Raw genomic sequence first — 94,038 nt, forward strand, 5'->3', positions numbered from 1 at the left:
AGGATGGAGCGCAGCTCTTCAAAGATGTAGATCAGCCCGAAGGTCAGCAGCACCTGGTCGAGGTGGTCGCGCTTGTAGAAATGGCGAAACAGCAGCCATTCGAGCGCCAGGCCGAAAATGACCGCGAGCACGGCGCCCAAGAGGATGGCCAGGCTCAGGCTGCCGAGCTGGGCGCTGAGCGACCAGGCCAGGTAGGCGCCCAGCATGTAGAAGCTGCCGTGCGCCAGGTTGACCACGCCCATGATGCCGAAGATCAGGGTCAGGCCGGCTGCCAGCATGAACAGCAGCAGCCCGTACTGCACGCTGTTGAGCAGTTGGATGAGGAAGTTGGCTAAATCCATAAATTGGTTTCAGGTATGCCGGCGCGTCAGCAATAACAGACTGCCCATGAGCGTGAAAAGACTGCCCGAACCGCGGTTGAACCACCGCACGGCGCGGCTGGAGCGCAGCAAAGGCGCGATGCGTGAAACGCCCAGCGCGCAGCAGGTGAGCACCGTGAATTCAAAGGCCATGAAGGTGRGGGCGAGGATGGCGAATTGCGGCACAAAGGGTGCAGCGGGGTTCAGGAATTGCGGGAAAAAGGCCGCAAAAAACAGCACGGCCTTGGGGTTGCTGGCGCCGACCAGAAAACCACGCAGGAAAAACGAGCGGCGTTGCTGTGGCGAATGCTCTGCGCTGGCGTCCAGCACGGCGGCTTCGCTGCGAAAGGTCTTGATGCCCAGCCAGATCAGGTAGGCCGCCCCGATGACTTTGGCCACGGTGAAGGCCGTCTCGGATGTCGCCAGCAGCGCGCCCAGGCCCATGGCCGACAGCAGCATGACACACAGCACAGCGCTGACGCTTCCGGCCACCGAGGTCATGGCCTTGCGTGGCCCGTGGTTCAGGGCATTCGTCATGCACATCAGCATGGTCGGGCCCGGTGTCAGGATGAGCAGCGCGACGGCCGCTATGTAGAGGAGGTAGGTGGTGAGCGTCATGGTGGTGAAGATAGCATCGCGACAAGACGGCAAACACGCGCCGTACCAGTTTGTTCAAAAAATGGGGCGGAGCGGGTACGCAGTAAGCGACCGTGGCGGCTCTCCAACCCAGCAGGGGCCGCGGGACTGGCTTTGCCAGACCGCAGGCGCAGCGGCCCCCCCGGGGGGCAGGGAGCTACACGCAGTGAGCGACCGTGGGGGCCATGCCTAGCCCATCTTGCAGCCAGCGCCGGAGTCGGCCAGTGCCTTGGCCGCAACGCCGAGCACCTTGTTTTCCTTGTTTTCCACCACACGCAGGTACATGTCCTGCACCGGGTTGTGTGCCTTGCTCATGGTCCACTTGCCGCGCGGGCTGTCGATGGTGGCGCCTTCCATGGCCTTGTAGAGCGCGGGCTTGTTGGCCAGGTCGCCCTTGACGGCGTTGGCACCCTGGATCAGCAGCAAACCGGTGTCATAGCCCTGCACGGCGTACACGTCCGGTTGCGACTTGAAAGCCTTGGCGTAGTCGAGGCGGAATTTCTTGTTGCGCGGTGTGTCCAGCGAGTCGCTGTAGTGCATGGTGGTGATGATGCCGTCCGCGGCAGGACCGGCCGCGTCCAGCACGCCTTCGGTCAGGAAGCCGGAGCCGTAAAGCGGGATCTTGCCTTTGAGGCCTGCCGCTGCGTAGTCGCGGATAAACTTCGCAGCGCCGCCGCCGGCGAAGAAGCAGGCCACGGCATCGGGCTTGAGTGCGGCGATTTCGGTCAGCAGCGCCTGGAATTCAACGTTGGGGAAAGGCAGGCCCAGCTCCTTGATGATGGTGCCGCCGGCCGCGGTGTAGCTTTCCTTGAAGCCTTCAAAGGCCTCGTCGCCGGCTGCATATTTCCAGGTGATCCACACGGCCTTTTTATGGCCCTTTGCGATCATGGCCTGGCCCAGGGCGCGGGTGGGTTGGGAGTTGCTGAAGGAGGTGCGGAACACATTGGGTGCGCACAGGCTGCGGGTGGCGGCATGCACACCCGCGTTGGGAATCAGGCTCAGTACGCCGCTGTCACGCGCGACCTTCTGGATGCCCATCTGCACACCGGAGTGCACCGTGCCGACCAGTACGTCGACCTTGTCGCGTTGCACCAGTTTGCTGGCGTTTTCAATGCCTTTGGAGGGTTCGGACTCGTCGTCGACCTTGAAGTATTCGATCTCGCGGCCGCCCAGCTTGCCGCCTTGCTCATTGATCGCCAGGCGAAAGCCGTTTTCAATGGCCACCCCGAGCTGGGCAAAGGTGCCGGTGTAGGGCAGCATGAAGCCCACACGCACCTTGCCGGACTGTGCGCGCACGATTTCGGGCAGCAGCAGGCCAGTGGATGCGGCGCCGATAACGGCAGCACTGCGGGTCAAAACGAGTCGGCGTGAGGTCATGGAAAAACTCCTGGTTGAGACGGAAACGTACCAGACGGATATTAAGGGTGCGGTGCGCCGGCAGCCCTAGTGTAAAACCCGAGATTGAAGATTAAATTGTTTATATCTAAAGCAATTGCCGTGCCCGTTTGAAGCTGCTTGAAGCAGTTTGAACAATCTTCCGCAGCCTTTATCTGGCTTGCTGGGTCTGGCGCAGCTTGAAGCGTTGTATCTTGCCGGTCGCAGTTTTGGGCAACTCGCTCACAAACTCTATCCAGCGCGGGTACTTGTAGGGCGCCAGCAGCTGCTTGACGTGGGCCTGCAGCTCCTCAACGGTCGCGCTCTGGCCGGACTTCATCACCACATAAGCCTTGGGTTTGACCAGCTGGTCGGCGTCCATCACCCCGATCACCGCGACCTCGAGCACGGACGCGTGGCTCATGAGGCAGGCTTCCACCTCGAACGGCGAGACATAAATGCCACCCACCTTGAGCATGTCGTCGCTGCGTCCGCCGTAGGTGTAGAAGCCATCGGCGTCGCGCGTGTACTTGTCGCCGCTCCTGGTCCATTCGCCGGCAAAGGTGGCCTTGGTTTTGGCGCGGTTGTTCCAGTACATCAGGGCAGCGCTCGGGCCGCTGATCTGAAGCTCGCCGATCTCGCCGACGCCACATTCGTGGCCATCGTCGGCGACGATGCGCAGCGAGTAGCCCGGCACGGCCTGGCCGGTGGTGCCGTAACGCACTTCGCCGGGCCGGTTGCTCAGGAAAATATGCAGCATTTCCGTCGAGCCAATCCCGTCCAGGATGTCACAGCCATACTGCGCCGTCCATTTCTTGCCAATCTCGGCCGGCAGGGCTTCACCGGCGCTGGTGCAAATGCGCAAGCGGAGTTCGGATTTCGCCGGCCGGGCCGGGTCTGCCAGCAGGGCGGCATAGAGGGTGGGTACGCCGTAGAAGATGGTGGGCTGGTATTTCCTGAGCACCCCAAACACCTCGGCCGGCGTGGGGCGTGCGGGCAGCAGCACCGTGGTGGCGCCCACGCTCATCGGGAAGGTCAGTGCATTGCCCAGGCCGTAGGCGAAGAACAGTTTGGCAGCGGAATACACGACATCCGATTCCTGGATGCCCAGTACCGCCCGGCCATAGAGTTCGGCTGTCTGGATCAGGTGACTGTGCAGGTGGACCGTACCTTTGGGCGTGCCCGTGGAGCCACTGGAATACAGCCAGAAGCAGGCGTCGTCGGAGCAGGTGTCCGCGACGGTTTTTGCGGCTGAAGCGGTACGCACCAGTTGGCTTACCGTGGGGTGAGTTGTGGAATTTTCAGTGTCCGCGACGATGACGGTCTTGAGTGTTTCCACCTTGCCCAGCAGCGGCTCAAAGGCCGGCAGCAGGGCCTGCGAGACGATGAGCCCCCGGGCGCGCGAGTCACGCAGCATGAATTCAAAATCCTGGCTGGTGAGCAAGGTGTTGGCAGCCACCGGCACCACACCAGCCAGGATGCAGCCCAGAAACGCGACAGGCCACTGGGGCGTGTCCAGCATCGCCAGCATGACGCGGCTTTCGGGCTCGAAGCCCTGGTCCCGCAAGGCATTGGCAAAGCGCCGGGCTTGCGCGGCAAGCTCGCCGTAGGTGAGTTGCTCTCCGCTCAGGCCGTTGATGAAGGCAACCTTGTCGGGGCGCTGCGCATTGCGCTCGAGCAGGTCGTGCGCGGCGTTGTAGTCGCGGGGAATGTCTACCAGGGGTGGGCTTGTGGAATGGTCGACGCGACTCAGTTGCATGCGTGTCTCCGGTTACTTGTAGTTGTATCGCTTATTTCACCTGTTAATCAAGAGCAGGAGGCAATAAAAACAGAGAGAACGGCGAAGAGCGGGAGGCAACAACGAGGCGAGCCACGGTTTTCCTGTTCTTAGGCGGTGGCCGGGCTGCTCCCCACGGCTTGCAACGCTTCGGCGAGCCACTGGCGGCACCATTCGGTGCCCTCCTTTTCGGGCATGGTGCCGCTGCTGGCGTCGTGACACCAGACCTCGCCGATGCGCTGCGCGCCAAGATCCTGCAGGCGCTCGTCAAATTGCTTGCCGCCAAAGCAGAATGTCTGCGCGTGGGCGCTGTCACCAAGCGCGATCACGCCGTAGCGCACGTGGCCCAGGAACCGCGGTTGGGAGCCCAGTGAGTCATACAGGGCGCGGGCATTGTCCGGGACATCGCCCGCACCATACGTGGAGGTGCAGATGAGATAAAGCGCATCTTCTGCCTGGGCGGCATCAAAGGTCGTGATGTCCAGTGCGTCCATCAACTGGATGTCGATGCCGCTCACCAGGTCTGCGCAATCCATCTGAATTGCCTGTGCCACATGGTCGGCGGTGCTGGTCATGGTGCCCACCAGGATTTTGAGCTTCATCGAATAATCTCCGGAAAAAGTATGTGGCAAGTTGTCAAAAACAGCCGCACTGCGGCATTCGCGCCAGTCGGCTCGAGCATCAAGGTTAAGCGATATTTGCGCCGCGTTCGCTGAGCAGTTCGCGCAGCAGCGAGCGGTGGCAGCGCGCTTCGTTGTCGCAGTAACAGCCCACGGAAAAATTGGTGCGCTGCGACAGCGCGGCCAGCAGGTCCAGGCTGCGGCTGGCATCCGGCTCGGCCATCTCGGCGCGGTATTTTTTTCTGAAGGCGATCCAGTCCCGGTCACCCTCCGGGCCGGACTGGGCAGACTGGCCCAGTTTCATGGTTTCCATGCTCGGCGCGAGGTTGGGGTACCAGACGTCGTACCAATTTTGTGACGAGAACTGGCTTTTGGGAACGCCGCGGGGAGGTCTGCGGACCGTGCCTATGCGCAGGCCTTCATCGGCGCTGCGGGCTGTACCCAATTTGACGATTCTCACAGTCATGCCAGTCTCCTCGTTTTGCGGTCTGGCCTCCTGTCGGGCCAAGCGTTGCGGACAGCGGTTTTTTGTGGAGCAACACTATTTGAAGCTGAAATCGGTTCGAAGCCCTGTCGGGTCCAAGGCCTTCAAGGCGTTTCGAATCCACGGTTCGATTATTCCGGTGTGAGAGCCCATCTTGTGGCGGTGCGGGCGCTGTCCGGCATCTTTCCGACATGAGAGATTGCAAAAAAATACGCGGTGCCTGCAGAATCGCCTCTGTCCGCGCTACAATAGCAGACTAGTCGGAGTGTGGCGCAGTCTGGTAGCGCACCTGGTTTGGGACCAGGGGGTCCAAGGTTCGAATCCTTGTACTCCGACCAACGAATTCATCAAAAAAGCTCACCTGTGTGGGCTTTTTTTGTATCTGCGTTTCATACCTGCCCGTAGCTCAGTTGGATAGAGCATCAGCCTTCTAAGCTGAGGGTCGGGGGTTCGATCCCCTCCGGGCAGGCCACGGCACCAGGCCAGCGTGCCGTGGCATTCGCTGCGCTTCATCCTCCTCCCGCCTGACCTCTTTCCTGGTCCCTTAAATCTCACGGATCATCCGCCTTACAGCGCTTCCTGGCTGGTTTTGGCCTGCTTGTTGGTGCACTTTTGCAGCAAACAGTTTTAACTTTTGCGTACATTGTTGTCGACATAATTGTTTACTTTAATGTTGATGGTGTTCAATCAAGGAAAAATACCCTCATGAGAAGTTCAATATCCCGGCCTGGCGGCTGGAAGGTCATCAGGCTTGTGCCGGCGTGGGCCGCCCTGGCTTTGCTGGCTTTGGGTTCGGCCTTCGCGGAGCCGCTGCGCGTTGCGGGAAACTTCGCAGCGAATCACTCCAGCAGCCTGGCAATGGCCCAGTTCAAGCTGGACGTCGAAAAGGTTTCCATCGGGCAGATCCAGGTCGAGGTCTTCCCGGCGATGCAGTTGGGCAGTGCCCAGGACAATGTGGACCAGGTTCGCAGCGGGAAGCTGTTCATGACCTGGATCTCGACGGCCTACCTTTCGCGCACGGTCCCGGAGCTGTCGGTACTCAGCATTCCATTTCTGTTTACCGACCGTCAGATCGCCTTCAAGGTCGTCGACGGCAAGGTTGGCGCCATGCTGGGAGGCAAGTTCGCCGCCAAAGGTTTTTTACCCCTGGGTTTCATGGAGTTGGGGCCACGTCAGCTGACCAACAGCCAGCGGCCAGTCCGCTCGATCACTGATCTGAAAGGGCTGAAGCTGCGTCTGCAGCCGGATGAAATCCATATCGCGACGTTTCAGGCGTTGGGCGCGAACCCGGTGAAGATGGACATCAAGGAGGTTTATGGCGCGCTGCAGTCCGGTGCGCTGGATGCCCAGGAGAACCCCTTTGCCGTGATCCGGGACCGGAACTTCCATGAGGTGCAGAAGTACCTGACCAACACCTCGCATTTTTTCGATTTCATCGTGCTGGTCGCCAACAAGCAAAGGTTCGAAGCGCTCAAGCCGGAGCACCAGAAAATCATTCAGGACGCGGCCACCAAGGCGGCCATCGCGCAGCGGACCTCTGCCGCCGCGGAAGATATCGGCGCGATTGTCGATCTGGCAAACAGGGGCATGAAGTTTGAACCCGTGCGCCCTTCGTTCCGGGCTGACATGCGCAAGGCGACAGAAGGTATCGTCGACAGCGTGCGCCAGAAAGCCGGCGCGGACCTCGTTCAGGCTACCCTGGACGCCGCCGTGCGATAAGGACGGCGCCCTCAACGGCCCCGCAGTTACCGTTTTGCGTACTGTGTCTTGCCAAACAGGATGTCGCGTTCCTTGTCGCCCGTGAGCGGGCGGCGCAGGTCCGCCAACACCTGCACGCCGCGCTGTACGGCCGGGCGGGCGCTGACGAGGTCGAACCATTTTTTCAGGTGGGGGTAGTCGGCCCAGTCGATGCCATGGTTGGCCCAGTTGCGCAGCCAGGGGAAGATGGCCACATCGGCAATGGTGTACTGGTTGCAGGCGATGAATTTGCTGGTGGCCAGCTGCCTGTCCATCACGCCGTAGAGCCGCCTGGTTTCATTGGTGTAGCGGTTGACGGCGTAGTCGATTTTTTCAGGTGCGTACTGGCGAAAGTGGTGGGTCTGGCCGATCATGGGACCCACGCTGCCCATCTGGAACATCAGCCATTGCAAAACCTGGAATTTGAGCCGGTCGCTTTTCGGCAGCAGCTTGCCGGTTTTGGCGGCCAGGTAAAGCAAAATGGCGCCGGATTCAAACAGCGAGATGGGCTTGCCGTCCGGGCCATGAGGGTCGACCAGTGCGGGAATCTTGTTGTTGGGACTGATGGCGAGAAAGTCCGGCTTGAACTGGTCGCCTTTGCCGATGTTGACCGGAAAGGCCTGCCAGTCGCGGCCGAGGCGAAAGCCGCACTCCTCGAGCATGATGTGGACCTTGTGGCCATTGGGAGTGGGCCATGAGTAAACGTTGATCATTGGTGTTTCCGTGTTTCCGTGTTTTCTTTGGTACCAGGGTGCCTGCTGCACTGTAAAAGAAAAGCAGAAACCCTGTTTGAGCGGCTCTGAAACGCGCGGATGTCCTGCGGCGTGGATATTCGCTGCGTGGCCTGGAGGGGCGCTGTTTCTCAAATGGCCCTGAAACGGCCCTGAAACGCGAGCCGACATTTGGCGACATTTGCGCTCTGGACTGACATGGGCGCGCCCGCGCAACGCACAAGTAAGCCGCCGGCAGCCATGGGCTGTATGGCGCCGGGCCCGTCAAAAACCCGAAGCGGCTCAGGCGCCGCGCGTCACCGGCATGTCGATGTCACCGGGCATCGCCAGATGCTTGGCCAGTTCCAGCTTGGCCAGGGAAGCACGGTGCACTTCGTCCGGCCCGTCGGCCAGGCGCAGCGTCCGCTGGTGCGCATAGGCGTAAGCCAGCGGGAAATCGTCCGACACGCCGCCGCCGCCATGCGCCTGGATGGCCCAGTCGATGATCTGGCAGGCCATGTTGGGCGCTACCACCTTGATCATGGCAATCTCGGCCTTGGCGACCTTGTTGCCCGCGGTGTCCATCATGAAGGCGGCCTTGAGCGTCAGCAGGCGGGCCTGCTCGATCATGCAGCGGGCTTCGGCAATGCGCTCTTCCCACACCGACTGGCGGGCGATCGGTTTGCCGAAGGCGGTGCGGGTGTTCAGGCGCTTGCACATCAACTCGAGCGCGCGCTCGGCAATCCCGATGCTGCGCATGCAGTGGTGAATGCGTCCGGGGCCAAGCCGGCCCTGGGCGATTTCAAAGCCGCGGCCCTCGCCCAGCAGCAGATTGGCGGCGGGCACGCGCACATTGGTCAATCGCACTTCCATATGCCCGTGCGGTGCGTCGTCGTAGCCAAAGACAGAGAGCGGGCGAATCACGGTGATGCCTGGTGTGCTGGCGGGCACCAGGATCATCGATTGCTGCTCATGACGGCCGGCATCGGGGTTGGTCTTGCCCATGACGATGTAGATGGCGCAGCGCGGGTCGCCCGCGCCGGACGACCACCACTTGAGGCCGTTGAGCACATAGTCGTCGCCGTCGCGTTCAATGCGGCACTGGATGTTGGTGGCGTCGGACGAGGCGACCTCGGGTTCGGTCATCAGGAAGGCCGAGCGGATCTCGCCCTTGAGCAGCGGGTCCAGCCACTGGTCCTTGTTGGCTTCGGAGCCATAGCGTGCAATGGTCTCCATGTTGCCGGTGTCGGGTGCCGAGCAGTTGAACACCTCGGCCGCAAACGGCACGCGGCCCATGATTTCGCACAGGGGCGCGTATTCGAGGTTGGACAGGCCTTCAGGCGCGCGCGGGGAGTGCGGCAAAAACAGGTTCCAGAGGCCGGCGGCGCGTGCCTTGGGTTTGAGCTCTTCAATGATGGCCGTGGGAATCCAGGCGTTTCCCTTGGCCCGGTTTTCGGCGATTTCCCGAAAGAAGCGGGCTTCGTTCGGGTAGACATGCGCCTCCATGAACTTCAACAGGCGCGCCTGCAGTTCCTTGACCTTGGGGGTGTAGCTGAAATCCATGATGTCTCCTGCAGGGGTGTTGGTGATGGGGTAAAAAGTTGCCGCGTCAGCGCTGGCTTTCAAGCGCAAAGCCCCAGGCCATCCTGGCCAGCAGCGGTGCGCCCGCTGCCGAACTAACCGCCTGCGCGCTGGAGGCGGTACCGGCTTCCACCCGTTTGGCAATGCCCTGCAAAATGGCGGCGAGGCGAAACAGGTTGTAGGCCAGGTAAAAGTTCCAGTCGGCCTTGAGGGCTTCGGGTGTGGCCAGGCCGGTGCGCTCGCAATAACGGCGAATGTATTCGGCTTCCGAAGGAATGCCCAAGCTTGCGATGTCCAGGCCGCCAATGCCGCGAAACGCGCCCGGTGGTATGTGCCAGGCCATGCAGTGGTAGCTGAAGTCTGCCAAGGGATGGCCCAGGGTGGACAGCTCCCAGTCGAGCACCGCCAGTACGCGCGGCTCGGTGGGATGAAACATCAGGTTGTCGAGCCGGAAGTCGCCGTGCACGATGGAGACCATGCTGTCATCGCGCGCGCCGGCAGGGATATTGGCCGGCAGCCACTGGATCAGCGAATCCATCTCGGGAATCGGTTGGGTAATGGATGCCGCGTACTGCTTGCTCCAGCGGCCAACCTGGCGCTCAAAGTAGTTGCCGGGCTTGCCGTAATCGGCCAGGCCCCGTTCTGCAAACTTCACGGTGTGCAGGGCGGCGATCACGCGGTTCATCTCGTCATAGATCTCGCCGCGCTGGGCGTTGGTCATGCCGGGCAGGGACTGGTCCCAGAGGACCCGGCCCTCGACGAACTCCATCACATAAAAAGCCCGCCCGATCACGGACTCGTCTTCGCACAGGCAGTGCATCCTGGCGACGGGCACGTCGGTGCCCTGCAGGCCCTGCATGACCTTGAATTCGCGCTCCACCGCGTGGGCCGACGGCAGCAGCCTGGCCACAGGGCCCGGTTTGGCCCGCATGACGTAAGACCGCCCCGGTGTGATCAGCTTGTAGGTCGGGTTGGACTGGCCACCCTTGAATATCTCGACGGTCAACGGTCCTTCGAAACCCTCGAGGTGCTGTTTCAGATAGGTGCTGAGGACGTCGATGTCAAAGGCCTGCTGCCCGGAAACGGCCCGGGTGCCTACAAAATGGTCGAAATTGCTCATGTGCTTATTTGTCCATATCGGCTTCGGAGATGCGCATCAGGGCTTCGCGGTTGCGCACCACCAGGCCCCCTGGCTCGATGCGGATGGCCTCCTCGCGCTCCATGGATTTGAGCTCCTGGTTGACGCGCTGGCGGGAGGCTCCCAGCAACTGGGCCAACTCCTCCTGGGCCAGCTGCAGGCCGATGCGTATCTCCTGGCCGTCGGCCAGGCTGGGCACGCCGTAGCAGCGCACGAGGTGCAACAGCTGCTTGGCCAGGCGCGCGCGCAGGGGCAGGGTATTGAGGTCTTCCACCAGGCCGAAGAGCTGACGCAGGCGCCGTGCATGGAGCCGCAGCATGGCCTCGTAGAGCTCCACATGGGCTGCCAGAATTTTTCTGAAATCGGCCTTGGCCACGCACAGGATCGTGGTGTCGCCGTGCGCATACGCGTCGTGCGTGCGGCGGTCGCCGTCGAAAATCGCCACGTCGCCAAACCAGATGCCTGGCTCGACATAGGTCAGGGTGATCTGCTTGCCCGAGAGGGAGGTGGAGCTTACGCGCACGGCTCCCTTCGCGCAGGCAATCCATTCTTCCGGCGGATCGCCGCGGGCGGCAATCAATTCGCCGTCTTTGTAGCGTTTGACGTAAGCGCATCGCAGGATGTCGTGCCTCAGGGACGGGGACAGTGATGAAAACCAGCGACCACTGTTGATGGCCGCTCTTTCATCTATCGTAAGAATAGGATCGTCCATGGCCTGTCTTTTAAGTGACTAACAAGACCACCATTGTCACCCCAGGCACGCCCCTTGCGCCACCCCGCTGTCACCTCGGCGTCGCCGGAGGAACTCGCTGTTCAAACCTGTCACCCAGGCACGCCCGATGCGGCCGAGACTCCCGTGATCCCGGTGTGGTGGGGCGAGCGCGCTGCAGATGAGCCTCATCTTTTGGGCTATCGCTTCCCATGCAAAGCAAGTTCTGCCACTGCGCTTTGCCATCCGTCTGGTCATGCATTGCCGCCACCGGTTGGCGGAGCAAAACCGGCGGCTCCTCAGCGGTACTGCGGTGTGCGCTTTTCCAGGAATGCGGCGATGCCCTCGCCGCCATTGCTGTGGTGCAGGTTGCGCACGAAATGGTCGCGCTCGCAGGCCAGTTGCTGGCTCAGGGTGTTTGAGGACGCCTCATTGATGAGCTCCTTGATGCTGGCCAGCGCATTGGGCGCCCGCGCATTGAGTTGCCCGGCCATCCTGAGCGCTTCATTCAGGGCGTCGCCCGCGGATGCGACCTTGTTCACCAGGCCAAAGTCATGCAGGCGCTGGGCGCTGATGCGTTCGCCGCCCATGAGCAGCTCGCTGGCAAGGGCGCGCGGCAGAGAGCGCGCCAGGCTCCAGCTGCCGCCACCGTCGGGGGACAGCCCGACCGTGCTGTAGGACATCACAAAGACAGCGTTGTTTGCGGCGACGACAAAGTCGCAGGCCAGTGCCAGCGAAAAGCCGGCCCCGGCCGCCGCACCTTCGACTGCGGCGATCACGGGCTTGGGATAGGTGCGGATCGAGTCGATCCAGTTGTGCAGCCCTTCGATGCTTTGGGCCTGAACCTCGGGTGCCTCGCGCCGGTTGGCCTGCAGGCGCTGCAGGTTGCCGCCCGCGCAAAACACCGCGCCCTCGCCGGTGATCACCACACTGCGGATTTCGGGGTTGTTCTCGGCGGCGTTGAGGGCCTCAATGCCTGCGGCATAAATCTCCGGCCCCAGCGCATTGCGGAACTCGGGGTTGCTCAGCGTCAGGATAAGGGTCTGGCCCTCACTGGTACCTTTGATTGCGCCTGCCATGTCAGTTTTTCCAATGCATCGAAATGAGAAATAGGCAGGGACCGAGTCCCCGTACAAGTCCACTTACCAGTGGGGGCCGCGGAACTGGCTTCGCCAGGCCGCAGGCGCCGCCCCCTGGAGGGGGGAAGGTGCTACACGAAGTGAGCATTCGAAGGGGGTGTCTCACTCTTCATGCATCAGGCTCAGGCCAATGGCGCCGCGGCGGCGCAGCCACGGGGAAGGGCGGTAGCGCTGGTCGCCATAGACGGTTTGCATGTTGAACAGCACCTCCAGCACGTTGGTGGGCCCGTAGCGGTCGCCCATGGCGAGCGGCCCGAGTGGGTAGCCCAGCCCCAGCGTCACGGCGGTTTCAAGATCTTTCGGGCTGCAGATGCCTTGCTGGCAGATGTCGCTGGCAATGTTGACGATGGTGGCCACGACGCGCTGCGTGACAAATCCGCCGCTGTCCCGTATCACGCTCACCGCCTTGCCGTCCCGGGCGAACAGGGCATGGGCGGCGTCGCGCATGTCGGTGCGGGTGGCCGGGTTGGTAGCCAGGACCCGCCGCCGGGTCGCCGCATCGTCAATCAGCATGTCTATACCCACGGTACGCGCCGGGTCCAGCCGCTCCACCACGGCCACCGTGGTGATGTCAAACCCCAGGGGCGCCACCACCACCAGGGCCTGGGGCGACGCGGACTGGCCCGTTTCGATTTTGGCTCCGAGATTTTTCAGCAATTGCAGCAATTCCGAGCGTCGGGATGCTCTGGGCGAAACCCAGACCGGCGGCATTTCGGCGACCTGGGGCACAGGTGCTTCGGCCGGAAGCTGCATGACACCGTCGGCATAACGGTAAAAACCTTCGCCGGTCTTGCGGCCGAGCATGCCGCCCGCCAGCCGTTGCGCCGTGATGACGCTGGGGCGGTAGCGCGCTTCTTCGTAATACTGGTGGTAAATGGACTCCATCACGGGATGCGACACATCCAGCGCGGTCAGGTCCATCAACTCGAAGGGGCCCAGCTTGAAGCCGGCCTGGTCCCGCAGGATGCGGTCTATGGTGGCGAAATCAGCCACGCCCTCGCTGACGATGCGCAGCGCTTCGGTGCCATAGCCCCGCCCCGCATGGTTGACGATGAAGCCGGGAGTGTCCTGGGCCTGTACCGGCGTGTGCCCCATCTGGCGGGCATGGCTGGCCAGCGCGCCGCACACGGCTGCATCAGTTTTCAGGCCGGCGATGACCTCCACCACCTTCATCAGCGGAACGGGATTGAAAAAGTGGTAGCCGGCAAAGCGTTCCGGGTGTTTGAGCGCGGCCGCAATGGCGGTCACGGATAGCGACGAGGTGTTGGTCGCAAGAACGGTTTGCGCCGACACGATGGTCTCGAGTTCGGCGAACAGGGCTTTCTTGACGTCCAGCCGCTCCACAATGGCTTCCACAATCAGATCGCAGTCCGCCAGATCGGCCAGCGTGCCGGCCGTCAGAAGGCTGGCCTTGTGGCTGGTCGCAGCGGTGGTTTCCATCCGGCCTTTTTCCACCAGCTTGTCCCACTGCGCGCAGATGGCCTCCCGCGCCTTTTCTGCCGCACCCGCCTGGTTGTCCATCAACTTGACGACGCTCCCGGCTTGCGTGGCAATCTGGGCAATGCCACGGCCCATGGCGCCTGTGCCAACAATGCCAACGGTTTTGTAAATTGGTTTCATGGAAAAGGATTATTACGCAGGGCGCAAAGAACAGAACTGTGCCGCAATCCTGTTCGCGAGAATTTGGAGTGCCCGGCTGCGACTGCCTCTGGCATGCGCCGGTTGCGCAACCGCAGGATATCTTGAGGGAGAAACCCGGGCAACAGAAAAAAGCGGATTCCGGCTGAGGCTGGTGGCCATTGGCTCCGGCCTCCGGTGCCGGCCCAGTGCTGGCAGTACCCGGCATCAGGGCAAATTAGCGGCGCACTTGCAGGGCACCGGGGTTGACGATGTTCGTCGGTGTTCCCTTGATGAAGTTCACAACATTGTCAAAGGCCGCCCCGAAATACATTTCATAACTGTCCTGCTCCACATAGCCGATGTGCGGTGTGCAAATGCAGTTTTCCAGGCGCAGCAGTGCGTGGCCTTGCAAAATCGGTTCGGACTCAAAGACATCAACAGCCGCCAGTCCGGGGCGTCCGCGGTTGAGCGCGGCAATCAGGGCCTCAGGCTCGATCAACTCGGCCCGCGAGGTATTGACCAGCAAGGCAGTTGGTTTCATGCGCGACAAATCTTCGAGGGTCACGATGCCGCGTGTTTCATCATGCAGACGCAGATGCAAACTGAGCACGTCGCTTTGCTCAAAAAATTCGGCTTTGCTGTCGGCAATTTCAAAGCCGTCAGCCTGCGCCCGCTCGCGTGATGCTTCCCGACCCCAGACGATCACGCGCATGCCAAACGCCCGGCCATAGCCGGCGATGATTTGTCCGATCTTGCCGTAGCTCCACACCCCCAGTGTCTTGCCCTTGAGAACTGAGCCAAGGCCAAAATTGGGCGGCATGGAGGCGGCCTTGAGGCCGGCTTGCTGCCAGGCGCCGTGTTTCAGGTGTGATACGTAGTGGGGAATGCGGCGCATCGCAGCCATCACCAGTGCCCAAGTCAACTCGGCAGGCGCGGTCGGTGACCCAATGCCTTCCGCCACCGCAATGCCGCGCTCGGTGCAGGCTGCAATATCAATATGGCTGCCAACGCGGCCGGTCTGGGCAATCAGCTTGAGTTTGGGCAGCTTTTCAATTACCTGCCTGTTCAGCTGGGTCCTTTCGCGAATCAGCACGATTACATCGGCATCCTTGAGTCGGACGGACAGCTGGCCTATGCCTTTGACCGTGTTGGTGTAGACCTTGGCAGGGTATGCATCCAGTTTGGCCGCGCAGTTCAGTTTTCGCACGGCATCCTGATAGTCATCGAGGATCACAATATTCATGCCGATATTGTGCCTGCAAGATTTTTCTTCCCTCCGAACCGTGGCGCCTGAAAGCCGTCAACTTGTATCGGAAGGAAACCTGTCCCCCATGCCCCTGCAGTTCAGGGGCCGGTGAGTGCGCGGCGCCACGGTGCCACGGAGCCGTGGGCTAACGCCGTGGCAGGCTCAAAGTGTCATAGGTGCACCGGCTTCACTGGACTGCGGTCTCACGTTGAGCCATGCGCTCGAGTTCTGCACAGACGTCAGACATGCGACCGGATATGACCATGCGGCCAGCGCAAGCGGGGCCGACGGCCGCGTCAAACTCGCGCACCACCTTCAAGCGGCTGGTGGCGGAGGTTTTTGCTGCCGCGGCATGTGCGGCGGCAACGCGCCGCCGGGAGGGAATGCAGCCGGGCTTGAAGGGCACGGCCAACTGGTGAGGTGCGCACCGGGTGCGGGCCGGGGCGGAAAACGGCTCTGAAGTGGACTTCGCAGGCACAAACCACGCCGCCAAGGCCTGCATGGGGGCAAGCAAAACCGAGAATACGGGTGAATTTGAAAAACTGACGATTCCCATGATGAACTCCTGAATTAGAGAGGCTTGCGCCCCAATGTTTACAGGCAGGATTTCGGGCTGGCTAAATCGCCAGTGGGGCCGCAACGCCAGGGTGTTGGCCAATCAATGACCAAACGCCCGCCACCTGTCGCGCGACCAGAAAGGGGTTGGCTAGATGAGCATGGTGTTGCGGATCAAACCAACTGCGAGGCCTTCGAGTTCGAAGGGTTCGCCGGGCTCGACCACAATGGTTTTGAAATCCGGGTTCTCAGGCAACAATTCAATCAGATGCTTGGTGCGCCGAAAACGCTTGACCGTCACTTCATCGCCGATACGGGCCACGACAATTTGGCCGTTCCTGGCTTCCTTGGCCTGTTTGACGGCCAGCAGATCGCCGTCCATGATGCCGGCATCCCGCATGCTCATGCCGCGCACCTTGAGCAGGTAATCAGGTTGCCGCTGAAACAGGCTGCTTTCAAAATAATAGGTCTGCTCGATGTGTTCCTGCGCGAGAATCGGGCTGCCAGCAGCAACCCGCCCCACCAGAGGCAGGGCGAGTTGGGCCAGGCTTTGCAACGGCAGGGAAAACTGTTTGATTCTGGATTCGTGGATGGAGCGCAAGGTGTCGCTGCGCAGGCGTATGCCGCGCGAGGTGCCGCTGACCAGTTCAATCACGCCTTTGCGGGCCAGGGCTTGCAGGTGCTCTTCAGCGGCGTTGGCGGATTTGAAGCCCAATTCGTTGGCGATTTCGGCGCGGGTTGGCGGAGCGCCGGTGCGGGCGATGGCACTCTGGATCAATTCCAGGATTTGCTGCTGCCGAGCTGTGAGCTTGGGACCTTCGGAGGATAAATGCGGAAATTCGTTCAGGATGCTCATGACCGGGACTCCTTGATTCGTCAGCCTGGATTGGGTTGGATGCACCGGCCCGCTGGGGATGACCGCGTACCTTGCCTGCTGCATTCACCTTGTCGTATTAATTGTCGTATTTACCTGTTTTAATATCCAGTACCTGTATTTTCATCCAGTTTTTCAAAGAGCGCAAGTCCCTTCTCATCCTTCTTATGAATCGTCAAACCATTGTGATTTTGGGTACCGGCGGCACGATTGCCGGCCGGGCCGCGACCGCCTCGGACAACATCGGCTACACCGCCGCAGAGGTTGGTATTGATCAGCTGGTGGCGGCGATTCCCGGGCTGGCCGAAGCCGGCCCTGTGGTCACCGAGCAGGTTGCGCAGCTCGATAGCAAGGACATGAGCTTTGCGGTGTGGGCGACGCTGGCCGGGCGCGTCAACCACTTTCTGGCGCAGCCCGATGTCGAGGGGATCGTCATTGTCCACGGCACCGACACGCTGGAAGAAACCGCGTATTTTTTACAGGCGGTGTGCAGCCCCGCCAAGCCGGTGGTGCTGACCTGTGCCATGCGTCCGGCAACGGCCCTGGTACCGGACGGCCCGCAGAACATGCTGGATGCCGTGGCCGTGGCCCGCCACACCGGGGCCAGGGGCGTGGTGGCCGTATGCGCCGGCACCATCCATACTGCGCGGGACGTGCAGAAGGTACATCCCTACCGGCTGGACGCCTTCAGTTCGGGTGATGCGGGCCCGCTGGGCTATGTCGAAGAGGGGCGCCTGAGGTTATTGAGGAGTTGGCCTGAAGCAGACGAAAACCGGGCACCGGACACCCTGAAAACAATAACGGCCTTGGGCAGCGAGGCTGACTGGCCGCATGTTGAGATCGTCATGAGCCATGCCGGTGCCAGTGGCGCAGTGGTGGAAGCCCTGATGTCGCGGGGCGTGCAGGGCCTGGTCGTCGCCACAACGGGCAACGGCACCATCCATCATGCGCTGGAGGCTGCTTTGCTCAAGGCACAGGCCAGTGGCGTCACAGTGGTTCGCGCCACGCGCTGCCCCAACGGCCAGGTGCTGCCCAAACCGGGGGATCTCATTCCCGATTCAAAGGGGCTCAGCCCGGTGAAGGCGCGGGTAGACCTGATGCTCCGACTGCTGAGCTGAGGCCCGGTTGCATGCCGTTCAGAAGAACGCAGGAGAACGGCCCGATGAGGCTTGGGCCGGCCGTCTCAGCTCGACAGGGCCTTGAAGGCTCTTTCCGTGATTTCATCGACACCGCCCATGCCGCTGATCGCGCGGTATTTGGGGGCGGCGTGGGGCGAAGTTTTCGCCCAGCTTGAGTAGTACTCCACCAGTGGGCGGGTTTGCGCGCTGTAAACCTCCAGCCGCTTGCGCACGGTCTCTTCCTTGTCGTCTTCGCGCTGGATCAGCGGCTCACCGGTGACATCATCCTTGCCTTCGACTTTGGGCGGGTTGTATTTCACGTGGTAGGTGCGGCCCGAGGCCGTGTGCGAGCGGCGCCCGCTCATGCGCTCGATGATGGCTTCAAAAGGCACATCGATTTCAAGCACATAGTCAATCTTCACGCCGGCAGCTTTCATGGCGTCGGCTTGTGGAATAGTGCGGGGAAAACCGTCAAACAGGAAGCCATTGGCGCAGTCGGGCTGGGCGATGCGTTCCTTCACCAGGTTGATGATCAGGTCATCGCTCACGAGCGCGCCAGCGTCCATGACTTTTTTGGCTTCAATGCCTAGCGGGGTTCCTGCCTTGACGGCTGCACGCAGCATGTCACCGGTGGAAATCTGGGGGATGCCGTATTTTTGGCAGATGAAGGTCGCTTGCGTCCCCTTGCCCGCGCCAGGCGCGCCTAACAAAATCAGTCTCATGGATGTCCTCGGATTTTTATGAATTCAGGAAGTCAACCCGGGAGTTCGGCGCGCCGGTATCTCCATGGGCTGCTTGACAGGTGTTGAGGGCTGCCAGCACGTCATGCAAACCTCACCCCTGCTTTTTGTACAAGGATAGCATGTACACCCCTGACGGCAGCTTACACAGACGCCGGGGTGAGCTGGCTGGCCGCTATGAAAAGAGCTCGCGTGCCCTGGCCAGATCTTCCGGCGTATCCACACCCAGGCCCGGTGCCTTATCGGTAATGTGCACGGCAATCCGGTACCCATGCCAGAGGGCGCGCAATTGTTCCAGTGACTCCAGTTGCTCTAGCGGAGCCTGGGGCAGGGTGGGAAACTGCCGCAGAAAGCCGACGCGGTAGCCATAAATGCCGACGTGGCGCAGCGGTTTGGGCAGTTTGCTGCCCTTTTCGCCATCTTCCCACCAAGGTTTGCCGGCGAAGTCGCGTGCCGCGGGAATCGGCGAGCGGCTGAAGTACAGCGCAGTCTGCCGCGCATCCAGCACCACCTTGACGATATTGGGATTGAGCAGGTCAGCCATCTGGTCAATCGAATGCGCTGCCGTGCTCATGGCGCAGTCAGGTCGTTCATTGAGCAGGTGCGCCACGGCGTCGATGAGGGCCGGGTCGATCAGGGGCTCATCACCCTGCACGTTCACGACGATGTCATCGTCAGCCAGGCCGAGCGCGGTGCAGGCTTCCGCCAGCCGGTCGCTGCCGCTGGGGTGGTCGGCACGCGTCAGGACCGCGGCAATGCCGAACGCTTTGCATTTTTCGATGATGTCGGCGCTGTCGGTGGCGACCACCGTGCTGGCGGCGGTACTTTGCATGGCACGCTGCGCCACCCGCACCACCATGGGTGTGCCACCGATGTCGGCCAGGGGTTTGTTGGGCAGGCGCGTAGAGGCCAGGCGGGCCGGGATGAGGACGGTGAAACTCATGCTCATGCGGGCAGGAAATTGGCAACCGTCACAGTCCCAGCTCCTCGTCGGTCAGGGTTCGGGCTTCATTTTCCAGCAGCACGGGCAGTCCGTCACGCACCGGGTAGGCCAGCCGTGCGCTGCGGGAGATGAGTTCCTGTTTTTCCCGGTCGTAGACCAGGGGGCCCTTCGTCACGGGGCAGACCAGCAGTTCAAGCAGTTTGGTATCCATGGCTTGATGGTAATTGAGAAAGCAGGGGCGCCAACAGTGCATCAAGCGCCCCAAAAAAGGCCGGTTCGGGCGAAAACACCAGCGGAATGGCCAAAAGGTGTAATGGCGCCAGGCCCGGCTTGCCAAACAGTTTGACCGCATCCTTCTCGGTGCACAGGACTGTCTTGCCTGCGCAAGCCGCGAGATCATCGGCGCCAAAGTCGTGATGGTCGGGCAATGACAGGGTCTGCTCCAGTACCAGGCCGCGCGCCCTGAGCATGGCAAAAAAGGCTTCGGGATTGGCAATACCGGCCAGTGCCACAAGGGGCCTGCCCTGCAGCGCGGCCAAGGCGATCTGGCTGCCGTCGGCCGCAATGGCATGGTCGGCCAGTTGCCGGCTGGAGGTGAATCCTTCAAAGGCTGGCTTCAGGCCGGTGTGCAGCACCAGGTTCAGGCCTTGTTGCCGGCGCTCTGGCCACGGTTCGCGCAGCGGGCCGGCCGGCAGCAACCAGCCGTTGCCGACCCCCCGGTCATCAAACACGGCAATTTCAATATCCCGCTGAAGGGCGTAGTGCTGCAAGCCGTCGTCGCACACCACGACGGCCGTGGAGGGGTATGCCGCCAGCAGCAGGCGCACGGCATCCGTCCTTTTTTTTGCCACAAAAACAGGAGCGCTTGTCACCCGTTTTATAAGGGCCGGTTCATCACCCGACTGGGCCGCAGGTGTCCCGGCACCAACTTCCAGACTTTCATGTCCGGACCGTCCATAGCCGCGTGACACCACGCCCACGTGCAGGCCCTGCGCCTGCAAATGCCGCACCAGGGCCAACACCAGCGGTGTTTTGCCCGCGCCACCGGCCACGACATTGCCGACCACGATCACCGGAACCGCAAAACGACAGGATTCGAGCATGCCGCTGCGGTACAAGGTCCGGCGCAGGCGCACGGCCAAGCCGTGGAGCTGCGCGAGCGGCCAGAGCAGGCAGGCCAGCCAGCCTCGTGTGAGCCAGGCCCTCACCAACAGGTTTCTCACGCGTTTCTCGCCATTTTGTGAAGGCAGAGCCGGCCGCAGGCCCCGAAAGCTATTTCGCGCCGGCCATGGCGCTGCTTTGGGTGGCGAAGGTGATCTGCGTCAATCCCTGGCGGCGGGCCGCTTCCATGACCGTGATCACCGCCTGGTGCGTGGCGCTGGCATCGGCGCTGATGATGATGACGCTCTCTTTGCCGGCTTTGGCCGCTTCGAGCAGTGCCGCACCGAGCACCCCGATCCCGCGGCCTTCCACCAAAGTCTTGTTGACCATGTAGCGGCCATCGCTGCTTACCGCGACGATGACTTCTTTGGGGTAGTCACGCTGCTGCTCGGCGTCGGCCACTGGCAGTTTTACCTGCAGCTCGGTGAACTTGCTGTAGGTTGTGGACAACATCAGGAAGATGAGTACAACAAGCAACACATCGATAAAGGGGATCAGGTTGATCTCCGGTTCATCATGCGGATGGGGTCGGAAGTTCATGAGGAGCCGCCGCCCGCGAGGCTCCGCGCCTTGCCCGAAGTGAAAAGCAGGGTGGTCATGGCTATTTTCGCAGCGTATTGAGGTGGCGTACGAAGCGCTCTGCAGCCAGTTCCATGGTGAGCAGGTAGCCGTCAACCTGGGCCCGGAAATAGCGCCAGAAAATCAGGGACGGTATGGCCACCATCAACCCAAATGCGGTGTTGTAAAGGGCGATGGAGATGCCTTGCGCCATCTGCACCGGGTTGGCCCCGCCGGAACTGCTGACGCTGCCGGCGCTGGCCTGGGCGCCGAAAATCTCGATCATGCCGATGACGGTGCCCAGCAGCCCCAGCAAGGGCGCCGCAGAGGCAATGGTGGCCAGGGCGGCCAGGTACCGCTCCAGCTTGTGGGCTGCCTGGCGACCGGCGCCCTCCAGGATGGAGCGCAAATCGTCCTCGCTGATCCGTGGATTGGCGTTCAAGGCACGAAACCCGCTGGCCAACACCTCGCCAAGAACCGAGTTCTGTTCCAGCTGCGATACCACATCGGGTGCGGGAACGGCGGAACGGGAGACTGTGATGGCTTCGTCAAGAAGTCTTGGCGGTGCTACTTTCGGGGTTTTAAGGCTGGTAAAACGCTCAATGACCAGCGCAAGCGCCAAGACGGAGCAGGCAACCAAGGGCCAGATCGGCCAGCCTGCGGCTTGTATGATCGAAAACAATGCACATCTCCAAGCAAGTAATTTGTCTGGATTATGGCCTACCAAAATCAGGCCGCAGGTTTTACGTGCGGTCTGCGGGCCCTGTTTCAAAAATGGTGTTCCTGTAAGACTTAACTCACAGAACATGTGGATAACTTTGTGAGCAAGTGGGCGCCATGGGGTTCGCGAGCCGCGCCAAATCGTGCTTGTGACAAAACGATGAAAATTTGAGCAGAATTAAGTTATTCAAAATCAATGAGTTACACGAATTCATCGCGGTGTCCGAGTGCAGTTGCCGCTTTTCTCCGCGCCAGGCCGTGCGCTGTGGAGTATTGCCCCCGCATTTTCAAGGGGTTTGGCCATGTTTGAGGCGTCGCCCCGTCCTGAAAAACCGTCCGTCACGGGGCGCGAGCCCGGCATGCGGGTGTGGCCGGTGGGCTCGTTGTTGCGGGCCATTGCGGACAGTCTGGAGGCCCGTTTCAATCCGGTGGCGGTGCAAGGCGAAATCAGCGGCTTTTCGCGCGCGGCCAGCGGGCACTGCTATTTTTCCCTGAAGGACGAGCAGGGACAGGTTCGCTGCGCCATGTTTCGCCGCGCCGCCAGCCTGCTGGACTTTTCGCCGAGCGACGGCCAACTGGTCGAGCTAAGGGGCCGACTCGGTGTGTATGAGCCGCGGGGCGAGTTGCAACTGGTCGTCGAATCCATGCGGCAGGCGGGGCAGGGCAACCTGTTTGAGCAGTTCCTGGCGCTCAAGGCAAAACTCGAAGCGGAGGGCCTTTTTGACGTGGGCCGCAAGCGGGCGTTGCCGCTGCTGCCGCGCGCCATCGGGGTCGTCACCTCTCTGGGCGCCGCGGCCCTGCATGATGTGGTGAGCGCTTTGCAGCGCCGCGCCCCCCACATACCGGTGGTGATCTATCCGGCCAGTGTGCAGGGCGGGCAGGCCGCAGGGGAGTTGCGCGAAGCGCTGCTCAAGGCCTACCGGCGTGACGAGGTGGATGTGCTGCTGCTGGTTCGCGGAGGCGGGGCCATGGAAGATTTGTGGGCCTTTAACGACGAACAACTCGCACGCACGATAGTGAGCTCGCCGGTGCCGGTGATCAGCGGTGTGGGGCACGAGACGGACTTCACCATCGCCGATTTTTGTGCCGATGTCAGGGCCCCCACCCCGACTGCGGCTGCGGAGTTGTGCGCGCAGCCGCAAACGGTCTGGCTCGACACCCTGGGCCTTGTACTGAAGCGGTTGCAACGCGGGGTGGATCGGCACATGCAGTCGCATGCCCAGCGTCTGGACTGGGCTGCGGCCCGTGTCAGCCGGCCCTCTCATCTGGTGACCCGCCAGCAGGCTCTTCTGGCCGGGCTCGCGCAAAACCTGCGGCACGCCATGCGGTCCGCCCTGATGCGCGAAACGCTACAGGTCCAGGCGTTGGACACGGAGCTACCCAGGGAAATCGGGGCAAGTTTGCAACGCAGCCGGGAACGGATTGAGCGTGCACAATTGCGACTCGAATTGCTGGATCCGAAACTGGTGCTGCAGCGCGGCTATGCCTGGCTGGCAGACATGCAGGGTCACCCCGTCACCCGCGCAAAGGCAACGTATGCGGGGCAGCCTCTTCGCGCTACCCTTGCGGATGGCGAGGTCGATTTGACCGTATCTGCACCTCGACTTATTTAGTTTTTACAATGACCCGGACAAGTTTTTAACCACCACGAGGAAAATCATGGAACATAAGCTCCCCCCGCTCCCCTACGCGCTTGACGCACTTGCCCCGTATTACAGCCAGGAGGCTTTTGAGTATCACCACGGCAAGCACCACAACGCTTATGTGGTGAACCTCAACAACCTGCAAAAAGGCACTGAGTTTGAATCGATGACGCTGGAAGAGATCATCAAAAAATCCAGCGGCGGCGTGTACAACAACGCGGCTCAAATCTGGAACCACACCTTTTTCTGGAACTGCATGAAGCCCGCGGGCGGCGGCGAGCCCAGTGGCGCATTGGCTGCAGCCATCAATGCCAAGTTCGGCTCTTATGCTGCGTTCAAGGAAGCATTCGTCAAATCGGCCGTTGGCAATTTTGGTTCCGGCTGGACCTGGCTGGTGAAGAAAGCCGATGGCTCGGTAGACATCGTCAATACCGGCCCGGCAGGCACGCCGCTGACAACCGCTGACAAGGCGCTGCTGACGGTGGACGTCTGGGAGCATGCCTATTACATCGACTACCGTAACCTGCGTCCCAAGTTCGTGGAAACCTTCCTGTCCAACATGGTGAACTGGGGCTTTGCTGAAGCCAACTTCGCCTGACGCGGAGAAGGAGGAAAAGGACTTCGGTCCTTGCATGAAAAAAGCCGACCTCGCGTCGGCTTTTTTGTTTTTTTAAATGGGGCGGCCTCAGCCTGCTGTTCTCAGCCTGCGGTTGTTCAGCGCCTGGCCTCAAAAAGTGTGCCATTCAGGCGGGCGCCGGCCTTGATGCCCTTTTTGGCGAACCAACCCTTGTTCATCTCAAGCACATAGCGCACCGGCTGTACCGAGCAATGCGATTCAGTCGTCTGGGGCTTCATGTCTGCAAGGTTCACGATGGTGCCATCGTCGGCCACAAACGCGGCGGTCAGTGGCAGCAGTGTGTTTTTCATCCAGAAACACTGCTGGGAGGGCTGCTCAAAGACAAAGAGCATGCCTTCGTGCTGGGGCATCGCCGTACGGAACATGAGTCCGATCTGTCGTTGTTGGGGAGTCGACGCAACCTGGGCGTCTATCTGGTGCATGCCGGCCCCCAGCGTTACCCGCGGAAGATCGGTTTGGGGGGCGTCCTGGGCGAACACGCCGCCTGAGGTCACGAGGGCACAGCTTATCAGTGCCTGGGTCACGCTTTGGGCGACCCTGCGCGCGGCAAGTTTTATAAACATGGGTTCATGATAGATTGAGTTGGCTGGCAGCATAAACGACGCCCATGAAAAATGCCCGCACAGGGCGGGCATTTTGACCGAAGTTCCAGGAATTACTTCTTGGCTTCAGAAGCTTTGGCAGCAGGCTTTTCTGCTTTCTTGGYGGCAGCGGCTGCAGCTTTTTCTTCTTTAGCTTTCTTGGCAGCAGCAGCTTTTTCGGCTTTGGCAGCTTTAGCGGCAGCGGCTTTTTCGGCTTTTGCGGCTTTAGCGGCAGCGGCTTTGTCTTCCTTGGCAGCTGGGGTTGCTGGGGTGGCTGCAGTTGCAGGCGTAGCTGGCGATGCGGCGGTAGCTGGCTTGGAAGCGGCAGCCATAGGAGCGCCGGCGTGGCTGGCGGCGAAAGCGCCAGTTGCGAACAGGGCGGAAATCAGTACAGCGAGGAGTTTGTTCATTTGGAGTTTCCTGAAATAACGTTATTGGAAGAATGCCCCCGAAAAAACTCGTGGACTGTACCGTAACGAAAACGCTTTCCCGCCGGTTGACACGCAGCCCGCATAAATTTCGGAATATTGTTTTGCGGCTAGAATTTAGGGGTTTTTACCTAACTGCTGAAAGCGGCGTTTCTTGTTGACGCCATCAGCGCTCACCGGAGACTTCTTAAACATGTACCAGCACATCAAGGTGCCCGCCCAAGGCCAGAAAATCACCGTCAATGCCGACAATTCACTGAATGTGCCTGACGAACCGGTCATTCCGTTCATCGAGGGCGACGGCACCGGCGCAGACATTACGCCGGTCATGCTGAAAGTGGTCGACGCAGCCGTGGCCAAAGCCTACGGCGGCAAGAAGAAGATCCACTGGATGGAAGTGTTTGCGGGTGAAAAATCCACCAAGGTGTATGGCCCCGACGTCTGGCTGCCCGAAGAAACGCTGCACGCCGTGCGCGACTATGTGGTGTCCATCAAGGGCCCGCTGACGACCCCCGTGGGTGGCGGTATCCGCAGCCTGAACGTGGCGTTGCGCCAGGAACTGGATCTGTACGTCTGCCTGCGCCCCATCCAGTATTTTGCCGGTGTGCCTTCCCCCGTGAAAGAGCCGCAAAAGACCAACATGGTCATCTTCCGTGAAAACTCGGAAGACATCTACGCCGGTATCGAATTCGAATCGGGCAGCGACAAGGCCAAAAAACTCATCAAATTCCTGCAGGATGAACTGGGCGTCAAGAAGATCCGCTTCCCCAATACGTCCGGCATCGGCATCAAGCCGGTCTCCAGCGAAGGTACCGAGCGCCTGGTGCGCAAGGCCATTCAGTACGCGATTGACAATGACAAACCCAGCGTGACCATCGTTCACAAGGGCAACATCATGAAATTCACCGAAGGCGGTTTCCGCGACTGGGCTTACGCCCTGGCGCAAAAGGAATTCGGTGCCGAACTGATCGACGGCGGCCCATGGTGCAAGTTCAAGAACCCGAAAACGGGCAAGGACATCGTCGTCAAGGACAGCATTGCCGACGCCTTCCTGCAGCAGATCCTGTTGCGTCCGGCCGAGTACAGCGTGATTGCCACGCTGAACCTGAACGGCGACTATGTGTCCGACGCACTGGCCGCCCAGGTCGGCGGCATCGGCATTGCCCCGGGCGCCAACCTGAGCGACACCGTCGCCATGTTCGAAGCCACCCACGGTACCGCGCCGAAATATGCCGGCAAGGACTATGTGAACCCCGGCTCCGAGATCCTGTCCGCAGAAATGATGCTGCGCCACATGGGTTGGACCGAGGCCGCTGACCTGATCATCAGCTCGATGGAAAAGTCGATTGAATCCAAGAAAGTCACCTACGACTTTGCCCGTCTGATGGAGGGCGCGACCCAGGTCAGTTGCTCCGGTTTCGGCCAGGTGATGATCGACCACATGTAAAGCCAGCCAGGCTTGTCCCTGCAAACCGCCCGGGAGCGATTCCGAGGCGGTTTTTTCATGGGCGCAGAATAGTCAATATGTCACGCTTGAATGTCGCGTTCCCGCCACCAATTTCCCCATTGGGCGCACTGGACTATATCGGTCGCTAGAATGAATTCCATGGCCAGCAAATCTCCCAAATCCCCGGCGCAGCCGCCGGCACCTGTCGTCAGACCCGATGATGTCAATGGCGGGGATTCGGTCGTTCTGGAGCGCCGTCCCCAAAAGACCAAACCGCCCCAGATGTACCAGGTGGTTCTTCTCAATGACGATTACACCCCGATGGAGTTTGTCGTGGTGATCATCCAGGAGTTTTTCAACAAGGACCGTGAAACTGCCACGCAGATCATGTTGAAGATCCATCTGGACGGCAAAGGCGTGTGCGGCGTGTTTTCCAAAGACGTGGCCGCCACCAAAGTCGACCAGGTGACCGAAGCAGCCCGAAAAAACGGGCACCCGCTGCAATGTATTAGCGAGCCCATTGAATAATGACAAATCCGGCCAATATTCCATTCAGAAGTCAGTGAAGTAAAACGTCAGCAAGCCGAAAGGAAAATCAATGATTGCCCAGGAACTAGAAGTCAGCTTGCACATGGCCTTTGTCGAAGCGCGGCAGCAACGTCACGAGTTCATCACGGTTGAACACCTGCTGCTTGCCTTGCTGGACAACCCCAGTGCCGCTGAAGTGCTGCGCGCCTGTTCAGCCAATGTGGATGATCTGCGCAAGTCTCTTGCCAATTTCATCAAGGACAACACGCCGCAGGTGGCAGGCACCGACGACGTGGACACGCAACCCACGCTGGGTTTCCAGCGTGTGATCCAGCGCGCCATCATGCATGTGCAGTCCACCGGCAACGGTAAAAAGGAAGTCACCGGTGCCAATGTGCTGGTCGCCATTTTTGGCGAGAAGGATTCCCACGCGGTGTACTACCTGCACCAGCAGGGCGTGACGCGCCTGGACGTGGTGAATTTCATCGCCCATGGCATCAAGAAGAGCGATCCGCCCGAACCCGCCAAGAGCGGCGAAAGCGCTGCCGAGAATGAGGAAGGCAGCGAAAAGAACGAGAAGGCTTCTCCGCTGGAGCAGTTCACGCAGAACCTGAACCAGCTCGCCAAGGATGGCAAGATCGATCCCCTGATCGGTCGCCAGTACGAGGTCGAGCGGGTGATCCAGATTCTCTGCCGCCGCCGCAAAAACAACCCGCTGCTGGTCGGTGAGGCCGGCGTCGGCAAGACTGCCATTGCCGAGGGTCTCGCCTGGCGCATCACGCAAAAAGACGTGCCGGAAATCCTGGCCGAGGCGAACGTGTACTCGCTCGATATGGGGGCCTTGCTGGCCGGCACCAAATACCGCGGTGACTTTGAACAGCGCCTCAAAGGCGTGCTGAAAGCGCTGAAGGACAAGCCCAACGGCATCTTGTTCATTGACGAAATCCACACCCTGATCGGTGCCGGTGCGGCTTCGGGCGGTACGCTGGACGCGTCCAACCTGCTCAAGCCTGCGCTGAGTTCCGGCCAGCTCAAGTGCATTGGCGCGACCACCTTCACGGAATACCGCGGTATTTTCGAGAAGGATGCGGCCCTGTCACGGCGCTTCCAGAAGGTGGATATCGTCGAGCCCACGGTGCAGGAAACGGTCGAGATTCTCAAGGGTCTCAAATCGCGCTTTGAAGAGCACCACAGCGTCAAATACGCCGTGGCCGCACTGCAGGCCGCGGCCGAGCTGAGCGCCAAGTACATCAATGACCGCCATCTGCCCGACAAGGCGATCGACGTCATTGACGAGGCGGGCGCCGCCCAGCGCATCCTGCCGGCCAACAAGCGCAAGAAAACCATCACCAAGACCGAGGTCGAGGAAATCGTGGCGAAGATTGCCCGCATTCCGCCCGCCAACGTCTCCAATGATGACCGCGGCAAGCTCAAGACCCTGGAACGCGACCTCAAAAGCGTGGTGTTCGGCCAGGACAAGGCGCTGGACGTGCTCGCGTCGTCTGTCAAGATGGCGCGTTCCGGCCTGGGCAAGGACGACAAGCCGATTGGCTGCTTCCTGTTCTCCGGCCCCACGGGTGTCGGCAAGACGGAGGCCGCCAAGCAGCTGGCCTACATCATGGGCATCGAGCTGATCCGCTTCGACATGTCGGAGTACATGGAGCGCCATGCCGTGAGCCGCCTGATCGGCGCGCCTCCGGGCTATGTCGGTTTTGACCAGGGTGGTTTGCTGACCGAGGCCATTACCAAGAAGCCGCATGCTGTGCTGCTGCTCGACGAAATCGAGAAGGCGCACCCCGACATCTTCAATGTGCTGTTGCAGGTGATGGACCACGGCACGCTGACGGACAACAACGGACGCAAGGCCGATTTCCGTAACGTGATCATTGTCATGACCACCAACGCCGGTGCCGAGACGATGAACAAGGCGACCATCGGCTTCACCAACCCGCGTGAGGCGGGTGACGAGATGGCGGACATCAAACGTCTGTTCACGCCCGAGTTCCGCAACCGCCTCGATGCGGTGGTGAGCTTCAAGGCGCTGGACGAAGTCGTCATTCTGCGCGTGGTCGACAAGTTCCTGCTGCAGCTGGAGACGCAGCTGGCCGAGAAGAAAGTCGAAGTCACCTTCACCGACGGGCTGCGCAAGTACCTGGCCAAGAAGGGCTTTGATCCGCTCATGGGCGCTCGCCCGATGCAGCGCCTGATTCAGGACACGATTCGTCGTGCGCTGGCCGACGAGCTGCTGTTCGGGCGCCTGATTGACGGCGGCCGCCTCACGGTCGACATGAAGGTCACCACGGACGAGAAGGGCGTCGAGACCGGCGAGGTCCAGCTCGACATCCAGCCGCTGCCGAAGAAAGAGGGCAAAGCCAGGCCCGAGGCGGAGGCCGCAGAGACCAACTGACGACGCGGATTTTCAGCGTACCCCCAAAAGGCCGGTAGCATCACGCTATCGGCCTTTTTCATGGGCCTTTTCATGGCGCTATCAAAATAATAGCATCCTGCGGCCGGACTACCTGGGGCAGGGCTCAATTTCTCCTATAAATATTCCAACCATCAATCCATGGCGCCGCACACCTTCCTCTGGCACGACTACGAAACCTTTGGCCTCAATACCCGGCGCGACCGGCCTTCGCAATTTGCCGGCATCCGGACGGACGCCGAACTGAACGAGGTGGGCGAGCCGCTCATGCTCTATTGCCAGCCCGCCAACGACTACCTGCCCGACCCGGCCTCCTGCCTGATCACCGGGATCACGCCTCAGCTGTGCCTGGAGCGCGGGATCCCCGAGCACGCGTTTGCCGCGCAGATCGAACAGATGCTGGCCGAGCCTGGCACCATCGGCGTCGGTTACAACACCATCCGCTTTGACGACGAGGTGACGCGCTACCTGTTCTGGCGCAATCTGATCGACCCCTACGCGCGCGAGTGGCAAAACGACTGCGGCCGCTGGGATTTGCTGGACGTGGTGCGCATGGCCTATGCGCTTCGCCCCGAGGGCATTGTCTGGCCGACCAAGGAAGACGGCAAACCCAGCTTCAAGCTGGAAGACCTGGCGCGCGCCAACGGCCTGCTGCACGAAGCAGCGCACGACGCGCTGTCGGACGTGCGCGCCACCATTGCCCTGGCCCGGCTGATTCGCACAGCTCAGCCCAAGCTGTTTGATTTTTGCCTGGGTCTGCACAAAAAGGACCGGGTGGCCGCTGAACTGGGCCTGCCCGTCAGCCGGCAAAGCGCCATGCCGTTTCTGCATGTGTCGGGCATGTTCCCCCCGGAGCGCGGCTGCCTGGCCGTGATGTGGCCGCTGGCGACGCACCCAACCAATAAAAACGAGTTGCTCGCCTGGGACCTCGCGCATGACCCGAGCGAGCTGCCGATGCTCGACGTGGCCACGCTGCGCCAGCGCCTGTTTACCCGGGCCGCTGACTTGCCAGAAGGTGTGCTGCGCCTGCCGCTGAAGTCGGTGCACCTCAACAAGTCACCCATGGTGGTGCGCAAGCTGCAAACCCTGACACCCGAGATGGCGGTGAAGTGGGGTGTGGACATGGACGCGGCACTGCGCAATGCCGAAAAAGCGGCCGGCCTGCCCGACATGAGCGCCATCTGGCCCGAGGTGTTTCAGCGCCCGAAAGAGGCCGCACCTGACGTGGACGAAGACCTCTATGGCGGTTTTGTCGGCAATGCCGACCGGCGGCGGCTGAACCAGCTGCGCGCGCTGTCTCCCGCCGAGCTCGCCCACAGCCGCACCGGCTTTGACGACGATCGCCTGCAAGAGCTGCTGTTTCGCTACCGGGCCCGCAATTTTGCTGAAACCCTGACGCCGGAAGAAGCCGAACGCTGGGAAGCGCACCGGGCGGCGCGCCTGCTGGAAGGCGAGGGGAGCGCCCGCAACGTCGATGCGCTGTTTGCCGAGATCGATACGCTATCAGAAACGGCCGACGAGCGCGGCCAGGCGATTCTGGGTGCGCTGTATGACTACGCCGAGGCTATTGCGCCGGAGTTGTAGCCCAGGTTCGTTTGTCGCAATCGATGGCTGGATTCGGGTTCAGCCCTCACCCCAGCCCTCTCCCAAGGGGAGAGGGAGTAATTCGCACAACACCATACAACCAAGCCCTATAACCAACTTTTTGCAAGAGCTGCAAGGCTGCAAGAGTGGCAAGAGTGACCCTTCTTGCTCCTTCTCCCTCTGGGAGAAGGTTGGGATGAGGGCCGTTCCCGCTTCGGTATTTGGTATTTGTCTTTTTCCCCAACCGGTGCCTTGTTTCTCTGGAGTCAAATAGACATATAGCAATGAATACCAGGGAATGAGGCTATTAAATTAATAGCATCACTCGGTCGCAGCCCGCCAGGGCGCATGCTTCTCCATCACGCTTTGATAAAGCGCACTCGCCTCAAACCCCGCCAGCCAGACCTGCAACCGCGGCCAGGGTTGCGCTGCAAACCACGCCGCATCAGTGTGGGCAAACTGCCGTACAAAGGGCAGCAGGGCCATGTCCGCCAGGCTGGCGGTGGGGCCAAACAACCAGCCTTTGCCGGGCACTCCGGGTAATCCGGGCACATCGTTCAGCATTGTTTCCAGCTCACCCAGCCAGCGCCCAGCTTCGGCACGGTGAGCCTGTGCAAACCCTTGGGCGTCACTGGCTGACTCCTGCGGGTACCGGTTGGGGTATTTGTAGCGGTCCAGGTGCTGCTTGAATTCATCATCGTTCTGGCTGATCAGCGCCTGCATGTCCGCCATCGAACCGCGTTGCGGTGCGAGCCAACCCTCCGGGTCGTTTTGCCCCAGCGCCCACAGCATGATGTCCAGGCTTTGCTCAACCACCTTGCCATCCGGCAGAACCAGCACCGGCACGGTGCCTTTGGGCGATGCGGCCAGCATTTCGGGCGGCTTGCTGCGCAGTACCACTTCGCGCAACTCGCAGCGCTGGCCACTTACGGCCAGCGCCAGCCGTGCGCGCATGGCGTAGGGGCAGCGGCGAAAGGAATACAAAACCGGCAGGGGACGGTCTGCCGGGGCGGTTGAGGCGGGCGTCACGACCAGGTTCAGGACTTGTCTTGCTGCCGCACGCCAATATGCGGCTGCTGGCGCGCCTCGGCCAGCTCGACCTGGCGCTGGCGCTCGCGGTAGCCGGCTTTCTGCTCTTCGGTCGTTGTGGCATGGCAGTGCGCGCAGCTCACACCCAGTTCATAGAGCGGCGATTTTCGGTCTTCCTCGCTCAGCGGATCGCGGCAGGAGCGGCACAGCGTGTAGTGGCCCGCGCGCAGGCCGTGGCCTACCGAGACGCGTTCATCGAATACAAAACACTCGCCCTGCCAGTAGCTTTTGGCTTCAGGCACGGTTTCCAGGTATTTGAGGATGCCGCCTTCCAGGTGGTAGACCTCGTCAAATCCCCTGGAGCGCAGGAAGGCCGTGGATTTCTCGCAGCGGATGCCGCCCGTGCAGAACATGGCCACCTTGGGCTTTTTGCCATCCACCGGGGCCAGGCGGCCGCCTTCGGCCATCTCCCGCTCCACCCAGCCCGGCAGTTCCGAAAAGCTGCGGGTGGCCGGGTTGATGGCGCCCTGGAAGGTGCCAATGGACACCTCGTAGTCGTTGCGCGTGTCAACCAGCACCACCTCGGGGTCGTCGAGCAGGTGGTTCCAGTCCTCGGGCTTGACATACTGGCCGGCCATCAGGGCGGGGTGCACCTCCGGCACGCCCAGTGTGACGATCTCCCGCTTGAGCCGCACCTTCATCCGGTAAAACGGCATGTGGGCTGCCCAGGCTTCCTTGTGCTCCAGCGTGGCCAGGCGCGCATCCTGCCGCAAAAAAGCCAGCACGGCATGTACCCCCTTGGCCGGGCCGGCAATCGTGCCGTTGATGCCTTCTGCGGCCAGCAGCAGAGTGCCTTTGACACCATGGGACTCGCAGCAGGCGAGCAGGGGCGCCTGGAGCTCGGCAAAGTCGGGGAGCTCGACGAATTTGTAGAGGGCGGCAGTCAGGAATTCAGGCATGGGAAATGAAATAAAGCTGCGCCTCACAGCGCTGCAGCTTCAATCGTAACGGGTTCGTGCCCTCCATTGGGGCGGTGGTGTTGTTGGCGAAGTGACTGCGAGAGCTTGACCGGTCAGCTCACCCCAAGTTCACCCAAAATCTGCTCTTTCATCTGCTGCATTGCCGGACTGGACAGTTTGCGCGGGTGCGCAAACGGCACCTCGAAAGTCGCCTGGATGGTCGCCGGGCGCGGCGACAGCACCAGGATGCGGTCGGCCATGAACAAGGCCTCTTCCACGTCGTGCGTGATGAGCAGCACGGTATGGCGCTCTTCCGACAGGATTCGCATCAGCTCGGTGCGCATGCGCAGGTTCATCAGCGCATCCAGCGCAGAGAAAGGCTCGTCCATGTACAAAATCTCGGGCTTGACCACCAGCGCACGCGCCAGCTCCACCCGCTTGAGCATGCCGCCCGAAAGTTCGTGCGGGTAGCTCTTTTCAAAGCCCTTGAGGCCCACCATGTCGGTGTAGTGGTCGGCCAGCGCGGCCTTGTCGCCATGGCCGTTGCCGTTGAGCCCGAACATCAGGTTTTGCTGCACCGTCAGCCACGGAAACACCGAGCCGTGCTGCGAGATCACGATGCCCTTGGGGCTGGGCCCGTTGCGCTGCGCGCCGTCGATGCTGATGCTGCCCGAATCCGCGTGCTCAAAGCCCGCGATGATTTTTATCAGGGTTGATTTGCCGCAGCCCGACGGCCCGACGATGGCCACAAACTCACCGTCGGCAACCGACAGGCTGACGCCATCGACGACCGGCAGCGACGCCTTGCCCGGGGCAAAGCTCTTGCGGATGTCCCTGACTGAAATCTTGGCGTCTTTAACGTCCATAGCGCCACCTGATCGATTTGAGGCCTTCCAGGCGGCGCATCGTGCCGTCCAGCAAAAGTCCGATGACGCCAATGATGACCATGCTGGCGATCACCAGGTCGTAGCGGTTGCCCGCGTTGCGTGAGTCCATGATGAGGTAGCCCAGGCCGGAGCGCAGGGCGATCATTTCTGCCGCCACCACGACCAGCCACGCCACGCCCAGGCCAATGCGCATGCCAACGATGATTTCGGGCAGCACGGCGGGAATGATGACCTGGCGGAACAGGGTGTAACGCGACACGCCAAAATTGTCGGCCGCCCGGAGATAGCGCTTTTCGATGGTGTGCACGCCGGCAGCGGTTTGCACGATCATCGGGAAGACCGACGCGATAAAAATCAGGAAAATCGGCGAGACATTACCCACGCCAAACCACAGGATGGCCAGCGGAATCCAGGCGATGGGTGATATGGGCCGCAGGATCTGGAAGATCGGGTTGAGCGTACGGTAGGCGCCCTCTACACGGCCCATCCACAGCCCCATGGGCAAGGCGACCAGGGTGGCGCTCAAAAAGCCGGTGCCCACCCGAAACAGCGACGCGCTTATGTGCTCCCATAGCGTGCCGTCTGCGACCAGCTCCATGGTGCCGGTCACCACCTGTAGCGGCGTGGGGAAAATCACGCTCTCGGTCTGCAGCACGATCACCCACCAGCAGGCGATCAACGCCACCAGCACGGCCAGCGGCGCGAGGATATTTTTTAGTTTTTCCACCCAAACCCTTCGCTTACAACAATTGGTTTCTTAACGCCGCATACGCTGCAGCCGCGCGCCACTGCAGGCGCTCCCAGGCGGTTTCCGGCTTGGGCACAACCACCACGCTCATCTGCCCGCTGGCATGCGCGGTGCAGGCAAACTGATAGTCTGACGCCACCTCAAACGGCAGGCGAAAACTCTGGCCGGGCATGATCAGCACCGGCCCGAATACCTGCGGTACATCGTCCAGGTTTTTCAAGAGCAGCACGTCGTTCAGGCCCAGCGTGAGGCGGACTTCCGAAGGAAGAATCTGGAGCTTGTCGCCGGCTATCCGGCGCGCCCAGGTGCCTTTGGGGATTTCGAACAGTTCGTCCCTGGACAGGGCAGAGACGGGGGCGAGCGCGGCCCATCCGAATGCGCCCAGCGTGCAGGCAGCAAACATCAACAGCAGCAGGAGCCAGACGTGGCGCAAGGACTTCACCTGTCTCGGCCCGCTTATTTCTTGAGCAAAATTCTGGCGTCATGCACGATGTCGTCGGCACTGCGCCCGAAAGGCATCAACCCGCGCAGGCTGCCCTGGCGGTCCACAAAATAGAGGTAAGACGAGTGGTGCACCGCGTAGTTGGTCTTGCTGCCCCCGATCATTTCTTTTTTGGCGGTGATGCCGTAGTCCTGGCGCACCTTCTCCATCTGGGCCGGCGTGCCGGTGACGCCGACAAAACTGGGGTCAAAAGCCGCCAGGTACTTGCGCAGGAGGTCCGCCGTGTCCCGCTCGGGATCGACGGTGACAAAAACCACCTGCACTTGATCGGCAAGCGCGCCCAGTTTCTGGCGTGCCTGCGCCAGCATCGCCAGCGACTCCGGGCAAACGTTGGGGCAGGAGGTGTAGCCGAATTCAAGAATGACCAGCTTGCCGCGGTAGCGGCTCAGTTGCAGGTCGGTGCCGGCTGTGCTGCGCAAGCTGAAGTCCGGCGCCATGCGCGGCGGCTCGAACACGCCGGACTTCAGGCCCGAACTGGCAGCCGCGCCAGCTGTGGCGGCGAAAAGAAGCAACGAAAAAAAGACGGGTAGTGCGCGATTCAAGGGGGTGTCCTGAAGTCAGAGTGTGATGGTGACGGGCTTGATGTTTTTGACAAAACTCTCGTCCACATAGGATTCGTAAGCGACCGGGCGCTTGATGGTGCCGGCTTCGAGCGACAGCTTCATCAAATCGTCAAACTCCGCCTTGATCATGCGCAGGTCGCCATAGGTCACCCGGTCCGCCGGGTTTTCCATGACAAAGCGGATGATGTTCGGGTCCTGGTTGAAAAATTTTCGGCCCGCAGCAATATCCACGGCCTTGTTGCGGCTGGCCGGCCCCAGGTCAAGCCAGGTGCCGGCCGCCTGCACGTAGTTCACCAGCTCCTGGACCAGCGGGCGGTTGTCCTTGATCAGTTCTTCGCGCACCGTGAGCACGCAGCAGATGTAGTTGCGCCATTCGTCGCGTGTCATGGACAGCGGGCGGGCGTAGCCCGCGCGCTGCGCCGCCGCCCCGAAGGGCTCGCCGGTGCAATAGGCATCCACCGCTTTGGCGTACAGGGCGGCAGGCATGTCGGGCGGGGCCATCTCGATGATCTCGATGTCCTTGGGCGTCATGCCCTCTTTGGCCAGCATCTTGCGCAGGAACAAAAAATCGACGGCAAAACGGCTCGGGATGGCAATTCTTTTGCCTTTCAGGTCGGTAAATCGCTTGTGCGCGGAATCGGTGCGCACCATGATGACCGCGCCCGAGCGGTGCCCCAGCGAGACGATCTTGAGGGGAATTTTCTTGTCGGTCAGGTCCATCACCAGCGGCGCCAGCATGTAGGCCGCCTGGATGCGGCCCGTCATCAAGGACTCCTTGATCTCCGGCCAGCCGCTGTACTTGCTGTATTCAAACTCAAACGCCGGGCCGCCGCCCTTGGCATTGCTGGCGGCCTTGGCCACGCAGGCGACGGGCAGGGTGAGGTTGCAGGTAACAGGCAGGCCGCCGACCAGAATCGACTTTGCCGCTGCAGCCGAGGAAACGGCAGGCAGGCAGGGGAGCGCTGCCGCCATGGCCCCGGCCAGCACTTGTCTGCGTTGCATGCCCTGTGGGCTTGCCTTGTGGATTGGGTTCATCGCCGGTACCTTGCTGTCATTGAATGGTCAGTCCGCAAGGGATGGAAGGCCAGTGGCCGATGCGCACATTCATTCATTCATTGTAGGTTGGCAGCCCTTGATGCGGTCCACAGCAAGCCCCTGGCAAGTTTGTTCAGTATTTCTTCATGGTAAACGAGGCACGGCCTCCAGTCAGCCGCCGGCCGGCCGGGATTGTGAGCAAAAGAAGCTGCGGGCCCGGCCGTGTATCTTGTGCCGGGCGCCAGCGCATTGACTTCAGATGAAATGCACAAGGTTGAGAATTGGCAGCGGGCCGCCGGGAAACTGCGCCAGGCGCCCACCCACAGCCAAAGAGCCGAGGTCGATTCCCGAGAATCCGAGCTGGCTGATCAGTGCAGCCACGGTCGCCTTTGCCTTGGCGTCGTCGCCCGAGAAAAACAGCACGCGTTTACCGCCCTGGTCGGCGGGGTCTGTGGCCAGCAGTTGCGCGACAAGGTGGTTAAAGGCCTTCACCACGCGCGCGCCGGGCACCAGCTCGGCAAACACTTCGCTGGAAACGCGGCCGTTCAGGTCTACGGGCGTGAGCGAAGGTATTTCGACCGCGTTGTTGGCATCAATGACGACACGGCCGCCAAAGTTGGGCAAACCGGCCAGCGCGGCAGGCAGGCGGCCCCAGTTGACGGCTACCAGCACGATGTCTTTTGAGGCAGCCTCCTTGACGGTGCCGGCGTGGATGGTGGAGCCAAGTTCGCGCACGATGTCCTTGAGCGAGTCCGGGCCGCGGCTGTTGGACAGCGTGGCATGGATGCCCTGGCGGGCCAGGGCTTTGGCAAATGCCGAGCCGATGGCTCCGGCGCCGATGATCCCGATGGTGGGGGTGTTGCTTGTGGTTGAGGGGGTAGACATAAATTCACTCCTTGGTTGTTGATGGGTGAATGATGGGTTTTTGATTGCCTTTTGATAAGCCAGTAATTGATTGAATTATTTTCAAGCATTGCTTTAAGATGGTGAAATGGAAACCTTGGCCAACCTCGAATCGTTTGTTCGCAGCGCCGAAGGCCGCAGCTTTTCCGTGGCGGCGCGGCGCCTGGAGCTGACGCCTGCCGCCGTGAGCCGCAATGTGGCCATGCTGGAGCGAAACCTGGGCGTGCGGCTGTTTCAGCGCTCAACCCGCAAACTCACGCTGACCGAAGCCGGTGAACGCTTCCTGGCTTCGATTGGCGGCAACCTCATCGCACTGCAGTCCGCCATCGCGGCCGTCTCCAGCGACAGCGGCGACCCCGTCGGCTCGCTCAAGGTCAGCATGTCGCCTACCTTTGGCATCGACTACATCGTGCCCTTGCTGCCGGCTTTTCTGGACCGTTATCCGCTGATTCGCCCTGACTGGTACTTTGAAAATCGCCCGGTCGACCTGATCGCCGAGGGGTATGACGCAGCTATTGGCGGCGGCTTCGAGCTGTCGCCAGGCGTGGTGTCGCGCGCCCTGGCCCCGATCCACCTGGTCGCCGTGGCGTCGCCCGCCTATATGGCAGGCCAGCAGGCCCCAGCCGACCCTGCGGGCCTGGCCGGGTTCAAAGGTATCGCTCTGCGTTCCAGCGGAACGAGCCGGGTTCGCCAGTGGGTCATGCGCGATGCGGCCGGTGCTGAGGTTCCAGCAATTTTTATGGAGTCAATGGTCATGAACGACCCGACCGCCATGCGCGCCGCAGCGCTGCTGGGCCTGGGCGTGACGCTGCTTGCCGTGCCTGACGTGCTGCCGTGGCTTGAACGCGGCGAACTCGTCAGGCTGCTGCCGCGCTGGTATGTGGATGCCGGCGCGATCTCGATCTATTACGCCACGCGCAGCCTGATGCCTGCCAAAACCCGCGTGTTCATCGATTTTGTGGTCGCGGCTTTCGAGCGCGATCACCTGGGCCGGCGTTTTGCCGGAAGCCTCGGCTAAGCGGCCTGACGGCCTGCAAACACGGCGGACTTGACCCACAATCCTTGTCTTCGCATCTCTCTGAAAGCCATCTCATGACCCAATCCCTCAAAGTCGCCGTGATGGGCGCCGGCGCCGTCGGTTGCTACTTCGGCGGCATGCTCGCTCGCGCCGGGCACGAGGTGGTGCTGATCGCCCGGCCCCAGCATGTCGAAGCCATCGCCCGCGACGGCCTGCGCATGGAAACCAAAACCTTCGACGAGCATGTGCGCCTGGCCGCCAGCGCAGACCCGGGCGCGGTGCAGGGCGCCAACCTGGTGCTGTTCAGCGTCAAGTCCACCGACACCGAATCGGCCGGCGCGCTGATTCGGCCGCACCTGCCGGCCGATGCCCTGGTGCTGTGCCTGCAAAACGGTGTGGACAACGCCGACCGCCTGCGTACCGTGCTGCCGCAGCACGCCGTGGCCGCCGCGGTGGTGTACGTCGCCACCGAAATGGCCGGCCCCGGCCACGTCAAGCACCACGGCCGCGGCGAGCTGGTGATCGAGCCGGCTGTTTCCAGGTCCTTTTCCAGCGAAGGTGTGGCCCAGGCCCTCATTGCCGCCGGTGTGCCGACCGAGATTTCTGACAACGTGCGCGGCGCGCTGTGGGCCAAGCTGATCCTCAACTGCGCCTACAACGCCGTCTCGGCCATCGCCCAGCTGCCGTATGGCAAAACGGTGCAGGGCGAGGGCGTGAAAGACGTGATGAGCGACGTAGTGGCCGAATGCCTGGCCGTGGCCAAGGCCGAGGGCGTGCAGGTGCCCGGCGACGTAGACGCCGCCATCCGCAAGATCGCCGAAACCATGCCCAGCCAATTTTCATCGACCGCGCAAGACCTGGCGCGCGGCAAGCGCAGCGAGATCGACTACCTCAATGGCCTGATCGTGAAGCGCGGCGAGGCGCTGGGGATCAACACGCCGGCGAATCGGGTGTTGTGGGCGTTGGTGAAGTTGATGGAGTCGAAGAGACCTTAGGACCCTTAGGGCCCGCGTTCTCGCGCGCCTTCGAAGGGAGGGGGCAATCTCTTCGCTTCAGCGCTCCGGGTTGCCGAGCAGTGTGGAGATCACCCGCCAGTGCCGCGCTTCCCGGCTGCCAATTCAGACCTGCTCTGCCGCCGCCTGCGCAAGCAGCCAGGTGCGAAATACCTTGAGCGCTTCGAGCCCGGACGATTCTTCCGGATAGACCAGGTAGTAACCGCGTGTAGACACCCATTGCTTCCTTGAAAGCCGGCGCAACCGGCCGGTCGCTACCGCATCGTTGGCCATGAAGTCAGGCAGCAGCACTGCGCCCAAACCTACCACCGCAGCATTCAGGGCCATCGACATCAACTCGTAGCGTGGCCCCTCTTGCCCGGTACCGATTTCGATGCCGGAGTGGTCGAACCATTTTTGCCACGCGTCCAATACCGTCGTGTGGTGCACCAATGCGGACAACGGTGTCCGGGACGTTAGCGATTTTCCGTTTTTGGCGATCCATGCCGGTGAGGCATACGGTGACATCGCCAGCGGCAAAACAAAATCGTTGTGCAGCCCGGCACGCTTCCCGTCGCCAAATTCGAGTGAAGCGTCCACCGGCGTGCTCTTGAAATCAACCGACCCTACTCGGGTGGCGAAATTCAGGGTGATCTCGCTGTACGCGCGCGTGAAGTCTGGCAGGCGCGGAATTAACCAATAGCTGCCCAGCGACGCGCCGACCGACAGCGTGAGCGAACCCCCGCGTCCCTTAAGGGCCATAACATTGGCCGTCGCGCGTTCGAGGCGCTGGAGAATGGTGCTCACTTCGTCCAGGTAATAACGGCCGGCTTCGGTGAGGATGACCGCATCCCGGCGCCGCACAAACAGCTTTACGTCAAGGCGGCTTTCAAGCGCCATGATCTGACGGCTGACTGCGCCCTGCGTCAAGTGCAGCTCTTGCGCGGCTGCAGTGAAGGACCGCAACCGTGCGCTAGCCTCAAGGCATACCAGGGACATAGTGGAAGGTGCGCGCAACATCATGGTGCATGAGAAAAAAACATGGAAGACGCACAAATTGTCGTTTGTAGCTAAAGATTTGTCCAAGCATCATTCAGTTTTCTCATTGCCCAACCTTAAAGGCAGCCCCCATGACCGAATTAAAAGCGAACCGGCGAACGCTCCTCAAACTAGGTGCCATCGCGATGGCCTCATCGCCCCTGCTGGCACGCGCTGCCTGGCCAGACCGGCCCATCCGGCTAATCGTGCCGTCTGCTGCAGGCGGCTCGCCCGACAACATTTGTCGCATCCTGACTAGCGAGTTGATGAAGACGCTGGGGCAGCCTTTTGTGATCGACAACAAGCCTGGCGCAAGCGGCAACATTGGCATGCAGGAGATTGCACGCGCCGCGCCGGATGGCTACACCCTGGGCTACGGCAATGTGGGCACGCTGGCGATCAACAGATCCCTTTTTGCGAAGCTGCCTTACGACCCCGACAAGCAACTGGTCCCGGTAGCGCTTATCGGCTATGTGCAAAACGCGCTCGTCGTCAGGAACGACCTTGGCGTGAAGAACGTGACCGAGTTGATCGCACTGGCCAAATCCAGGCCCGGCAAACTCAGCATGGCTTCTCCAGGCAACGGCACCACGGGCCATCTGGGTGGTGAGTTATTCAAGAGCATGACGGGCACCTTTATGACCCACGTGCCCTATCGTGGCAGTCCGCAGGCCATTCAGGACCTGATGGGCGGTCAGGTCGACCTGATGTTCGATAACCTGTCGTCCATCGCACCGCACATCAAGAACGGCCGTATCAAGGCACTCGGCGTTTCAGGCCGGGCGCGCAGCCCGCTGTTTCCCGACGTGCCGACCATTGGCGAGTTCATCAAGGGCTATGAAACTACTGCTTGGGGCGGTATCGTGGCGCCCGCCGGCACACCGCGCGACATCGTGATGCGGCTCAACGGCGAAATCAACAAGGTACTGGGTAACGCCGCGATCAATGAGCGCTATGCTGCCATTTCCTTCGAGACAACCATCGGGCCGCCCGACCGCCTGTTTGATCGCGCCCTGCGGGAGACACGGATGTGGGCGGAGGTCGTCAAGCGCGCCGGCGTTCAGGTGGATTGAAAGCGTATGTTCGATTTCATCATTGAAGGCGGCGAGGTCATTGACGGGACTGGGGCGGCCCGGGTGCGTGCCGACCTGGGTGTGTCCCAGGGAAAAATCGTCTCCATCGGCGACCTGTCGTCTGTGCCGGCGAGCGAACGGGTAAGCGCACACGGGCGGATTGTCGCGCCGGGCTTTATCGATGCGCATACCCATGATGACCGCTTGCTGCTCATGCCCACGGTGGGCCCCCACCCCAAGCTGTCACAGGGCGTGACGACGGTTGTGTCCGGTAATTGTGGGGTCAGCCTTGCCCCGCTGGAGACTGAAAATCCGCCACCGCCGCTGGACATCCTGGGAACGGACGGCTGGGTATACCGGAGTTTTTCGGCATATCTGGATGCGCTGGCCCAGTCCAGTCTGGCCGTCAACGTCGCCTGCCTCGTCGGCCATTCCACGCTACGGGTCAAGTATGTGGCGGACCTTGAAAGGGCAGCGACGCCTGCGGAATCGGCGGGCATGGCGGCCGAGCTCACTGCCGCACTGGCTGCAGGGGCTATCGGGCTGTCGACGGGTTTGTACTACCCACCGGCAAAAGCCGCGACGGCCGAAGAAGTGATGGCCGTAGGCGCGCAGCTCAAGGCAGCCGGGGGCATCGTGACCATGCACATCCGCGACGAAGGCGATGCCATCGACGAGGCGCTGCGCGAGGCACTGCACATAGGCCGGGAACTGGGTGTGGGCACCGTGATTTCCCATCACAAACTGGTCGGCACAGCCAACCACGGCCGGTCCGTGCAGACATTGGCCATGCTGGAGCAAGCGGCGCAAGGGCAGTCGGTGTGCTTTGACTGCTACCCCTACAACGCTTCGTCCACCATGCTGCTGTCGTCCCGTGTGAAACAGTCGAGCGATGTGCTTGTGACGTGGTCCCAGCCTGAGCCTGGCGTTGCAGGACGCTCCCTGAAAGATCTTGCGCGCGAGAGAAATCAATCCGCAGAAGAGGTGGCGCAAGCATTGCAGCCGGCCGGAGCCATCTACTTCGCAATGAGTGAGGAAGACGTCAGCCGTATCCTGAGCCACCCGATGGCGATGATCGGCTCGGACGGCCTGGCACATGACGTGCGGCCGCATCCGCGCTTGTGGGGGACCTTTCCCCGGGTGCTGGGACACTACGTGCGCGAGAGAAAGCTGTTCCCGCTTGAGGCCGCCATCTACAAAATGACGGGACTCACCGCACGGCGTTTCGGCCTCGCCGGCCGGGGAACCCTGGCAGTGGGAAATCACGCGGACATCGTTATCTTCGATGAGCACCGTGTGAGCGCCAACGCCAGTTACGAGCATCCCACCGAAGTAAGTTCGGGGATCGATGCAGTTTTTGTCAATGGCCGCCTCGCCTGTCGCGATGGCCTCACCGTCTGCGTGGATGCAGGCACGGTGCTCCGCAAGCAGGGTGCTTTGCCATGACCGCGCCGCATGTTGTTGGCATTCTGGGGGGCATGGGTCCGGCGGCCGGCAGTGACTTTTCAAGACTCTTCGTCAATGCCTGTGAAGTTGTTCTGGTCGCGCGGGGCGAGCCCGTCACCGACCAGGCGTTCCCCGAACACTGGCTGGCCCAAGTCCCCCTGCCAGACCGCACTGAAGCCCTCTTGGGAGAAAAAGAAACGCCGCTGCCAGGAATGCTCAAGGCCCTGCGGCAACTATCGGCGTTAGGGGCCAGGTCCGTCGCGGTGGCCTGCAACACCGCACATGCCTGGCATGAGGAACTGCAGGCTCGCTGTCCCGACATTGAACTGTTGCACATCGTCAGGGAAACGACCCGGCAACTGGCTATCGAGGGGGTAACCGCTGTCGGGCTGATGGCCACGGTGGGAACGCACCGCCTCGGCTTGTACGAGGCCTCTCTTGGTCGCGCGGGAATTCGCCATTACGTACCGACCGCTGAAGAGCAGGCGCTGGTCATGCGAGGAATCGTTCAAGGCGTCAAGGGAGGTGACCTTCCCTTGGCGCGGGCCTGTTTCGAAGAGGTCGCCGGGCACCTGGCGCTTCGGCATGGTGTCAAGACCCTTGTCCTCGCCTGCACGGAAATCCCCCTGGCGTTGCAATCCGTCCCAGGCTACCCGGAGGTGCGCCTGGTGAATCCGGCTGATATGCTGGCGAAGGCGTTGGCAGAACGTGCGTATTCGCAAGCAGGCTTCTTTGGCTGACCAAGCAGGCTGATTGGAGAAGTCTCCGTTAGTCGCTTCAACGTGCTGAGCCGTCCAACAGTTCTGAAATAACCCGCCAGTGCTGCGGCTCGACTGGCGTGATCGACAAGCGGTTGCCCTTGCGCAGCACCACCAGATCCTCAAGGGCGTCATTCGCGCGCAGCTCGGGCAGGGTGAGTTTGCGGGTCTTGTGCAGCATCTGCACATCCACCAACAGCCAGCGTGGTTCGTCTGGCTTTGATTTAGCGTCGTAATAAGGCGACTTCGGGTCGAACTGGGTCGGGTCAGGGTAGGGCGTGGACGCTACCTGTGCAATGCCGACGATGCCGGGCTCGGCACAACTGGAGTGGTAGAACAGCACGCCATCGCCCACGCGCATCCCGTCACGCATGAAGTTGCGCGCCTGGTAGTTGCGTACGCCGACCCAGGGCACTGTGGCCTTGGGGGCAGCCAGCGCATCGTCCACCGAGCATTCCTCGGGTTCGGATTTCATGAGCCAATAGCTTGTCATGGGGTTTGCCTTGGTGGGTCATTTTGGGAAGGAGTTGAGCTTAGCGGACGAACGAGGCAAAGAAAAGCTACCTTCCGGACGGTGACCGGGGGGGCGTGGCGAGATCGACTACCTCAATGGCCTGATCGTGCAGCGCGGCGAGGCGCTGGGCGTTGCCACGCCGGCGAACCGGGTGTTGTGGGCCTTGGTGAAGCTGCTGGAAGGCAAGCAATCCGCCGCGGGGTCACCCGCTCGTTAGTGCAGTGCCGATCATCTCCTTCCCCCGCTGGGAGAAGGCCGGGATGGGGGCTCGCGGCGTGGGCGTCGGGCCGCCGTGCTTGCCTGGTCGTCGCTGGCCCCCACCCCAACCCTCCCCCAGCGGGGGAGGGAGCTTCACGGGTCCTTGACTGGTTCAGTGAGCACAGCGCGTGCAGTGCCGATCATCTCCTTCCCCCGCTGGGGGAAGGCCGGGATGGGGGCTCACGGCGTAGGCGTCGGGCAACCATGCTGACTCGGTCGCCGCTGGCCCCCACCCCAACCCTCCCCCGGAAGGGGAGCGAGCTTCAGAGCTTAGCCCGCCAGGCCCACAAACACGTTCTGCACATCGTCGTTCGCGTCGATGGCGGCCAGGAAGGCTTCGACTTCTTCCAGGTGTGCGGGGTCAAGGCTCGCGGGGTCAATCGGGTTCTTGGGTTTGTAGCCCAGCTTGGCGGAAATGACCGTGAAGCCCTGGGCGGGCAGGGCGCGGCTCACCAGATCGAGATCGGTGGGGGCGGTCAGGAACAGCGTGGTGCCCTCCTCGTGGCCCGGCTCAAAGTCCTCGGCGCCCGCTTCAATGGCCGCCACTTCGGGGTCGCTGCCCGCAACCACGGGCTCGGCCTCGATCATGCCCACATGGTCAAAATCCCAGGCCACCGAGCCGGAAGCGCCCAGGTGACCCTTGCGAAACAGTACACGCATTTCAGGCGCGGTGCGCTTGACGTTGTCGGTCAGGCATTCCACCATCACCGGCACCTGATGCGGCGCAAAGCCTTCGTACATCACGTGCTCGAAATGCACCGCCTCGCCCGTGAGCCCCGCGCCTTTCTTGATGGCCCGCTCCAGCGTGTCCTTGGGCATGGACACCTTGCGTGCCTGCTCCACGACCAGGCGCAGACGCGAATTGGAGGCCGGGTCGGCCCCGCCGCGCGCGGCGACCATGATGTCCTTGGCCAATCGTCCGAACAGCTTGCCCCGGGCATCGGCGGCCTGCGCCTTGCCTTTTGCTTTCCACTGTGCACCCATGATTCATGTTCCTTAAAGTTGTAGCGTCTTCGACGTGTATTTAGTATTTATATAGATATAGGGGCTGGCCAGGAATGCATCATTCATCTGCGTCTTCGCGTCCCCGCACCCACCGAAGCAAAGGTCATCCGCAGCTTGCTTTTAGCGCTACGGGATGCCCAGCAGTTTACAGATGACCCGCCAGTGCTTCGGCTCAACCGGCGTGATCGACAGGCGGTTCCCCCTGCGCAGCACCACCAGGTCTGCAAGGGCGTCATTGGCGCGCAGCTCGGGCAGGGTGAGGTTGCGCGTCTTGTGCAGCACCTGCACATCCACCAGCAGCCAGCGCGGCTCCTCGGGCTTTGACTTGGCGTCGTAGTAAGGCGACTTCGGGTCAAACTGCGTCGGGTCAGGGTAGGGCGTGGACGCCACCTGCGCAATGCCGACGATGCCGGGTTCGGCACAACTCGAGTGGTAGAACAGCACGCCGTCGCCGACGCGCATCCCGTCGCGCATGAAGTTGCGCGCCTGGTAGTTGCGCACGCCGACCCAGGGGATCGTGGCCTTGGGGGCCACCAGCGCATCGTCCACCGAGCATTCCTCGGGTTCGGATTTCATTAGCCAGTAGTTCATGGTTTGATGAGGTGTCAAGGCTTCACGATCTGCACGGATAAGGGCGCCACCCCTACGCATCAGTGGCGCGGCGGGGGCGTTTCAGCCCCCAGCTTAGCCGAACACCGGCCCGGTGTCAGCCGGTGCGGCGCCTTGCCGCTGCCTGGGCAATATCCGGCGGCAGGCGCCTGAGCATCCAGCGGATCGCCAGCGGCACCAGCACCAGGTCATCAACCGCGCCAATCACGGGCAGCACATCCGGGATGAGATCAATGGGCGAGAAGAGGTACAGCACTATCAGCGCGGTGCCCAGCTTCAGCCAGCCCGGTGCGTCGGGGTGGCGCAGCGCAAACCACAGCTGCCGCGCGTCGCCGCGCAGCACGGCCCACAGCAGGGTCAGGCGTTTCAACATGACAACTCCTCGATGACCGGCCCCGGCGGGCCGTGTTCAGCCTGGTTGGTGTTGCATGCTTGACGGATAGCGTGCAACACCACACTAGATGGCGCCGGCCGTGCCCGCTGCAAGGGCTTGTTCACCGGGCGTTACATTCCGCTCATCGAGCCGTGTGCGGAGCTCAAGCGTGTTCGAAATCGATATAGCTTTTTTCTGCATCCACCGCCACCAGCCTGACGCGCACCGTGTCGCCCACGTCCAGCCCTTCAAAACCGCGCACCACCCGGCCTTCCAGCATGGGGCTGCTAATGCGCACGTAGGTACCTTTGGCCGCGGCGCCGGTGACGATGGCGTCGAAGACCTCGCCAATGCGCCGCTGCAGCAGCCAGGCCCCTGCGGCCTTCAGCACCTGGCGCTCGACCTTGCTGGCGTTGTCTTCCTGCAGCGTGCAATGCCGGGCGATCCCGGTGAGCTGTTCGGCCGAATAGGGCGGCGCCTCGCCCGCGAGGGAGGCCTTCAACAGGCGCTGCGTCACCAGGTCGGGAAAGCGCCGGTTGGGCGCGGTGGAATGTGCGTAGTCGTTCACCGCGAGCCCGAAGTGCCCCAATCCGTTGGCCTCCGCTGTACCGGTGGTAGCGGGTGCGGCCGCGTACTCGCCCGAGCCCAGCATCTTCACCACCGCCAGCGACAGATCGGCGAAACCGGCTGGGTCGGCCAGGCGTCGCGTGCACAGGAAGCGGTCGAGCGCCAGAGCATCGGGCGCCGCGGGCAGCTGCACCCCATGGCTAGAGGCCAGCGCGACGATGCGGTCCCAACGGCGCGGCGCCTGCAGCAAGCGGCGCAGCGAGGGGAAGCCCTTGTCGACCAGAAAGCGGGCCGTCGCGCCGTTGGCCGCAATCATGAGGTCGGCGATCAGGTCCTTGGCGCGGTTTTTCTCGTCGGGGCGCAGGTCCGTCAGTTGCCCGTTCTTGAACACCGGGCGGGCGGACACCGTGTTGACATTCAGCGCGCCGCGCGTCTGGCGCCATTGCCGCAGCTGGCCGGCCAGTGCGTCGTGCAAACGCACCTGGTCCTCCAGTCCCGGGACGCTGGCGATCTGCGGCGGTGGCGGCCCCACATCGTCGAGCCACGCCGAGACGGCGTCGTAGGTGAGCTTGGCGCGATTGAGCACCGCCGCCCGGTAGATGTTTGATTCGGACACCGTGCCGTCTGCCGCTACCTGCATGTCGACCACCACCGCCAGGCGCTCCTGGCCTTCGTGCAGCGAGGTGAGGTCGGTAGACAGGACCTCCGGCAGCATCGGGAACACGCCCGCCGCCGTGTACACCGAGGTGGTGTTGACGGCCGCATGGCCATCCACCGCGCCGCCGGGCCGCACCATGGCATCGACATCGGCCACGGCCACCCGCAGGCGCGTGCTGCCAGCGGCCAGCGGCTCGGCCACGCTCAGCTGGTCGAGGTCGCGCGTGTCGTCGTTGTCAATCGAGAACCAGGTCAGATGGCGCAGGTCGTGGATGGTGCCATTGCGTTCAGGGCCCGTCCGGCGCGCGGCTTCGGCCTCTTGCAAGGCCTGCGGCGCAAAGGCGGGCAGCAAACCTCGGGAGCGCATCGCCTCGACGGCGATTCGGTGCAGATTGATGGTGTCCATAAGGTGCCAGTGGGTGATTTGTAGCAATGTACCCGCTGGTGATGACCGGGACGGCGTTGTCGGGGCCAGCGCACCTCGACAAGCTCGCGCAATCAGTTGCCACCCCTGAACTCACCCCTGAACCGCTGAAAAAGTTTTAAAAAAGCTGCTGAAATTGCAATAAGCAGGGCAGCTTGTGTCACAAAACGGCACCGCCAGCCGTCTTGTAGGTATGTGCATCTCAATTCCGAGTCACTTAAACCCGAAGGAAACACATGACCGAAGCTCGACTCCCCTGGACCCAACTCGCACCCAAGGCCTACCAGGCCATGGCCAGCGTGGGAGCCGCAACCGCCACCTCAACCATGGGCATGCCCCTCATCGAACTGGTGAAGACCCGTGTGTCGCAAATCAACGGCTGCGCCTTTTGCGTCGATATGCATGTGCGCGATCTGCGCAAGCACGGGGAAACCTGGCTACGCATCAACAGCCTCTCGACCTGGCGCGAAGTCGGCTTTTACAGCGAGCGCGAGCGCGCTGCATTGGCCTGGGCCGAAACCATGACCCGGCTCGCCGACGAGCATGGCGACCACGACACCGCCTTCGCGGCGCTGCAGGGCCAGTTCAGTGAACAGGAAATTGTCGATCTCACCTGGGTTGTCGCGCAGATCAACGCCTGGAACCGCATGGCGGTGGGCATGCGGCAACCGCCGTCCGGCAAGCCGCTGGAGTGACCGGAATCCCTTGAGCCGCAACCGGCATCTGCAATTCACCCCCGTCGGGAGCGGGCTCGCGTGCATGCGCGTGGGCCCGGTCTCGCCAACAAACTTGAAGAGTCATCCATGAAAAAAATCTGCATCCCCCTGTTTCTGGCAACAAGCGCGCTGTTCGCCCAGCCAGCCTTGGCCAGCGGCATCGAGGGCGTCAGCGTCACGCCGCTCATGTCCAAAGACCTTTCCGACCTGCCCGGCAAGGAAGGCCTGGTCATCACCGTGGACTACGCACCCGGCGCTGCCGACCCTGTGCACCGCCACCGCGCACACGGTTTTATCTACGTGCTCGAAGGCTCCATCGTGATGCAGGTCAAGGGCGGGAAAGAAGTCACGTTGACACCTGGGCAGACTTTTTATGAAGGCCCCAACGACATTCACACCGTTGGCCGCAACGCCAGCACCACCCAGCCCGCAAAGTTCCTGGTGATGCTGATCAAAAAGAAGAAGGCCGAGGTCCTGGAACTCGTGAAGTGAAGTGACGTGAAGTGAGTTGAGCAGGGCCGGAAAATCGGGCTCAAAAAAGCGGTACGGGGTCCGGATTTTTGGTCACCAAACCTGAACCGCCTGGCGGTCAAGGCAAGTCCAGGACAACGTTGCCCACCACCTTCCCGCCTTCAACGGCCTCGTGCGCGCCAGCAATATCGTCCAATGCAAAGCGGGCGCCTACCGTGTGCAATAGCCGCCCCTTGGCCAGCAAGTCGGTCAGGTTTTTGATCGCCATCTGCCGGTCGACCGGGGTGAGGTCATAGACCAGAAAGAATCGCAAGCTGATCGAGCTGAACAGCAAAGTGCGAAACGGAACCGGCGCGTCGCCATACGCATTCGAGCCATAGCAAACGAGCGTGCCATGAGGCGCGAGCGCGCCGTCGGGCAGTAACTGTAGGGTGGACGAGAAATCCATGTCGACGATGGCGTCCACGCCGCGGCCGGCAGTGAGCTCCTTCACCCGCTGCGCGACAGGCTCGGTCTTGTAGTTGATCGTCGCTTTGACGCCGGCATCCAGCGCGTGCTTTGCTTTCTCTACCGACCCGACGGTGCCTATCACCTCCGCACCGCCAATGACTGCCAGCTGCGCAGCATAGTGACCAACCGCAGACGACGCGCCGATCACCAATACGGTTTTTCCGGAGATGTCGCCCAGCAGGTGGATCGCCTGACAGGCGGTCATCGCCGGGATGCCGAGGCAGGCGGCAGCCGCAAAATCCGTCGTGACCGGCAGCCTCACGGCCTGCGCCTCGGGCAGCGCAATGTATTCAGCGGCGGTGCCCATCGGTCGCTGCCATTGCCCATTCCAGATCCAGACGCGTTCGCCAACTCGGCTGGACGACACACCGTCGCCCACCATGTCAATCACGCCGGCGCCGTCGCTGTGCGGCACGATGCGCTCGGTGCCCAGCGGCCGGCCAAGCCTTGACTTGACATCCGAGGGGTTGACGCCCGACGTCGCAAGTTTGACGCGAACTTCTCCCGGTGCGGGCATCGGCGTTGGCAGTTCGCCAACCACCAGGACCTCACGGGCCACACCGTTTTTTGAATACCAGGCAGAACGCATGATGACTTTGTCCTAATTTGTTGTCTTCATAAGCACAGATTGATTGAAGAGAAAGCCGCTAAAAGCCAAATTGAGGATACAAGAAAATATGGGAACTGGGTATCGCCTCATTGGGGGTTGGTTGCGACTGTCAGGGTAGGGCGTGGACGCCACCTGCGCAATGCCACCATCGCCAGGCGTTCCTGCCCTTCGTGCAGCGAGGTGAGGTCGGTGGACAGGACCTCCGGCAGCATCGGGAACACGCCGGCCACCGTGTACACCGACGTGGTGTTGACGGCCGCATGGCCATCCACCGCGCCGCCGGGCCTCACCATGGCATCGACATCGGCCACGGCCACCCGCAGGCGCGTGCAGCCAGCAGCCAGCGGCTCGGCCACGCTTAGCTGGTCGAGGTCGCGCATGTCGTCGTTGTCAATCGAGAACCAGGTCAGATGGCGCAGGTCGTGGATGGTGCCATTGCGTTCAGGGCCCGTTCGGCGCGATTTGTTTCTTGCCCAGTGCGACACCGAAAGTCCCAACGTATCATCTCCGGCACCCAGAACCTGAACGATGCCGCAATCCGACTGATCGCCATGATCGCCATGATCGCGAAGGTGCTGACCGTGGGTTCTCGCTTTTTGGTCGTAACCATCCGCCAGAAGCTCGAACCACGCAGAACCCCTAGTTGCGGGCGCTCTGCGCCATGTCAGGCATCTGGCCCACATAGCGGCCCCGTGGGCGGATCACTTGCGCCACGCCCAATTGTTCCAGGCTGTGCGCCAACAGTCCCACGCTACGCGCCGTTGCGAACAGGCCAAAGGCCGCATCGGCGGGCAGTCGATGATGCGCAACCAGGGCCGCCAAGGCTACGTCTATGTTGGGCTGCAAACCGGTCAGCATGGTCACCTTTTCTATGAAGCGCGCGATCACGTCCGGGGGCTCGAACAACGCCAGCAAGGTGGCTGCGCGCGGATCACCGTCGGGATAGAGGTGGTGGCCAAAACCTGCCAGAGGCAGGCCGGTCGACAGGTAGTGGGCGAGCACCTGGTCCTCCCCTAGCCGTTCCACTTCGCTGAACAGCGCCTGAACTCGGCCTGAGGCATCGCCATGCAAGGGCCCCGAGAGGGTGGTCAATCCAGCCAGGAGGCAAGCCGGCAACGAGGCACCTGTCGAGGCCGCAATGCGTGCGACAAACGCTGAACTTGTCAACTCGTGGTCGACCAGCAAGACCATGGCCGTTCGCAACAAATCGGCCACCTGCGTCGATTGCTTCCACGCTTGCGCAAAGCGCAGATGCAGCGGTTGGCTCCCGTGCCGGGCACCGAACGCATTGGCCAGCTGACCCACCAGACTCTGGCCCTCGCTGTGCAGCACCCGGGTCAAACGTCCACGGGTCGAATGCCCGGTGGCGGCCAAACTGGCCAAGGCCGTGAAAGCAGCGACTCGCCCAGGCGAGCCCGAGTGCATCTGCGCAGATGCCGCAGAGGACGAAAAGTCGAGGGGTAGCTCGGCGGCCCACAACAGTTGAGCCACGTCTTCCAGGTTGGCCGACCGGGCCAGGTTCACCGCATCCTGGCCCCGGTAATACGGGCGCCCGCGAAAGAACGCGCACAGGGCCGTAGGGATGCTGGGCTCCGAGCCGAAGAGCGTGTTGGCGGCCAGGGTTTCATGTTTGCGGCCGGCCTGTTTGCGTTTGGCCAGGCCGGCAACATCCTCGGCGCGGTAAAGGCTACGGCGCGTATCGGCCGGATCGGGCATGACCTCCAGCTTGCCGCGGCTCACGTAGGCGTAAACCGTTTGAGGTCGCACACCAAGTAGGTGGCACGCCTCATTCATCGAAATCCAGGAAGCCATGGTCGAGCTTAAGAAATTTATATATATTGATTTTATACATCAATATTGACCAATTTATCAATCATTTACTAACATGCCCACATCTTTGAAAAAGCACCTTGAACACATTGGCCTCGTCTGCCCCCACTTGAATGAATTGACATGAAACCTCAGCTCCTCCAGCTCAATCCCATCCTGATCCCTGCGATCAACGACAAGCTCGCATCGCTCTACACCGTCCACAAATTCTTCGAGGTGACGGACCAGCAGGCCTGGCTGCGTGAACATGGCGCATCCATCGCCGCCGTGATCACCGGCGGGCACACCGGCATTTCGCAAGCGATGCTGGAGCAGTTGCCTGGCCTCAAGGTGGTGGCCGTCAATGGCGTCGGCACCGATGCGGTGGATCTGGCCTACTGCCGAGGCCGTGGCCTGCCCGTCACCGCAACCCTGGGTGCGCTGACCGAAGACGTCGCCGATCTGGCCATTGGCTTGCTGATCGCTGCCTGCCGAAACCTGTGTGCCGGCGACCGCTTCGTGCGCGACGGCCAGTGGGAACTTCGCCCCCAGCCCAGCGCCATCCCTCTTGCTCGCCGGTTCAGCGGTATGCGCGTTGGTATCGTCGGTATGGGTCGGGTTGGCCGCGCCGTCGCGGTTCGGGCGGCGGCCTTTGGCTGCCCGATCAGCTATACCGACCTGCGCCCCATGGACGACATAGCGCACCGGTTTGTGACTAACCTGGTGGACCTCGCGTATGACTCCGACGCGTTGGTGCTGTGCGCGGCGGCAGACACCGCCGAAGGCATCGTCGACGCGGCCGTGCTCGAAGCGCTCGGCCCACGCGGCTTCCTGGTCAACGTCGCCCGCGGCCGCCTGGTCAATGAGGCCGACCTGACAGAGGCGCTGGCGGCCGGCCGCATCGCCGGTGCGGGCCTGGACGTGTTCGTTGACGAACCCCGCGTTCCCCTGGCGCTGCGCCAGTCCGACAGCGTGACCCTGCAGGCGCACCGCGCCAGTGCCACCTGGGAGACCCGGACCGCCATGGGCGAGATGGTGCTGGCCAGCATCGCGCAGGCCCTGGCCGGCGAGCGCCCGGCGATGAGCCTGACCACCTGAGCTGGCAAAAAAAAAGAACACCACAGAACACCCAGGAGACAAATCCATGCATTTCCCCCGGTTCAGCCGATACTTCCCGCTCAGCCTGGCCATCGCCCTCGGCCTGATGGTGGCCGCGCCCGCCTTCGCGCAGGCCTACCCTTCCCGGCTGGTGACGCTGGTGGTGCCTTTCCCGCCCGGCGGCGGCACCGACACGGGCGCGCGCATCATCGCCGAGCAACTGGGCAGGCGCTGGGGGCAAACCGTCGTCATCGAGAACAAGGGCGGCGCAGCGGGGCAGATCGGCGCAGACCTGGTCGCCAAGGCCAAGCCGGACGGCTACACCCTGCTGCTGGGCAACATTGGCACGCAGGCGATCAATCCATCGCTGTATCCCAAGATGCCCTACAACCCGGACACGGCGTTTGCGCCCATCTCGCTGCTGGCCGAGCTGCCGCTGGCCATGATGGTCAACCCGGCCGTCCCGGCGAACACGGCCGCCGAATTCATCACCCTGGCCAAGTCCCGGCCGGGGCAGCTCAGCTACAGCAGCGCGGGGGCCGGCGGGGCACCGCACCTGGTGGCCGAGATGTTCAAGGAGCAGACCGGCTGCTTCATCCTGCATGTGCCTTACCGGGGCGGCGGTCCGGCCATCGCCGATCTGCTCGCCGGCCATGTGCAGTTGTCCTTCATGACGGTGCTGGAAGCGTCCGCGCATATCAAGGCCGGCAAGCTGCGCGCCCTGGCCGTGACCGCTGACAAGCGCGTGTCGGCGCTGTCCGACGTGCCCACGCTGTCGGAAACCGTGCTCCCCGGCTTCAATGCCATCTCGTGGCTGGGCTTGCTGGCCCCCGCCGGCACGCCACCGGCCATCGTGGACAAGATCGCGGCCGACGTTCGCAGCATCCTGGCGGACGAAGCGGTCAAGGCGCGCTTCGTGTCGCTGGGCGGCGTGCCGCGCGCGACCACCCCGCAGGAATTCACCCAGCTGATCGCAGAAGACAGGCGGCGCTACGCCCAGATCATTCGCAGCCGAAAAATCTCCACGGAATGAGCGCCATGACGGAGCTTGTTTTCCCCGCGCCTGCGCCGACGACCCTGGCCGTGACTGGCAGCACGGCGGTTTTTCCGGTGGGCCGCGTGTTTTGCATCGGCCGCAACTACCGCTGGCGTCAGGACGAGGCCACGCCCCTGGAGATGCCCGCCTGGTTCATGAAGCCCGCCAACGCGGTGGTGCCTGCGCACGGCGTCCTGCCTTACCCACCGGAGACAGACGACTTTTGCCATGAGATCGAGCTGGTCGTGGCCATCGGCCGTGGCGGCCGGAACATCGCCCCGGCCGATGTGGAGCCGCATCACATCTGGGGCTATGCCGCCGGGCTCGATCTCACGCGGCGCGACCTGCAGCAGCAAGCCAAGCGTGCCGGTGGCCCTTGGGAGGCCGCCAAAGCCTTCGACCACTCGGCCCCCTGCACACCCCTGGTACCGGCTGCGGCTTGCGGCCATCCGAGGCAGGGGAGCGTGTGGCTAACGGTCAACGGCATCGAACGGCAGCGCGCCGACCTGTCCGGCCTCTTGTGGCCGGTGCCCGAACTGGTGGCGATGCTGTCGCGGTCGGTGACGCTCGCGCCCGGCGACCTGATCTACACCGGCACACCCGCGGGCGTGGGCCCACTGCAACCTGGCGATGTTGTCCAGGGCGACGTGGCGGGCATCGGCCAGTTTTCCATGACCGTGGGCAGCACCAGCCCCGGAGATTCAACACCCATGACAGGAGACTCCCTTTGAACACCACCACCCCCAAGAAGATCGCGCTGGTCACAGGTGCAGGCAGCGGTATCGGCCGCGCCGCGGCCCTTGGCCTGCTTAACGACGGCTGGAGCGTCGTCCTGGCCGGCCGCCGTGCCGAGCCCTTGCAGGCGTTGGTGGCCGAGGCCCAAACGCGTGGCCAGACGGCGATGGCCGTGCCCACTGATGTGAGCGACCCGGTCAGCGTGGAGGCGCTGTTCGCCGCCATCGAGCACCGCTTCGGCCGACTCGATCTGCTGTTCAACAATGCCGGCGTGAACGCCCCGGCGGTGCCGATGGACGAGTTGCCGCTGGACAAATGGTTCAGCGTGATCAACACCAACGTGACCGGCGTGTTCCTGTGCGCGCGCGCCGCTTTCGGGCTGATGCGCCGCCAGTCGCCGCAGGGCGGACGAATCATCAACAATGGCTCGATCTCGGCGCACACGCCGCGCCCCTTCACCGCGCCCTACACCGTCAGCAAGCACGCGGTGACGGGCCTGACCAAGGCCGTGGCACTGGACGGGCGAGCCTTCAACATCGTGGCCAGCCAGATCGACATCGGCAATGCGCTGACCGAACTGTCCGAGCGCATGACCCGCGGCGTTTTGCAGGCCAACGGCACGGTCGCGCCTGAACCCATGATGGACGCCAACCACGTGGCCAACGCAGTGCGTCACATCGCCGCGCTGCCGCTGGACGCCAACGTGTTGAACATGACCATCATGGCCAGCGCCATGCCCTACGTCGGGCGCGGCTGAGAGCCAGGTGCAGAGCGTGTAGCGCGAAGGTATTTCATTGATTCCGCCGGCGCTTGATGACGATTGACCCAACCACAAAAGGAGACTTTCATGCAACTCACATCCCTGTTAAAAATCCTTGCCGTCTCGGCATCCCTGACCGTGGTTCCGACCCTGGCATCGGCCCAGGCCTATCCGACCCGCACCATCAAGATCATCGTGCCCGCCCCGCCGGGCGGCGCGATCGACACCATTGCCCGCGTCGTTGGAGACAAGATCGGGGCGGCTATGGGTCAGCCGGTGATCATCGAAAACAAGCCTGGCGCATCCAACAACCTCGGCACGGATGTCCTGGCCAAATCAGCACCCGATGGCTACACGATCGGCATCGTGGGCGGCAGCCACAACACCAACAAGTTCCTGTTCAAAAACCTGGGCTGGGACCCGGAAAAAAGCTTCGAGCCCATCATCTACACCCACGAGGTCCCTCTGGTGTTCGCCATCTACCCGCAGATTCCCGCCAAGACACTGCCCGAGTTCGTGGCCTGGATGAAAGCCAATCCAGACCAGGCTAAGGTAGCCACCTCTGGCCGCGGCAGTGCACAGGAAATGGCGGCCGAGATGTTTCGCATGGCGAGCGGTGCGCCCATGCTGCTGGTCCCCTACAAGGGCTCTTCCGCCGCCCACCCGGATCTGCTGGCCGGGCGCACCGCGCTCTACATCGACACGATCAGCGCCATCCAGTCGCAGGTAAAAGCCGGCAACGTACGAGCCGTTGCGGTGTCAACCCAGAAGCGAAGCATGTCTCTGCCGGACGTGCCGACCGCGAACGAACAGGGGCTCAAAGGCTATGATGCCAACACGAATGGAGGGTTCCTGGCGCCGGCCGGAACACCCAAGGCGATTGTCGCCAAGCTCAATGCCGAGATCAACGCAGCGCTGAAGCTGCCTGACGTGCGAGCCAAGCTGGAGGCTGCGGGTATCGAGATCCAGGGCGGAACGCCGCAGGAGTACGCCGCGGTGATCAAGTCCGACCTCGCCAAGTGGGGCAAGGTCGTCAAGGAGGCGGGCATCCAGCCGGAGTGAGTCAGGGGCTATGGCCGGATTCTGTCCAAGGCGACTCGACGCACCATGTGTTGGCGATGACCGTTTGGACGAGACGGCGCCATCGCAGATTGGCCAGGCTGGTCACCTCAAAGGAGTGAGCGTGTAACCGTCAGCTCAAAGACGCTCAACAGTGCCATGGCATGTATAGGCAAAATCGCGGAACAGAAGACGCCGTTCATGCCCGCCATTGTTGGTGCACCGGCCCGGACTTTTCGCGGGCTACGCAGAGCTGGTTAGAACTGGTGTTAGCGCTGAGTATCGGCTTTGGCCAACTCCCGGCTGCTTTCGTCGACGCAATCATCGCCACATTGCTGGCGGCCAGCCTGTAAATGCGACCGTCCAGCTTGGAGCGAGCAGTTCCGACAGGCAAAAGTCAGCAGTCAGTCCTGACCTTCCCCCTGGTGCAAACGCGCAAATGACTGGAGCCGCCCAAAGCAGCCGTTACGACTCATCCTGTTAGGCATTCTCATTGATGTGAGAAACCAACCTCGTTCGGACGTCCTGCCAACTGCAACCTAGCCACCACCTCCGCCGTCTCCGCCACCAGCTTCCCCTTCCTCCAGACATTCAACCGGATCGCTTCAACAGGGTCCCGCGCCTGCAAGAGCACAAAGCTCGCATCGCATCCCACTTCCAGCCCATAGCCCTGCAGGTGCATCACCTTCGCGGCATTGGTCGTCACAGCGTCGAAGCATTGGCGGATGCCTTTCTGGCTCGTCATCCGCGCCACATGCAGGCCCGTGTGCGCCACTTCCAGCATGTCGCCCGAGCCCATGCCGTACCGCGGGTCCATTACGCAGTCCTGGCCGAAGGCGACGTTGACGCCTGCGGCCATCAGCTCGGGCACGCAGGTCATGCCGCGGCGCTTGGGGTAGGCGTCGCGAAGAACCTTTATTGATTTCGTTCAGCTTGCGTTCACCTAGCCCTTTGTAAGCTGTGCTCCATATCAACCAAGGAGCCTCTTCATGAAACGTTCTGCCATTCTTTGCCTGACCACGCTGCTGGCAGCGGGCGCCCAAGCCCAGACCTTCAACGACACTGCCCGCGTGCGCAATGTCAACCCCCAATACGAGAACGTCTCCGTGCCGCGCAACGAGTGCACCAGCCAGTGGGTGACCGAGCAGCAACCCGTGGCCGCTTCGCGCAATTACGGCGGGCTGGCGGTTGGCGGTGTGGCCGGCGCCGTGCTGGGCAACCAGGTCGGCAAGGGCCACGGCCGCGAAGCCGCTACCGCGCTCGGTGCCGTGGTCGGCGCGCTGGCCGGCGAGCACTTTGCCAACCAGAACGGTTGGGGTGGTGGCTACCAGCAGGCATCCCAGCCGCAGCAGCGCCAGGTGCAAACCTGCAACACTGTCAACGACGTGCAGTCCCGCCTCACGGGCTACCAGGTCGAGTACGAGTACCACGGTCAGGTCTACAGCACGGTGACCCGCGAGAAGCCGGGCCGCACCTTGCCTGTGCGCGTTTCGGTGGCCCCGGTGGAGCCGGTGGCGTCGGTGGGGCGCGAGTCCCAGGGCGCAAGCGAATACCAGGGCAGGCGCGATGACCGTGGCGGTCGCGAGTACTATGGTGCTTACAACCGATGAACGCACGATGAACGCATTTGCCAAACTGCTCTGCGCCACCTTGCTGGTGGCATCCAGCCTGGCCTGGGCCGACCTGAGCCGTGACGACGCGGCCGCGGCGGCCCAGCGGGCCAGTGGCGGCCGCGTGCTGTCCGTCGAAAAGTCCGAGTCTTCGGGCCGGCCGGTATGGCGCGTCAAGGTGGTCACGCCGGCTGGTGAGGTCCGCGTGATCCAGGTGGACGTCGCCACCGGCCAGGTTCGATAGTGTGGTGTTGCACGCTATCTGGCACATAAAAATGCGTCTTTTCGGCCATGGCGGCGTTGCAAATCCGCGCGATACCTACGGGTATCGCTGTGGTTTGCGCCTTGCCCTGACCAAAAATCCATCATTTTTATTTGTGCCATCAAGCATGCAACACCACACTAGGGCCGCCTGCGGCAGCTTTAACCCATGCGCTTGTTACTGATCGAGGACGATGCCGCGCTGCGGCTCACCCTGGCCCGCCAGCTGGAGGCCGATGGCTACCGGGTCGACCAGGCCAAGGACGGCGAAGAGGGCCTGTTCCTGGCGCGCGAGTACCCGGTTGACCTGGTCATCGTCGACCTGGGGCTGCCCAAGCTGAGCGGGCTGACCATCGTGCAGCGCCTGCGCCAGGAGGGGCGTGCCATACCCATCCTGATCCTCACCGCACGCGGCAGCTGGCAAGACAAAGTGGTGGGGCTGGAGGCCGGGGCCGACGACTACCTGGTCAAGCCTTTCGAATACCCGGAGCTGGCGGCGCGGCTCAAGGCCTTGCTGCGGCGCTCGCTCAAGACGGCCTCTGACGTGCTGACGCTCGGCCCCCTCAGCATCGACCTGTCGGCGCAGGCGGTGCGGCTCAATGGCGCGGTGCTGGAGCTCACGGCGTTCGAGTACCGCCTGCTCGAGTATCTGGTGCGCCAGCGCCCGGGCATCGTCACCAAGCAGGCGCTGTCGGACTACCTGTACCCGCACGGGGAAGACCGCGACAGCAACGTGCTGGAGGTGTTGGTGGGTCGGCTGCGGCGCAAACTCGACCCGGACGGCAGCCTCGGCCCCATCGACACCGTGCGGGGGCGGGGCTACAGGTTCACCCTGGAATGAAGGCCGGCTACTCCATCCGCGCCCGCCTGCTTCTGGGGGCTGCGCTGGTGCTGCTGGCCTTCATGGCCGGTGCGGGGCTGGCGGTGCAGCGTGCCCATGAGGACAGTGTGCGCACCGTCCACTTTGGCCGGCTGCAGAGCACCGTCTACCTGCTGCTGGCAGCTGCCGAACTTGATGCCGGCGGTGCGCTGGTGATGCCGCCCGAGTTTGCGGAGCCGCGCCTCTCGCTGCCGGGGTCTGGCCTGTACGCCGGTATCTACAACGTGTTGCGGGGGGATCAGTGGCAGTCAGCCTCGACCCTGGGCTTTCCGCCGCCGTTCCGGCGCAGCCTGCAACCCGGTCAATGGCGCAACGAGACGGTGGATGGGGCCGGTGGGTCCTTCCTGTCGGTCAGCTATGCCGTCACCTGGAAGGCCTCCGCGCGTGAGGCACCGCTGGTGCTCACGGTGCTGGAAGACCGCGCGGCCTTCGACCGCGAGGTTGGCACCTTTACCCGCACCCTGTGGCTCTGGCTGGGCGGCGCCGCCGTGCTGCTGTTGCTGGCCCAGCTGTGGCTGTTGCGGTGGGGCTTGGCACCGCTGCGGCGCGTGGCCAGCGAGATCCGGCGCATCGAAGAGGGTGAGCAATCGCGCATCGAGGGCCGCTACCCCACCGAAATCTCGGGCCTCACGGACAACCTGAACACCCTGATCCAGCAGGAGCGCGAGCGCCAGACCCGGCATCGCGACGCGCTGAGCTTTCTGGCCCACAGCTTGAAGACTCCGCTGGCCGTGCTGCGCAGCGCCCTGGCCGAGCCGGCGCAACTACCAGCAACGGTGGCCCAGCAGGTGAGCCGCATGGACGACATCGTGCAGCACCAGCTGGGGCGCGCCATTGCGGGGGGCGCCGCGCGCTTTGCGCCGCCGCTTCTGGTGGCGCCGATCCTGGAGCGCATTCGCGACGCGTTGGCCAAGGTCTATGCCGAAAGGGCGTTGGACTTCAGCGTCGAGTGCCCGCCCGACCTGGCCTGGCGCATCGACGAGGGCGACTTGTTCGAGATGCTGGGCAACCTGCTGGACAACGCGGCCAAGTGGGCGCGCAGCCGCATCATGGTGCGGGTGTGGCGCGAAGCAGGGCGCCTGTGCATCCGCATCGAGGACGATGGCCCCGGGTTCAGCGACACGGAGTCCGCCCTGCGGCTCCACGTGCGGGGAGACGAGCGCGTGCCCGGGCACGGCGTCGGGCTGGCCGTGGTGAGCGACCTGGTGGCCAGTCACCAGGGGGAACTCAAGCTCACACGCGGCTCGATGGGCGGCGGGCGGGTCGACATCGTGTTGCCGGTGGCTTGAGAACCTGAGAAGCATGCTCTTCAAGGTGAAAGCTGGAAGTTCTTAACTTACCTTGAAGAAGGCGGTCTTGGCGGGTCGGTTGGCGACGGTCAAGCTCGCCACCATCTCTGCCGTTTCGGCCACATGCAGGCCCATGTGTGCCACCTCCGGCATGTAGTCGCAGCACGCCGCATCACAGGTCCATCCAAACCGCCCCTCGCGCCATGTATCCAGGCAGAAAAATAATGGCTTGACTTCGAGTGCACTCGAAGTTTTACAGTAACGGCATGAGCACATCTCTGAGCATCGCCGAGGCCGCCAAGGCCACCGGCTTAACTGCCTACACCCTGCGCTACTACGAGCAGATCGGCCTGATTGCGCCCGTGGACCGCCGCGGCGGCGCGCGCCGCTACAGCGACACTGACATGCGCTGGCTGGAGTTCCTGGTGCGCCTGCGTGCCACCGGCATGTCCATGCGCGACATGCAGCGTTACGCGCAGCTGCTGCGCCAGGGGCAGGCGCCCCACAGCCTGGCCGAGCGGCAAACCCTGCTGGAAGAGCATGCCCGGCGGGTCGAGGAAGACATGCGCGCGCTCGGTGAAACGCTTCAATACATCCGCAAGAAGATTCGCATCTACCAGGAGCTGCGAACAATGCCCAAACGTGCCTGAAACGCTGGCCCTTCCCATTTTTTTGACATTCCCCAACTCAATATTTTCAGAAGGAACACCATGAAAACCCGCACCCTCGGCCGCAACGGCCCCGCCATTTCCGCCATCGGCCTCGGCTGCATGGGCATGAGCGACTTCTACAGCAACCGCGACGATGCGGAGTCCGTCGCCACCATTCACCACGCACTGGACCAGGGCCTCAATTTCCTCGACACCTCCGACGTCTATGGGCCGCACACCAACGAACTGCTCATCGGCAAGGCCATTGCCGGACGCCGCAAGGATGTGTTTCTGGCGACCAAGTTCGGCATGTCGCGCGACCCGGCCAACGAGGCGGCGCGGGGGGTCAATGGCCGCCCCGAATATGTCAAGGCCAGTTGCGACGCCAGCCTCAAGCGCCTGGGCATTGAGCAGATTGACCTCTATTACCAGCACCGCGTCGACAAGACCGTGCCGATCGAAGACACCGTGGGCGCGATGGCTGAACTGGTGCAGGCCGGAAAGGTGCGCTATCTTGGCCTTTCCGAGGCATCGGCTGCCACTATCGAGCGTGCCTGCAAGGTGCATGCCATCGCCGCCTTGCAAAGCGAGTATTCGCTGTGGACGCGCGACCCGGAAGTAACCGGCACATTGGCCGCTTGCCGCAAGCATGGGGTGAGCCTGGTAGCTTATTCGCCGCTCGGCCGTGGCTTCCTCACCGGCGCGTTCTCAAAGCCGGAGGATATTCCTGCCGACGACTACCGTCGCCGTTTTTCGCCGCGTTTCCAGAGTGAAAACTTCAACCGCAATCTCGAGCTGGTGGAAAAGGTGAAGCAACTGGCCGGGGCCAAGGGCACGACGGCGTCACAAGTGGCTTTGGCCTGGGTGCTGGCTCAAGGCGAGGACATCATTCCCATCCCCGGCACAAAGCGGCGCACGTATCTTGACCAGAATATCGCCGCTCTCGACCTTGAACTGAGCAAGGCAGAACTGGCCGAGCTGGACCAGGCATTTCCGCCCGATGCCGCTGCGGGCCTGCGTTACCCGGAATCGTTCATCGGCTCAGTCAACGCCTAGTTGTAGTGGCAGTGGCGTGGCCGAAGGCGAAGGTGACGCCCGTAGTCAGATTTCTTCAATGTAAAAGTGTAATTTAATGAATTTAGCTTGAAGTTTAAGACTCTTCAAGGTAAATTGGAAGAATCAATATTTACATTGAAGACGCGCTTGAATTCCTTTTATGAGCTGAACGAGCAGCAAAAACGGCAACTCATCGATGCCGAGATGCTTTTCTCCGCGCTGGAGCAGGCGGAGGCGGAGGCTATTCGCCACAGGGGCTCGATGTTCTGGCGGGAGCAGGATGGCGGCCGCTACCTTATTTCGCTCTCGGCTCACTCCAGGCAGCGGTCTCACGGACCCGCTTCACCCGAGAACGAGTTGAAGTATGAACGGTTCACCACAAGAAAAGCCGAGGTTGAGGCTCGGCTAAAGACTCTGCGGGAAAAGGCGGAGGAATACAGGCGCATGAACAAGGCGCTGCGTCTGGGGCGAACGCCGGACATCCTGATTGAGGTGCTCAACGCGATGATGCGCTACGGGGTGGCTGAGCATTTTCTGGTGGTGGGAACCCACGCGCTGTTTGCCTACGAGACCGCCGCGGGTGTGCGTTTCCCAAGCGATGTGATGGCCACCCAGGACGCTGACCTGCTCTTCGACACCGTCAGGAGAGCGGCCTTTATGGAAGTGATGAAGGACCGCAAGATGTCCTTCCTCGGCATCCTGAAGAAGGTCGACAAGACCTTTGAGCGTGATGAACTGGACAACTCCACCGCGCGCAACGCCTCAGGCTACGAGATTGACCTGATTCGCCGATTTCCGCCGGATCCGGAAGACATGACGGAACACCCGCTTCAGCTGACACCCGACGAAGGGGATCTGTGGCCTGTTCGCGCCTCCATGGGGCAAAAGCTGTTGTCTGTGCCCCGTTTCGATCAGGTTGTGGTCGGCGTGAATGGCGCCATGGCGCGCATGCGCACTGTGCATCCACTGGACTTTGCCCGGATCAAGCGCGAGCTTTCCAAAGATATCCATCGCGAGCCCCTCAAGAAGTCCAAGGACCTGGCGCAGGCGGACATGGTGGAGACGCTGGTTCGGGAGTACCTGCCGCACCTGGCCAAAGATCTGGCCAACAAAGCCCCGGGCAGCGAAGACACTACCGGGAAGGCATAAAGCTGGTTGCTGGTGATCGCAGTGTCATCCGCAACTGCGCCGTGGCCGCTGGCGTCTCGGCCAGCAGCGTTCCCTTCTTCCATACCTTCAATCGATTCGCCCGCAGCCGAATCGCCTCAATCGCGTCCCGCGCCTGCAGCAGCACAAAACTCGCATCGCAGCCCACCTCCAGCCCATAGCCTTGCAGGTGCATTACCTTGGCCGCATTGGTCGTCACCGCGTCGAAGCATTGGCGAATGCCTTTCTGGCTGGTCATCTGCGCCACATGCAGGCCCATGTGCGCCACCTCCAGCATGTCACCGCTGCCCATGCCGTACCACGGGTCCATCACGCAGTCGTGGCCGAAGGCAACGTTGACGCCTGCGGCCATCAGTTCGGGCACGCGGGTCATGCCTCGGCGCTTGGGGTAGGTGTCGTGGCGGCCTTGCAGGGTGATGTTGATGAGCGGGTTGGCGATGACGCTGACCTCAGACTCGGCTATCAACGGAATCAACTTGCTGACGTAGTAGTTGTCCATGCTGTGCATTGACGTGCAATGCGAGCCGTTGACGCGGCCTTGCAGGCCCAGGCGCTGGGTTTCAAAGGCCAGCGTTTCGATGTGGCGCGACAGCGGGTCGTCGGACTCGTCGCAATGCATGTCTGTCAGCAGGCCGCGCTCGGCGGCGATTTCGCAGAGCAGCTTCACGCTCGCCGCCCCGTCGGCCATGGTCCGTTCGAAGTGGGGGATGCCGCCGACCACGTCGACGCCCTTGTCCAGCGCGCGCTTGAGGTTTTCAACACCGCCTTGGGTGCGCAGCACGCCGTCTTGCGGGAAGGCGACCAGTTGCAGGTCGATGTAGGGCGCGACCTGTTTCTTGACTTCCAGCAGCGCGTCCACAGCCAGCAGGCTGGGGTCGCTGGTGTCCACATGGCTGCGAATGGCCAGCAGGCCCTTGGCGACGGCCCAGTCGCAGTAGGTGAGGGCGCGTTCAATGATGGCGTCGGCCGTCAGCGTGGGTTTCAGCTCGCCCCACACGGCGATGCCTTCGAGCAAGGTGCCGCTCTCGTTGACACGCGGCAGGCCGTAGCTGAGGGTGGCGTCCATGTGGAAGTGCGGGTCCACAAAATGCGGGCTGAGCAGGTAGCCGCCTGCGTCTACCGTTTCATGGGCGGGGGCGCTGAGGCCAGGCTCCACCGCGGTGATGCGGCCGCCCTGCACGGCAACAGACATGCTGGTTCGGCCGTCCGGCAGCGTCGCGTTGGTGATCAGTAAATCGAGCATGAAACCCCCGAGGATGGAATGCGTCAGTGGTCAGTGGTCAGTGGAACGGGAGAGCTGCTGCCAGCCAGCGCGCCACACCGTGCTGGTTTTATCGTCACCCTCGGGGCAGGGTTTCCTCAGCGCCTGCGCCATCGCTGGCGGACCACAGAGCAATGCCAAAAACGATACTACAGATCAAACAGCCTTTGCACCAGCCACCAGCTTGCGAGCATGGCCACCAACAGTGAGCCGACCTTGAGCACGCCCACGCGGTAGAACTTTGTGGCGCGCAGCCAGAACGCCAGCGGCAAAAACACGGCGACGATGGCCAGCTGGCCCACTTCCACGCCGGCATTGAAGCCCACCAGCGCCAGCACCAGCGCATTTTGCGGCAGGCCCAGGTCGGCCAGCACCGAGGCAAAACCGAAGCCATGGAGCAGGCCAAACACGAAGGCCATCACCCAGCGCCGGCCCTCAATCGTGCCGCGCAGATTGTTCAGCGCCGCCACGACCACCGAGGCCGCGATGGCTGACTCGACCAGCCGCGAGGGCAGGCTGATGATCTGCAGCGCCGCCAGGCTGAGTGTGATGGAATGGGCCAGCGTGAAGGCCGTGACCACCTTGACCACCTCTTTGACAGCGCCGCCCAGCCGGGGGGCGGGTTCCCATTGGCCCTGGCGCCGCATCAGCACGGACGGCAGCAGCAGCGCCAGCAGAAACAGGATGTGGTCGTAGCCGATCCAGATATGCCAGACGCCATCGAGCAGGTACTGGCGCAGGGTTTGCCAGGCGCCGGCGGGTTGCAGCGCCAGTGACTGCTCGGCCGAGTCGGTGCCGAAGACCAGCGCCTGGGCGCTCTCGGTGCCGGGCGCTATCCATTGCACCAGGCCCCGGTGGGACGGGTCCACGTCGAACAGCAGGGAATAGCGCGCCTTGAGCACGCCGGATAGGTTGGCACACTGCGCGGTGAGGCTGAGCACGGCGTAGGTGCCGTCGCTGTGCCTGTCGAGCGCGAGCGGGCTGCTAGTGACCCAGGCGCAGGGCTTGTCAGCCACGGTGAGCTCCAGCCGGTTGATGGCCAGCCGCGTGATCTCGTCGCTGCGCTGCCGGACTTCGCCCCAGGTCAGTTCGCCATTGCCGTCGCGGTCGAGTTGCAGCACATAGTCGAGGTCGCGCAGGGCGATGTCCCAGCGCACGGCAATATCGCTGCTGCCGGAGGCGGCGCGCAGGGTCAGGTAGCTGTCGCTAGGCTTGTGGGCCCAGGCCGTGCCTTGCAAGACTTGCAAAAGCAGGGCGGCCAGCAGCACAAGGAAGCGCTTCACAAGGCCGCGCTTCATCGTGTGGCTCCCTGGGCGGCCAGCTGCGTGGCGAGTTTGTCAAATGCCGGATCTTCGTAGCGGCTGGTGCGCAGCCAGTCGAGGGCGGGCTGTGCGGCCTTGGCCTGGCCGGCGGCGAGCGCGGTACGCATCAGGATTTCGGCATCGCGCGGCTCTTTCTGGACCAGGTAGTTGCGGGCCGCCAGTGCCAGCGCCTTGGCGGCGTTGTGTTCGATGTCAAGCTCGAAGCGCGCCGCCTCCTGCTCGTGCAGCCGGTCGCCGCGCTGCGCAGCCGCCTGGAAGCGCTCGCGCAGCTGCCCGGCCCAGTCGCCAGCGCGCGTGTCGCCTGCGGCGGCGCCTGCCAGCGTCAGCCGCAGCAGCAGGACGTCGGAGCGTTCCCACCCGGCCAGCAGTTTCAGCACCTCTGCCGGTCGCTGGTGTGCCAGCAGGAAGTCTGCATAGGCTCCCAGCAGAAACTGGTCGGTGATGCCTTGCTTGAGTGCATCCCGGAAGTAGCCCTCCGCGGCGTCGTGGCGCTGCAGCCGCCACGCCATTTCTGCCAGCCGGGTGTCAAGCCACAGCAGCAACTCGGGTGAGGTCTGCGGTGCGGCCTTGCCAGCGGTGGCCAGTTGCCCGAAGGCGGCCTCGAGCTGGCCGGTGGTGGCACGTACATAGGCGATGCAACCCGCGCCCAGCAACGGCTCGGCCAGCGGCGTCAGCCGCTCGCAGTCGGCCAGGGCTTCAGCGTAGCGCGCCTGCACCATGAAGACGGCGGCCCGCCAGGACAGGGGCTCGGGCGAGGCGGGGTCCAGCTGGCTGGCTTTGGCCAGGCTGGCCAGAGCGCCTTCGAAGTTGTGGCTGTATTGCTGGATCAGCCCATGCAGCAGCCAGTAGCCGGACCCGGCCGCAGCCGGCGGAGCCAGCGGAGCGATCGTCGCAGAGGCGTAACCCACGTAGCGCGGGTCGCCCTGGGCCATGGCCATGTCGAAATAGCGCCGCGCGATTTCTACCCGCAGGATGGCGTCTTCCGGCCGCGCAGCGAGTTGCCGGCGCAGCGACTCGACACGCCTGAGCGCCGGATCGCTGGCCCGGCCGGGCAGGCGCTCGACGACTTCTGAATCACTGGCGGGGGTGTAGGGGGCGGCCTGAATAGCCGGGCAAAACAGGCTGGCAAGGCCCAGCAGCGCGGCGCCGGCGGCGCGCCGTGCAAACGTAGGTAAAAACATGCGGGGAGTGTAGCGGCTGCCTGACGGTTGCCTGGCGATTGCTAGCGGTTGCCTGACGGCTACTTGGTGCCGAAGATACGGTCGCCCGCATCACCCAGACCGGGCAGGATGTAGCCGTGGTCGTTGAGCTGGCGGTCGATGGCCGCGGTGTAGATGGCCACGTCTGGGTGGGCTTTTTGCAGGGCGGCGATGCCTTCCGGGCAGGTCAGCAGGCAGACGAACTTGATGGACTTCGGGTTGAGTTCCTTGAGCCGGTCGACGGCTGCAATGGCGGAATTGCCCGTGGCCAGCATGGGGTCGACGATAACGACGTCACGTTCCTGCATGTCGTGCGGCATCTTGAAGTAGTACTCGACCGCAGTCAGCGTTTTCGGGTCGCGGTACAGGCCCACATGGCCAACGCGCGCGCCGGGCACCACGCTGAGCATGCCCTCCAGGATGCCGTTGCCGGCACGCAGGATGGAAACGAAGACCAGTTTTTTGCCATCGATGACCCTGGACGTCATTGTTTCCAGCGGCGTTTCGATCTCGATCTCCTGCATGGGCATGTCGCGCGTGACCTCGTAGGCCATCAGCAAGCTCAGCTCGTTCAGCAGGGTGCGAAAGGTGTTGGTGGAGGCGTCCTTGCGCCGCATCAGCGTGAGCTTGTGCTGCACGAGCGGGTGGTCAATGACGTGGACTTTGTCGCTGCGAGTGGTCATGTTGTGATGCGCTTTATTCTTGATTCAAGCTATTGCTTCAAAAGACGGTGCCGTCGCTCTCGATGTTCAGGGGCGGCTGGCCGCCATGCAGTTGCTGTGCCAGTGCCCGCCCGGCGGCCCAGGTCCCCCCTTCAAGCACGCAGGCCAGCGGCATCTGCTCGGCAGTCAATCCTAACTGCTCGCGGACCAGCGGTGCAAGTTCGTCCAGCAGGGCCACCGTCAGTGCGCGCCATTCCACAATCAGCTCATCGCCGGCGCCATGCAGTTGCCCGGCCTGCGACTCATCCTTCAGGCGCAGCACGCCGGCGTCCAGGAAGAGGCCGCCGTTGCGGTATTCGGGCAGCCCGGTCAGCGCGTCCAGCCCTTGCACGCGAATGCCAGCCCATTCAAACGGCTCCAGCAGCGAGTAGGCGAGCCACTGCGACAGTTTGTGAAAAGGCATCCAGCCGTCGCTGAGGCTGGCCGGAGCGCTGCCGACCACACCATTGGCCGCACTCTTGGTCGCACTGCCACTGCAAGCCGCGGCGTGCCGCCAGCAATCTCCCAGCGCAATGTTTTCAATGGCGTTCTGCGCGGGCCAGATGGGTGCCAGACCCGTCAGTAGCACCGACAGCAGCTCGTGTGCGTGAACGGCGGGCCGTTGTTCCTGATCTGTCTTTGTTTGTTCCGTCTCAACCTTGAACGATTGCTGTGGTTGTTGTTTAACCAGCAGGTCGAACAGGTGGCCGGGTCGCCCCGGCTGGCCAAACAGGGCGGGCTGATCCTGCAGTGCCTGGCCCAGGCGGCGCAGCAGCGCTGCACGCCCCTCCAGGCCCACCAGCGGATTGCTGGCTGTGACCTGAAAGGCCTGGCCCAGCCGTTCGGCCGTGACGGCTTTCAGTCCCTGGGTGTCGGCCTGCAATGGCAGTGATGGATCGCTGGAAAACAGGCCAGCCATGAAGGCATGAAAGCTGGCCACGCCCAGACCTTCCGACCGGCTGTATTCGTGCCCGGGGTGTTCCGCCTGCGCGGGCTCCCGGTAGGTCCAGTCGGGGCCGGCGCCGGCATCCAGCAGCACGCTGACCAGGGCCAGGTCGATTTGGGCGCGTGCCCGTTCAGCCGCCGAAACCTGTGCCAGCGCCGCGTTTAACTGGCCGGTCCGGTCCACGCCGCCGGCTTCAAAGTGCCGCCAGCGGCTGTGGTACGGAATCTTGAGATCCGGGTAGCGGGCGCGGGTCAGTTCGGCGACCAGTACGGCGGCGGTGTCCAGCGCCCCGTCGTTGACCGTGAACCAGGCCGACTCGCCGCGGCGTGCCCGTTCGAGCAGGGCGCGGGCCCGCGTCCGTATCGTTTCTGTAGAACGCAGTTCGGCCGCAGCCGACAGCAGTTGGGCGTCACCAGCTATTTTTTTCATGGCTGATGCGTCCGTAAAATTGGGGGCTCAGGTATCAAGTTCCCGTCCCTTGGCCTTTTTGAGCTCTTCGGCGTCGGGCACCGGCCCCGGCGTGAAATAGCCTGCGGCCATCTTGGCATCCATTTCCACGCGCGCATCTTCGGGAATCAGCGCGTCCGGAATATTCACGCGCTCGCCGATCTCGATGCCGGCCTTGATGATGGCATCGAACTTCATGTTGCTCATGGACACCAGGCGGTGAATCTTGCGCACGCCCAGCCAGCTCAGCACATCGGGCATGAGCTCCTGAAAACGCATGTCCTGCACGCCGGCCACGCATTCGGTGCGGGCGAAGTACTGGTCGGCGGTGTCGCCGCCCACCTGGCGTTTGCGCGCGTTGTAGACCAGGAACTTGGTGACCTCGCCGAGCGCCCGGCCTTCCTTGCGCGAATAGGCCACCAGGCCCACGCCGCCGCGCTGCGCACCCTGGATGCATTCCTCGATGGCGTGGGTGAGGTAAGGGCGGCAGGTGCAGATGTCCGAGCCAAATACGTCCGAGCCGTTGCATTCGTCATGCACCCGCGCTGTCAGTTCAATGGCGGGGTTGGCCAGGTCCTGCGGGTTGCCAAAGATGTAGACGGTCTGCCCGCCGATGGGGGGCAAAAACACCTCCAGGTCGCTGCGGGTGACGAGTTCGGGGTACATGCCGCCGGTTTCCTCGAACAGCACGCGGCGCAAGTCGGTTTCGCTGCAACCAAAGCGCCGGGCCACCTCGGGCAAATACCAGACGGGCTCGATGGCGGCCTTCGTGACCATGGCGGCGCCACCGTCAGTCAGGTACTTGCCGTCGGCCTTGAGGCGCCCCGACTGCAGCGCCTCAATGACTTCAGGCAGGATCACATGGGCCTTGGTGATGGCGATTGTCGGGCGGATGTCGTAGCCGGCGGCCAACTCGGCGGAAAACACGTCGGCCACCGCGGCGCCCCAGGGGTCCAGGGAAACGATGCGGCCGGGTTCGCTCCATTGGGGATAGGGGCCGATCAGGTCGGTGGGCGTGGTGTTGGTGAGGTCTGCCCTGTGCTGGCGCGACAGAGCGCCTGACGCGATGGCCAGCGCGCGGTAGACGCTGTAGGAGCCGCTGTGCGTGCCGATGACGTTGCGGTGGCTGCGCCGCGTGGTGGTGCCCACCACCGGCCCGCGTTCAGCCGCGCTGGCCGCGCTCCAGTGAATGGACAGTGCGCCCTGGCCGCTGGAGTGCGAGGTCAGGCGGATATGGCGGGGCGAGGTGGAAGCGGCGGAAGCGGACGCAGCGGAGGAAATGGACGAGGCGGACGAAATGGACGAAGCGGCGGATGGCGCAAGGGATGAGGCTGGCGCGGACGCGGGATCGACAGATTTCGCGGCAACTTCAGAGGGCATTGTGTGTCCTTCCAAAAGCCCAATGTAGCGACGGGCGTGGTGCTTGACAAGCCCGGGGCGCCTTGCCGGTCGCTAATTTGCGACAGGCGGCGCATCGGCTATATGACGCAGGGGAACAGGGCCAGGGCAGCGGGGCGGGCGGCGTGTCCGGCAGCAGTCCAAGTGCTATCCGGCAGCGTATTGCCGCCTGTGACATCGCAACAGGGCCGCAATGAACGGCGATGTTGCCTTGGTGTCTTTTGCTGTTTTACTCTTTTATTTGGCTTAGAACCTGTTTACGATCTAAACGAGGCCGCGTTGGGGTGCAATCGGGATGAGTGAGGCGCTCGGGTCCGCCGCATGGGCTAATGCCCATGCAAGGGCCCGGGTGGCTCAATCGCCCGATTTCACCCCAACCCGAAGGGCAAGCGCCTTCTCGGGCGGTCTGCGGCGTTGCGGCGCTTGCCCATAGCCCAAGCTATGGGCGGCGCACCGCGCCTTGCATCCCATCCCGAGAAGGTGCTTGCGCGGCCCCGTTTAGATCGTAAACAGGTTCTTAGCGCCGCTTGCCGCCAAAGATACCGCCCAGCACGCCCCGGATGATCTCTCGCCCCACGGCGGAGCCCATGGTGCGGACGGCAGACTTGGCCATGCTTTGCGCCAGGCCTTCGTGCCGGCCTCCGCGCGGCCCGGTGCTGCCAAAGAGCACGTCGTTCAGGCCGCCCAGAATACCGCCGGAGGCTGCTTCCCCGGCGGCGCCGCCAGCGGGGGCTTTGGCCGCCGCCTCGGCCGCCGCATCCGCGCGCCCCCTGATTTTTTCGTACGCGGATTTACGGTCTACTTCCTTTTCGTAGACGCCCGCGACCAGCGAATTTTGCAGCAGCGACTGGCGTTGTTGCGGGGTGATCGGGCCGATCTGGCTACCCGGAGGCAGCACATAGACGCGCTCGGTGATGCTGGGGCGGCCCTTGCTGTCGAGAAAGCTCACCAGCGCCTCGCCCACGGCCAGCTCGGTAATGGCGGTCTCGATATCCAGCCCGGGCTTTTGCCGCATGGTCTGGGCGGTCGCCTTGACGGCTTTCTGGTCGCGCGGCGTGAAGGCGCGCAGGGCGTGCTGCACCCGGTTGCCCAGCTGGGCCAGGACGGAGTCGGGAATGTCCAGCGGGTTTTGCGTCACAAAATACACGCCCACGCCCTTGGAGCGCACCAGGCGCACCACCAGCTCGATGCGCTCAACCAGCACCTTGGGGGCTTCGTTGAACAGCAAATGCGCTTCGTCAAAGAAGAACACCAGCTTGGGTTTTTCAGGGTCGCCGATCTCGGGCAGTTGCTCGAACAGCTCGGACAGCATCCACAGCAGGAAGGTGGCGTACAGGCGCGGCGAATTCATCAGCCGGTCGGCCGCCAGGATGTTGATCATCCCGTGCCCGGCGCCGTCGGTCTGCATGAAGTCGCTGATGTTGAGCATGGGCTCGCCAAAGAACTTGTCCGCGCCCTGGCTTTCGATCTGCATCAGGCCACGCTGAATGGCGCCCACGCTGGCGGCGCTGACGTTGCCGTATTGCGTGGTGAACTGGCCGGCGTTGTCGCCCACATACTGCAGCATGGCCCGCAGGTCCTTCAGGTCCAGCAGCAGCAGGCCGTTGTCGTCGGCGATCTTGAACACCAGGTTGAGCACGCCCGCCTGGGTCTCGTTGAGGTTGAGCATGCGGCCCAGCAGCAGCGGGCCCATGTCCGACACCGTGGCGCGAACCGGGTGCCCCTGCTCACCGAACACGTCCCACAGCGTGGCCGGGCAGGCCAGGGGGTTGGGCGCGTCGATGCCGCGCTCCTTGAGGATGCCGGCCATTTTTTCACCGATGCTGCCAGCCTGGCTGATGCCGGTCAGGTCGCCCTTGACGTCCGCCATGAAGACGGGCACGCCGATTTTCGAGAAATTTTCAGCCATCGTTTGCAGCGTGACGGTCTTGCCGGTGCCGGTGGCGCCGGTAATCAGGCCGTGGCGGTTGGCAAGCCCCGGAATAAGCTCACAATGGATAGACGCATTCCTGGCAATCAATAAGGGTTCGACCATGGCAGTGTCCTGGGGTGTGAGGAAGCTTGCCGCTCATCCCGATCCGGGCTACAGGGCCTCGCGGGGTGCTATGCAGGGCTTCCTAAAAGTAAAATGATGGACGTAGATTAAATCAATTACGAAGGATTTCCGTGGCTGGTCATAGCAAATGGGCGAATATTCAACACCGTAAGGGGCGCCAGGATGAAAAACGCCAGCGCGTCTGGACGCGCGTGATGCGGGAAATCATGGTCGCGGCCCGTATGGGTGGGGGTGATCTGGGCACCAACCCGCGCCTGCGCCTGGCTGTTGACAAAGCCAAGGCGGCCAACATGCCGGCCGATAACGTGAAGTACGGCATCGCCAAAGCCACCGGCAGCCTTGAAGGCGTTCACTACGAAGAAGTCCGTTATGAAGGCTACGGCTTTGGCGGGGCGGCCATCATTGTCGATTGCATGACGGACAACCGGGTGCGCACCGTGGCGGAGGTTCGCCATGCGTTTGCCAAGCACGGCGGCCACATGGGGAGCGAAGGTTCGGTGGCTTTCCAGTTCAAACACTGTGGCCAGCTGATTTTTGCACCCGGCACCAGCGAGGACAAGGTCATGGAAGTGGCGCTGGAAGCGGGTGCCGACGATGTGATCACGCATGATGACGGCGCCATCGAGGTGCTGACGCCCTACACCGATTTTGAAGCTGTCAAAAAAGCGCTGGAGGCTGCCGGGCTCAAGCCCGAGCTGGCCGAAGTCACCATGCGTGCCGACAACATGATCGAGCTGACCGGCGAAGATGCCCGGAAGATGCAAAAGCTGCTGGATGTGCTGGAAGACCTGGACGACACACAGGAAGTCTTTCACAACGCCGCGCTGGACACATCTGAGTGACCATGGAGCAGAACGCCGATACTGCGGAGCGGTTGGCTCGCATCGAAAACCTGCTGCAGGAAGGAAACCGTCTGCGCAGCCTGGCGATGGACCTGCAAAAGGAATCCCTTGCCATGCAGAGGTCGCTGGTTGATGAGACCCGCGCCAACATTGTGAAGGCCGGTACGGTCAATGATCAGGCGCTCGAACTGCAGCGCCGCGGCCGGGCCGTCGTCAAGATCGTTCTCGGTGTCGTTTTTTTTCTTATTTTGTACCTCAGCTATTTGCTGTTTTTTAGATTGAACCTCCCGTGAAAGTTCTTGTTATTGGTGGCGGCGGCCGTGAGCACGCGCTGGCCTGGAAACTGGCCCAATCGCCCAAGGTGCAGGCGGTGTATGTGGCGCCGGGCAATGGCGGCACGGCGCTGGATGCGCGGCTGGAGAACATCAACATCACCGACGTCCAGGCGCTGCGTGCATGGGCCCTGACCGAAAAAATAGCCCTTACCGTGGTGGGGCCGGAGCAACCGCTGGCGGCCGGCATTGTCGATGAATTCCGCGCCCATGGCCTCAGGGTGTTTGGCCCGACCAAAGCGGCCGCCCAGCTGGAAAGCTCCAAGGCCTTTTCCAAGGCCTTCATGAAGCGCCACGGCATTCCGACGGCTGAATACGAAACCTTTACCGATGCGGTGGCGGCGCACGCCTATGTCGATGAAAAGGGTGCGCCCATTGTGGTCAAGGCCGATGGCCTGGCGGCCGGCAAGGGCGTGGTGGTTGCCATGACGCTGCATGAGGCGCATGAGGCGATCGAGTTCATGCTGGCCACCGGCCCGGACCACAACGTGCTGGGCGTTACCCACAACGAGGGGGGTGCGCGGGTGGTGATTGAGGAGTTTCTCCAGGGCGAGGAAGCCAGTTTCATCGTCATGTGCGACGGCAAAAACGTGACCGCCATGGCCACCAGCCAGGACCATAAGCGTCTGCTGGACGGCGACCAGGGCCCGAATACGGGTGGCATGGGGGCGTATTCACCGGCCCCCGTGGTGACACCGGATGTGCATGCCCGCGCCATGCGGGAAATCATTCTGCCCACCATCAAGGGCATGGAAAAAGACGGCATTCCCTTCACCGGCTTCCTGTACGCCGGCCTCATGATCGATGGCCAGGGCCGGCCCAAGACGCTCGAATTCAACTGCCGCATGGGCGACCCGGAAACCCAGCCCATCATGATGCGGCTGAAAACCGATCTGTTTGACGTGATGATGGCGGCCACTTCCGGCACCCTCGATCAGGTCGAACTGGACTGGGACCGCCGTCCGGCCCTCGGTGTGGTGATGGCGGCGCACGGTTATCCGCTCAATCCGCGCAAGGGCGATGCCATCCATGGCCTGCCCAAAGCTGCTGATGACGCCATGGTGTTTCACGCCGGCACCCTCAAGCAGGACGGTGCCACCGTTACTGCGGGTGGCCGTGTGCTGTGCGTCACTGCGTTGGGCGGCACGGTCAAAGCTGCCCAGCAGCGCGCTTACGAGGTCGCCCAGTCCATTCAATTTGACGGCGCCCAATACCGCAAGGACATCGGCTACAGGGCCATCAAGTCCTGATGGGCGCAGCTTGGCGCCCAGGGCTGGCGGTGCCGGATTCCGGCGCCCGATCAATGCCGGGTGCCGCTGCGGCCTTTAACATGGGTCATTACGTGGGTCAATGAGCATGACTGATCTTTCGGGCGTTCGCACCTTTTTACTGGGGCTGCAGGAGCGCATTACCGCAGCCATTGCTGAACTCGATGGCGGGCAATTTTTGGCCGACCCCTGGCAAAAAGAGCCGGGCGAGCCTTTGCAGGGAAACGGCATCACCAAAATCCTGGAGCAGGGCCAGGTGTTTGAGCGCGCGGGTTGCGGGTTTTCGCATGTGCGCGGCCCCAGGTTGCCGCCCTCGGCGACGCAGCACCGGCCTGAACTTGGCGGCGCGCCGTTTGAGGCCATGGGCGTGTCGCTGGTGTTTCACCCCCGCAATCCCTATGTGCCCACCGTGCACATGAATGTGCGCATGTTGGCCGCGACGCCGGTTTCCGCCGGTCCGGCAGAGGCCGTGTGCTGGTTTGGCGGCGGCATGGACCTGACGCCCTATTACGGTTTTGACGAAGATGCCGTGCATTTTCATCAGACCTGCAAGGACGCGCTGGCGCCGTTCGGCAGCGACAAATATCCGCGCTTCAAGCAATGGTGTGACGAGTATTTTTATCTCAAGCACCGCCAGGAGCAGCGCGGCATAGGCGGCATATTTTTCGATGATTTCCAGGAGCTGGGCCTGGACCAGAGCTTTGCCATGATGCAAAGCGTGGCGGATTCCTTCCTTCTGGCTTACCTTCCGATCGTGAGGCGACGCCAGAACCTGCCCTATGGGGAGCGTGAGCGCGATTTCCAGCTCTACCGTCGTGGCCGCTACGTGGAGTTCAACCTGGTTTGGGACCGCGGCACGCATTTTGGCCTGCAGTCGGGCGGTCGCACCGAGTCCATTTTGATGTCCATGCCACCACTGGCCAGTTGGGCCTACCAGCACCAGGTTGAAGCCGGCTCCCCCGAAGAGCGCCTGTACAAAGAGTTTCTGATCAGGCGGGACTGGGTTTGAATGCCGCGTCCCCTTCCCCGGAAGAACCTGCCGCCCGGCAGCAGGTGAAGCGCATCGGGGTGTTTGGTGGGGCGTTCGATCCGCCGCACAATGCCCACGTGGCATTGGCACTGGTGGCCCTGGCGCAGCTGGAACTGGACGCGCTGCACATCATTCCTACCGGGCAGGCCTGGCACAAGGCCAGGCCGCTCAGCGCGGCTGTTCACCGGCTGGCCATGGCCCGGCTGGCGTTTCAGGACCTGCCGCGCATTGTGCTGGATGAGCGTGAATTGCAGCGTGCAGGGCCGACCTTCACGATCGATACGCTGGAGGCGCTACAGGCGGAAAATCCGCAGGCCCAGCTCTACCTGATCATCGGTGCGGACCAGTTTTCGGCGTTCCGGCAATGGCACCGCTGGAGGGACATTCTGCAACTTGCTATAATTTGTATAGCTGGTCGCATAGAATCCACGCTGGATCAATCCAAATTTGATGCCTATCCGGGGCAAAGCAGCCGCTTTTTGACGCTGGAGCTGCCCCTGATGCCTGTCAGCGCAACCCATATTCGCCATCTGATGGCTTCGGGTGCAGCTACCGCCGGGGAAATCGCGCACTTGGTCCCTGAGCCGGTTGCGCGTTATATTTCACTCCACCAGCTTTACAGTCTCCCTTAATTCCACCCTCATTGAAGCAAAGCCCTGCATGACCTCTATCACTGTCAAAACCACCAGCACCGCCGACAAGAAAGATGTGCAGAAATTGCAGCGGGCCATCATTGACGGCCTGGAGGATGTCAAGGCGCAGGACATTCAGGTATTTGACACAGAGCACATCACTTCGCTCTTTGAGCGCGTGATCGTTGCTTCCGGAACCTCCAACCGCCAGACCAAGGCCCTCGCGGCCAGCGTGCGCGATGCCGTGCGCGACGCGGGTTTTGCCAAGCCCCGGATTGAAGGTGAAGACAACGGAGAGTGGATCATCGTGGATTGCGGCGCTGCCGTCGCGCACATCATGCAGCCCACGATCCGCCAGTACTACCATCTTGAAGAACTCTGGGGTGAGAAGCCAATCAAGTTGAAACTGGGAGCGCCCGCACCGCTGGTGAAGGCGTCAAAGCCCGAACCCGCGGCAGAGCCCAAAACGAAAGCCGGTGCAAAACCGAAAGCAGGTGCCAAGCCCGGCGCAAAATCCACCGCCGCACGCGGCGCGCGCGTTGCCAAGCCGGCCGTGAAAACAGTCGTCAAGGACCATGCCCCGGGGTATGTGGGCAAGGTTGGAAAAACCAGTGACTGGACCGCCAAACGGAACCAGGCAACACCCGCCGCCGAGCCGGCAGTGAAAGCGGGCAGGGCAACGGCCAAGCCTGCGGCTGCGAAATCTGCCGCAAAACCTGCCGCAAAGCCGGCCACCAGGACACCGATCGTGAAAGTGCCTGCGCCCAAAAGGGCTCCGGCCAAGAAAGCTGCCGCCAAGACCGCGGCCAAGACTGCAGCCAAGAAGCCGGCAGCCAGGAAATCCGCCCCCCGGAGCAAATGAGGCTGACGATCGTAGCCGTCGGCCAGAAAGTGCCCGACTGGGCGCAAACGGCTTACGACGACTACGCCAAGCGTTTTCCGCCTGAGCTGAAGGTCGAACTCAAGGCGGTTAAAACCGAGCCGCGCGCATCCAAAACCCTCGAGAACCTGCTGGCGGCTGAACGCGCACGCATTGAAGGCGTCATCAGCCGCGGAACCCGCGTGGTGGCGCTGGATGAACGCGGTACTGCAGTGACCACCGTGGCGCTCGCCGAAAAACTCAAGGCATGGCAATTGTCGGGTGACGATGTGGCCATCGTGATCGGCGGGCCGGACGGGCTGGACGCAGGGTTCAAGCAATCAGCGCATGAACGCCTGCGCCTTTCCGATCTGACCCTGCCGCATGCCATGGTGCGGGTGTTGCTGATCGAGCAGCTTTACCGGGCCTGGAGCATCACCATCAACCATCCCTATCACCGCGAATAGCATGGTGTTCACGCCTGGCGCCGTGTCTGGTTTTTTACGGGCTGCCCGCGGGCAACCGGATAGCCGTGTGAGTAATGTGAGTAGCCATGCCTGCTGCTGATTTTATTTACCTGGCTTCACAAAGCCCGCGGCGAGCCCAGTTGCTGGAGCAGCTCGGCGTGCGCTACCAGCGTCTGGTGCCCGCTGCCRGCGAGGACACCGAAGCGCTGGAAGCCGTGCTGGGCAAGGAGTCTCCGGTGGCTTACGTCAAGCGGGTCACCCGCCTCAAGCTGGACGCCGCGAGCGAACGCGCGAAGCGCCAGGGGCTGGCCCCGGCGCCCATTCTGTGCTCGGACACCACAGTGGCCCTGGGCCGGTCGATTTTGGGCAAACCCGAAAACGCGGCTGAAGCGACCCGCATGTTGCGCCAGCTCTCCGGTGCCACCCATCGCGTGCTCACCTCGGTGGCCGTGCAGCAGGGACGCCGGCGAACTGAGGCGCTGAGCATTTCCCGCGTCACGTTTGCACCGATGACCGCGGCCCAGATCAGCTCCTACGTCGCGTCGGGCGAACCCATGGGAAAAGCCGGCGCCTACGCGGTACAGGGCAGGGTGGCCATGTATATCTCGCATATCAGCGGCAGTTATTCCGGGATCATGGGATTGCCCCTGCATGAGACTGCATGGCTCCTGCGCGCCGCCGGCCTCAAAATCTAGCAGTGGCCAGCCAGCAGCGAAGCCACTAGCGGCTACGATAGAGGCCATGCAACAAGACATACTGATCAACTGGTCGCCCCAGGAAACCCGCGTGGCTGTGGTGGAGCTCGGTGCGGTGCAGGAGTTGCAGGTCGAACGCACGCTGGAGCGCGGCCTGGTTGGCAATGTTTACCTGGGCAAGGTCGCACGCGTGTTGCCGGGCATGCAGTCGGCCTTTATCGACATTGGCCTGGACCGGGCGGCATTTCTGCATGTTGCCGATCTGATGAGCAGCATCAACAGCCGTCATGCAGAGACAGAACTCCAGGCTGCCGGCACCTCGACCTCGGCATCTCCGGCAACGGCAGCCCTTCAGCCCATTGAAAAACAGCTCTTTGAGGGGCAGGCCGTGATGGTCCAGGTTCTCAAGGATCCGATTGGCACCAAGGGCGCGAGGCTGACGGCGCAAATCAGCATCGCCGGCCGCTTGCTGGTTTTTTTGCCGCAGGACAATCACATTGGCGTGTCGCAAAAAATACCCCCGCGCCAGCGCGAGGACCTGCGCCAGCGTGTCCAGGCCCTGACCGGGGACATGGGCGGCGGCTTTATCCTCCGGACCAATGGCGAGGATGCCACCGATGCCGAACTGGGAGAGGACATTGCCTACCTGCGCAAAACCTGGTCGCGCATCAAGGAGGCCTCGCTGCGCCTGCCGCCTGCGTCTGTGCTGCACCAGGACCTCAACCTGCTGCAGCGCGTGTTGCGTGACGTGGTGGTGGAGGGCACGCAAACCATACGCATCGATTCCCGCGAGCAGTTTGACAACCTGAAGGCCTTCGCGGTGGAGTTCATGCCGGCAACCGTGCAAAAGCTTCAGCTTTACAGTGGTGAACGCCCGATTTTTGACCTTTACAACATTGACGAAGACATTGCCAGGGCGCTGGGCCGGCGTGTTGACCTCAAGTCAGGCGGCTACCTGATCATTGACCAGACCGAAGCCCTGACGACCATCGACGTCAATACGGGCGGATTTGTCGGTGCCCGGAATTTTGACGACACCATTTTCAAGACCAACCTGGAAGCCTCGCAGGCGATTGCCCGGCAGCTTCGCCTGCGCAACCTCGGCGGCATTGTGATTGTCGATTTCATTGACATGATCAAGGAAAACCACCGCGATGCGGTGCTGGCCGAGTTCCAGAAACAGCTGGCGCGGGACCGCATCAAGACCGCTGTCAACGGTTTTTCGGCGCTGGGACTGCTGGAAATGACCCGCAAGCGAACACGCGAGTCTCTGGCCCACCAGTTGTGCGAGCCGTGCAGTGCCTGCATGGGAAAAGGCGTGGTCAAGACGGCGCGCAGTGTGGGTTACGACATCCTGCGCGAGATCCTGCGCGAAGCGCGCCAGTTCAACCCGCGGGAATTCAGGGTGGTGGCCTCCCCCAAGGTGATTGAGCTTTTCCTGGACGAGGAAAGCCAGCACCTGGCCGGCCTGAGCGACTTTATCGGCAAGCCCATTTCGCTGCAGGCTGAAGCGGCCATGGCGCAGGAACAGTACGACATCGTTCTGCTATGAGCGCAAGCTTTCCGGCCATCCTGGCAACAGCTTGCACCGCCAACCGCAGGCCCATTCCCATTCTGGTCTATCACCAGATTGCCGAAGCGCCGCCCAAAGGCAGTCCTTTCCGCAGTCTCTATGTGTCGCCCAAGGCGTTTGCCCGGCAAATGGCCTGGCTCAAGCTGCTGGGCTACACCGGCTTGTCCATGAGCGGCTTGCAGCCCTACCTCAGTGGCGAGCGCGACGGCAAGGTCGTTGGCATCACCTTCGACGACGGCTACCAGAACAACCTCACGCATGCCTTGCCGGCGTTGCGCAAACAGGGCTTTTCGTCCACATGCTATGCGGTGAGCGGGCTGCTGGGCAAGACCAATGTGTGGGATGCGGGTTTGGGTATTGCGCAGACGCCGCTGATGAACGAAGCGGAAATACGCCAATGGGTGGCCGCTGGACAGGAGATTGGTTCGCACACGCACCAGCACGTGAATTTGCTGGCGACTGACGAGGCCGGGTGCCGCGTGGAGATGGCGCAGGGAAAAGCCGGGCTTGAATCGGTCATCGGGCAGCCTGTGCGGCATTTTTGTTATCCGTATGGCAGCTACGAGCCCAAGCACGTGGCCATGGCGCGTGAACAGGGCTTTGTGACGGCCACGACCACCGGGCGGAGCCGCTGCCATGCGCAGATGGATCTGTTGCAACTGCCACGGGTGCCCGTGCTTCGCTCGACCAGCCTGCCGGTTTTCTGGCTCAAGATCGCGACCGGCTACGAAGACCGCCGACATCAATGAGCGCGCCTTCCCTGAATCCGGCGGAGCATCCAGGCCCCGCCCGGCAAAAACTGCGCATTGCGGTACTCAACCGGACTTTCTCATCCACCGGTGGCGGCGCGGAGCGCTACTCCATCGCGCTGGTCGAGCAACTGTCCGCCGTGCACGAGATGCATGTGTTTGCTCAGGAAATAGACCACCAGTGGCCGGGCGTTAGCTACCACCGTGTGTCTGCGCCTTTGCGCAAGCCCCGCTGGATCAACCAGCTATGGTTTGCCACGGCCACCTGGTGGGCCACGCGGCGCGGCTTTGATGTGGTGCATTCGCATGAAAATACCTGGCATGGGGATGTCCAGACGGTTCATGTGTTGCCGGTCAAATACAACCTGTTTGATGCGCGCAGCGGCTGGCGCCTGCTGCTGCGGTGGATCAAGGTCGTGACCAGTCCGCGTTTGCTGACCTATCTGGTGCTGGAACGCTTGCGATATGCGGCCCGGCCCGGCCGTCAGGTGGTGGTCACCTCTGCCAGCCTGCAGGCCATCCTGGCCGCCAGCTATCCGGCTTGCAAGGGGATGGTCTCTGTCATCACACCGGGCATCACGATGCCGGCGCAGGCTGTGACGCCCGCGCTCAAGCGGGAGGCGAGGGCGCTGCTGGGCTTGCCGGCCGAAGCTCGCTGTCTGCTGTTCGCAGGCAACGATTACCGCAAAAAAGGTCTGCAGGCCCTGCTGGAGGCGATGGTGCAGTTGCCTTCCGATGTGGTGCTGGCGGTGGTTGGCAACCCGGCGCATATTCCAGCGTTCAGGGCGCAGGCCGAGGCCTTGAAGCTGGGTGCGCGGGTCTTTTTCGTGGGCTCACTGAAGGATGTCGGGCCGGCCTATACAGCGGCCGATTGCCTGGTGCATCCAACACTGGAGGACACCTTTGCTATGGTGGTCCTGGAGGCCATGGCCTATGGCTTGCCGGTAGTTGTCAGCGGACCTCGCTATTGCGGCATTTCCAGCTTGCTGCAGCACGGCATTAACGCCATGATCCTCGAAGACCCGAGGGATGCCAACAATTTGGCGCAGGTCGTTCAGCAGGTGCTCGGCCAGCCACCCCTTCAAGAGCGCCTGGCGCAAGGTGCCACGGAGTTCGCCCGGCATTACCAGTGGCGCGAGATCGCCCTGCAGCAGGAAGCGTTGTATTTTGCGGTGGTTGCCGCCTCGAAAGCTGCCGGCAGCACGCAGTGACAGCGGGTTGGTAACTGCTACTGGTAACTGCTGCCGGCTTGAGTCAGGCCACCAGCTTGAAATGCTTGCGGCTGAAATCCAGTCCGGTCAGCATTTCAATCTGTCGCATGAAGTGGTACTTGTTTTCCTTGGGCGTAGGCTTGTACCCAGGGTCGATGTTCAACACTGGCTCGGCCTCCGTGGCCAGCCATTCCTGTACGGCCAGGGGATGCGTGCCGGTAAATGGTCTGAGGGCACGGCGATCAAACTGGCTGTAGGTGATTTGCGCGGCAGCGTCTTCCCCCCAGTACTTGCTCACCTGGTCGAGTTTTTTCTGCATTTCCTCGTTGCGGCGTATCCAGCCGTAATGGAAGATGTGTGCGTTGGCCAGTGCCGCGCGCGGGTTGCGGCCGCGCTTGTGATCGGTGGTGACCAGCCAGTACTGGCCATCGGGCGCATAACTGCGGATGGTGTTGCGGATCAAACGGCACTCGCGGCGGTACCAGCCCGGGCTGATGGAGATCCAGTCGGGTGAGCCGTAAAAATGAAGGTAGTCAAACACCAGTGCTTCGACGGCGGGGTTGGCGTGATGGCGTTCGACGCTGGCACGTATGGCGGCCAGCTCACCCTCATGCACAACTTCATCGCCCTCCAGGTAGAACGCCCAGTCGCCCGTGCAGGAGTACTGGGCAATCATTTTCTGCTGTGCATAGACGAACCCGCGGTCGGCCATGCGTTCGTTCCACAGGGTCTCGACGATTCGTATCTTGGGGTCAGCAATGGCCCGCACCCGTGCCAGCGTATCGTCGGCACCCTGACCGACCGCCACGACAAATTCATCCACCAGGGGCAGCAGGGAGCGGATGGATGCCTCAAAAGGAAAACCGAGGTCTACGCCGTTGCGTATGAACGTGAAGCCACTGATTGAAACACTCATCTGAATAGACTCTCAGGTATTCGTTGCTCAGGTATTCGTTGGATAGCAGCGCATGGCAACACCTGGCTAGGTATTCTGGAAACCAAGCCGGTAAAGGTGGGCGTAGGCCCCATTCCTGGCCAGAAGCTCCGAATGGGTGCCTGATTCGATCAGGCGCCCAGCCTCCATCATGATGATGCGGTCGGCATGCTGCACCGTGGACAGCCGATGCGCAATGACCAGCGATGTGCGGCTGGCGGTCAGCCGTTTGATCGCTTCCTGCACGGCCAGTTCTGATTCGGTATCCAGCGCCGACGTGGCTTCATCCAGCACGAGAATGGGCGCGTCTTTATAAAGGGCGCGTGCAATCGCCAGCCGCTGGCGCTGGCCACCCGACAGCTGCATGGCATTGTGGCCGAGCATCGTGTCCATGCCTTCGGGCAGTTCGGCCAGCAGCCCGGACAGATTGGCTGCGGCCAGGCATTCGGTCACTCGGGCTCGGTCAACGGGCTGACCCAGCGCGACGTTCACGGCGATGCTGCTGTTGAGCATCACCACATGCTGGCTCACAAATGCAAACTGCGCGCGCAGGGAAGCCAGGTCCCACGCACGAAGGTCCTGGCCATCGAGGTAGATATTGCCCGAACTCATTTCGACAAATCGGGGCAGCAGGTTGACCAGGGTCGTCTTGCCGGAGCCGGATGCGCCCACGATGGCGAGCGTTTCTCCTGCCTTGATGGAAAGGCTGAACTGATCAAGGGCTGGAACGGCATCGGCTTTGTAAACGACGCTGACATTGGAAAACTCGATGTCGCCAAGCGCCCTGGCCTTGACAAACGAGCCGCCGCTTTCGTCAGGCGTCAGATTCATCAGGTCAAGGCCCCGCTCGAGTGCGGCCAATCCGCGGGTCACCGGCGTGGCAGCGTCCGACAGGCTTTTGACGGGCGCAATCAGCAGCAGCATGGCCGTCACAAAGGCCACGAACCCGCCGACGGTTGTCGTATTTTCGGCGCTCTGCAGCAAGGCAATGGAAATAACTGCCGACAGCGCCATCGCGGCCAAAACCTGGGTGATCGCACTCATGCCCGCGTAGGCAGCGGTGGATTTCATCGACAGACGGCGCAGCGAGTTGCTCAGGAGATTGAAGCGGCTGGCCTGGCCTGCCTGCGCGCCATGCAGGCGGACGTCGCGGTGCGCCATGACGTTTTCTTCGACGACATACGCGAGATCATCCGTAGCGGTCTGGCTTTCCTTGGTGAGTCGGTAGAGGCGCCTGGACAGGATCTGGATGACAAACGCCACGGCCGGAAACAGAAGGGCGACCACGAGCATCAACTTCCAGTTCAAATAAACCAGGTAGCCAATCAGTGCCAGCAGTGTCAGCACATCCCGCGCCAGTTTCATGATGGCGTTGATCAATAACGAGGAGCCGTTGAATACCTCATAGACCACGGTATTGGCGATAGCGCTGGAGCTTTGGTCGGCAAACAGGGTGAGCCGCGCACTCAGCAGTTTGTCGAACATGGCCCCGCGCAGCTTGAGCAAGCCGTCATTGGTGACTTTGGCCAGCGCAAACTGGGCCAGAAACCCGGACAGCCCCCGCACGGTGAACAGCAGCATCAGCGCGAGCGGTACCAGCCAGAGGTTAAAGGAGTCCCTCTGGAAGCCACGGTCCAGCAACGGTTTGAGCAGCGCGGGTACAAAGGGCTCGGTTGCCGACGCAACAATGGTCGCGCCGACCGCGAGCGCCCAGCCGGTCCGCGAGCCGCTGAAATAAGGCCAGACGCGCGCAATTCTGCGCCACATGGTTGATTTTTCGGCCACACTGGCGGCTGCTGTGGCGATTGGTGTTGGGGGGCTCACGTCGTCAGCTCGCGTTGGGGCGCGGCAATGACCGGCCCGGCGGCCGGGCTGAGGCCGAGGGCCAGCAGCAAGCCGATCAGGATGCAGAAAAAATCACCAATCAGTGCGTCGTAAATGATGGAATTGAAAAGGCATGCGACCGCCAGTGCGACCAGTGCCGATTGCGCGGCTCGGGCGTACGGTTGTTCCATCTTCAGGCTGTCCCGCAGCACGGAAAGCATGAGGGCAGCCAGCAGGACGAGGCCGGGAATGCCGAGTTGCACGCCCCATTGAAGGTATTCCTGGTGCGGGTTTCCATTGCCCGGGATGTCCTGGTGGGCCGGGTTTTTTGCACGCTGGAGCCGGTTGTATTCGGTGCTCCAGCTACCGATACCCGCCCCCACCACCGGGTGCTGCCCAATGATCTGGGCGGCGCTCAGCCAGAGGCCAAGCCGGATGCCCGATGACGTTTTGATTTGCGGCTGGGTTGCATACGACTCCACCTCGGTCTTGACCATAGTTAGCCGTTCGCGCACCTTGGTTGAGCTGAAAAAAAGAAGCAAGACCAGCAGAAAAGGCAGCAAAACAATGCCGGCCCGGTATTTGCGAGGCAACTCCCACATGATGGCGATGGACAGCAGTGCGATGGCAACCACGTGTCCGCTGCGTCCGCTCAATACAAAAAGCACATTGAACAAGGCGATCACCGCCACGAAAATCGCGAAGTGTCGGCCGAACCGCCCGGGCGCCAGGTCGCGCAAATGCCAGCACAACGCGCCCAGCACCGCCGCCATGATGCCCTGGTCCAGGTAACTCGAGAATACCGCGTACTCTTTCAGCGCCATGTTGGAGGTCGCCCAAGGCACCGGTAAATGGAAAAACAGCATCCATGAACTGGCCACCAGGAGCACCTGGGTCAGCACAAACGCGCCCAGCGCATACATGGCCTCGCGGCGGTCGCGGATGAGAAATATCATCAATGCGATCAGGATGAGCTTGCCATACTTGGCGAGGGAGCCCAACACATCGGCTGGCGGTGCGACTGTCCAGAGCATGCTGATCGCGAACGCGAAAAGTGCCGCCAGCACGGCGATGGGCGTGTACAGGCCGGCTAAAGGCCTGCCCGCTGCGGGCGCTCGCCGCCAGAAGAGCAGCGCAGCGATGCCGCACATCAGCAGCAGGAGTTTGGCAATGCTGATGAGGGCCATCGACAAGCCCACGGCGGCCGACGCCAAGCAGACGATGGCAAGCCTGATGTTGATTGTCTTCTTTGGCAAGATGGTCGCAGGGAGGGCGCGCAGGGATTGCATCATGGGTAGCCCGCATTATCAGTGATTCCATTTCCGTGCCGGGCGGGCGAATCTGCGAGGCGCTCTGCTATGCTTTGCACGCTTCAGGCCGGTCAGTTTTGCTGGCAAATGCGGGCCTGGCTAATTGCATGAAGGTAATCATTGGCAAGCTTGTCCGTCACAGTCATCACCAAAAACGAGGCGCATAACATGGAGGCCTGCCTGCGCTCGGTAATGTTTGCAGACCAGGTGGTGGTACTGGACTCCGGCAGTACCGATGACACCATCGCAATTGCCCGTGCCATGGGTGCGGAGGTCGTGAGCAGCGCTGACTGGCGGGGTTTTGGCATCCAGAAAAACCGGGCACTGGCCCTCGCCAGCTGTGATTGGGTCCTGTCGCTGGATGCCGATGAGCGTGTAACGCCGGAGTTGCAGGCTGAAATCCAGGCAACCCTGAAAGCTCCGTCGTTCGATGTTTATGCGTTGCCCCGGCTGTCAAGCTACTGTGGGCAATACATGCGCCATTCGGGCTGGTACCCCGACCGTGTCACACGCCTGTTTCGCCGGCAGGCGGCGCAGTTTTCGGAGGACCTGGTTCACGAGCGGGTCGTGACCTCCAGCCAGATCGGGCAACTGCGTTCTCCGATGCTCCACGAGAGCTTCAGGAACTTTGAGGCGGTTCTCGACAAGGCCAACCGCTATTCAACCGCCGGTGCCCTGAGCCTGTTCGGCAAAGGCAAGCAGGCCTCGCTGGGCAAGGCGCTTGGGCATGGGCTGTGGGCCTTTGTCAGGACCTACTTCTTACGATGCGGCTTCCTGGATGGCCGGATGGGGCTTGTCCTGGCCATTTCCAACGCGGAGGGCACTTACTACAGGTATTTGAAGCTCTGGCTGCTGCAGCGTGATGGTGGTGCAGCACCTCCTGCGCAATGAAGATCAGTTTTATCGTCCTGACCTACAACCGGACAGATGCCCTGCTGCCTGTGCTGCGGTCCCTGTCCGAACAATGCGATGAGCGGCATGAGGTGTTGATCGCCGATGATGGCTCGCGGCCGGAGCAGGTGGCGATGCTTCATGAGCGCTTGCCGGTTTTCAAATGTCCAGTCCGCCACGTGTGGCATCCCGATGTCGGCTTTACCGCCGCACGGGCCCGCAATCTCGCGGCCCGCCATGCGACAGGGGATTACCTGGTGTTCCTGGATGGTGACTGTGTGCCGAATAAGGCCTTCGTGGCGCAGCACTCCCGCCTTGCCGAGGCGGGTTGCTTTGTGAATGGCAGCCGGGTGCTGCTGAGCCCGGGCCTTACTGCCCAGGTGGTCGATGGCACAATAGATTTGCCGGGTTGTCCGCCTGCTTTCTGGTGGCGCGCGCGTCTGCGGAAGGACTGCAACAAACTGTTGCACCTCGTCGTCTGGCCGTGGCGCTTATTCAGGGTAAAACAAGGCTTTCAGTGGCGCGGCATCCGAAGCTGCAACTTCGGCGTGTGGCAGCGTGATTTCGCCAGTATCAATGGGTTTGATGAGTCGTTTCAAGGCTGGGGCCATGAAGACGCGGACCTGGTTCTGCGGCTCACTCACTTGGGTATTCAAAGAAAAAACGGGTTTATGGCGACAGAAGTTTTTCACCTTTGGCATCGCGAAAACAAGCGAGACCAGGAGTCCGTCAACAAAAACAGGGTATTGCAACGCATGAAAACGGATTTGATCCTGGCTGAAAAAGGGCTACGCGACATTGACCCTGAATCGCCCGTCAAAATAACCCAACTCCATTGATCAAAATTCTTCTATGAGCATCCCATCATCATTGAGCCGTCGTACTGTCATGAGTTTGCTGGCGGCGGGCTTGTCGCCGGCATTTGCACAGTTCCGCGTGGAGGTGTCAGGCGTGGGCCTGACTCAATTACCGATTGCCATCGCCTCTTTCCGGGGCGAGGCGCAGGCACCGCAGAAAATTGGCAGCATTGTCAAGGCCGATCTTGAGCGCAGCGGCATGTTCCGCCCGGTCGACACGGCAGGCATCGTGGCGGACGAAAACACGCGGCCAGACCTCGCAAACTGGCGGCAAAAGGGCGCGGACGCGATGGTGACGGGAAGCGTTTCGCCCCTTGCCGACGGCCGATTTGATGTCCGGCTTCGTCTGTGGGATATCGTGCGGGGCCAGGACCTCGGGGGGCAGAGCTATACCGTGGCCCAGGCTGATTTGCGTCTGTCCGCACACCGGATCTCCGATTTTGTCTATGAAAAACTCACGGGTGAAAAAGGCATCTTCTCGACGCGAATTGCCTATGTGACCAAAACGGCTCAACGCTACAACCTCTGGGTTGCCGATTCGGATGGCGAAGGCGCCCAGTCTGCCCTCACCAGCCCCGAGCCGGTGATCTCGCCCTCATGGTCGCCCAATGGTTCCCAGCTGGCTTATGTTTCCTTCGAATCCCGCAAGCCCGTGATCTATTCGCATGATGTCGCCACCGGAAAGCGGCGCCTGCTTGCCAATTTCAGGGGCTCCAACAGTGCACCTGCCTGGTCACCCGACGGCAAGCAACTGGTTGCCACGCTGAGCCGGGACGGCGGCTCGCAGATCTACGCCATTGGCCTGAGTGGCGGCGACCCCAAGCGCTTAACCCAGTCATCCAGCATTGATACCGAGCCGGCTTATTCGCCCGACGGGCGGTATATTTATTTCGTCAGCGACCGCGGCGGCGCACCACAGATCTACCGCATGAGTCCCGGCGGCGGAAATCCGGAGCGCGTGACGTTCACGGGCAGTTACAACATCTCCCCGGCGATCAGCCCTGATGGGCGTTGGCTGGCTTATGTTTCGAGGGTCGGAGGCGCCTTCAAGCTGCACGTGATGGAACTTGCCAGCGGAACGACCACTCCCATTACCGACACCACGGCCGATGAAAGCCCGAGTTTCGCGCCCAATAGCCGCCTGATTGTGTATGCGACCCAGCAGCAGGGCCGGGAAGCACTGATGACCACGACGCTGGACGGCAAGATCAAGGCCAGGTTATCCGGCGCCGGCGGTGACATCCGTGAGCCCGACTGGGGACCTTTCCAGCGGTGACAGACACTTTTTTTGAATCATCTTTTTTGTTTTTTTTGTAGGGGTACTCCATGAAGCTGAAGCGCGTTCTCTTTTCCATCTTCTCCTCCCTGGCTCTTGCTGCCACGCTGGTGGCCTGCGGCTCCAATGTCAAGCTCAGCGATGTGCCGGTGGAAGACAGGACAGCCAGTGCCAAGCCGTCTGGTGATGCGGGTGCCTCCTCCAGCAGGGGCGTTGCACCGGTGCAAATTGGTGGAACGGATGTGTCGGGCGCGGGGCCTGCCAATACGGCCAGAATTATTTACTTTGATTTCGACAGTTATGTCATCAAACCCGAATTCCAGGGGATTGTTGAGGCCCATGCACGCTATCTGACGGCCAACAAGGCCCGCAAGATGGCCATCGAAGGACACACCGACGAGCGCGGTGGCCGCGAATACAACCTGGCACTGGGGCAGAGACGTTCTGAAGCGGTGCGCCGCGCGCTGGGACTGCTGGGCGTTGCAGATGCCCAGGTGGAGGCCGTGAGCTTTGGCAAGGAAAAACCTGTCGCTATGGGCTCGGACGAAGAATCCATGGCCAAGAATCGCCGCGCCGAGATCAACTACCGCTAAGCCGGCATCACTATTGTGATCATGTTCAGATTTGCCGCGGCTGCTGCTGCCTGCCTGCTGGCCTTCAATGCGCAGGCCGCTCTTTTCGAAGACGATGAGGCACGCAGGGCCATCCTGGATTTGCGGCAAAAAGTCGACGCTTCGCAGCAGCGCACGGCTGATGACCTGCGCAGGGCCAATGACGACAATGCCCAGCTGCGCCGCAGCCTGCTCGAGCTTTCCAACCAGATCGAGGCCTTGCGCAACGAGATGGCCGGCATGCGCGGACAGAACGAGAGGCTGGCTCGTGACCTTGCCGATATTCAGCGCAACCAGAAGGACATTACGCAGGGCGTTGACGAGCGGCTGCGAAAGTTTGAGCCCACCAAGATCGCTGTGGACGGCAAGGAGTTTGTGGCGGAGCCGGCTGAAAAGCAGGAGTTCGAGGCGGCGCTTGCCACCTTGCGCAAAGGTGACTTTGCTGCCGCTCAAACCAGTTTTGTGGCCTTCATGAAGCGCTACCCGCAAAGTGGCTACAGCTCATCTTCGCTGTTCTGGCTGGGTAATGCCCAGTACGCCCTGCGCAACTATCGCGACGCGGTGGCCAACTTCCGCACTCTGGTGACGCTCGAACCCGGACACATGCGTGCGCCGGAAGCGCTGTTGTCGATGGCCAATTGCCAGGTGGAACTCAAGGACGTCAAGTCTGCCCGCAAAACGCTGGAAGACCTCGTAAAGACCTATCCACAATCTGAAGCGGCCTCGGTCGCCAAAGAGCGTCTGGCCCGGCTCAAGTAGCCCTGAGTTGCCTCAAGCTGTCTCGCGCAGCTCCACGGACGAAGATCCGGCGGTTTTTCATTCCCACTTAAAATTCGGGAATGGATATTTCCGGATCAGCCGCGCTCAACACCCTCACCACCCAGGTTCTTTGGTCTGGTTTTCTCCTCTCGATGGTTTTTGGCGCTATTGCGCAGCGTACCCATTTTTGCACCATGGGCGCTGTCAGCGACATCGTGAACATGGGGGACTGGACGCGCATGCGCATGTGGGGCATGGCGATCGGTGTAGCCATGATTGGCTTTTTCGGCATGGCGGCCGCAGGCCTCATTGATCCGGCCAAAACCCTGTACGCGTCCAACCGCTTCATCTGGTTTTCCGCGCTCGTCGGTGGTGCCATGTTCGGTTTTGGCATGGCGCTGTCTTCCGGATGCGGCAGCAAGACGCTGGTGCGCATCGGAGGGGGCAGTCTCAAATCACTGGTGGTTTTTGCCGTGATGGGCATCGCCGCATTTGCCACGCTCAAAGGCATTACCGCTGTAGTTCGCGTGGCCACGCTAGACCGGGTAGCCGTCGAGTTCACCGCCAACGCTTCGGCTCCCAGCTGGGTGGCCAGTGCGTTCGGTGTGGCGCCGGCTGCGGCCGGCCTCGGGCTGGCCTTGCTGATTGGCGTGAGCCTGATTGTCTGGGCCTTGTGCGGCGCGGATTTTCGCCGCCTCGACCCGCTGTTGGGCGGTTTGGGCATCGGTGCCGTCATCGTCGGCATGTGGTGGATCAGCGGCAGCCTGGGTTATGTAGCCGAGCATCCTGAAACCCTGCAGGAGGCTTTTATCGCCACCAACTCCGGCAGGGCGGAAGCCATGAGCTTTGTTTCGCCAGTGGCTTACACACTGGACTGGTTCATGTTTTTCAGCGACAAAAGCAAGGTCCTCACGCTGGGCATTGTGTCGGTGTTCGGTGTCGTGGCGGGCTCTGCCGTGTATTCGCTGTTCTCACGCAACTTCCGCTGGGAAGGTTTCCGTGATGTGCAGGACACCGCCAACCATCTCGCAGGCGCCGCATTGATGGGGGTGGGCGGCGTGTGTGCCATGGGCTGCACCGTCGGGCAGGGCCTGTCGGGAATCTCCACCCTGAGCGCCACCAGTTTCGTCGCGCTCGCTGCCATATTGGCCGGCTGCGCAGCCGGATTGAAGTACCAGATCTGGCAGCTTGAGCGTTCCCTGTAAAACCAATCCCGAACAGCACCATGACGACATCCGGCGCAGAGCTGTTTCCGCCCGACCTGGAGCGACGCTTTGGCGGTCTCGCGCGGCTGTACGGCGCGGCGGGCGCCCGGCGCATCCGGGAAGCGCATATTGTGGTGGTGGGCGTGGGCGGGGTGGGCTCGTGGGCCGCTGAAGCTGCTGCCCGCAGCGGTGTGGCCCGCATCACCCTGATTGATTTGGACCACATTGCCGAATCCAACATCAACCGCCAGGTGCACGCGCTCGACAACACACTGGGGCAGGCCAAAGTGCAGGCGATGCGCGAGCGCATCGCCTCCATCCATCCGGCTTGCCGGGTGGACTGCATTGAGGAGTTTGTCGATGAAGGCAATTGGCCCGGCCTCCTTGCGTTGGACAGCGGATTTGACGGCAAGCAGCTGGCCGTTATCGACGCATGTGATCAGGTGAGGGCCAAAACAGCCATGGCCGCATGGGCCATCAGGAATCGGATCACCCTGATCAGTGTGGGCGCCGCAGGCGGCAAGCGGCTCGCCCACCGTGTCGACATTGAAGACCTGTCGCTGGTCACACACGACCCCTTGCTGGCGCAGTTGCGCTACCGCTTGCGCAAGCAGCATGGTGCCCCCCGTCAGGGAAAGATCGGCGTGGCCTGCGTTTTCAGTCGTGAGCCGGTGCTGCAGCCTGCAGCCGTGAGCGCGTTGAATGAACAGGAAAACAGCGAAGCAGAAGCGCTGGCACCGCAATGCGAGGCACCCGAGCAGAGCGATGGCAGCCTCAATTGCCATGGTTATGGATCGGTCGTCAGCGTCACATCCACCTTCGGGTTTTGTGCAACCGGCTGGGTACTTGGCAAAATTGCTGAGTAGTTTGCAAAGAGCTAAAAAATGACGCTATAATTTGAGGCTGTTCTGCACTAAACGCAGTACGACCCGGGAGAAATCCTTGGGGCCTTAGCTCAGTTGGTAGAGCAGCGGACTTTTAATCCGTTTGTCGTGGGTTCGACCCCCGCAGGCCCCACCAAATACGCCTTACAGGCACTAAAAAGCCCGCTACTGAAAAGATAGCGGGCTTTTTTATTCATGCTCTGGTGACGGTCTGGCGACACTATTTCTCGCTTGAGTGAACATGTCACCTGGCTTCAGTGCCTGGATGCACAATTCGAATTTACAGCTGCTCCCTGCAATCAAATTTCCACGAATTGATCGCCTTGCGCCTTAAGTTTCTTATGTGGAGCGC

General features: G+C 62.2%; 95 protein-coding genes, 3 tRNA genes and 2 pseudogenes. 49 read left to right on the top strand and 51 right to left on the bottom strand.

Features of this window, described 5'->3' with window-relative positions:
• The 6 genes from AC1DUB_RS18560 to AC1DUB_RS18585 form a co-directional block, all read right to left on the bottom strand.
• A partial coding sequence (locus tag AC1DUB_RS18560; RefSeq protein WP_477730766.1) for a branched-chain amino acid ABC transporter permease occupies positions 1-341 on the bottom strand: 341 nt, incomplete at its 3' end.
• 9 nt (positions 342-350) lie between these two features.
• Positions 351-977, bottom strand: coding sequence for a LysE family translocator (locus AC1DUB_RS18565; protein ID WP_477730767.1), 627 nt, complete (start codon positions 975-977; stop codon positions 351-353).
• A 207-nt stretch (positions 978-1,184) separates the two neighbouring features.
• Positions 1,185-2,372, bottom strand: coding sequence for an ABC transporter substrate-binding protein (locus tag AC1DUB_RS18570; protein WP_477730768.1), 1,188 nt, complete (start codon positions 2,370-2,372; stop codon positions 1,185-1,187).
• Positions 2,373-2,541: 169 nt separating this feature from the next.
• On the bottom strand, positions 2,542-4,128 hold the full coding sequence (locus AC1DUB_RS18575) for a benzoate-CoA ligase family protein (RefSeq protein ID WP_477730769.1): 1,587 nt from the start codon (positions 4,126-4,128) through the stop codon (positions 2,542-2,544).
• 128 nt (positions 4,129-4,256) lie between these two features.
• On the bottom strand, positions 4,257-4,748 hold the full coding sequence (locus tag AC1DUB_RS18580) for a flavodoxin domain-containing protein (RefSeq protein ID WP_477730770.1): 492 nt from the start codon (positions 4,746-4,748) through the stop codon (positions 4,257-4,259).
• A gap of 85 nt (positions 4,749-4,833) precedes the next feature.
• Positions 4,834-5,232 (bottom strand): DUF488 domain-containing protein, encoded by a 399-nt coding sequence (locus tag AC1DUB_RS18585; protein WP_477730771.1) that lies wholly within the window; start codon positions 5,230-5,232, stop codon positions 4,834-4,836.
• Positions 5,233-5,511: 279 nt separating this feature from the next.
• Between AC1DUB_RS18585 and AC1DUB_RS18590 the strand changes: the two genes are divergently transcribed.
• From AC1DUB_RS18590 to AC1DUB_RS18600, 3 genes are all read left to right on the top strand, one after another.
• Positions 5,512-5,588: transfer RNA gene (locus AC1DUB_RS18590), tRNA-Pro, on the top strand.
• 57 nt (positions 5,589-5,645) lie between these two features.
• Positions 5,646-5,722 (top strand) — tRNA-Arg (locus AC1DUB_RS18595).
• Positions 5,723-5,955: 233 nt separating this feature from the next.
• Positions 5,956-6,969, top strand: a complete 1,014-nt coding sequence (locus tag AC1DUB_RS18600; protein ID WP_477730772.1) for a TRAP transporter substrate-binding protein — start codon at positions 5,956-5,958, stop codon at positions 6,967-6,969.
• A gap of 26 nt (positions 6,970-6,995) precedes the next feature.
• Here the strand turns inward: AC1DUB_RS18600 and AC1DUB_RS18605 are convergent, their stop codons facing one another.
• From AC1DUB_RS18605 to lexA, 9 genes are all read right to left on the bottom strand, one after another.
• Positions 6,996-7,700, bottom strand: coding sequence for a glutathione binding-like protein (locus AC1DUB_RS18605; protein ID WP_305639530.1), 705 nt, complete (start codon positions 7,698-7,700; stop codon positions 6,996-6,998).
• Between the two features lie 300 nt (positions 7,701-8,000).
• Positions 8,001-9,260 carry an acyl-CoA dehydrogenase family protein gene (locus AC1DUB_RS18610; protein WP_477717345.1) on the bottom strand — a complete coding sequence of 420 codons (1,260 nt, stop codon included), beginning with the start codon at positions 9,258-9,260 and terminating at the stop codon, positions 8,001-8,003.
• Between the two features lie 46 nt (positions 9,261-9,306).
• Positions 9,307-10,398, bottom strand: coding sequence for a phosphotransferase family protein (locus AC1DUB_RS18615; RefSeq protein WP_477730773.1), 1,092 nt, complete (start codon positions 10,396-10,398; stop codon positions 9,307-9,309).
• A gap of 4 nt (positions 10,399-10,402) precedes the next feature.
• Complete coding sequence (locus AC1DUB_RS18620; RefSeq protein ID WP_011483871.1) at positions 10,403-11,128, bottom strand: Crp/Fnr family transcriptional regulator; 726 nt, start codon at positions 11,126-11,128, stop codon at positions 10,403-10,405.
• 296 nt (positions 11,129-11,424) lie between these two features.
• Positions 11,425-12,204, bottom strand: a complete 780-nt coding sequence (locus AC1DUB_RS18625; protein ID WP_477730774.1) for an oxepin-CoA hydrolase, alternative type — start codon at positions 12,202-12,204, stop codon at positions 11,425-11,427.
• Between the two features lie 162 nt (positions 12,205-12,366).
• Positions 12,367-13,884: a 3-hydroxyacyl-CoA dehydrogenase gene (locus AC1DUB_RS18630; RefSeq protein WP_477730775.1), complete on the bottom strand. Its 1,518-nt coding sequence runs from the start codon at positions 13,882-13,884 to the stop codon at positions 12,367-12,369.
• 235 nt (positions 13,885-14,119) lie between these two features.
• Entirely contained in the window at positions 14,120-15,127 is a 1,008-nt protein-coding gene (locus tag AC1DUB_RS18635) for a D-2-hydroxyacid dehydrogenase family protein (RefSeq protein WP_477730776.1), read from the bottom strand.
• 190 nt (positions 15,128-15,317) lie between these two features.
• Positions 15,318-15,686 carry a hypothetical protein gene (locus tag AC1DUB_RS18640; protein ID WP_477730777.1) on the bottom strand — a complete coding sequence of 123 codons (369 nt, stop codon included), beginning with the start codon at positions 15,684-15,686 and terminating at the stop codon, positions 15,318-15,320.
• 150 nt (positions 15,687-15,836) lie between these two features.
• Positions 15,837-16,541, bottom strand: a complete 705-nt coding sequence (gene lexA, locus AC1DUB_RS18645; RefSeq protein ID WP_477730778.1) for a transcriptional repressor LexA — start codon at positions 16,539-16,541, stop codon at positions 15,837-15,839.
• Between the two features lie 185 nt (positions 16,542-16,726).
• Here lexA and AC1DUB_RS18650 point away from each other — a divergent pair, with 185 nt between their 5' ends.
• The gene (locus AC1DUB_RS18650) at positions 16,727-17,677 is read left to right on the top strand and encodes an asparaginase (RefSeq protein WP_477730779.1); all 951 of its coding nucleotides are present in this window, start codon (positions 16,727-16,729) and stop codon (positions 17,675-17,677) included.
• A 65-nt stretch (positions 17,678-17,742) separates the two neighbouring features.
• Here AC1DUB_RS18650 and adk read toward each other — a convergent pair whose 3' ends face one another.
• The 6 genes from adk to AC1DUB_RS18680 form a co-directional block, all read right to left on the bottom strand.
• Positions 17,743-18,399 carry an adenylate kinase gene (gene adk, locus AC1DUB_RS18655; protein ID WP_477717337.1) on the bottom strand — a complete coding sequence of 219 codons (657 nt, stop codon included), beginning with the start codon at positions 18,397-18,399 and terminating at the stop codon, positions 17,743-17,745.
• Positions 18,400-18,592: 193 nt separating this feature from the next.
• Positions 18,593-19,360 (bottom strand): 3-deoxy-manno-octulosonate cytidylyltransferase, encoded by a 768-nt coding sequence (kdsB, locus tag AC1DUB_RS18660; protein WP_477730780.1) that lies wholly within the window; start codon positions 19,358-19,360, stop codon positions 18,593-18,595.
• Positions 19,361-19,388: 28 nt separating this feature from the next.
• Entirely contained in the window at positions 19,389-19,571 is a 183-nt protein-coding gene (locus AC1DUB_RS18665) for a Trm112 family protein (RefSeq protein WP_477717335.1), read from the bottom strand.
• Positions 19,552-20,622, bottom strand: a complete 1,071-nt coding sequence (lpxK, locus tag AC1DUB_RS18670; RefSeq protein WP_477730824.1) for a tetraacyldisaccharide 4'-kinase — start codon at positions 20,620-20,622, stop codon at positions 19,552-19,554. Before lpxK ends, AC1DUB_RS18665 begins: the two co-directional genes overlap by 20 nt.
• 10 nt (positions 20,623-20,632) lie before the next feature.
• On the bottom strand, positions 20,633-21,061 hold the full coding sequence (locus AC1DUB_RS18675; protein ID WP_477730781.1) for an ExbD/TolR family protein: 429 nt from the start codon (positions 21,059-21,061) through the stop codon (positions 20,633-20,635).
• A 61-nt stretch (positions 21,062-21,122) separates the two neighbouring features.
• On the bottom strand, positions 21,123-21,761 hold the full coding sequence (locus tag AC1DUB_RS18680; RefSeq protein ID WP_477730782.1) for a MotA/TolQ/ExbB proton channel family protein: 639 nt from the start codon (positions 21,759-21,761) through the stop codon (positions 21,123-21,125).
• A gap of 340 nt (positions 21,762-22,101) precedes the next feature.
• Here AC1DUB_RS18680 and xseA point away from each other — a divergent pair, with 340 nt between their 5' ends.
• Positions 22,102-23,412, top strand: a complete 1,311-nt coding sequence (gene xseA / locus AC1DUB_RS18685; protein ID WP_477730783.1) for an exodeoxyribonuclease VII large subunit — start codon at positions 22,102-22,104, stop codon at positions 23,410-23,412.
• Positions 23,413-23,458: 46 nt separating this feature from the next.
• On the top strand, positions 23,459-24,040 hold the full coding sequence (locus tag AC1DUB_RS18690) for a superoxide dismutase (protein WP_477717330.1): 582 nt from the start codon (positions 23,459-23,461) through the stop codon (positions 24,038-24,040).
• Positions 24,041-24,156: 116 nt separating this feature from the next.
• On the opposite strand, the gene AC1DUB_RS18695 is transcribed toward AC1DUB_RS18690, so the two are convergent.
• Both AC1DUB_RS18695 and AC1DUB_RS18700 read right to left on the bottom strand, forming a co-directional pair.
• Positions 24,157-24,642, bottom strand: coding sequence for a DUF192 domain-containing protein (locus AC1DUB_RS18695; RefSeq protein ID WP_477730784.1), 486 nt, complete (start codon positions 24,640-24,642; stop codon positions 24,157-24,159).
• A 92-nt stretch (positions 24,643-24,734) separates the two neighbouring features.
• The gene (locus AC1DUB_RS18700) at positions 24,735-25,070 is read right to left on the bottom strand and encodes a cell envelope biogenesis protein TolA (protein WP_477730785.1); all 336 of its coding nucleotides are present in this window, start codon (positions 25,068-25,070) and stop codon (positions 24,735-24,737) included.
• A gap of 211 nt (positions 25,071-25,281) precedes the next feature.
• Between AC1DUB_RS18700 and icd the strand changes: the two genes are divergently transcribed.
• The 4 genes from icd (at position 25,282) to sbcB (ending at position 31,072) form a co-directional block, all read left to right on the top strand.
• Positions 25,282-26,535 carry an NADP-dependent isocitrate dehydrogenase gene (gene icd, locus AC1DUB_RS18705; RefSeq protein WP_477717327.1) on the top strand — a complete coding sequence of 418 codons (1,254 nt, stop codon included), beginning with the start codon at positions 25,282-25,284 and terminating at the stop codon, positions 26,533-26,535.
• Positions 26,536-26,694: 159 nt separating this feature from the next.
• On the top strand, positions 26,695-27,063 hold the full coding sequence (gene clpS / locus AC1DUB_RS18710) for an ATP-dependent Clp protease adapter ClpS (RefSeq protein WP_477717326.1): 369 nt from the start codon (positions 26,695-26,697) through the stop codon (positions 27,061-27,063).
• 70 nt (positions 27,064-27,133) lie between these two features.
• Positions 27,134-29,470 (top strand): ATP-dependent Clp protease ATP-binding subunit ClpA, encoded by a 2,337-nt coding sequence (gene clpA, locus AC1DUB_RS18715; protein WP_477730786.1) that lies wholly within the window; start codon positions 27,134-27,136, stop codon positions 29,468-29,470.
• A 159-nt stretch (positions 29,471-29,629) separates the two neighbouring features.
• Positions 29,630-31,072, top strand: a complete 1,443-nt coding sequence (sbcB, locus tag AC1DUB_RS18720; RefSeq protein ID WP_477730787.1) for an exodeoxyribonuclease I — start codon at positions 29,630-29,632, stop codon at positions 31,070-31,072.
• Positions 31,073-31,393: 321 nt separating this feature from the next.
• Here sbcB and AC1DUB_RS18725 read toward each other — a convergent pair whose 3' ends face one another.
• The 8 genes from AC1DUB_RS18725 to AC1DUB_RS18760 all read right to left on the bottom strand — a co-directional run bounded on the left by AC1DUB_RS18725 (position 31,394) and on the right by AC1DUB_RS18760 (position 37,680).
• A complete protein-coding gene (locus AC1DUB_RS18725; RefSeq protein ID WP_477730825.1) occupies positions 31,394-32,026 on the bottom strand; it encodes a glutathione S-transferase in 633 nt (210 codons plus the stop codon).
• Between the two features lie 83 nt (positions 32,027-32,109).
• Positions 32,110-33,060 carry an oxygen-dependent tRNA uridine(34) hydroxylase TrhO gene (trhO, locus tag AC1DUB_RS18730; protein ID WP_477730788.1) on the bottom strand — a complete coding sequence of 317 codons (951 nt, stop codon included), beginning with the start codon at positions 33,058-33,060 and terminating at the stop codon, positions 32,110-32,112.
• 113 nt (positions 33,061-33,173) lie between these two features.
• Positions 33,174-33,926, bottom strand: coding sequence for an ABC transporter ATP-binding protein (locus AC1DUB_RS18735; RefSeq protein ID WP_477730789.1), 753 nt, complete (start codon positions 33,924-33,926; stop codon positions 33,174-33,176).
• Positions 33,916-34,674, bottom strand: coding sequence for an ABC transporter permease (locus AC1DUB_RS18740; RefSeq protein WP_477730790.1), 759 nt, complete (start codon positions 34,672-34,674; stop codon positions 33,916-33,918). The genes AC1DUB_RS18735 and AC1DUB_RS18740 overlap by 11 nt, the downstream gene beginning before the upstream one ends.
• A gap of 13 nt (positions 34,675-34,687) precedes the next feature.
• A complete protein-coding gene (locus AC1DUB_RS18745) occupies positions 34,688-35,137 on the bottom strand; it encodes a cupredoxin domain-containing protein (RefSeq protein WP_477730791.1) in 450 nt (149 codons plus the stop codon).
• Between the two features lie 14 nt (positions 35,138-35,151).
• On the bottom strand, positions 35,152-35,739 hold the full coding sequence (locus tag AC1DUB_RS18750; protein WP_477730792.1) for an SCO family protein: 588 nt from the start codon (positions 35,737-35,739) through the stop codon (positions 35,152-35,154).
• A 15-nt stretch (positions 35,740-35,754) separates the two neighbouring features.
• A complete protein-coding gene (locus tag AC1DUB_RS18755) occupies positions 35,755-36,762 on the bottom strand; it encodes an ABC transporter substrate-binding protein (protein ID WP_232291412.1) in 1,008 nt (335 codons plus the stop codon).
• Between the two features lie 288 nt (positions 36,763-37,050).
• On the bottom strand, positions 37,051-37,680 hold the full coding sequence (locus AC1DUB_RS18760) for an NADPH-dependent F420 reductase (protein ID WP_477730793.1): 630 nt from the start codon (positions 37,678-37,680) through the stop codon (positions 37,051-37,053).
• A gap of 106 nt (positions 37,681-37,786) precedes the next feature.
• On the opposite strand from AC1DUB_RS18760, the gene AC1DUB_RS18765 reads away from it, so the two are divergent.
• Both AC1DUB_RS18765 and AC1DUB_RS18770 read left to right on the top strand, forming a co-directional pair.
• Positions 37,787-38,716: a LysR substrate-binding domain-containing protein gene (locus AC1DUB_RS18765; protein WP_477730794.1), complete on the top strand. Its 930-nt coding sequence runs from the start codon at positions 37,787-37,789 to the stop codon at positions 38,714-38,716.
• Positions 38,717-38,790: 74 nt separating this feature from the next.
• Complete coding sequence (locus tag AC1DUB_RS18770; protein ID WP_477730795.1) at positions 38,791-39,711, top strand: ketopantoate reductase family protein; 921 nt, start codon at positions 38,791-38,793, stop codon at positions 39,709-39,711.
• Between the two features lie 123 nt (positions 39,712-39,834).
• Here AC1DUB_RS18770 and AC1DUB_RS18775 read toward each other — a convergent pair whose 3' ends face one another.
• The gene (locus AC1DUB_RS18775; RefSeq protein ID WP_477730826.1) at positions 39,835-40,731 is read right to left on the bottom strand and encodes a LysR substrate-binding domain-containing protein; all 897 of its coding nucleotides are present in this window, start codon (positions 40,729-40,731) and stop codon (positions 39,835-39,837) included.
• Positions 40,732-40,838: 107 nt separating this feature from the next.
• On the opposite strand from AC1DUB_RS18775, the gene AC1DUB_RS18780 reads away from it, so the two are divergent.
• Genes AC1DUB_RS18780 through AC1DUB_RS18790 form a run of 3 tightly spaced genes read left to right on the top strand, consistent with a single transcriptional unit; the run spans position 40,839 to position 44,005 of the window.
• The gene (locus tag AC1DUB_RS18780) at positions 40,839-41,819 is read left to right on the top strand and encodes a Bug family tripartite tricarboxylate transporter substrate binding protein (protein ID WP_477717314.1); all 981 of its coding nucleotides are present in this window, start codon (positions 40,839-40,841) and stop codon (positions 41,817-41,819) included.
• Between the two features lie 6 nt (positions 41,820-41,825).
• Positions 41,826-43,265 carry an N-acyl-D-amino-acid deacylase family protein gene (locus AC1DUB_RS18785; protein WP_477717313.1) on the top strand — a complete coding sequence of 480 codons (1,440 nt, stop codon included), beginning with the start codon at positions 41,826-41,828 and terminating at the stop codon, positions 43,263-43,265.
• The gene (locus AC1DUB_RS18790) at positions 43,262-44,005 is read left to right on the top strand and encodes an aspartate/glutamate racemase family protein (protein WP_477717312.1); all 744 of its coding nucleotides are present in this window, start codon (positions 43,262-43,264) and stop codon (positions 44,003-44,005) included. Before AC1DUB_RS18785 ends, AC1DUB_RS18790 begins: the two co-directional genes overlap by 4 nt.
• Before the next feature lie 37 nt (positions 44,006-44,042).
• On the opposite strand, the gene AC1DUB_RS18795 is transcribed toward AC1DUB_RS18790, so the two are convergent.
• Positions 44,043-44,516, bottom strand: coding sequence for an EVE domain-containing protein (locus AC1DUB_RS18795; protein WP_477717311.1), 474 nt, complete (start codon positions 44,514-44,516; stop codon positions 44,043-44,045).
• A gap of 88 nt (positions 44,517-44,604) precedes the next feature.
• On the opposite strand from AC1DUB_RS18795, the pseudogene AC1DUB_RS18800 reads away from it, so the two are divergent.
• Positions 44,605-44,754 (top strand): annotated as a pseudogene (locus AC1DUB_RS18800) (ketopantoate reductase family protein); the annotation flags it as partial.
• Positions 44,755-45,065: 311 nt separating this feature from the next.
• On the opposite strand, the gene AC1DUB_RS18805 reads toward AC1DUB_RS18800, so the two are convergent.
• From AC1DUB_RS18805 to AC1DUB_RS18820, 4 genes are all read right to left on the bottom strand, one after another.
• Positions 45,066-45,779: a YebC/PmpR family DNA-binding transcriptional regulator gene (locus tag AC1DUB_RS18805; protein ID WP_011483840.1), complete on the bottom strand. Its 714-nt coding sequence runs from the start codon at positions 45,777-45,779 to the stop codon at positions 45,066-45,068.
• A 147-nt stretch (positions 45,780-45,926) separates the two neighbouring features.
• A complete protein-coding gene (locus AC1DUB_RS18810; protein WP_477730796.1) occupies positions 45,927-46,391 on the bottom strand; it encodes an EVE domain-containing protein in 465 nt (154 codons plus the stop codon).
• 115 nt (positions 46,392-46,506) lie between these two features.
• Positions 46,507-46,782 carry a YkvA family protein gene (locus AC1DUB_RS18815; protein ID WP_477717309.1) on the bottom strand — a complete coding sequence of 92 codons (276 nt, stop codon included), beginning with the start codon at positions 46,780-46,782 and terminating at the stop codon, positions 46,507-46,509.
• Between the two features lie 163 nt (positions 46,783-46,945).
• Positions 46,946-48,412 (bottom strand): RNB domain-containing ribonuclease, encoded by a 1,467-nt coding sequence (locus AC1DUB_RS18820; protein ID WP_477717308.1) that lies wholly within the window; start codon positions 48,410-48,412, stop codon positions 46,946-46,948.
• 254 nt (positions 48,413-48,666) lie between these two features.
• On the opposite strand from AC1DUB_RS18820, the gene AC1DUB_RS18825 reads away from it, so the two are divergent.
• Positions 48,667-49,125: a carboxymuconolactone decarboxylase family protein gene (locus tag AC1DUB_RS18825; RefSeq protein ID WP_477717307.1), complete on the top strand. Its 459-nt coding sequence runs from the start codon at positions 48,667-48,669 to the stop codon at positions 49,123-49,125.
• 108 nt (positions 49,126-49,233) lie between these two features.
• Positions 49,234-49,638, top strand: a complete 405-nt coding sequence (locus tag AC1DUB_RS18830) for a cupin domain-containing protein (RefSeq protein WP_477717306.1) — start codon at positions 49,234-49,236, stop codon at positions 49,636-49,638.
• A gap of 97 nt (positions 49,639-49,735) precedes the next feature.
• On the opposite strand, the gene AC1DUB_RS18835 is transcribed toward AC1DUB_RS18830, so the two are convergent.
• The 3 genes from AC1DUB_RS18835 to AC1DUB_RS18845 form a co-directional block, all read right to left on the bottom strand.
• On the bottom strand, positions 49,736-50,716 hold the full coding sequence (locus AC1DUB_RS18835; RefSeq protein ID WP_477717305.1) for an NADPH:quinone reductase: 981 nt from the start codon (positions 50,714-50,716) through the stop codon (positions 49,736-49,738).
• A gap of 107 nt (positions 50,717-50,823) precedes the next feature.
• Positions 50,824-51,234 carry a ribonuclease catalytic domain-containing protein gene (locus tag AC1DUB_RS18840; protein WP_477717304.1) on the bottom strand — a complete coding sequence of 137 codons (411 nt, stop codon included), beginning with the start codon at positions 51,232-51,234 and terminating at the stop codon, positions 50,824-50,826.
• A 142-nt stretch (positions 51,235-51,376) separates the two neighbouring features.
• Positions 51,377-52,549: a citrate synthase gene (locus AC1DUB_RS18845; protein ID WP_477730797.1), complete on the bottom strand. Its 1,173-nt coding sequence runs from the start codon at positions 52,547-52,549 to the stop codon at positions 51,377-51,379.
• A 141-nt stretch (positions 52,550-52,690) separates the two neighbouring features.
• Between AC1DUB_RS18845 and AC1DUB_RS18850 the strand changes: the two genes are divergently transcribed.
• From AC1DUB_RS18850 to AC1DUB_RS18870, 5 genes are all read left to right on the top strand, one after another.
• A complete protein-coding gene (locus AC1DUB_RS18850) occupies positions 52,691-53,644 on the top strand; it encodes a 2-hydroxyacid dehydrogenase (RefSeq protein WP_477717302.1) in 954 nt (317 codons plus the stop codon).
• A gap of 46 nt (positions 53,645-53,690) precedes the next feature.
• The gene (locus AC1DUB_RS18855) at positions 53,691-54,677 is read left to right on the top strand and encodes a Bug family tripartite tricarboxylate transporter substrate binding protein (RefSeq protein ID WP_477717301.1); all 987 of its coding nucleotides are present in this window, start codon (positions 53,691-53,693) and stop codon (positions 54,675-54,677) included.
• Between the two features lie 5 nt (positions 54,678-54,682).
• Positions 54,683-55,411, top strand: a complete 729-nt coding sequence (locus tag AC1DUB_RS18860) for a fumarylacetoacetate hydrolase family protein (protein ID WP_477717300.1) — start codon at positions 54,683-54,685, stop codon at positions 55,409-55,411.
• Positions 55,408-56,172, top strand: a complete 765-nt coding sequence (locus tag AC1DUB_RS18865) for an SDR family oxidoreductase (RefSeq protein WP_477717299.1) — start codon at positions 55,408-55,410, stop codon at positions 56,170-56,172. The genes AC1DUB_RS18860 and AC1DUB_RS18865 overlap by 4 nt, the downstream gene beginning before the upstream one ends.
• Positions 56,173-56,262: 90 nt before the next feature.
• Positions 56,263-57,237 carry a Bug family tripartite tricarboxylate transporter substrate binding protein gene (locus AC1DUB_RS18870; RefSeq protein WP_477717298.1) on the top strand — a complete coding sequence of 325 codons (975 nt, stop codon included), beginning with the start codon at positions 56,263-56,265 and terminating at the stop codon, positions 57,235-57,237.
• Between the two features lie 487 nt (positions 57,238-57,724).
• On the opposite strand, the pseudogene AC1DUB_RS18875 reads toward AC1DUB_RS18870, so the two are convergent.
• Positions 57,725-58,138 (bottom strand): annotated as a pseudogene (locus AC1DUB_RS18875) (amidohydrolase family protein); the annotation flags it as partial.
• Positions 58,139-58,223: 85 nt separating this feature from the next.
• On the opposite strand from AC1DUB_RS18875, the gene AC1DUB_RS18880 reads away from it, so the two are divergent.
• From AC1DUB_RS18880 to AC1DUB_RS18910, 7 genes are all read left to right on the top strand, one after another.
• Positions 58,224-58,844, top strand: a complete 621-nt coding sequence (locus AC1DUB_RS18880) for a glycine zipper 2TM domain-containing protein (RefSeq protein WP_477717297.1) — start codon at positions 58,224-58,226, stop codon at positions 58,842-58,844.
• A 7-nt stretch (positions 58,845-58,851) separates the two neighbouring features.
• The gene (locus tag AC1DUB_RS18885; protein WP_477717296.1) at positions 58,852-59,088 is read left to right on the top strand and encodes a PepSY domain-containing protein; all 237 of its coding nucleotides are present in this window, start codon (positions 58,852-58,854) and stop codon (positions 59,086-59,088) included.
• Positions 59,089-59,274: 186 nt separating this feature from the next.
• Positions 59,275-59,946: a response regulator transcription factor gene (locus AC1DUB_RS18890; RefSeq protein ID WP_477717295.1), complete on the top strand. Its 672-nt coding sequence runs from the start codon at positions 59,275-59,277 to the stop codon at positions 59,944-59,946.
• Positions 59,943-61,274 (top strand): ATP-binding protein, encoded by a 1,332-nt coding sequence (locus tag AC1DUB_RS18895; RefSeq protein ID WP_477730798.1) that lies wholly within the window; start codon positions 59,943-59,945, stop codon positions 61,272-61,274. The genes AC1DUB_RS18890 and AC1DUB_RS18895 overlap by 4 nt, the downstream gene beginning before the upstream one ends.
• A gap of 266 nt (positions 61,275-61,540) precedes the next feature.
• Positions 61,541-61,924, top strand: coding sequence for a MerR family transcriptional regulator (locus tag AC1DUB_RS18900; RefSeq protein WP_477717293.1), 384 nt, complete (start codon positions 61,541-61,543; stop codon positions 61,922-61,924).
• Between the two features lie 60 nt (positions 61,925-61,984).
• Complete coding sequence (locus AC1DUB_RS18905; RefSeq protein WP_477717292.1) at positions 61,985-62,980, top strand: aldo/keto reductase; 996 nt, start codon at positions 61,985-61,987, stop codon at positions 62,978-62,980.
• Positions 62,981-63,127: 147 nt separating this feature from the next.
• Positions 63,128-64,129 carry a nucleotidyltransferase family protein gene (locus tag AC1DUB_RS18910; RefSeq protein WP_477717291.1) on the top strand — a complete coding sequence of 334 codons (1,002 nt, stop codon included), beginning with the start codon at positions 63,128-63,130 and terminating at the stop codon, positions 64,127-64,129.
• Here the strand turns inward: AC1DUB_RS18910 and AC1DUB_RS18915 are convergent.
• From AC1DUB_RS18915 to AC1DUB_RS18945, 7 genes are all read right to left on the bottom strand, one after another.
• Positions 64,113-65,390 carry an amidohydrolase family protein gene (locus AC1DUB_RS18915; protein WP_477717290.1) on the bottom strand — a complete coding sequence of 426 codons (1,278 nt, stop codon included), beginning with the start codon at positions 65,388-65,390 and terminating at the stop codon, positions 64,113-64,115. The two genes, AC1DUB_RS18910 and AC1DUB_RS18915, sit on opposite strands and share 17 nt — an antisense overlap.
• A gap of 167 nt (positions 65,391-65,557) precedes the next feature.
• Entirely contained in the window at positions 65,558-66,706 is a 1,149-nt protein-coding gene (locus tag AC1DUB_RS18920; RefSeq protein ID WP_477717289.1) for a HupE/UreJ family protein, read from the bottom strand.
• Positions 66,703-67,911 carry a hypothetical protein gene (locus tag AC1DUB_RS18925; protein WP_477730799.1) on the bottom strand — a complete coding sequence of 403 codons (1,209 nt, stop codon included), beginning with the start codon at positions 67,909-67,911 and terminating at the stop codon, positions 66,703-66,705. Before AC1DUB_RS18925 ends, AC1DUB_RS18920 begins: the two co-directional genes overlap by 4 nt.
• Before the next feature lie 59 nt (positions 67,912-67,970).
• Positions 67,971-68,612, bottom strand: a complete 642-nt coding sequence (gene upp, locus AC1DUB_RS18930; protein WP_477717287.1) for a uracil phosphoribosyltransferase — start codon at positions 68,610-68,612, stop codon at positions 67,971-67,973.
• 37 nt (positions 68,613-68,649) lie between these two features.
• Positions 68,650-70,005 (bottom strand): URC4/urg3 family protein, encoded by a 1,356-nt coding sequence (locus tag AC1DUB_RS18935; protein WP_477730800.1) that lies wholly within the window; start codon positions 70,003-70,005, stop codon positions 68,650-68,652.
• A gap of 27 nt (positions 70,006-70,032) precedes the next feature.
• Entirely contained in the window at positions 70,033-71,403 is a 1,371-nt protein-coding gene (locus AC1DUB_RS18940) for a GTP cyclohydrolase II (protein WP_477730801.1), read from the bottom strand.
• Between the two features lie 535 nt (positions 71,404-71,938).
• The gene (locus AC1DUB_RS18945; protein ID WP_477730802.1) at positions 71,939-73,456 is read right to left on the bottom strand and encodes a helicase HerA-like domain-containing protein; all 1,518 of its coding nucleotides are present in this window, start codon (positions 73,454-73,456) and stop codon (positions 71,939-71,941) included.
• A gap of 131 nt (positions 73,457-73,587) precedes the next feature.
• Between AC1DUB_RS18945 and AC1DUB_RS18950 the strand changes: the two genes are divergently transcribed.
• The 11 genes from AC1DUB_RS18950 to AC1DUB_RS19000 all read left to right on the top strand — a co-directional run bounded on the left by AC1DUB_RS18950 (position 73,588) and on the right by AC1DUB_RS19000 (position 83,135).
• Positions 73,588-74,319: a YebC/PmpR family DNA-binding transcriptional regulator gene (locus AC1DUB_RS18950; RefSeq protein ID WP_477730803.1), complete on the top strand. Its 732-nt coding sequence runs from the start codon at positions 73,588-73,590 to the stop codon at positions 74,317-74,319.
• 2 nt (positions 74,320-74,321) lie between these two features.
• Positions 74,322-74,612: a hypothetical protein gene (locus tag AC1DUB_RS18955; RefSeq protein WP_477730804.1), complete on the top strand. Its 291-nt coding sequence runs from the start codon at positions 74,322-74,324 to the stop codon at positions 74,610-74,612.
• Positions 74,609-75,901 (top strand): phosphoribosylamine--glycine ligase, encoded by a 1,293-nt coding sequence (gene purD / locus AC1DUB_RS18960; RefSeq protein WP_477730805.1) that lies wholly within the window; start codon positions 74,609-74,611, stop codon positions 75,899-75,901. The genes AC1DUB_RS18955 and purD overlap by 4 nt, the downstream gene beginning before the upstream one ends.
• Before the next feature lie 100 nt (positions 75,902-76,001).
• Positions 76,002-76,928, top strand: a complete 927-nt coding sequence (gene hemF / locus AC1DUB_RS18965) for an oxygen-dependent coproporphyrinogen oxidase (protein ID WP_477730806.1) — start codon at positions 76,002-76,004, stop codon at positions 76,926-76,928.
• Complete coding sequence (gene nadD / locus AC1DUB_RS18970; RefSeq protein WP_477730807.1) at positions 76,925-77,581, top strand: nicotinate (nicotinamide) nucleotide adenylyltransferase; 657 nt, start codon at positions 76,925-76,927, stop codon at positions 77,579-77,581. The genes hemF and nadD overlap by 4 nt, the downstream gene beginning before the upstream one ends.
• A 28-nt stretch (positions 77,582-77,609) precedes the next feature.
• A complete protein-coding gene (gene rsfS, locus AC1DUB_RS18975) occupies positions 77,610-78,443 on the top strand; it encodes a ribosome silencing factor (protein ID WP_477730808.1) in 834 nt (277 codons plus the stop codon).
• Positions 78,440-78,907 carry a 23S rRNA (pseudouridine(1915)-N(3))-methyltransferase RlmH gene (rlmH, locus tag AC1DUB_RS18980; protein ID WP_477730809.1) on the top strand — a complete coding sequence of 156 codons (468 nt, stop codon included), beginning with the start codon at positions 78,440-78,442 and terminating at the stop codon, positions 78,905-78,907. Before rsfS ends, rlmH begins: the two co-directional genes overlap by 4 nt.
• Positions 78,908-78,993: 86 nt before the next feature.
• Positions 78,994-79,602: a Maf family protein gene (locus AC1DUB_RS18985; RefSeq protein WP_477730810.1), complete on the top strand. Its 609-nt coding sequence runs from the start codon at positions 78,994-78,996 to the stop codon at positions 79,600-79,602.
• A gap of 46 nt (positions 79,603-79,648) precedes the next feature.
• Positions 79,649-81,154 (top strand): ribonuclease G, encoded by a 1,506-nt coding sequence (rng, locus tag AC1DUB_RS18990; protein WP_477730811.1) that lies wholly within the window; start codon positions 79,649-79,651, stop codon positions 81,152-81,154.
• Positions 81,151-81,924 carry a polysaccharide deacetylase family protein gene (locus AC1DUB_RS18995; RefSeq protein ID WP_477730812.1) on the top strand — a complete coding sequence of 258 codons (774 nt, stop codon included), beginning with the start codon at positions 81,151-81,153 and terminating at the stop codon, positions 81,922-81,924. Before rng ends, AC1DUB_RS18995 begins: the two co-directional genes overlap by 4 nt.
• Positions 81,921-83,135 carry a glycosyltransferase family 4 protein gene (locus tag AC1DUB_RS19000; RefSeq protein ID WP_477730813.1) on the top strand — a complete coding sequence of 405 codons (1,215 nt, stop codon included), beginning with the start codon at positions 81,921-81,923 and terminating at the stop codon, positions 83,133-83,135. Before AC1DUB_RS18995 ends, AC1DUB_RS19000 begins: the two co-directional genes overlap by 4 nt.
• Positions 83,136-83,178: 43 nt before the next feature.
• Here the strand turns inward: AC1DUB_RS19000 and AC1DUB_RS19005 are convergent, their stop codons facing one another.
• From AC1DUB_RS19005 to AC1DUB_RS19015, 3 genes are all read right to left on the bottom strand, one after another.
• The gene (locus AC1DUB_RS19005) at positions 83,179-84,051 is read right to left on the bottom strand and encodes a glycosyltransferase family protein (RefSeq protein WP_477730814.1); all 873 of its coding nucleotides are present in this window, start codon (positions 84,049-84,051) and stop codon (positions 83,179-83,181) included.
• Positions 84,052-84,117: 66 nt separating this feature from the next.
• Positions 84,118-85,836, bottom strand: a complete 1,719-nt coding sequence (gene msbA, locus AC1DUB_RS19010; protein ID WP_477730815.1) for a lipid A export permease/ATP-binding protein MsbA — start codon at positions 85,834-85,836, stop codon at positions 84,118-84,120.
• Between the two features lie 53 nt (positions 85,837-85,889).
• Positions 85,890-87,185: an O-antigen ligase family protein gene (locus AC1DUB_RS19015; RefSeq protein ID WP_477730816.1), complete on the bottom strand. Its 1,296-nt coding sequence runs from the start codon at positions 87,183-87,185 to the stop codon at positions 85,890-85,892.
• Positions 87,186-87,323: 138 nt separating this feature from the next.
• Between AC1DUB_RS19015 and AC1DUB_RS19020 the strand changes: the two genes are divergently transcribed.
• From AC1DUB_RS19020 to AC1DUB_RS19055, 8 genes are all read left to right on the top strand, one after another.
• Positions 87,324-88,094 (top strand): glycosyltransferase family 2 protein, encoded by a 771-nt coding sequence (locus AC1DUB_RS19020; RefSeq protein WP_477730817.1) that lies wholly within the window; start codon positions 87,324-87,326, stop codon positions 88,092-88,094.
• Positions 88,091-88,933, top strand: a complete 843-nt coding sequence (locus AC1DUB_RS19025) for a glycosyltransferase (protein WP_477730818.1) — start codon at positions 88,091-88,093, stop codon at positions 88,931-88,933. Before AC1DUB_RS19020 ends, AC1DUB_RS19025 begins: the two co-directional genes overlap by 4 nt.
• 13 nt (positions 88,934-88,946) lie before the next feature.
• Positions 88,947-90,227, top strand: coding sequence for a Tol-Pal system beta propeller repeat protein TolB (gene tolB / locus AC1DUB_RS19030; RefSeq protein ID WP_477730819.1), 1,281 nt, complete (start codon positions 88,947-88,949; stop codon positions 90,225-90,227).
• A 50-nt stretch (positions 90,228-90,277) separates the two neighbouring features.
• Entirely contained in the window at positions 90,278-90,820 is a 543-nt protein-coding gene (pal, locus tag AC1DUB_RS19035; protein ID WP_477730820.1) for a peptidoglycan-associated lipoprotein Pal, read from the top strand.
• Positions 90,821-90,841: 21 nt separating this feature from the next.
• Positions 90,842-91,597: a tol-pal system protein YbgF gene (gene ybgF / locus AC1DUB_RS19040; RefSeq protein WP_477730821.1), complete on the top strand. Its 756-nt coding sequence runs from the start codon at positions 90,842-90,844 to the stop codon at positions 91,595-91,597.
• An 80-nt stretch (positions 91,598-91,677) separates the two neighbouring features.
• Positions 91,678-92,802: a YeeE/YedE family protein gene (locus AC1DUB_RS19045; RefSeq protein WP_477730822.1), complete on the top strand. Its 1,125-nt coding sequence runs from the start codon at positions 91,678-91,680 to the stop codon at positions 92,800-92,802.
• 20 nt (positions 92,803-92,822) lie between these two features.
• Positions 92,823-93,668, top strand: coding sequence for a tRNA threonylcarbamoyladenosine dehydratase (locus AC1DUB_RS19050; RefSeq protein ID WP_477730823.1), 846 nt, complete (start codon positions 92,823-92,825; stop codon positions 93,666-93,668).
• A 78-nt stretch (positions 93,669-93,746) separates the two neighbouring features.
• Positions 93,747-93,822 (top strand) — tRNA-Lys (locus tag AC1DUB_RS19055).
• Positions 93,823-94,038 lie beyond the last annotated feature (216 nt).

The sequence above is a fragment of the Polaromonas sp. P4_F9 genome (genome assembly GCF_056401235.1).

What these genes read in the sequence shown, in the direction of transcription:
- AC1DUB_RS18570 (WP_477730768.1), bottom strand. Translation starts at nt 2,372, where the DNA reads ATGACCTCACGCCGACTCGTTTTGACCCGCAGTGCTGCCGTTATCGGC.
- AC1DUB_RS18575 (WP_477730769.1), bottom strand. Translation starts at nt 4,128, where the DNA reads ATGCAACTGAGTCGCGTCGACCATTCCACAAGCCCACCCCTGGTAGAC.
- AC1DUB_RS18580 (WP_477730770.1), bottom strand. Translation starts at nt 4,748, where the DNA reads ATGAAGCTCAAAATCCTGGTGGGCACCATGACCAGCACCGCCGACCAT.
- AC1DUB_RS18585 (WP_477730771.1), bottom strand. Translation starts at nt 5,232, where the DNA reads ATGACTGTGAGAATCGTCAAATTGGGTACAGCCCGCAGCGCCGATGAA.
- AC1DUB_RS18600 (WP_477730772.1), top strand. Translation starts at nt 5,956, where the DNA reads ATGAGAAGTTCAATATCCCGGCCTGGCGGCTGGAAGGTCATCAGGCTT.
- AC1DUB_RS18605 (WP_305639530.1), bottom strand. Translation starts at nt 7,700, where the DNA reads ATGATCAACGTTTACTCATGGCCCACTCCCAATGGCCACAAGGTCCAC.
- AC1DUB_RS18610 (WP_477717345.1), bottom strand. Translation starts at nt 9,260, where the DNA reads ATGGATTTCAGCTACACCCCCAAGGTCAAGGAACTGCAGGCGCGCCTG.
- AC1DUB_RS18615 (WP_477730773.1), bottom strand. Translation starts at nt 10,398, where the DNA reads ATGAGCAATTTCGACCATTTTGTAGGCACCCGGGCCGTTTCCGGGCAG.
- AC1DUB_RS18620 (WP_011483871.1), bottom strand. Translation starts at nt 11,128, where the DNA reads ATGGACGATCCTATTCTTACGATAGATGAAAGAGCGGCCATCAACAGT.
- AC1DUB_RS18625 (WP_477730774.1), bottom strand. Translation starts at nt 12,204, where the DNA reads ATGGCAGGCGCAATCAAAGGTACCAGTGAGGGCCAGACCCTTATCCTG.
- AC1DUB_RS18630 (WP_477730775.1), bottom strand. Translation starts at nt 13,884, where the DNA reads ATGAAACCAATTTACAAAACCGTTGGCATTGTTGGCACAGGCGCCATG.
- AC1DUB_RS18635 (WP_477730776.1), bottom strand. Translation starts at nt 15,127, where the DNA reads ATGAATATTGTGATCCTCGATGACTATCAGGATGCCGTGCGAAAACTG.
- AC1DUB_RS18640 (WP_477730777.1), bottom strand. Translation starts at nt 15,686, where the DNA reads ATGGGAATCGTCAGTTTTTCAAATTCACCCGTATTCTCGGTTTTGCTT.
- lexA (WP_477730778.1), bottom strand. Translation starts at nt 16,541, where the DNA reads ATGAGCATCCTGAACGAATTTCCGCATTTATCCTCCGAAGGTCCCAAG.
- AC1DUB_RS18650 (WP_477730779.1), top strand. Translation starts at nt 16,727, where the DNA reads ATGAATCGTCAAACCATTGTGATTTTGGGTACCGGCGGCACGATTGCC.
- adk (WP_477717337.1), bottom strand. Translation starts at nt 18,399, where the DNA reads ATGAGACTGATTTTGTTAGGCGCGCCTGGCGCGGGCAAGGGGACGCAA.
- kdsB (WP_477730780.1), bottom strand. Translation starts at nt 19,360, where the DNA reads ATGAGTTTCACCGTCCTCATCCCGGCCCGCCTGGCCTCTACGCGCCTG.
- AC1DUB_RS18665 (WP_477717335.1), bottom strand. Translation starts at nt 19,571, where the DNA reads ATGGATACCAAACTGCTTGAACTGCTGGTCTGCCCCGTGACGAAGGGC.
- AC1DUB_RS18675 (WP_477730781.1), bottom strand. Translation starts at nt 21,061, where the DNA reads ATGAACTTCCGACCCCATCCGCATGATGAACCGGAGATCAACCTGATC.
- xseA (WP_477730783.1), top strand. Translation starts at nt 22,102, where the DNA reads ATGTTTGAGGCGTCGCCCCGTCCTGAAAAACCGTCCGTCACGGGGCGC.
- AC1DUB_RS18690 (WP_477717330.1), top strand. Translation starts at nt 23,459, where the DNA reads ATGGAACATAAGCTCCCCCCGCTCCCCTACGCGCTTGACGCACTTGCC.
- AC1DUB_RS18695 (WP_477730784.1), bottom strand. Translation starts at nt 24,642, where the DNA reads ATGTTTATAAAACTTGCCGCGCGCAGGGTCGCCCAAAGCGTGACCCAG.
- icd (WP_477717327.1), top strand. Translation starts at nt 25,282, where the DNA reads ATGTACCAGCACATCAAGGTGCCCGCCCAAGGCCAGAAAATCACCGTC.
- clpS (WP_477717326.1), top strand. Translation starts at nt 26,695, where the DNA reads ATGGCCAGCAAATCTCCCAAATCCCCGGCGCAGCCGCCGGCACCTGTC.
- clpA (WP_477730786.1), top strand. Translation starts at nt 27,134, where the DNA reads ATGATTGCCCAGGAACTAGAAGTCAGCTTGCACATGGCCTTTGTCGAA.
- sbcB (WP_477730787.1), top strand. Translation starts at nt 29,630, where the DNA reads ATGGCGCCGCACACCTTCCTCTGGCACGACTACGAAACCTTTGGCCTC.
- AC1DUB_RS18725 (WP_477730825.1), bottom strand. Translation starts at nt 32,026, where the DNA reads ATGCGCGCACGGCTGGCGCTGGCCGTAAGTGGCCAGCGCTGCGAGTTG.
- trhO (WP_477730788.1), bottom strand. Translation starts at nt 33,060, where the DNA reads ATGCCTGAATTCCTGACTGCCGCCCTCTACAAATTCGTCGAGCTCCCC.
- AC1DUB_RS18735 (WP_477730789.1), bottom strand. Translation starts at nt 33,926, where the DNA reads ATGGACGTTAAAGACGCCAAGATTTCAGTCAGGGACATCCGCAAGAGC.
- AC1DUB_RS18755 (WP_232291412.1), bottom strand. Translation starts at nt 36,762, where the DNA reads ATGCAACGCAGACAAGTGCTGGCCGGGGCCATGGCGGCAGCGCTCCCC.
- AC1DUB_RS18760 (WP_477730793.1), bottom strand. Translation starts at nt 37,680, where the DNA reads ATGTCTACCCCCTCAACCACAAGCAACACCCCCACCATCGGGATCATC.
- AC1DUB_RS18765 (WP_477730794.1), top strand. Translation starts at nt 37,787, where the DNA reads ATGGAAACCTTGGCCAACCTCGAATCGTTTGTTCGCAGCGCCGAAGGC.
- AC1DUB_RS18770 (WP_477730795.1), top strand. Translation starts at nt 38,791, where the DNA reads ATGACCCAATCCCTCAAAGTCGCCGTGATGGGCGCCGGCGCCGTCGGT.
- AC1DUB_RS18775 (WP_477730826.1), bottom strand. Translation starts at nt 40,731, where the DNA reads ATGATGTTGCGCGCACCTTCCACTATGTCCCTGGTATGCCTTGAGGCT.
- AC1DUB_RS18780 (WP_477717314.1), top strand. Translation starts at nt 40,839, where the DNA reads ATGACCGAATTAAAAGCGAACCGGCGAACGCTCCTCAAACTAGGTGCC.
- AC1DUB_RS18785 (WP_477717313.1), top strand. Translation starts at nt 41,826, where the DNA reads ATGTTCGATTTCATCATTGAAGGCGGCGAGGTCATTGACGGGACTGGG.
- AC1DUB_RS18790 (WP_477717312.1), top strand. Translation starts at nt 43,262, where the DNA reads ATGACCGCGCCGCATGTTGTTGGCATTCTGGGGGGCATGGGTCCGGCG.
- AC1DUB_RS18795 (WP_477717311.1), bottom strand. Translation starts at nt 44,516, where the DNA reads ATGACAAGCTATTGGCTCATGAAATCCGAACCCGAGGAATGCTCGGTG.
- AC1DUB_RS18805 (WP_011483840.1), bottom strand. Translation starts at nt 45,779, where the DNA reads ATGGGTGCACAGTGGAAAGCAAAAGGCAAGGCGCAGGCCGCCGATGCC.
- AC1DUB_RS18810 (WP_477730796.1), bottom strand. Translation starts at nt 46,391, where the DNA reads ATGAACTACTGGCTAATGAAATCCGAACCCGAGGAATGCTCGGTGGAC.
- AC1DUB_RS18815 (WP_477717309.1), bottom strand. Translation starts at nt 46,782, where the DNA reads ATGTTGAAACGCCTGACCCTGCTGTGGGCCGTGCTGCGCGGCGACGCG.
- AC1DUB_RS18820 (WP_477717308.1), bottom strand. Translation starts at nt 48,412, where the DNA reads ATGGACACCATCAATCTGCACCGAATCGCCGTCGAGGCGATGCGCTCC.
- AC1DUB_RS18825 (WP_477717307.1), top strand. Translation starts at nt 48,667, where the DNA reads ATGACCGAAGCTCGACTCCCCTGGACCCAACTCGCACCCAAGGCCTAC.
- AC1DUB_RS18830 (WP_477717306.1), top strand. Translation starts at nt 49,234, where the DNA reads ATGAAAAAAATCTGCATCCCCCTGTTTCTGGCAACAAGCGCGCTGTTC.
- AC1DUB_RS18835 (WP_477717305.1), bottom strand. Translation starts at nt 50,716, where the DNA reads ATGCGTTCTGCCTGGTATTCAAAAAACGGTGTGGCCCGTGAGGTCCTG.
- AC1DUB_RS18845 (WP_477730797.1), bottom strand. Translation starts at nt 52,549, where the DNA reads ATGGCTTCCTGGATTTCGATGAATGAGGCGTGCCACCTACTTGGTGTG.
- AC1DUB_RS18850 (WP_477717302.1), top strand. Translation starts at nt 52,691, where the DNA reads ATGAAACCTCAGCTCCTCCAGCTCAATCCCATCCTGATCCCTGCGATC.
- AC1DUB_RS18855 (WP_477717301.1), top strand. Translation starts at nt 53,691, where the DNA reads ATGCATTTCCCCCGGTTCAGCCGATACTTCCCGCTCAGCCTGGCCATC.
- AC1DUB_RS18860 (WP_477717300.1), top strand. Translation starts at nt 54,683, where the DNA reads ATGACGGAGCTTGTTTTCCCCGCGCCTGCGCCGACGACCCTGGCCGTG.
- AC1DUB_RS18870 (WP_477717298.1), top strand. Translation starts at nt 56,263, where the DNA reads ATGCAACTCACATCCCTGTTAAAAATCCTTGCCGTCTCGGCATCCCTG.
- AC1DUB_RS18880 (WP_477717297.1), top strand. Translation starts at nt 58,224, where the DNA reads ATGAAACGTTCTGCCATTCTTTGCCTGACCACGCTGCTGGCAGCGGGC.
- AC1DUB_RS18885 (WP_477717296.1), top strand. Translation starts at nt 58,852, where the DNA reads ATGAACGCATTTGCCAAACTGCTCTGCGCCACCTTGCTGGTGGCATCC.
- AC1DUB_RS18890 (WP_477717295.1), top strand. Translation starts at nt 59,275, where the DNA reads ATGCGCTTGTTACTGATCGAGGACGATGCCGCGCTGCGGCTCACCCTG.
- AC1DUB_RS18895 (WP_477730798.1), top strand. Translation starts at nt 59,943, where the DNA reads ATGAAGGCCGGCTACTCCATCCGCGCCCGCCTGCTTCTGGGGGCTGCG.
- AC1DUB_RS18900 (WP_477717293.1), top strand. Translation starts at nt 61,541, where the DNA reads ATGAGCACATCTCTGAGCATCGCCGAGGCCGCCAAGGCCACCGGCTTA.
- AC1DUB_RS18905 (WP_477717292.1), top strand. Translation starts at nt 61,985, where the DNA reads ATGAAAACCCGCACCCTCGGCCGCAACGGCCCCGCCATTTCCGCCATC.
- AC1DUB_RS18915 (WP_477717290.1), bottom strand. Translation starts at nt 65,390, where the DNA reads ATGCTCGATTTACTGATCACCAACGCGACGCTGCCGGACGGCCGAACC.
- AC1DUB_RS18920 (WP_477717289.1), bottom strand. Translation starts at nt 66,706, where the DNA reads ATGAAGCGCGGCCTTGTGAAGCGCTTCCTTGTGCTGCTGGCCGCCCTG.
- AC1DUB_RS18925 (WP_477730799.1), bottom strand. Translation starts at nt 67,911, where the DNA reads ATGTTTTTACCTACGTTTGCACGGCGCGCCGCCGGCGCCGCGCTGCTG.
- upp (WP_477717287.1), bottom strand. Translation starts at nt 68,612, where the DNA reads ATGACCACTCGCAGCGACAAAGTCCACGTCATTGACCACCCGCTCGTG.
- AC1DUB_RS18935 (WP_477730800.1), bottom strand. Translation starts at nt 70,005, where the DNA reads ATGAAAAAAATAGCTGGTGACGCCCAACTGCTGTCGGCTGCGGCCGAA.
- AC1DUB_RS18940 (WP_477730801.1), bottom strand. Translation starts at nt 71,403, where the DNA reads ATGCCCTCTGAAGTTGCCGCGAAATCTGTCGATCCCGCGTCCGCGCCA.
- AC1DUB_RS18945 (WP_477730802.1), bottom strand. Translation starts at nt 73,456, where the DNA reads ATGGTCGAACCCTTATTGATTGCCAGGAATGCGTCTATCCATTGTGAG.
- AC1DUB_RS18955 (WP_477730804.1), top strand. Translation starts at nt 74,322, where the DNA reads ATGGAGCAGAACGCCGATACTGCGGAGCGGTTGGCTCGCATCGAAAAC.
- hemF (WP_477730806.1), top strand. Translation starts at nt 76,002, where the DNA reads ATGAGCATGACTGATCTTTCGGGCGTTCGCACCTTTTTACTGGGGCTG.
- rsfS (WP_477730808.1), top strand. Translation starts at nt 77,610, where the DNA reads ATGACCTCTATCACTGTCAAAACCACCAGCACCGCCGACAAGAAAGAT.
- rlmH (WP_477730809.1), top strand. Translation starts at nt 78,440, where the DNA reads ATGAGGCTGACGATCGTAGCCGTCGGCCAGAAAGTGCCCGACTGGGCG.
- rng (WP_477730811.1), top strand. Translation starts at nt 79,649, where the DNA reads ATGCAACAAGACATACTGATCAACTGGTCGCCCCAGGAAACCCGCGTG.
- AC1DUB_RS18995 (WP_477730812.1), top strand. Translation starts at nt 81,151, where the DNA reads ATGAGCGCAAGCTTTCCGGCCATCCTGGCAACAGCTTGCACCGCCAAC.
- AC1DUB_RS19000 (WP_477730813.1), top strand. Translation starts at nt 81,921, where the DNA reads ATGAGCGCGCCTTCCCTGAATCCGGCGGAGCATCCAGGCCCCGCCCGG.
- AC1DUB_RS19005 (WP_477730814.1), bottom strand. Translation starts at nt 84,051, where the DNA reads ATGAGTGTTTCAATCAGTGGCTTCACGTTCATACGCAACGGCGTAGAC.
- msbA (WP_477730815.1), bottom strand. Translation starts at nt 85,836, where the DNA reads ATGTGGCGCAGAATTGCGCGCGTCTGGCCTTATTTCAGCGGCTCGCGG.
- AC1DUB_RS19015 (WP_477730816.1), bottom strand. Translation starts at nt 87,185, where the DNA reads ATGATGCAATCCCTGCGCGCCCTCCCTGCGACCATCTTGCCAAAGAAG.
- AC1DUB_RS19025 (WP_477730818.1), top strand. Translation starts at nt 88,091, where the DNA reads ATGAAGATCAGTTTTATCGTCCTGACCTACAACCGGACAGATGCCCTG.
- tolB (WP_477730819.1), top strand. Translation starts at nt 88,947, where the DNA reads ATGAGCATCCCATCATCATTGAGCCGTCGTACTGTCATGAGTTTGCTG.
- pal (WP_477730820.1), top strand. Translation starts at nt 90,278, where the DNA reads ATGAAGCTGAAGCGCGTTCTCTTTTCCATCTTCTCCTCCCTGGCTCTT.
- ybgF (WP_477730821.1), top strand. Translation starts at nt 90,842, where the DNA reads ATGTTCAGATTTGCCGCGGCTGCTGCTGCCTGCCTGCTGGCCTTCAAT.
- AC1DUB_RS19045 (WP_477730822.1), top strand. Translation starts at nt 91,678, where the DNA reads ATGGATATTTCCGGATCAGCCGCGCTCAACACCCTCACCACCCAGGTT.
- AC1DUB_RS19050 (WP_477730823.1), top strand. Translation starts at nt 92,823, where the DNA reads ATGACGACATCCGGCGCAGAGCTGTTTCCGCCCGACCTGGAGCGACGC.